The organism is Streptomyces sp. BJ20 (assembly GCF_022869105.1).
GTDB lineage: Bacteria > Actinomycetota > Actinomycetes > Streptomycetales > Streptomycetaceae > Streptomyces > Streptomyces griseoincarnatus.
The window spans coordinates 5,915,509-6,030,851 of sequence record NZ_CP094918.1 but is presented as its reverse complement, the minus strand read 5'-3'; the positions used below and the strand labels follow the sequence as shown (position 1 = coordinate 6,030,851).

General features: G+C 73.8%; 95 protein-coding genes and 3 tRNA genes (2 of these 98 only partly in view). 38 read left to right on the top strand and 60 right to left on the bottom strand.

The features are described 5' to 3' along the window. Both nirB and MTR79_RS27240 read right to left on the bottom strand, forming a co-directional pair. Nucleotides 1-2,330, bottom strand: partial view of a nitrite reductase large subunit NirB gene (gene nirB / locus MTR79_RS27245; RefSeq protein WP_244792163.1) — the 5' portion only. It extends 271 nt beyond the left edge of the window; 2,330 of the gene's 2,601 nt are visible here — the first part of the coding sequence; its start codon is at nt 2,328-2,330; the stop codon falls past the left edge of the window. Further along, the gene (locus tag MTR79_RS27240; protein ID WP_244792162.1) at nt 2,330-3,547 is read right to left on the bottom strand and encodes an FAD-dependent oxidoreductase; all 1,218 of its coding nucleotides are present in this window, start codon (nt 3,545-3,547) and stop codon (nt 2,330-2,332) included. The genes nirB and MTR79_RS27240 overlap by 1 nt, the downstream gene beginning before the upstream one ends. A gap of 193 nt (nt 3,548-3,740) precedes the next feature. On the opposite strand from MTR79_RS27240, the gene MTR79_RS27235 reads away from it, so the two are divergent. After that, complete coding sequence (locus tag MTR79_RS27235; protein ID WP_086700800.1) at nt 3,741-4,523, top strand: TSUP family transporter; 783 nt, start codon at nt 3,741-3,743, stop codon at nt 4,521-4,523. A gap of 178 nt (nt 4,524-4,701) precedes the next feature. Beyond that, nucleotides 4,702-4,974, top strand: a complete 273-nt coding sequence (locus MTR79_RS27230; protein WP_086700801.1) for a hypothetical protein — start codon at nt 4,702-4,704, stop codon at nt 4,972-4,974. Nucleotides 4,975-5,599: 625 nt separating this feature from the next. Here the strand turns inward: MTR79_RS27230 and MTR79_RS27225 are convergent. From MTR79_RS27225 to MTR79_RS27215, 3 genes are all read right to left on the bottom strand, one after another. Continuing rightward, nucleotides 5,600-6,247 carry a class F sortase gene (locus MTR79_RS27225; protein WP_189365941.1) on the bottom strand — a complete coding sequence of 216 codons (648 nt, stop codon included), beginning with the start codon at nt 6,245-6,247 and terminating at the stop codon, nt 5,600-5,602. 112 nt (nt 6,248-6,359) lie between these two features. Further along, nucleotides 6,360-6,905, bottom strand: coding sequence for a hypothetical protein (locus tag MTR79_RS27220; RefSeq protein ID WP_048457551.1), 546 nt, complete (start codon nt 6,903-6,905; stop codon nt 6,360-6,362). A gap of 310 nt (nt 6,906-7,215) precedes the next feature. Next, nucleotides 7,216-7,629, bottom strand: coding sequence for a gamma-glutamylcyclotransferase family protein (locus MTR79_RS27215; protein WP_189365942.1), 414 nt, complete (start codon nt 7,627-7,629; stop codon nt 7,216-7,218). A 198-nt stretch (nt 7,630-7,827) separates the two neighbouring features. Here MTR79_RS27215 and MTR79_RS27210 point away from each other — a divergent pair, with 198 nt between their 5' ends. Beyond that, a complete protein-coding gene (locus tag MTR79_RS27210; RefSeq protein WP_244792161.1) occupies nt 7,828-9,474 on the top strand; it encodes a M4 family metallopeptidase in 1,647 nt (548 codons plus the stop codon). A 28-nt stretch (nt 9,475-9,502) separates the two neighbouring features. Here MTR79_RS27210 and MTR79_RS27205 read toward each other — a convergent pair whose 3' ends face one another. From MTR79_RS27205 to MTR79_RS27195, 3 genes are all read right to left on the bottom strand, one after another. Further along, nucleotides 9,503-11,614, bottom strand: a complete 2,112-nt coding sequence (locus MTR79_RS27205; RefSeq protein WP_244792160.1) for a molybdopterin oxidoreductase family protein — start codon at nt 11,612-11,614, stop codon at nt 9,503-9,505. A 147-nt stretch (nt 11,615-11,761) separates the two neighbouring features. Continuing rightward, nucleotides 11,762-12,016 carry a type II toxin-antitoxin system CcdA family antitoxin gene (locus MTR79_RS27200; protein ID WP_244792159.1) on the bottom strand — a complete coding sequence of 85 codons (255 nt, stop codon included), beginning with the start codon at nt 12,014-12,016 and terminating at the stop codon, nt 11,762-11,764. A gap of 36 nt (nt 12,017-12,052) precedes the next feature. Next, the gene (locus tag MTR79_RS27195) at nt 12,053-12,757 is read right to left on the bottom strand and encodes an ElyC/SanA/YdcF family protein (protein ID WP_244792158.1); all 705 of its coding nucleotides are present in this window, start codon (nt 12,755-12,757) and stop codon (nt 12,053-12,055) included. Nucleotides 12,758-12,958: 201 nt separating this feature from the next. On the opposite strand from MTR79_RS27195, the gene MTR79_RS27190 reads away from it, so the two are divergent. The 4 genes from MTR79_RS27190 (at nt 12,959) to dnaG (ending at nt 18,548) form a co-directional block, all read left to right on the top strand. Then, nucleotides 12,959-13,759 carry a sirohydrochlorin chelatase gene (locus tag MTR79_RS27190; protein WP_244792157.1) on the top strand — a complete coding sequence of 267 codons (801 nt, stop codon included), beginning with the start codon at nt 12,959-12,961 and terminating at the stop codon, nt 13,757-13,759. A gap of 49 nt (nt 13,760-13,808) precedes the next feature. After that, a complete protein-coding gene (locus MTR79_RS27185) occupies nt 13,809-15,116 on the top strand; it encodes a deoxyguanosinetriphosphate triphosphohydrolase (protein ID WP_189365948.1) in 1,308 nt (435 codons plus the stop codon). A gap of 100 nt (nt 15,117-15,216) precedes the next feature. Beyond that, nucleotides 15,217-16,482 (top strand): FAD-dependent oxidoreductase, encoded by a 1,266-nt coding sequence (locus MTR79_RS27180; protein ID WP_086704357.1) that lies wholly within the window; start codon nt 15,217-15,219, stop codon nt 16,480-16,482. 146 nt (nt 16,483-16,628) lie between these two features. Beyond that, nucleotides 16,629-18,548, top strand: a complete 1,920-nt coding sequence (gene dnaG / locus MTR79_RS27175; protein WP_244792156.1) for a DNA primase — start codon at nt 16,629-16,631, stop codon at nt 18,546-18,548. An 8-nt stretch (nt 18,549-18,556) separates the two neighbouring features. Here dnaG and MTR79_RS27170 read toward each other — a convergent pair whose 3' ends face one another. Further along, nucleotides 18,557-19,540, bottom strand: coding sequence for a nucleotidyl transferase AbiEii/AbiGii toxin family protein (locus MTR79_RS27170; protein ID WP_244792155.1), 984 nt, complete (start codon nt 19,538-19,540; stop codon nt 18,557-18,559). Next, complete coding sequence (locus MTR79_RS27165; RefSeq protein WP_244792154.1) at nt 19,537-20,193, bottom strand: hypothetical protein; 657 nt, start codon at nt 20,191-20,193, stop codon at nt 19,537-19,539. The genes MTR79_RS27170 and MTR79_RS27165 overlap by 4 nt, the downstream gene beginning before the upstream one ends. A gap of 102 nt (nt 20,194-20,295) precedes the next feature. Between MTR79_RS27165 and MTR79_RS27160 the strand changes: the two genes are divergently transcribed. Next, entirely contained in the window at nt 20,296-21,588 is a 1,293-nt protein-coding gene (locus MTR79_RS27160; protein ID WP_086704288.1) for an RNA polymerase sigma factor, read from the top strand. A 48-nt stretch (nt 21,589-21,636) separates the two neighbouring features. On the opposite strand, the gene MTR79_RS27155 is transcribed toward MTR79_RS27160, so the two are convergent. The 4 genes from MTR79_RS27155 to MTR79_RS27140 all read right to left on the bottom strand — a co-directional run bounded on the left by MTR79_RS27155 (nt 21,637) and on the right by MTR79_RS27140 (nt 27,217). Next, nucleotides 21,637-23,565 carry an ABC transporter ATP-binding protein gene (locus tag MTR79_RS27155; RefSeq protein ID WP_244792153.1) on the bottom strand — a complete coding sequence of 643 codons (1,929 nt, stop codon included), beginning with the start codon at nt 23,563-23,565 and terminating at the stop codon, nt 21,637-21,639. After that, nucleotides 23,565-25,298 carry an ABC transporter ATP-binding protein gene (locus MTR79_RS27150; protein WP_244792152.1) on the bottom strand — a complete coding sequence of 578 codons (1,734 nt, stop codon included), beginning with the start codon at nt 25,296-25,298 and terminating at the stop codon, nt 23,565-23,567. The genes MTR79_RS27155 and MTR79_RS27150 overlap by 1 nt, the downstream gene beginning before the upstream one ends. A gap of 123 nt (nt 25,299-25,421) precedes the next feature. Further along, nucleotides 25,422-26,873 (bottom strand): FGGY family carbohydrate kinase, encoded by a 1,452-nt coding sequence (locus MTR79_RS27145; RefSeq protein WP_078895094.1) that lies wholly within the window; start codon nt 26,871-26,873, stop codon nt 25,422-25,424. 38 nt (nt 26,874-26,911) lie between these two features. Then, nucleotides 26,912-27,217 carry a hypothetical protein gene (locus MTR79_RS27140; RefSeq protein WP_048457702.1) on the bottom strand — a complete coding sequence of 102 codons (306 nt, stop codon included), beginning with the start codon at nt 27,215-27,217 and terminating at the stop codon, nt 26,912-26,914. Between the two features lie 170 nt (nt 27,218-27,387). Here MTR79_RS27140 and MTR79_RS27135 point away from each other — a divergent pair. The 3 genes from MTR79_RS27135 to MTR79_RS27125 all read left to right on the top strand — a co-directional run bounded on the left by MTR79_RS27135 (nt 27,388) and on the right by MTR79_RS27125 (nt 27,792). Further along, a tRNA-Asn gene (locus tag MTR79_RS27135) sits at nt 27,388-27,460 on the top strand. 5 nt (nt 27,461-27,465) lie between these two features. After that, nucleotides 27,466-27,538, top strand: a tRNA-Asn gene (locus tag MTR79_RS27130). Between the two features lie 177 nt (nt 27,539-27,715). Beyond that, nucleotides 27,716-27,792, top strand: a tRNA-Ile gene (locus tag MTR79_RS27125). 38 nt (nt 27,793-27,830) lie between these two features. On the opposite strand, the gene MTR79_RS27120 is transcribed toward MTR79_RS27125, so the two are convergent. The 6 genes from MTR79_RS27120 to MTR79_RS27095 all read right to left on the bottom strand — a co-directional run bounded on the left by MTR79_RS27120 (nt 27,831) and on the right by MTR79_RS27095 (nt 34,529). Then, nucleotides 27,831-28,001, bottom strand: a complete 171-nt coding sequence (locus tag MTR79_RS27120) for a hypothetical protein (protein ID WP_189365952.1) — start codon at nt 27,999-28,001, stop codon at nt 27,831-27,833. 66 nt (nt 28,002-28,067) lie between these two features. Beyond that, entirely contained in the window at nt 28,068-28,739 is a 672-nt protein-coding gene (locus tag MTR79_RS27115) for an ANTAR domain-containing protein (RefSeq protein ID WP_189365953.1), read from the bottom strand. Nucleotides 28,740-28,977: 238 nt separating this feature from the next. Next, the gene (locus MTR79_RS27110; RefSeq protein ID WP_048457566.1) at nt 28,978-30,015 is read right to left on the bottom strand and encodes a rod shape-determining protein; all 1,038 of its coding nucleotides are present in this window, start codon (nt 30,013-30,015) and stop codon (nt 28,978-28,980) included. Nucleotides 30,016-30,303: 288 nt separating this feature from the next. Beyond that, entirely contained in the window at nt 30,304-31,662 is a 1,359-nt protein-coding gene (locus MTR79_RS27105; RefSeq protein ID WP_244792151.1) for a carboxyl transferase domain-containing protein, read from the bottom strand. Beyond that, nucleotides 31,655-33,124 (bottom strand): acyl-CoA synthetase, encoded by a 1,470-nt coding sequence (locus MTR79_RS27100; protein ID WP_244792150.1) that lies wholly within the window; start codon nt 33,122-33,124, stop codon nt 31,655-31,657. The genes MTR79_RS27105 and MTR79_RS27100 overlap by 8 nt, the downstream gene beginning before the upstream one ends. 52 nt (nt 33,125-33,176) lie before the next feature. Then, the gene (locus MTR79_RS27095; RefSeq protein ID WP_244792149.1) at nt 33,177-34,529 is read right to left on the bottom strand and encodes an SLC13 family permease; all 1,353 of its coding nucleotides are present in this window, start codon (nt 34,527-34,529) and stop codon (nt 33,177-33,179) included. Between the two features lie 181 nt (nt 34,530-34,710). Between MTR79_RS27095 and MTR79_RS27090 the strand changes: the two genes are divergently transcribed. Together MTR79_RS27090 and MTR79_RS27085 are read left to right on the top strand one after the other, a co-directional pair. Beyond that, on the top strand, nt 34,711-35,418 hold the full coding sequence (locus MTR79_RS27090; RefSeq protein WP_086699029.1) for a FadR/GntR family transcriptional regulator: 708 nt from the start codon (nt 34,711-34,713) through the stop codon (nt 35,416-35,418). Nucleotides 35,419-35,488: 70 nt separating this feature from the next. Further along, nucleotides 35,489-36,361, top strand: coding sequence for a hypothetical protein (locus MTR79_RS27085; RefSeq protein ID WP_189365958.1), 873 nt, complete (start codon nt 35,489-35,491; stop codon nt 36,359-36,361). On the opposite strand, the gene MTR79_RS27080 is transcribed toward MTR79_RS27085, so the two are convergent. The 10 genes from MTR79_RS27080 to MTR79_RS27035 form a co-directional block, all read right to left on the bottom strand. After that, nucleotides 36,339-36,953 carry a hypothetical protein gene (locus MTR79_RS27080; RefSeq protein ID WP_189365959.1) on the bottom strand — a complete coding sequence of 205 codons (615 nt, stop codon included), beginning with the start codon at nt 36,951-36,953 and terminating at the stop codon, nt 36,339-36,341. The genes MTR79_RS27085 and MTR79_RS27080 overlap by 23 nt on opposite strands. Continuing rightward, nucleotides 36,919-37,755, bottom strand: a complete 837-nt coding sequence (locus MTR79_RS27075; protein WP_086699025.1) for an FkbM family methyltransferase — start codon at nt 37,753-37,755, stop codon at nt 36,919-36,921. The genes MTR79_RS27080 and MTR79_RS27075 overlap by 35 nt, the downstream gene beginning before the upstream one ends. Then, nucleotides 37,752-38,003, bottom strand: a complete 252-nt coding sequence (locus MTR79_RS27070; protein WP_086699023.1) for a Trm112 family protein — start codon at nt 38,001-38,003, stop codon at nt 37,752-37,754. Before MTR79_RS27070 ends, MTR79_RS27075 begins: the two co-directional genes overlap by 4 nt. Nucleotides 38,004-38,010: 7 nt before the next feature. Beyond that, nucleotides 38,011-38,913: a hypothetical protein gene (locus tag MTR79_RS27065; protein ID WP_244793312.1), complete on the bottom strand. Its 903-nt coding sequence runs from the start codon at nt 38,911-38,913 to the stop codon at nt 38,011-38,013. 27 nt (nt 38,914-38,940) lie between these two features. Further along, complete coding sequence (locus tag MTR79_RS27060; protein ID WP_189365960.1) at nt 38,941-39,699, bottom strand: class I SAM-dependent methyltransferase; 759 nt, start codon at nt 39,697-39,699, stop codon at nt 38,941-38,943. Next, nucleotides 39,700-40,974: a condensation protein gene (locus tag MTR79_RS27055; protein ID WP_244792148.1), complete on the bottom strand. Its 1,275-nt coding sequence runs from the start codon at nt 40,972-40,974 to the stop codon at nt 39,700-39,702. Nucleotides 40,975-41,380: 406 nt separating this feature from the next. After that, nucleotides 41,381-45,820: an alpha-(1->3)-arabinofuranosyltransferase family protein gene (locus MTR79_RS27050; protein WP_244792147.1), complete on the bottom strand. Its 4,440-nt coding sequence runs from the start codon at nt 45,818-45,820 to the stop codon at nt 41,381-41,383. Continuing rightward, nucleotides 45,817-46,590 (bottom strand): class I SAM-dependent methyltransferase, encoded by a 774-nt coding sequence (locus tag MTR79_RS27045; protein WP_244792146.1) that lies wholly within the window; start codon nt 46,588-46,590, stop codon nt 45,817-45,819. Before MTR79_RS27045 ends, MTR79_RS27050 begins: the two co-directional genes overlap by 4 nt. Further along, nucleotides 46,587-47,726: a glycosyltransferase family 4 protein gene (locus MTR79_RS27040; RefSeq protein ID WP_189365154.1), complete on the bottom strand. Its 1,140-nt coding sequence runs from the start codon at nt 47,724-47,726 to the stop codon at nt 46,587-46,589. The genes MTR79_RS27045 and MTR79_RS27040 overlap by 4 nt, the downstream gene beginning before the upstream one ends. A 252-nt stretch (nt 47,727-47,978) precedes the next feature. Beyond that, entirely contained in the window at nt 47,979-48,950 is a 972-nt protein-coding gene (locus tag MTR79_RS27035) for a DUF3068 domain-containing protein (RefSeq protein ID WP_086705031.1), read from the bottom strand. A 210-nt stretch (nt 48,951-49,160) separates the two neighbouring features. Here MTR79_RS27035 and MTR79_RS27030 point away from each other — a divergent pair, with 210 nt between their 5' ends. From MTR79_RS27030 to MTR79_RS27015, 4 genes are all read left to right on the top strand, one after another. Continuing rightward, nucleotides 49,161-49,313 carry a hypothetical protein gene (locus tag MTR79_RS27030; protein WP_189365153.1) on the top strand — a complete coding sequence of 51 codons (153 nt, stop codon included), beginning with the start codon at nt 49,161-49,163 and terminating at the stop codon, nt 49,311-49,313. A gap of 3 nt (nt 49,314-49,316) precedes the next feature. Beyond that, nucleotides 49,317-50,558, top strand: coding sequence for a helix-turn-helix domain-containing protein (locus MTR79_RS27025; protein WP_244792145.1), 1,242 nt, complete (start codon nt 49,317-49,319; stop codon nt 50,556-50,558). A 225-nt stretch (nt 50,559-50,783) separates the two neighbouring features. Further along, complete coding sequence (locus tag MTR79_RS27020) at nt 50,784-51,557, top strand: IclR family transcriptional regulator (protein ID WP_048457581.1); 774 nt, start codon at nt 50,784-50,786, stop codon at nt 51,555-51,557. Further along, nucleotides 51,554-52,405: an SMP-30/gluconolactonase/LRE family protein gene (locus MTR79_RS27015; RefSeq protein WP_244792144.1), complete on the top strand. Its 852-nt coding sequence runs from the start codon at nt 51,554-51,556 to the stop codon at nt 52,403-52,405. Before MTR79_RS27020 ends, MTR79_RS27015 begins: the two co-directional genes overlap by 4 nt. 163 nt (nt 52,406-52,568) lie before the next feature. Here the strand turns inward: MTR79_RS27015 and MTR79_RS27010 are convergent, their stop codons facing one another. The 3 genes from MTR79_RS27010 to MTR79_RS27000 all read right to left on the bottom strand — a co-directional run bounded on the left by MTR79_RS27010 (nt 52,569) and on the right by MTR79_RS27000 (nt 55,865). After that, the gene (locus MTR79_RS27010; RefSeq protein ID WP_189365165.1) at nt 52,569-53,933 is read right to left on the bottom strand and encodes an FAD-dependent monooxygenase; all 1,365 of its coding nucleotides are present in this window, start codon (nt 53,931-53,933) and stop codon (nt 52,569-52,571) included. A 91-nt stretch (nt 53,934-54,024) separates the two neighbouring features. Next, complete coding sequence (locus MTR79_RS27005) at nt 54,025-55,275, bottom strand: MAB_1171c family putative transporter (RefSeq protein WP_244792143.1); 1,251 nt, start codon at nt 55,273-55,275, stop codon at nt 54,025-54,027. Continuing rightward, nucleotides 55,272-55,865, bottom strand: a complete 594-nt coding sequence (locus MTR79_RS27000; RefSeq protein WP_189365150.1) for a toxin-antitoxin system, toxin component family protein — start codon at nt 55,863-55,865, stop codon at nt 55,272-55,274. The genes MTR79_RS27005 and MTR79_RS27000 overlap by 4 nt, the downstream gene beginning before the upstream one ends. Nucleotides 55,866-56,227: 362 nt before the next feature. On the opposite strand from MTR79_RS27000, the gene MTR79_RS26995 reads away from it, so the two are divergent. Further along, a complete protein-coding gene (locus MTR79_RS26995; protein ID WP_086702966.1) occupies nt 56,228-57,733 on the top strand; it encodes an alpha-N-arabinofuranosidase in 1,506 nt (501 codons plus the stop codon). 28 nt (nt 57,734-57,761) lie between these two features. On the opposite strand, the gene MTR79_RS26990 is transcribed toward MTR79_RS26995, so the two are convergent. Beyond that, nucleotides 57,762-60,596 (bottom strand): beta-galactosidase, encoded by a 2,835-nt coding sequence (locus MTR79_RS26990; RefSeq protein WP_244792142.1) that lies wholly within the window; start codon nt 60,594-60,596, stop codon nt 57,762-57,764. A gap of 335 nt (nt 60,597-60,931) precedes the next feature. Here MTR79_RS26990 and MTR79_RS26985 point away from each other — a divergent pair, with 335 nt between their 5' ends. Beyond that, nucleotides 60,932-61,579, top strand: coding sequence for a DUF4360 domain-containing protein (locus MTR79_RS26985; RefSeq protein WP_086702969.1), 648 nt, complete (start codon nt 60,932-60,934; stop codon nt 61,577-61,579). A 291-nt stretch (nt 61,580-61,870) separates the two neighbouring features. On the opposite strand, the gene MTR79_RS26980 is transcribed toward MTR79_RS26985, so the two are convergent. From MTR79_RS26980 to MTR79_RS26965, 4 genes are all read right to left on the bottom strand, one after another. Beyond that, complete coding sequence (locus MTR79_RS26980; protein WP_086702971.1) at nt 61,871-63,112, bottom strand: helix-turn-helix domain-containing protein; 1,242 nt, start codon at nt 63,110-63,112, stop codon at nt 61,871-61,873. A gap of 166 nt (nt 63,113-63,278) precedes the next feature. Next, the gene (locus tag MTR79_RS26975) at nt 63,279-64,220 is read right to left on the bottom strand and encodes a hypothetical protein (protein ID WP_086702972.1); all 942 of its coding nucleotides are present in this window, start codon (nt 64,218-64,220) and stop codon (nt 63,279-63,281) included. Nucleotides 64,221-64,263: 43 nt separating this feature from the next. Beyond that, complete coding sequence (locus MTR79_RS26970) at nt 64,264-65,850, bottom strand: DUF6801 domain-containing protein (protein WP_189365146.1); 1,587 nt, start codon at nt 65,848-65,850, stop codon at nt 64,264-64,266. 102 nt (nt 65,851-65,952) lie between these two features. Further along, nucleotides 65,953-66,585 (bottom strand): hypothetical protein, encoded by a 633-nt coding sequence (locus MTR79_RS26965; RefSeq protein ID WP_086702975.1) that lies wholly within the window; start codon nt 66,583-66,585, stop codon nt 65,953-65,955. 603 nt (nt 66,586-67,188) lie between these two features. On the opposite strand from MTR79_RS26965, the gene MTR79_RS26960 reads away from it, so the two are divergent. The 14 genes from MTR79_RS26960 (at nt 67,189) to MTR79_RS26895 (ending at nt 81,608) form a co-directional block, all read left to right on the top strand. Further along, complete coding sequence (locus MTR79_RS26960; RefSeq protein ID WP_086702977.1) at nt 67,189-68,193, top strand: ATP-binding cassette domain-containing protein; 1,005 nt, start codon at nt 67,189-67,191, stop codon at nt 68,191-68,193. Continuing rightward, entirely contained in the window at nt 68,190-68,954 is a 765-nt protein-coding gene (locus MTR79_RS26955) for an ABC transporter permease (protein ID WP_086702978.1), read from the top strand. The genes MTR79_RS26960 and MTR79_RS26955 overlap by 4 nt, the downstream gene beginning before the upstream one ends. 6 nt (nt 68,955-68,960) lie before the next feature. After that, nucleotides 68,961-69,767, top strand: coding sequence for an ABC transporter permease (locus tag MTR79_RS26950; protein ID WP_048457592.1), 807 nt, complete (start codon nt 68,961-68,963; stop codon nt 69,765-69,767). Between the two features lies 1 nt (nt 69,768). Continuing rightward, entirely contained in the window at nt 69,769-71,034 is a 1,266-nt protein-coding gene (locus MTR79_RS26945; RefSeq protein ID WP_244792141.1) for an MCE family protein, read from the top strand. Further along, nucleotides 71,031-72,086: an MCE family protein gene (locus tag MTR79_RS26940; protein WP_189365143.1), complete on the top strand. Its 1,056-nt coding sequence runs from the start codon at nt 71,031-71,033 to the stop codon at nt 72,084-72,086. The genes MTR79_RS26945 and MTR79_RS26940 overlap by 4 nt, the downstream gene beginning before the upstream one ends. After that, the gene (locus tag MTR79_RS26935) at nt 72,083-73,126 is read left to right on the top strand and encodes an MCE family protein (RefSeq protein WP_189365142.1); all 1,044 of its coding nucleotides are present in this window, start codon (nt 72,083-72,085) and stop codon (nt 73,124-73,126) included. The genes MTR79_RS26940 and MTR79_RS26935 overlap by 4 nt, the downstream gene beginning before the upstream one ends. Next, complete coding sequence (locus tag MTR79_RS26930; protein WP_086702984.1) at nt 73,123-74,163, top strand: MCE family protein; 1,041 nt, start codon at nt 73,123-73,125, stop codon at nt 74,161-74,163. The genes MTR79_RS26935 and MTR79_RS26930 overlap by 4 nt, the downstream gene beginning before the upstream one ends. An 83-nt stretch (nt 74,164-74,246) precedes the next feature. Further along, nucleotides 74,247-75,482, top strand: a complete 1,236-nt coding sequence (locus MTR79_RS26925; RefSeq protein ID WP_244793308.1) for an MCE family protein — start codon at nt 74,247-74,249, stop codon at nt 75,480-75,482. Continuing rightward, nucleotides 75,479-76,768: an MlaD family protein gene (locus MTR79_RS26920; protein ID WP_244792140.1), complete on the top strand. Its 1,290-nt coding sequence runs from the start codon at nt 75,479-75,481 to the stop codon at nt 76,766-76,768. Before MTR79_RS26925 ends, MTR79_RS26920 begins: the two co-directional genes overlap by 4 nt. Continuing rightward, on the top strand, nt 76,765-77,280 hold the full coding sequence (locus tag MTR79_RS26915) for a hypothetical protein (protein WP_086702987.1): 516 nt from the start codon (nt 76,765-76,767) through the stop codon (nt 77,278-77,280). The genes MTR79_RS26920 and MTR79_RS26915 overlap by 4 nt, the downstream gene beginning before the upstream one ends. Continuing rightward, nucleotides 77,277-78,047 carry a hypothetical protein gene (locus MTR79_RS26910; RefSeq protein ID WP_244792139.1) on the top strand — a complete coding sequence of 257 codons (771 nt, stop codon included), beginning with the start codon at nt 77,277-77,279 and terminating at the stop codon, nt 78,045-78,047. The genes MTR79_RS26915 and MTR79_RS26910 overlap by 4 nt, the downstream gene beginning before the upstream one ends. Before the next feature lie 25 nt (nt 78,048-78,072). Then, a complete protein-coding gene (locus tag MTR79_RS26905; RefSeq protein WP_114873666.1) occupies nt 78,073-78,621 on the top strand; it encodes a nuclear transport factor 2 family protein in 549 nt (182 codons plus the stop codon). 51 nt (nt 78,622-78,672) lie between these two features. After that, complete coding sequence (locus MTR79_RS26900) at nt 78,673-79,368, top strand: hypothetical protein (RefSeq protein ID WP_244792138.1); 696 nt, start codon at nt 78,673-78,675, stop codon at nt 79,366-79,368. 992 nt (nt 79,369-80,360) lie between these two features. Next, complete coding sequence (locus MTR79_RS26895; RefSeq protein ID WP_244792137.1) at nt 80,361-81,608, top strand: lytic transglycosylase domain-containing protein; 1,248 nt, start codon at nt 80,361-80,363, stop codon at nt 81,606-81,608. Nucleotides 81,609-81,641: 33 nt separating this feature from the next. On the opposite strand, the gene MTR79_RS26890 is transcribed toward MTR79_RS26895, so the two are convergent. From MTR79_RS26890 to MTR79_RS26855, 8 genes are all read right to left on the bottom strand, one after another. Beyond that, a complete protein-coding gene (locus MTR79_RS26890; protein ID WP_210908206.1) occupies nt 81,642-83,372 on the bottom strand; it encodes a histidinol-phosphate transaminase in 1,731 nt (576 codons plus the stop codon). Nucleotides 83,373-83,603: 231 nt separating this feature from the next. Continuing rightward, nucleotides 83,604-84,758 (bottom strand): aldose epimerase family protein, encoded by a 1,155-nt coding sequence (locus MTR79_RS26885; protein WP_244792136.1) that lies wholly within the window; start codon nt 84,756-84,758, stop codon nt 83,604-83,606. 55 nt (nt 84,759-84,813) lie between these two features. Then, entirely contained in the window at nt 84,814-86,055 is a 1,242-nt protein-coding gene (gene mmsB / locus MTR79_RS26880) for a multiple monosaccharide ABC transporter permease (protein WP_086705390.1), read from the bottom strand. Then, nucleotides 86,052-87,602, bottom strand: a complete 1,551-nt coding sequence (gene mmsA, locus MTR79_RS26875) for a multiple monosaccharide ABC transporter ATP-binding protein (protein ID WP_048457709.1) — start codon at nt 87,600-87,602, stop codon at nt 86,052-86,054. Before mmsA ends, mmsB begins: the two co-directional genes overlap by 4 nt. Before the next feature lie 32 nt (nt 87,603-87,634). After that, nucleotides 87,635-88,747: a multiple monosaccharide ABC transporter substrate-binding protein gene (chvE, locus tag MTR79_RS26870; RefSeq protein WP_244792135.1), complete on the bottom strand. Its 1,113-nt coding sequence runs from the start codon at nt 88,745-88,747 to the stop codon at nt 87,635-87,637. A gap of 184 nt (nt 88,748-88,931) precedes the next feature. Further along, nucleotides 88,932-89,900: a hypothetical protein gene (locus tag MTR79_RS26865; protein WP_048457606.1), complete on the bottom strand. Its 969-nt coding sequence runs from the start codon at nt 89,898-89,900 to the stop codon at nt 88,932-88,934. Nucleotides 89,901-90,065: 165 nt separating this feature from the next. Beyond that, a complete protein-coding gene (locus MTR79_RS26860; RefSeq protein WP_244792134.1) occupies nt 90,066-91,070 on the bottom strand; it encodes an alcohol dehydrogenase catalytic domain-containing protein in 1,005 nt (334 codons plus the stop codon). Next, a complete protein-coding gene (locus MTR79_RS26855; RefSeq protein ID WP_086705387.1) occupies nt 91,067-92,233 on the bottom strand; it encodes a mandelate racemase/muconate lactonizing enzyme family protein in 1,167 nt (388 codons plus the stop codon). The genes MTR79_RS26860 and MTR79_RS26855 overlap by 4 nt, the downstream gene beginning before the upstream one ends. A gap of 239 nt (nt 92,234-92,472) precedes the next feature. Here MTR79_RS26855 and MTR79_RS26850 point away from each other — a divergent pair, with 239 nt between their 5' ends. Further along, nucleotides 92,473-93,279, top strand: a complete 807-nt coding sequence (locus MTR79_RS26850) for a hypothetical protein (protein ID WP_244792133.1) — start codon at nt 92,473-92,475, stop codon at nt 93,277-93,279. 240 nt (nt 93,280-93,519) lie between these two features. Here the strand turns inward: MTR79_RS26850 and MTR79_RS26845 are convergent, their stop codons facing one another. Together MTR79_RS26845 and MTR79_RS26840 are read right to left on the bottom strand one after the other, a co-directional pair. Next, nucleotides 93,520-94,542: a hypothetical protein gene (locus tag MTR79_RS26845; RefSeq protein ID WP_244792132.1), complete on the bottom strand. Its 1,023-nt coding sequence runs from the start codon at nt 94,540-94,542 to the stop codon at nt 93,520-93,522. A 164-nt stretch (nt 94,543-94,706) separates the two neighbouring features. Continuing rightward, entirely contained in the window at nt 94,707-95,156 is a 450-nt protein-coding gene (locus tag MTR79_RS26840) for a MarR family transcriptional regulator (RefSeq protein WP_244792131.1), read from the bottom strand. A gap of 91 nt (nt 95,157-95,247) precedes the next feature. Between MTR79_RS26840 and MTR79_RS26835 the strand changes: the two genes are divergently transcribed. Then, a complete protein-coding gene (locus tag MTR79_RS26835) occupies nt 95,248-96,270 on the top strand; it encodes an NADP-dependent oxidoreductase (protein ID WP_086704506.1) in 1,023 nt (340 codons plus the stop codon). Between the two features lie 135 nt (nt 96,271-96,405). Next, a complete protein-coding gene (locus tag MTR79_RS26830) occupies nt 96,406-97,203 on the top strand; it encodes an EI24 domain-containing protein (protein ID WP_086704505.1) in 798 nt (265 codons plus the stop codon). 105 nt (nt 97,204-97,308) lie between these two features. Here the strand turns inward: MTR79_RS26830 and MTR79_RS26825 are convergent, their stop codons facing one another. From MTR79_RS26825 to MTR79_RS26815, 3 genes are all read right to left on the bottom strand, one after another. Continuing rightward, the gene (locus MTR79_RS26825; protein WP_244792130.1) at nt 97,309-98,559 is read right to left on the bottom strand and encodes a pyroglutamyl-peptidase I; all 1,251 of its coding nucleotides are present in this window, start codon (nt 98,557-98,559) and stop codon (nt 97,309-97,311) included. Nucleotides 98,560-98,861: 302 nt separating this feature from the next. Continuing rightward, a complete protein-coding gene (locus tag MTR79_RS26820; protein WP_244792129.1) occupies nt 98,862-99,833 on the bottom strand; it encodes an aldose epimerase family protein in 972 nt (323 codons plus the stop codon). A gap of 15 nt (nt 99,834-99,848) precedes the next feature. Next, a complete protein-coding gene (locus MTR79_RS26815) occupies nt 99,849-100,748 on the bottom strand; it encodes an SGNH/GDSL hydrolase family protein (protein ID WP_244792128.1) in 900 nt (299 codons plus the stop codon). A gap of 275 nt (nt 100,749-101,023) precedes the next feature. Here MTR79_RS26815 and MTR79_RS26810 point away from each other — a divergent pair, with 275 nt between their 5' ends. Next, complete coding sequence (locus tag MTR79_RS26810) at nt 101,024-101,518, top strand: DUF3145 domain-containing protein (protein ID WP_006134787.1); 495 nt, start codon at nt 101,024-101,026, stop codon at nt 101,516-101,518. A 163-nt stretch (nt 101,519-101,681) separates the two neighbouring features. On the opposite strand, the gene fabF is transcribed toward MTR79_RS26810, so the two are convergent. The 5 genes from fabF to fasR all read right to left on the bottom strand — a co-directional run bounded on the left by fabF (nt 101,682) and on the right by fasR (nt 106,646). Then, on the bottom strand, nt 101,682-102,953 hold the full coding sequence (gene fabF / locus MTR79_RS26805) for a beta-ketoacyl-ACP synthase II (RefSeq protein ID WP_086704499.1): 1,272 nt from the start codon (nt 102,951-102,953) through the stop codon (nt 101,682-101,684). Between the two features lie 104 nt (nt 102,954-103,057). After that, a complete protein-coding gene (locus tag MTR79_RS26800) occupies nt 103,058-103,306 on the bottom strand; it encodes an acyl carrier protein (RefSeq protein ID WP_004931691.1) in 249 nt (82 codons plus the stop codon). A gap of 79 nt (nt 103,307-103,385) precedes the next feature. Continuing rightward, on the bottom strand, nt 103,386-104,414 hold the full coding sequence (locus tag MTR79_RS26795) for a ketoacyl-ACP synthase III (RefSeq protein ID WP_086704498.1): 1,029 nt from the start codon (nt 104,412-104,414) through the stop codon (nt 103,386-103,388). A 22-nt stretch (nt 104,415-104,436) separates the two neighbouring features. Next, nucleotides 104,437-105,351, bottom strand: a complete 915-nt coding sequence (locus MTR79_RS26790) for an ACP S-malonyltransferase (protein ID WP_244792127.1) — start codon at nt 105,349-105,351, stop codon at nt 104,437-104,439. An 89-nt stretch (nt 105,352-105,440) separates the two neighbouring features. Then, nucleotides 105,441-106,646, bottom strand: a complete 1,206-nt coding sequence (fasR, locus tag MTR79_RS26785; RefSeq protein ID WP_086704495.1) for a fatty acid biosynthesis transcriptional regulator FasR — start codon at nt 106,644-106,646, stop codon at nt 105,441-105,443. Nucleotides 106,647-106,788: 142 nt separating this feature from the next. Here fasR and MTR79_RS26780 point away from each other — a divergent pair, with 142 nt between their 5' ends. Beyond that, nucleotides 106,789-107,445 carry a pirin family protein gene (locus tag MTR79_RS26780; RefSeq protein WP_086704508.1) on the top strand — a complete coding sequence of 219 codons (657 nt, stop codon included), beginning with the start codon at nt 106,789-106,791 and terminating at the stop codon, nt 107,443-107,445. A 178-nt stretch (nt 107,446-107,623) separates the two neighbouring features. Here MTR79_RS26780 and MTR79_RS26775 read toward each other — a convergent pair whose 3' ends face one another. The 4 genes from MTR79_RS26775 to MTR79_RS26760 all read right to left on the bottom strand — a co-directional run. Further along, nucleotides 107,624-109,198 carry a S8 family serine peptidase gene (locus MTR79_RS26775; RefSeq protein ID WP_244792126.1) on the bottom strand — a complete coding sequence of 525 codons (1,575 nt, stop codon included), beginning with the start codon at nt 109,196-109,198 and terminating at the stop codon, nt 107,624-107,626. A 394-nt stretch (nt 109,199-109,592) separates the two neighbouring features. Further along, on the bottom strand, nt 109,593-112,922 hold the full coding sequence (locus MTR79_RS26770) for a hypothetical protein (RefSeq protein ID WP_244792125.1): 3,330 nt from the start codon (nt 112,920-112,922) through the stop codon (nt 109,593-109,595). A gap of 2 nt (nt 112,923-112,924) precedes the next feature. Then, the gene (locus tag MTR79_RS26765; RefSeq protein ID WP_244792124.1) at nt 112,925-114,772 is read right to left on the bottom strand and encodes an HSP90 family protein; all 1,848 of its coding nucleotides are present in this window, start codon (nt 114,770-114,772) and stop codon (nt 112,925-112,927) included. A 72-nt stretch (nt 114,773-114,844) separates the two neighbouring features. After that, on the bottom strand, nt 114,845-115,343 hold the 3' portion of the coding sequence (locus tag MTR79_RS26760; protein ID WP_244792123.1) for a hypothetical protein. Its footprint extends 482 nt past the window's final position; 499 of the gene's 981 nt are visible here — the last part of the coding sequence; the start codon falls outside the window, past its right edge; it ends in the stop codon at nt 114,845-114,847.

The window sequence follows — 115,343 nt, the reverse complement described above, 5'->3', positions numbered from 1 at the left end:
CGTACGTGGTCCAGGCCGCCGGGGATCCGGTCCAGCCAGACGCTGGTGCGCTCCAGCCGGTCGGCGGTGCGGATGTAGAACATCAGGAACCGGTCGATCAGGCGGACCAGTTCGGCGTCGGAGAGGTCCTGCGCCAGCAGGTCGGCGTGGCGCGGGGTGGCGCCGCCGTTGCCTCCGACGTACAGGTTCCAGCCGCCCACGGTGGCGATGACGCCGAAGTCCTTCGACTGGGCCTCCGCGCACTCGCGCTGACAGCCGGACACCGCCGACTTCAGCTTGTGCGGCGACCTGAGGCCCCGGTAGCGCAGCTCCAGGTCGATCGCCATCCGCACCGAGTCCTGCACGCCGTACCGGCACCAGGTCTGCCCCACGCAGGACTTCACCGTGCGCAGCGACTTGCCGTACGCGTGCCCGGACTCGAAGCCGGCGTCGACCAGCCGGGCCCAGATCAGCGGCAGCTGCTCGACCCGGGCGCCGAACATGTCGATCCGCTGGCCGCCGGTGATCTTCGTGTAGAGACCGAAGTCGCGGGCGATCTCGCCGATCACGATCAGCTTCTCGGGCGCGATCTCCCCGCCGGGGATGCGCGGCACCACCGAGTACGAGCCGTTCCTCTGCAGGTTGGCGAGGAAGTGGTCGTTGGTGTCCTGGAGGGCCGCCTGCTCGCCGTCGAGCACGTAGGTGCTCGCGCCGATCGTGGGCGCCAGGGACGCGATGATCGAGCCGACCGTCGGCTTGCACACCTCGCAGCCGTCGCCGCCGCGCGCCTCCTCCCGGCCGTGGCGGTCCAGCAGCTCCCGGTGGGAGGCGATGCGCAGGGCGAGGACGATCTCGTACAGCTCCTCGCGGGTCTGGGAGAAGCAGCCGCACAGGCCCTTGTCGACCTCGACGCCGTTCGCCTCCAGTTCGGCGTCGAGGAGCTGGCCCAGCACCTTCACGCAACTGCCGCAGCCCGTGCCGGCCTTGGTGCACTTCTTCACCTCGGGCACGGTGGTGCAGCTGTGGTCGGTGACCGCGCCGCGGATCGTGCCCTTGGTGACGTTGTGGCAGGAGCAGATCACCGCGTCGTCCGGCAGCGCGGACGGGCCGAGCGCGGCCGGCGCCCCGGCGCCGGCCGGCAGCACCAGCGACTCCGGCGCGACCGGCGGCACCGATCCGGTGAACGCCCGCAGTGTGCCGTACGCCTCCGCGTCGCCGACCAGGATGCCGCCGAGCAGCGTGCCGTCCCGGCCGATCACCAGCTTCTTGTACAGGCCCGCGCGGGAGTCGGAGTAGACGACGTCCAGGCAGTCCTCGGCGGTGCCGTGCGCGTCCCCGAAGGACGCCACGTCCACGCCGAGCAGCTTCAGCTTGGTCGACAGGTCGGCGCCGGTGAAGGCGGCCTCGTCCTCGGCGATGGTCGCGGCGGCCGTCTCGGCCTGCTCGTAGCCGGGCGCGACCAGGCCGTACACCCGGCCGTCCGCGGCCAGCGCGCACTCGCCGATCGCGAACACGTGCGGGTCGGTGACCGTGCGGCACTGCGCGTCGACGGTGATGCCGCCACGCTCGCCGACCGCCAGACCGCAGTCGCGGGCCAGCTGGTCGCGGGGGCGGACACCGGCGGAGAACACCACCATGTCGGTGGCGAGTTCGGAGCCGTCGGACAGCTTCATGGCGGTGACCGCGCCGCCCTCGTCGACCACGATCTCCTGGGTGCCGACGCCCGTGTGGACGCCGAGCCCCATGTCCTCGATGTTGCGCAGCAGCGCCGCGCCGCCGCCCTCGTCGACCTGCACCGGCATCAGCCGTGGCGCGAACTCCACGATGTGCGAGGTGAGTCCGAGGCCCTTGAGCGCGCCGGCCGCCTCCAGGCCGAGCAGACCGCCGCCGACCACCGCGCCCGTCTTCGCCCTGCTGCGCGCGTACTCCTCGATGGCGAGCAGGTCCTCGATGGTGCGGTAGACGAAACAGCCCTCGGCGTCCTTGTTGGGCACCGGCGGCACGAACGGGTACGAGCCGGTCGCCAGCACCAGCACGTCGTAGCCGACGACGAGACCGGAGCGGGCGGTGACCGTGCGCGCCTCGCGGTCCACGTGCTCGGCCGGGTCGCCGACGTGCAGCTCGATGCCGTGGTCCTCGATGAACGCCAGGTCGGTCAGCGACAGGTCCTCGGGGGTGCGGCCCGAGAAGTACGAGGTGAGCTGCACACGGTCGTAGGCCGGACGCGGCTCCTCGCACAGCACGACCACGCGGTGCGTGGCGGTCAGGCCGCGCTCGGCGAGCGCCTCCAGGAAGCGCTGGCCGACCATGCCGTGGCCGACGAGCACGATGGTCGAGGTGTCCGTGGGCATCAGGAGCCTCCGTCGTTGGTGAGCAGGTGGAGCAGGGGCCCGCCGTCGGACGGGAGCGGCTCTGCTCCCTCCCAGGCGCGCGCGAGGGCGCCGACGGTGCCGAGTTCGCCGACCAGCACCCCGCCGACCAGGCGGTCGTCGCGGACCACGACCTTGCGGTACGTGCCGCGGGTGGCGTCGGCGAGCTGCACCACGTCGTCGCCCGGCAGCACCTCGGTCTCGCCGAACGCGGCCAGGTCGAAGGGGCTGTCCGGGCCGGTCAGGGTGAGCCGGGTGAGCGAGCGGGTGCCGGTGTAGCGGGCGGCGGTGTCCCCGGCGAGCAGGGCGGCGAGCGCGTCGGCCTGTTCCAGGGCCGGCGTGGCCAGCCCGTACACGGTGCCGGCGTGCTGGACGCAGTCGCCGACCGCGTGGATGGACGGGTCGGAGGTGCGCAGCTCGTCGTCGACGACGACGCCCTTGGCCACGTCCAGGCCGGCGGCCTGGGCGAGGGACACCCTCGGGTGCACCCCGCACGCCAGCACCACCAGGTCGGCGTCCAGGGCGTAGCCGTCGGCCATCTCCACCGAGCGGACCGCGCCGCCGACGCAGCGCACGTCCCGGACGCGGCACTCGGTGTGCACCTCCACGCCGAGCCCGGTCAGATGGCGCCGGACCAGCGCGGAGGCGGCCGGGTCGAGTTGCCGTTCCATGAGCCGCTCGGACTGCTGGGCGAGGACCACCTGCGCGCCGCGCACGGCCAGCGCGCGGGCCGCGGACACGCCGAGCAGCCCGCCGCCGATCACCACCGCGCGCACGCCCGGCCGCACCTCGGCGGACAGGCCCAGGCAGTCGTCCAGCGTGCGGAACGCGTGCACGCCCCGCGGCAGCGCGTGGTCCTCGGTGAACAGGCCGCGCAGCGGCGGCAGGACGGGGTTGGAGCCGGTGGCCAGCACCAGTCGCCCGTAGGGGATCTCCGTGCCGTCCGCGCAGACGACGGTCCGCCGGTCCCGGTCGATGCCGGTGACCCGGGCGCGGACCAGCTCCGCGGGGGCGGGCAGGGCGATCACCTCGGGCCGGTAGCGCCCGGCGAGCACCTCGGCGAGCAGCACCCGGTTGTACGGCGGGTGCTCCTCCTCGCCGATCAGCGTCACGGGCGTGCCCAGCTCGCCGAGCCGCCGGGCGAGACGTACGCCCGCGAGGCCGGAGCCGATCACCACCACACGCTCGTTCGAGGTCATGTCCTGAGCGTGCGGGGCGGGTGTTACCCGGTGGCATCCCTTCTGTTTCCCGCGCGGAACGCTGCCCTCAGCGGTCGCGGGCGCGGGATGTGAGGCTTCCGGGGACGGTCGCGGGGCGGGTGTGAGGAGGCCAACCTCAACAAAAGCTCATCTTGATGGACGCAACATCTATCGCCTCCATAGGCTCACCGCCATGCCCGACATATCGCTGACCACGGTCGTCCTGCTCTGCGTGGCCGCGCTCGCCGCCGGCTGGATCGACGCCGTGGTGGGCGGCGGCGGACTGCTGCTCCTGCCCGCCCTGCTGCTCGGGCTGCCCGCCGGCACCCCGGCCGCGCACGCGCTGGGCACCAACAAGGCGGTCGCGATCGTAGGCACCACGGGCGCGGCCGTGACGTACGCCCGCAAGGCGCCGGTGGACGTGCGGACCGCGGTGCGGATCGGGCTCGCCGCGCTCGCCGGGTCGTCGGGCGGGGCGTTCCTCGCGGCCGGGATGAGCACCGAGGTGCTCAAGCCGGTCATCATGGTGGTGCTGCTCGCGGTGGCCGCCTTCGTCATCCTGCGGCCCGCCTTCGGCACCGCGCCCGCGACGGGTCCGGCGACCCGCCGGCAGATCCTCGCCGCGATCGGCCTGGCCGGCCTCGGCATCGGCTTCTACGACGGCCTGATCGGCCCCGGCACCGGCACGTTCCTCGTCCTGGCACTCACCGCCCTGCTCCACCTCGACCTGGTCACCGCCTCGGCCACCGCGAAGATCGTGAACTGCTGCACCAACGCGGGCGCGCTGGCGATGTTCGCCTGGCAGGGTGCGGTGCTGTGGCAGCTCGGGGCGCTGATGGCGACGTTCAACCTGGCGGGCGCCATGCTGGGCGCCCGCACCGCCCTGAAGCGCGGCAGCGGCTTCGTCCGCGTGGTCCTGCTGACGGTGGTGTTCGCGCTGGTGGCGAACATGGCGTACGAGCAGTGGCTGGCGTAGGCCTGTGCGCGGGGGTGTCCGGTGGGGATACTGAGCCGGACATGATCACCTCACGAGAGGCACGGCCATCACCAGACCCACGGTCCCCGCACCGCTGAGAGCCGTTCTCGCCGCCGCGGCCGTCTGCGCGGCTGCCGCCGCCTGCGGAACGCACCCCGAGCCCGAGAGGAGGGCGGCGGTGTCCGCGTCCCCCTCGGACACCGCCGCCCGTCCCGTCACCGCCGTGATGCCCGACGTCACCGGAGGCAACGCGCTCCGGGCGCAGGAGCAGATGGCCGGCACGGAGGTCCGCTTCGAGGACGCCACGGGGAGGAACCGCGAGGTGGTGGACCCGCAGGCGTGGCGCGTCTGCGGCAGCAGGCCCGGGGCGAACCAGCAGATCACGTCGTACCCGGTGGTCCTCCTGGTGGCCCCGGACACGGAGTCCTGCCCGGGTGGGGCGTCGGGCTGAGACGCGGGAGCCCCGGGGGACCGACCGACGACCGTGCGGACCCGTACCGGTGAAGTGGGTCGTCGGCGTGGCGCCGGGGCGGGGGTGATCGGGGCGGCCGGGGTGAGTGGCTGGTCGGTAGGGCCGCGACTGTGGGTGTGGCGTGCTGCCGGAGTGCCGGAGTGCCGGAGTGCCGGGTCGCCGGGCGGGGGGTGATCGGGGCGGCCGGGGTGAGTGGCTGGTCGGTAGGGCCGCGACTGAGGGTGTGGCGTGCTGCCGGAGTGCCGGAGTGCCGGGTCGCCGGGCGGGGGGTGATCGGGGCGGCCGTGGCGAGTGGCTGGGTCGGTGGCCGTGTCTCCGAGGCGGCGCGGGCCCTGGTGCGGCCGGGACTCCGGGGTTCCGGCCCCTCCGCGTGCCGGAGGCGCGGAGGGCGGGGACGGACCGCCGGGCTTCGGGAGTGTCCGCGCCGGAGGGCGACAGGCCGCCGAGCGCTCGCGCTGCCGGGCGCGCGTCGCCGGAGTGCCGGGCTCCGGCTCCGCGAGCGCCTGAGACGTCAGGGCGCCGCGCGCCGGGCGCCCGGAGCACCGGCCGGTCGGGGCACCGGTCGTTCGGGGCACCGGTCGTTCGGTCATGCCCCCCGCAGGGGTCACCGCGTCCCCGTCAGATGCGCGTACACCACCACGTTGCCCCGGTAGCCCGTCGTGGGGGAGTAGCCCGCGCCGCAGGTGATGACGCGGAGTTCCGGCCGGCCGGCCGCGCCGTAGACCTTCTCGTCGGGGAAGGCGCGGGCGTCGTACGCCTCGACCGCGTCCACCGTGAACACGGCCACCGAGCCGTCGCGCCGGGCGATCTCGATCGTGCTGCCCTTGTGCAGGGCGCCGAGGGAGTAGAAGACCGCCGGGCCGTCCTCGTTGTCGACGTGGCCCGCGACGATCGCGGTGCCCCGCTCGCCGGGGGTGGTGCCGGCCTCGTACCAGCCGGCCAGGTCCGGGCGGTCCGCCGGCGGCACGTCCAGGGAGCCGGCCGGGGTCAGCCCCAGGCCCGTCAGCGGTGCGTCCACGCCGATCGCGGGGATGCGCACCCGGTCCGGCGGCGACGGCGGCAGCGCGGGCGCCGCGGACCGCGCCGGGCCGTGCGCGTCGAGTTCCGAGTGCGCCTGCGCGGCGGACGGCTGTGGCGGGGTGCCGCCCCTGCCGTCGCGCAGCAGCACCGCCCCCGCGCACAGGGCGCACACCGTGACGGCGGCTATCGCCGCGTTGCCCGGACTCCCGGTCCTGCGGAACCTGCGGCGCATGGGGTGACCTCACCTCGAACGGGCCCCGTGCCCCCCTCCGGGCCGCGAGGGGCGTCGGACCCGGAGGGGGAGGGGATGCGGTACCAGCGGGACGGGCAGCGGAGGATGCCCGTCAGATCCCGTCGCCTCTCGCCCGGCGATGCAGGAGCCAGGTACCGCCCGCGGCGGCGACGGCGAGGGCCGTCACGCCTGCCGCGGTCTGTACGGGGTCGGGGCCCAGCGCGCCCCCGACCCCCGTCTTCACGCTTCCTCGGGGCACCACCTGTTCCGCGTCGGGCGTCAGCGTCACCACGAGGTCCCCGGTCACCCGGCGCCCGCTCCCGGCGCACGCGACGACGATCTCGTAGGTCCCCGGCTGCGCGCTCGGCGGCACCTGGAACTGTCCGATCGCCTCCCCCTCGTGCGTGCTCGGGGCCAGCGTGAACCGGCCCGCGCCGACGGCGGAGGCGTCGCCCGCCGAGGTGCCCTCCTCGCCGCACGCCGCGGTGTTCGCCGACACCTGCGCGCCCGGGGCGACGGACGACGGGTACATCCGCAGACCGGCGGTCGACGCGCCGGGAGCCTCCCCGGCGTACGCGGGGGCGGCGAGAAGCCCCGCGGTGGCCACGGCGAGTGCGGCGCCGGTCGTGCCGGTCAGCAGCCGGGCGGTACGTCGCATCGATGCTCCCTCGGGCTCACGGAGGCGACCCGGCCCGCGGCACCCCCATGTGCCGCCGTCGACCGCGTCCCTGCACCTCCGAGGTAAGACCCCCGGGGCCGCCCCCGCTCCCTGAGAGGGCGTCAGGGCGGCGGCTGAACGGGTGTCAGGCGGTCCGCGACCACCTCGGCCCGCGGTGTGTTTCAGCAGGTCAACGTAGTGACGGCGAGCGGCCGTGCGGTGTGCCGGCGGATTGGGCCGGGCGGGGCGGCGAAGGGCTGACCGGGCGAGGGGGCACGCCCCGGCATGTTCCCGGGGGCGTACGCGCGCCTCACCGCACGCCTCGCCAGTCCCCGCCCTCCACCCGCGTCCCCCGCGCCCGCAGCCGGGCCGAGACCGCCGGGGCGGCGACGTACACCCACGCCCGGACCGCCGTGCCGTCCGCCTCCCGCACCACCGGCCGCTCCACCCGGTCGTACAGGTTTCGCGGGTCGCCCGGGACGTACTCCTCCAGGCGGTCCAGCCGCGCCAGCAGCTCCTCGTACGCCTCCGGCCGGGCGGTGACGAGTTCGCCCCGCACCTCGCCCTCCGGGGCATCGACGGCGTACGGGTAGCCGGGCCCCTCGTACAGCGCCGCGCCCCGCAGCAGACCAGGTTCCTCGTGTGCCGTGAGGCCGCGCAGGAAGCGGTCGTGGTTGATCTCGCCGGGCCGGAGGGTGCCGTAGACGAAGAAGGGGAGGTTCACTCGCTTCACCTGCGCGGACGGTCGGCGGAGCCCCTCTGCACGGAAGTGCCACCGGAGCCTTGCGGGAACGATTCTCTCCCCTCACACACCCCCACATTCGCGCTATGGACATGACAGGCGCCCCCCACTTGAATCGCGGTCACCACCAGCCACACCCCGCCCCCCACCCGCCTCGGGGCGCCCGTTCCAGGAGACCGCTTGAGCCCGATACGGCATGCCCGACGTTCCCGTCTCGCCGCCGCGGGAGCCGCCGTCACCGGCGCCGCCCTGCTGGCCACCGCCCTCACCCCCGTCGCCGCCGGTGCGGCCGGCCGCCCCACCCGCGCCGCCGCGATCGACGCCGCCGCCTCCGTCCTGGCCGAGCGCGCCGACGCCCTCGGCCTCACCGCCGCCCAGGACACGAAGGTCCGTGACGTCGTCGTCGACGCGGACGGCAGCCGCCACGTCCGCTACGACCGCACCTACCGCGGACTCCCCGTGCTGGGCGGCGACTTCGTGCTGCACCTCGCCCCCGACGGGTCCTACCGCGACGTCACCCGCGCCACCCGCGCCGCGATCGACCTCCCCACCGTCTCCCCGCGCCTCGCCGCGCCCCGCGCCGCCGACGTCGCCGCGAACCTGCTGCGCGCCGCGCACCTCGGCGAGACCCTGAACCGGCTCACCGCGCGCCCGCAGCTGGTGGTCGACGCCCTGCACGGCGCTCCCCGCCTCGCCTGGCGCACCGACGTCGCCGCCCAGGACTCCGCCGGCAACCCGGTCGCCCGCACCGTCCTCACCGACGCGCACACCGGCGCCCGCATCGACGCCTGGGACCGCCTGGAGAGCGCCACCGGTGACGGCACGTCCCTGTACGGCGGCACGGTTCCGCTGGAGACCACGCGGACCGCGTCCGGCTACGAGCTGAAGGACCCCACCCGCGGCGACACCTACACCGGCGACGCGGGCAACCGCACCGACCTGTGCGTGCTCGTCGTCTGCCTGATCCGCGCCCCCGCCCCCGTCGTCACCGACGCCGACAACCACTGGGGGACCGGCACCGCCGCCGACCGCGCCACGGTCGCCGTGGACGCCCAGTACGGCACGGACGTCACCTGGGACTACTACGAGGACACGCACGGCCGCCGGGGCATAGCCGGCGACGGCAAGGGCTCGTACAACCGCGTCCACTACGGCAACGCCTACAACAACGCCTTCTGGGACGACCGCTGCTTCTGCATGACCTACGGCGACGGCGACGGCACCCTGATGGGCCCGCTGGTCTCCCTGGACGTCGCCGGGCACGAGATGACCCACGGCGTGACCTCGAAGACGGCCGGGCTGACCTACTCGGGCGAGTCCGGCGGCCTGAACGAGGCCACGTCCGACATCTTCGGCACGCTGGTGGAGTTCCACGCGGCCAACGCGCAGGACCCGGGCGACTGGCTGATCGGCGAGGAGGTCGTCCGCGACGGCTTCGGGAAGGACGCCCTGCGCTTCATGGACCGTCCCTCCAAGGACGGCAAGTCGGCGGACTGCTGGGACGCGTCGGTCAAGGACCTCGACGTCCACCACTCCTCCGGCGTCGCCAACCACTTCGCCTACCTGCTCGCCGAGGGCAGCGGCGCGAAGACCCTGGGCGGCACCGTCCACAACTCCCCGACCTGCGACGGCTCGACGGTCACCGGCATCGGCCGCGCCAAGCTCGGCAGGATCTGGTACCGGGCCCTCACGGTCCACATGACCTCGTCGACCGACTACGCCGGCGCCCGCACCGCCACCCTGAAGGCGGCGGCGGACCTCTACGGCGAGGGCGGCGCCGAGCACCAGGCGGTCGCGGCCGCCTGGAGCGCGGTGGGCGTGGGCTGACCCGCCCCCTGTCCCGGAGGCGGTGCGCTCACGGGCGTACCGCCTCCAGGCGTACCGCGCACGCCTTGAACTCCGGCATCCTCGACGTCGGGTCGAGGGCGGGGTTGGTGAGGGTGTTGGCGCGGCCCTCACCGGCCCAGTGGAACGGCATGAACACCGTGTCCGGACGGATCGACGTGGTGATCCGGGCCGGGGCCACCGCCCGGCCGCGCCGTGACACCACGGCCACCGGCTCGCCCTCGGCGGCGCCGATCCGCCGCGCGAGGCGCGGGTGCAGCTCCACGAACGGGCCGGGCGCGGCGGTGTTCAGCTCGTCCACGCGGCGCGTCTGGGCGCCGGACTGGTACTGCGCGACGACCCGCCCGGTGGTGAGCAGCACCGGGTACTCCTCGTCGGGTTCCTCGGCGACGGCCCGGTGCGACACCGGCACGAACCGGGCCCGGCCGTCCTCGGTGGCGAACCGGTCGAGGAAGAGGCGCGGGGTGCCGGGGTGGACGGTCGCCTCGGCCGCCGCGCCGGGGGAGGGGCAGGGCCAGAACACGCCGTTCTCCTCGGCGAGCCGGCGGTAGGTGATCCCCGAGTAGTCGGCTGGCCCGCCCTCGCTCGCCCGCCGCAGCTCCTCGAAGACCTCCTCGGGGTCGGCCGGGAAGCGCTTCTCCGGGCTGCCCTCGCCGCCCAGCCGCGCCGCGAGCTCGTGCAGCACCTCCAGGTCGCTGCGCACGCCCGTCGGCGGGGTGATCGCGCGGCGGCGCAGCAGCACTCTGCCCTCCAGGTTGGTGGTGGTGCCCGTCTCCTCCGCCCACTGCGTCACCGGCAGGACGACGTCGGCGAGTTCGGCCGTCTCCGACAGCACCACGTCGCACACCGCGAGGAAGTCCAGCGAGCGGATGCGCTCCTCGACGTGCGCGGCGCGCGGCGCCGACACCACCGGGTTGGAGCCCATCAGCAGCAGGGCGCGGATGTCCGTGCCCAGCGCGTCCAGCAGTTCGTAGGCGCTGCGGCCCGGTCCCGGCAGGCTGTCCGGGTCCACGTCCCACACCTGGGCCACGTGTGCCCGCGCGGCCGGGTCGGTCAGCTTGCGGTAGCCGGGCAACTGGTCGGCCTTCTGGCCGTGTTCGCGGCCGCCCTGCCCGTTGCCCTGCCCGGTGAGGCAGCCGTACCCGGACAGCGGGCGGCCGGGCCGGCCGGTCGCCAGGGCCAGGTTGATCCACGCGCTCACCGTGTCGGTGCCCTTGGACTGCTGTTCCGGACCCCGCGCGGTGAGCACCATCGCGTGCTCCGGCGCGCAGAACATCCGCACGGCCTCGCGTAGTTGGGGCACGGGCACGCCGGTGATCCGCTCCACGTACTCCGGCCAGTGCGCCATCGCCGCGGCCCGGGTGTCCTCCCAGCCGGCCGTGCGCTCCCGGATGTACTCCTCGTCGGTGCGGCCCTCGGCGACGACCAGGTGCAGCAGACCCAGGGCCAGCGCGAGATCGGTGCCGGGGCGCGGCGCCAGATGCAGGTCGGCCTGCTCGGCGGTGCGCGTGCGGCGCGGGTCGACGACGATCAGGGTGCCGCCGTTCTCCTTCAGCTCGGTGAAGTAGCGCAGGGCCGGGGGCATGGTCTCGGCCGGGTTGGAGCCGACGAGTATCACGCAGCCCGTCCTCGGGATGTCCTCCAGCGGGAACGGCAGCCCCCGGTCGAGCCCGAACGCCCTGCCTCCCGCGGCGGCGGCCGACGACATGCAGAACCGGCCGTTGTAGTCGATCTGCGAGGTGCCCAGCACCACCCGGGCGAACTTCCCCAGCGCGTACGCCTTCTCGTTGGTGAGACCGCCCCCGCCGAACACCCCGACCGCGTCCGCGCCGTGCTCCGCGCGGGCACCGCCGATCCCCTCGGCGATCCGGTCCAGGGCCTCCTCCCAGGAGGCCGGCTCCAGCGTGCCCGCCGCCGACCTGACCAGCGGCGAGGTCAGCCGCACGGCCGACGACAGCACGGCCGGGGCGGTCCGCCCCTTCCCGCACAGCGCCCCCCGGTTCACCGGGAAGTCCACGCGCTCGCTCACCTCGACGGTCCGCCCGTCGGCGGTCGGCGTGAGGTTCATGCCGCACTGCAGCGCGCAGTAGGGGCAGTGCGTGGACGTCACGGTTTCTCGCATACGGCCCAGACTGCGGCGCCGGTGTTACGCACCACGCCGACCGCTGTTACACCCCGGACACGGTGCCCTCTCCTCCGGACGGGAGGCGTGGTGAGGGGCCGGCGTGACGTCACCGCGGGCCGGCTGCGGCGTCCGCCGTCCGCTCGGTCACCGGCTCGACCTGCCCGCCGACGCGCCGGCACGGGTGTGCCCGCCGATTCGGGAACGGGCATCCGCCGGCTCCGCTTCGGTGAAGACTCCATGCTTTTCCTGATGGCGTTGAAGATCGGCTTCGACCAGCCGCCGCCGCAGCTCACGGGCGGCCGCTTCGGCGACATACCCCGAGACGTCGTCGGTCAGTTCCTTCAGGGCGGCGACGAGCTCCGCCGTGAGCGTCACCGTGATCCGCGTCGTATCCGCCACGAGGGAAAGGTACTCGTCGAGTACCGGGCCCGCCCCTCAGCCCGGCGTGCCGGACCCTCGCGCGTCCGCCAGCGCCCTCCGCACCCCCGGCTCCTCCGGCCCCAGGAAATGGGGATCCGGGCGGAACGCCGCGTCCAGGGCCGCCTTGCCCGCCGCGAGGACCTCGCGCGCGCCGCCGTAGTACCAGGTGACGTCGTGGCGGTCGTCCACGCCGACGCCGTACGACGTGACGCCGGCCGCCTCGCACAGGGCCACCGCGCGGCGGATGTGGAAGCCCTGGCTGATCAGCACCGCCCGGTCCACCCCGAAGATCTTCCGGGCGCGGACGCAGGAGTCCCACGTGTCGAAGCCCGCGTAGTCGCTGACGATCCGCGCGTCCGGCACCCCGTGCCGGGTCAGATAGGCGCGCATCGCGTCCGGCTCGTCGTAGTCCTTCCGGCTGTTGTCGCCGGTGACCAGCACCACCCGGATCCGCCCCGCGCGGTACAGCTCCGCCGCCGCGTCCAGCCGGTGCGCGAGGTACGGCGACGGCTCCCCGTCCCACAGCCCCGCGCCGAACACCACGGCCACCCCGGTGTGCGGCACGTCGGCGACGGTGCGCAGCCGGTCGCCCGTGCTCAGCCGCAGCCAGGTCGCCGGCAGCAGCGCCAGCACGCACACCGCCGCAAGGGCCTGCACCAGCCGCCGCCGTCCCGCGCGGGTGCGCGGCAGCCGTGGACGGCGGACGGTGATACGGCGCATGGGACGGCCTCCCCCGGGTCGGTCCTGGACCCGGTAGGACGCCAGGCCGGGGCCCGCGGTTCGCGCCCTGTGACCGGCCTCACGGCGCAAAGGACGGAGATCCGCCACCTCACACCGCCCCCCGCCCCCGCGTGAACACCCCGCAAACACCCGTGACCCCGGTGCAACGGCAGGGCAACCTCGTCCGGTCACGCTCGCTGCATGACGGCGTATCCGACGCACCCCGGCGCCCGGCCCCGACCGGCCGCCCCGCCCCCCGCCCTCGTCGTGGTGGCCCACGGCAGCCGCGACCCGCGCGCCCTGGCCACCGCGCTGCGGCTGCTGGAGCGGGTCCGCGCGCTGCGGCCCGGCCTGCCGGTGCACCTGGGCCACATCGAGCTGAACGCCCCGCTGCTCCCCGACACCCTCGACGAGCTGGCCGCCTCCGGCGCCGGGTCCGCCGTGCTCGTCCCGCTGCTGTTCGGCCGCGGCCACCACGTCACCCGGGACATCCCCGACGCCGCCGCCGCGGCGCCCCTGCCCACCCGCGTCGCCGCCCCGCTCGGCGCGCACCCCCTTCTCGTCGACGCCCTGCACGCCCGGCTCACCGAGGCGGGCTGGCGGGAGCCCCGGGACGCGGGGGAGCGCCGCCGCAGCGCCGTCGTGCTGGCCGCCGCCGGGTCCCGCGCGCCCGCATCCCGCGCCGACACCGCACACCTCGCCGCCCTGCTCGCCGCCCGGCTCGGCGTGCCCGTCGTCCCCGCCTACGCCTCCGCCGCCGCGCCCACCGTGCCCGAGGCGGTCCGCGCCCTCGCCGCACGCGGCCGCACCCGGGTCGCCGTCGCCTCCTGCTTCACCGCGCCCGGCCGGTTCGCCGCCGAGTGCGCGGACGCGGCGCCCGGCACCGTCTCCGACCCGCTGGGCACCCACCCCGCGACGGCCCGCCTGCTCCTCCACCGCTACGACCAGGCACTGCGCACCGGAACCCCGGCCGTCGGGCCGGCCGCCCTGGCGACGGCCTGACACGACCACCGGTGTCCGGCATGTCACCGGCCGGGGCTACTGTCGGGTCATGGAAGGCATCACGTCCGGCACGACCGACCCGTCCGCCCCCCACCTCCCGCCCGCCGGGTACGACCCGTCGGCCGTCGAGCGCTGGGCCGCCGAGCCCGACAAGCGGCCCGGCCGCACCGCCTTCCAGCGCGACCGGGCCCGCGTGCTGCACTCCGCGGCGCTGCGCCGCCTCGCCGGCAAGACGCAGGTCGTCACCCCCGGAGAGCAGAGCCAGGTGTGGGACGCCAGCCCCCGCACCCGCCTCACCCACTCCCTGGAATGCGCCCAGGTCGGCCGGGAGCTGGGCGCCGCCCTCGGCTGCGACCCCGACCTGGTGGAGGCCGCCTGCCTCTCCCACGACCTCGGCCACCCGCCCTTCGGCCACAACGGCGAACAGGCGCTGAACGAGTTCGCCGAGGACTGCGGCGGCTTCGAGGGCAACGCCCAGTCGCTGCGGCTGCTCACCCGCATCGAGCCCAAGCGGTTCACCCCCGACGGCTCCGTCGGCCTCAACCTCACCCGGGCCGCCCTCGACGCGGCCACCAAATACCCCTGGCCGCGGGGCGCCCACCCCACCGACCCGGCCTCCGTGAAGTTCGGCGTCTACGACGACGACCGCCCCGTCTTCGAATGGCTCCGCAAGGACGCCCCCGGCACCCGCACCTGCTTCGAGGCGCAGGTCATGGACTGGGCCGACGACGTGGCGTACTCGGTCCACGACGTGGAGGACGGCCTGCACGCGGGCCACATCGACCCCAACTGCCTGCACGCCGACCCCGAGCGGGACGCCGTGTTCGCGGTCGCCGTCGGCCGGTACGTCCCGGCGGACACCGACCCCGCCGAACTGGCCGAGGCCCTCGACCGGCTGCTCGCCCAGGAGTGGTGGCCGCACGGCTACGACGGCACCGCCGTCGCCCAGGCCCGCCTCAAGGACGCCACCAGCCAGCTCATCGGCCGCTTCTGCCTCGCCGCCGAGGGCGCCACCCGGCAGGCCTGGGGCGCCGGCCGCCTCACCCGGTACGCGGCCGAGCTGGTCGTCCCGCGCTCCACCCGCATGGAGTGCGCGGTCCTCAAGGCCGTCGCCGACCGGTACGTCATGCAGCGCGCCGAGCAGGAGCGGCTCCGCGCCGACCAGCGCGTCGTCGTACTGGAGCTGGCGGAGGCGCTGACCGTCCGCGCGCCCGAGGGGCTGGATCCGCAGTTCCGCACGCTGTTCGACCGGGCGCCGGACGACCGCGCCCGCAAGCGGGTCGTCGTGGACCAGATCGCCTCCCTGACGGACGCGTCGGCCCGCTCGCTGCACGCCCGGCTCACCGCCCGGACGTGAGACGGACGTGGGACGGGTGGCCTGATCGGGTCACTCCCCCTTCCCGCGGCCTTCCGCTTGCGGGAGGCTCGCTGATGGCAACGCTCGAAGGAGGCATCACGTGGTCGACGCGGATCAGACTTTCGTCATCGTGGGAGGCGGCCTGGCCGGCGCCAAGGCGGCCGAGACGCTGAGAGCGGAGGGCTTCACCGGCCGCGTGATACTGATCTGCGACGAACGCGACCACCCCTACGAGCGCCCGCCGCTCTCCAAGGGCTACCTCCTCGGCTCGGCGGAGCGCGACAGCGTCTTCGTGCACGAGCCCGCCTGGTACGCGCAGCACGACGTCGAACTCCATCTGGGGGCGACCGTCGCCGCGATCGACCGCGCCGCGAGGACCGTCCGCTTCGGCGAGGACGGCACCACCGTCCGCTACGACAAGCTGCTGCTCGCCACCGGCGCCGAGCCCCGCCGGCTCGACATCCCGGGCACCGACCTCGTCGGTGTCCACCACCTGCGCCGCCTCGCCCACTCCGAGCGCCTCAAGGGCGTCCTCGCCTCCCTCGGCCGGGACAACGGCCACCTGGTGATCGCCGGCGCGGGCTGGATCGGCCTGGAGATCGCGGCGGCCGCCCGGCACTACGGCGCGGAGGTCACCGTCGTCCACCGGGGGCCGGCCCCGCTGCACTCGGTGCTCGGGCCCGAGCTCGGCCAGCTCTTCGCCGAGCTGCACCGCGAGCACGGCGTGCGGTTCCACTTCGGCGCCTCGCTCACCGAGATCACCGGCCAGGACGGCATGGTCCTCGCCGCCCGCACCGACGACGGCGAGGAGCACCCGGCGCACGCCGTGCTCGCCGCGATCGGCGCGGCCCCGCGGACCGCCCTCGCGGAGGCGGCGGGCCTGGAGCTGGCGGACCCCGCGTCCGGCGGGGGCGTCCTCGTCGACGAGCGGCTGCGCACGTCCGACCCGGACATCTACGCGGCGGGGGACGTCGCGTCCTTCCCGCACGCGCTGTTCTCCACCCGGCTGCGGGTGGAGCACTGGGCCAACGCGCTGAACGGCGGTCCGGCGGCGGCGCGGGCGATGCTCGGGCGGGACGAGATCTACGACCGCGTCCCGTACTTCTTCACCGACCAGTACGACCTCGGCATGGAGTACTCGGGCTGGGCGCCGCCCGGGTCCTACGACCAGGTGGTGATCCGGGGCGACGCGGGGAAGCGGGAGTTCATCGCGTTCTGGGTGCGCGAGGGACGGGTGCTCGCCGGAATGAATGTGAACGTGTGGGATGTCACTGATCCGATCCAGGCGCTGATCCGGTCCCGGGAGGCGGTGGACACGGAGGCGTTGGCGGATCCGCACGTGCGGTTGGAGAGCCTGGTCGCCTAGGAGGTGCCGGGGGCGCGTCCGGCGTGGGTGCGGCGGCGTCGTGGCTGGTCGCGCCCACGCGGCGGAGCCGCACATGTCACAGCCCCGCGCCCCTGGAGGGTGCCGTGGCGACCGGAGATGTCCGAGGCGCCCCGTAGACTTCACGCGTGGCCGGGAGGATCAACGACGAGGACGTGAAGGCGGTTCGGGACGCGGTCCCGATCGACGCCGTGGTGTCCGAGTACCTCCAGCTGCGGAACGCGGGCGGCGGCAACCTCAAGGGCCTCTGTCCGTTCCACGACGAGAAGTCGCCGTCCTTCCAGGTCAGCCCGAGCAAGGGACTCTTCCACTGCTTCGGCTGCCAGGAGGGCGGTGACACCATCACGTTCGTGATGAAGATCGACCACCTCACCTTCTCGGAGGCGGTCGAGCGGCTGGCCGGACAGGCCGGCATCACCCTGCGCTACGAGGAGGGCGGGTACAACCCGTCCCACCAGCGCGGGGAGCGCATCCGCCTGGTCGAGGCGCACAAGCTGGCCGCCGAGTGGTACGCGGAACAGCTCGCGACCGGCCCCGAGGCGGAGACCGGCCGGGTCTTCCTCGCCGAGCGCGGCTTCGACCAGGCCGCCGCCGTGCACTTCGGCGTCGGTTACAGCCCCCAGGGCTGGGACCACCTCACCCGCTTCCTGCGCGGCAAGGGGTTCAGCGACAAGGAGCTGGTGCTCTCCGGGCTCGCCCAGGAGGGCCGCCGCGGTCCGATCGACCGGTTCCGCGGCCGGCTGATGTGGCCCATCCGCGACATCGGCGGGGACGTCGTCGGCTTCGGCGCCCGCAAGCTGTACGAGGCGGACAACGGCCCGAAGTACCTCAACACGCCCGATACGGGGATCTACAAGAAGTCGCAGGTCCTCTACGGCATCGACCTGGCGAAGAAGGACATCGCGAAGTCCTCCCGCGCGGTCGTCGTCGAGGGCTACACCGACGTCATGGCCTGCCACCTCGCGGGCGTCACCACGGCGATCGCCACCTGCGGCACCGCCTTCGGCACCGACCACATCAAGATCCTCCGGCGTCTGCTGATGGACAACGGCTCGGCGCGTGTGATCTTCACCTTCGACGGCGACGCGGCCGGGCAGAAGGCCGCCCTGCGCGCCTTCGAGGACGACCAGAAGTTCGCCGCCGAGACGTACATCGCCATCGCGCCCGACGGCATGGACCCCTGCGACCTGCGGCTCGCCAAGGGCGACGAGGCGGTCGCCGACCTGGTCGAGCCGCGCACCCCGCTGTTCGAGTTCGCACTCCGCCAGATCGTCGGCCGCTACGACCTGGACACCCCGGCCGGCCGTGCCGCCGCCCTGGACGAGGCCGCCCCGGTCGTCGCCCGGATCAAGAACAGCGGCGCCCAGCACGAGGTCGCCGTCCAGCTCGCCGGGATGCTCGGCATCCTCGACACGCAGTTCGTGGTCAAGCGGGTCGCCCAGCTCGCCCGCTGGGCCCGCGACCGCGGCGGCAAGGGGCCCGCCCCCGAGCGGCCCGGCCGCCCGCAGCACGGCGGCCCCCAGCAGCAGTACGCCGCCGCCCCGGCCGCCCCGCGCGGCCCCGCCCTGAACCTCCGCAACCCGGTCTTCGCCACCGAGCGCGAGCTGCTCAAGCTCGCCCTCCAGCGCCCGGAGCTGGTCTCGCCGGCCTTCGACGCGTACGGCGTCGACGAGTTCACCGCCCCGCCCTACGCGGCCGTGCGCCAGGCGATCCTGGACGCGGGCGGCGCCGAGTACGGCGTCCAGGACCCGCAGGAGTACCTGATCCGCGTCCGCGACGCGGCCCCCGACGACACCGTCCGCGCCATGGTCACGGAGCTGGCGGTCGAGGCGATCATGCGACGGGCGGTCGACGAGGTGTACGCGGGCGAGGTGCTGGTCCGGGTGCGGCGCCGGGCCGTCGAGCGCCGCGTCCGCGAGGTCAACGGCAAGCTCGCCCGCCTGTCGCACCACGCCGACCAGGCCGAACTGTCCGCCGTCCAGAACGAGCTCTGGGTCCTCCAGCAGTACGACCAGGCCCTCCGCGAACACGGCGCGGCAGCGCTGTAACGCCGCGCTCACTCCTCCGAAAACGCTCCCGACACCGCCCGCACCAGCCGCCCGGCGAAATCCTCCCCGGAGTCGGCGAGGTGCGGGTACTCGACGGCGAAGTGATCCCACTCCACGTAGGCGACGGCCTCCACCACGTCCTCCAGGAGGATGTGCTCACGCCGGTGAGGCCATTCGCCGCCCAGCTGGAACACCTCGTGCAGCAGCTCACGGCGCAGCGGCCACCGCTCTGCCAGCAGGACCGCGTCGTACAGGTCCTTGCCCTGGCCATACGAGTCGTTGATCAGCCACATCAGCTTCCACGCCAGGGACAGCCCCGGGCTCGCCGCCCACACGACCGCGCCGTCCGGCAGCTCCACCGGCTCGGGCTCCTCGGGAAGCCGCTCGTTGAAGACGAAGTCCAGCTGCACGTGCCCGCCGGGCAGCCCGGGCGCCGTCCACGGCAGCACCATGCGCCGCCCCGGCACCCGGTCGTAGGTCCAGATGTCCTCGACCACCGCGCCCCCCGCCGAGATGCCCACACCCTCGCCGTACGCCTCCGCCCCCGCCCGCGCGACCTCGGCGATCCCCTCGAGCATCCGGTCCGTCCGCCCGTCGTCGATGTCCCAGGTGTGCGGTACGACGACGAAGTCCAGGTCACCGGGCTCGCGGGCGGCGTCGCCGAACCACGCGGCCATCAGCACGCTGCCGCGCAGCACCAGCGCGTCCGCCCAGGGGGAGCCGGCGACCGCCGCGAGCACCAGGTCCAGGGCGCGACGCCGGGCCGCCCGCCAGTCCGCACCCCGGGTGGGGTCGCCGAAGCGGGGGTCGGTCGCCCGGTAGGCGTTGTCGTACTGCTTCACCGACGGGTCGAAGACGAGCCGCTGCTCCACCTCGTCGGCCGGCACCGTCCGCAGGGTGCGCGGCAGTCGCTGCTCCTGCCGGGTCCGCTCGTCGAGCTCGCCCGGAGGAACGGGCATGCCCGACTCGAGCATCCGCCGCCAGTCGCTCATATCCGTGCCCCCTCCGGCTTCGGAAGCCAGCCCTCGTCCACCGTCACATCACTGTCGTACAACACGAACTCCCGCTCCACGTCCAGCACATGGTGACCGCTCAGCTCCGCGAGCAGCGCCTCGAACGCCCGGCCCGCGGCGGACGCGTCCACTCCGTGACAGCGCTGGGTGACGAAGCGCTCGTGCCGCGCCCCGGCCCGCGCCCGCCGGGCATTCCACGACAGATGCGCGCCGTGCGGCACGACCCGGGCGGCGAGAGCGGCCAGATCCGCGTCCGCATCGAGCAGCAGCTTCACGTGGTGCTCGAAGTACCGTCCGTCCCCGCAGGGCCCGTCCGGGACCTCCGGCGCCCACGGCGTCGACTCGGTCTTCACCCGCACCGGCTCGAAGCCCGCCGCGCGCAGCCGCACCACCACCTCGCGCGCACGCGCCGCCTCCTCGGCGTAGGAGCGGGCGCCGGTCAGGGTGAGCATCGGCTGGTCGCGCATCCGGCCCCGGGCCGGCACGATGCGCGTCAGCTTCAGACCGGCCGCGGCGCACCAGCGGCTCAGCCGCTCGTGCTCGGCGGAACCGGAGCAACGGACCGTCACATGACTCTCGTACCAGGCGGTGGACACCCGCACATCGTTCCAGATCAAACGGGCGTTCGACATCCGGTCAAGTGCTGCGGATGACCGCGCGGTGACCGGCCGGATGCAAAAAGTCATCGCACGCCCCTCGTGGGGACGATGTGTCGTACCCCACACTGGGGGGCGGTGCCTGAGTCCTCGGAGCGCGGCCGGCCCGTCGGTGACGGGTCGCACACCCCCGCGGTTCCGCTCATCGCGTACGGGACGGACAGCGGCGAGGCCGTCGACTCCGCCCCTGAAGTACCGCTGCCCCACCCCCAGGCAGCGATCATCCTGGAGGTCGCCCCCGTGCAGACCCAGACCCTCACCCAGACCGACAGCGACGTCGTCGGCGCAGCGCCGGACGCGGATCTGCTGGTGGCGATGCCCGCGCAGATTCGCGTCGGGCAGCCTCCCGGGACCGGTCCCGAGCCGCCCGCGCAGGCGGTGGACCCCGTCGAGGCCGGGCCGCCGGACGTCGTGGAGCCGGCCGAGCCCGTCGGCCCGCGGGTGCGGCCGGAGACCGGCGGTCCCTCCTCCGACCTGTTCCGCCAGTACCTGCGGGAGATCGGCCGCATCCCGCTGCTCACCGCCGCCGAGGAGGTGGAGCTCGCGCGCCGGGTCGAGGCCGGGCTGTTCGCCGAGGAGAAGCTGCGGCTCACCCCCGACCTGGACAGCAGGCTCGCGCACGACCTGGACCGGCTCGTCGTCATGGGCCGCATGGCCAAGCGCCGGCTGATCGAGGCGAACCTGCGGCTCGTGGTGTCCGTGGCGAAGCGGTACGTGGGGCGCGGGCTGACCATGCTCGACCTGGTCCAGGAGGGCAACCTCGGCCTGATCCGCGCCGTCGAGAAGTTCGACTACGCGCGCGGCTTCAAGTTCTCCACGTACGCGACCTGGTGGATCCGGCAGGCCATGTCCCGGGCCCTCGCCGACCAGGCCCGCACCATCCGGGTGCCGGTGCACGTCGTGGAGCTGATCAACCGCGTGGTGCGGGTGCAGCGGCGGATGCTCCAGGAGCGCGGCTACGAGCCGACGCCGCAGGAGGTCGCCGCCCAGCTGGACCTGCCGCCCGAGCGGGTGGGCGAGGTGCTGCGGCTGGCCCAGGAGCCGGTGTCGCTGCACGCGCCCGTGGGCGAGGAGGACGACGTCGCGCTCGGCGACCTCATCGAGGACGGGGACGCCGCCAGCCCCGTGGAGTCGGCGGCGTTCCTGCTGCTGCGGCAGCACCTGGAGGCGGTGCTGTCCACCCTGGGGGAGCGCGAGCGCAAGGTGGTGCAGCTGCGCTACGGCCTGGTCGACGGCAGACCCCGCACCCTGGAGGAGATCGGCCGCATCTTCGGGGTGACCCGCGAGCGGATACGGCAGATCGAGTCCAAGACCCTCAACAAGCTCCGCGACCACGCCTACGCCGATCAACTGCGCGGCTACCTGGACTAGTCGGCGGGGTGCCGGAGGGCCGGTCCCTGCCCCCCGGCACCCCTGGCCTCAGTCGACCTCCGCGACCGCCTGCGCGAACTGCGCCTTGTACAGCCGGGCGTACGCCCCGTCCGCCGCCAGCAGCTTGTCGTGCGCGCCCTGTTCGACGATGGATCCGTTCTCCATCACCAGGATGGTGTCCGCGTCGCGGATCGTGGACAGCCGGTGCGCGATGACGAACGACGTACGGCCGTGCGCCAGCCGGGCCATGGCCTTCTGGATCAGCACCTCCGTGCGCGTGTCCACGGAGCTGGTCGCCTCGTCCAGCACCAGGATCACCGGGTCCGACAGGAACGCCCGCGCGATCGTGACGAGCTGCTTCTCGCCCGCGCTGACCCCGCTGCCCTCGTCGTCGATGACGGTGTCGTACCCGTCCGGGAGGGTGCGGACGAACCGGTCGGCGTGCGCGGCCCGGGCCGCCTCCTCGATCTCCTCCCGGCTGACCTCGCGCGACGCGCCGTACGCGATGTTCTCCGCGATGGTGCCGCCGAACAGCCAGGTGTCCTGGAGCACCATGCCGATCCCGGCGCGCAGTTCGTCCCTCGTCATCCGCGCGATGTCCACGCCGTCCAGGGTGATCCGCCCGCCGGACACCTCGTAGAACCGCATCAGCAGGTTGACCAGCGTGGTCTTGCCGGCGCCGGTCGGGCCGACGATGGCGACCGTGCGGCCCGGTTCGACCGTCAGCGACAGGTCCTCGATCAGCGGCTTCTCCGGGTCGTAGCGGAACGACACGTGCTCCAGCTGCACCCGCCCGCGCAGCTCCTCGGGACGTTCGGCGGGCGACGGGTCGGCCTCCTGCTCCTCCGCGTCGAGCACCTCGAAGACGCGCTCGGCGGAGGCCACGCCCGACTGCACCAGGTTCGCCATCGACGCGACCTGCGTCAGCGGCATCGAGAACTGCCGCGAGTACTGGATGAACGCCTGCACGTCCCCGATGGACAGCGACCCGGACGCCACCCGCAGACCTCCGACGACGGCGACCAGCACGTAGTTGAGGTTCGACACGCACATCATCAGCGGCTGCATGACCCCGCTGTTGAACTGCGCCTTGAACCCGGCCTCGTACAGCGCCTCGTTCTCCTCGGCGAACTTCCGCGCGGACTCCTCCTGGCGCCCGAACACCTTCACCAGGGCGTGCCCGGTGTACATCTCCTCGACGTGCGCGTTGAGCGTGCCGGTGGAGCGCCACTGCTGCACGAAGTGCGGCTGCGACCGCTTCCCGACCCGCGTGGCGACCACGAACGACAGCGGCACCGTCACCAGCGCGACCAGCGCCAGGATCCAGGAGACGTAGAACATCATCGCCAGCACGCCGATGATGGTGAGCAGCGAGTTGATCAGCTGGCCCATCGACTGCTGGAGCGTCTGCCCGATGTTGTCGATGTCGTTGGTGGCCCGGCTCAGCACCTCACCGCGCTGCCGCTTGTCGAAGTACGACAGCGGCAGCCGCGACAGCTTCGTCTGCACGTCCTCGCGCATCCGGAACATGGTGCGGTTCACGGCCCGGTTCACCAGCCGCGTCGCCACCGCCATCAGCAGCCCCGCCGCGCCGAACACGGCCAGCGCCAGCAGCAGCACGTGCCCCACCGCGGTGAAGTCGATGCCCTGGCCCGGGGTGAAGTCCGTGGAGCGCAGCATGTCGGCGACCTGGTCGTCGCCGCGGGCCCGCATCGACTCCAGCACCTGCCCCTTGGTGGCGCCCTCCGGCATGTCACGGCCGACGATGCCCGCGAACACCAGGTCGGTGGCCCGCCCCAGGATCTTCGGCCCGACCACGCTGAGCCCCACGCTCAGCACGAGACAGGCCAGCAGCCCGTACATGGTGAGGCGTTCCGGTCCGAAGCGGCCGAGCAGCCGCTTGCCGGACCCCGTGAAGTCGATCGACCGCTGGCCGGGAGCGACCCCCGCCGTCATCCGGCCCCCTGGCCCCGCCATCAGGCCGCCTCCGCTTCCGTCAGCTGGGAGAGCACGATCTCCCGGTAGGTCTCGTTGTCCGCCATCAGCTCGTGGTGCCGGCCGGCGCCGACCACCCGGCCCTCGTCCAGCACCACGATCCGGTCGGCGTCCCGGATGGTCGCCACCCGCTGGGCGACGATCACCACCGTCGCCTCGGCCGTCTCCCGCGCGAGCGCCGCGCGCAGGGCCGCGTCGGTGGCGTAGTCGAGCGCGGAGAAGGAGTCGTCGAAGAGGTAGATCTCCGGGCGCTGCACCAACGTCCGGGCGATGGCCAGGCGCTGGCGCTGACCGCCGGAGACGTTCGTCCCGCCCTGCGCGATCGGTGCGTCGAGCCCGCCCTCCAGCCGCTCCACGAAGTCCCTGCCCTGCGCCACCTCCAGCGCGTGCCACAGCTCCTCGTCCGTGGCGTCCGGATTGCCGTAGCGCAGATTGGTGGCCACCGTGCCCGCGAACAGGTACGGCTTCTGCGGCACCAGGCCGACGGTCCGGGCGAGCAGCGGCGGGTCGACGTCCGCCACCGGCACCCCGTCGACCAGCACCTCGCCCTCGGTGGCGTCGAACAGCCGCGGCACCAGCCCCAGCAGCGTGGACTTGCCGCTGCCGGTGGAGCCGATGACGGCGGTGACCTCGCCGGGCCGCGCCACCAGGTCGACCGCCCGCAGCACCGGCTCCTCGGCGCCCGGGTAGCGGAAACCCGCGCCCCGGATCTCCAGGTGTCCGTGCCGGCGCAGCTCGGTGACGGGCGCGGCCGGCGGCACCACGCTCGAGGAGGTGTCCAGCACCTCCTGGACGCGCTCGGCGCACACCTCCGCGCGCGGCACCATCATGAACATGAACGTGGCCATCATCACGGACATGACGATCTGCATCAGATAGGCGAGGAACGCCGTCAGGTCGCCGATCTGCATCCCGCCGCTGTCGATGCGGTGCGCGCCGAACCACACCACCGCGATCGACGACAGGTTCACCACCGTCATGACCACCGGGAACATCAGCGCGAGCAGATTGCCGGCGCGCAGTGACACGTCGGTCAGCTCGGTGTTGGACCCGTGGAACCGCCGCTGCTCGTACGTGTCCCGCACGAACGCGCGGATGACCCGGTTGCCGGTGATCTGCTCGCGCAGCACCCGGTTCACCGTGTCCAGGCGCTCCTGCATGGTGCGGAACAGCGGCCGCAGCCGGCGCACGATCAGTGTCACGCAGACGCCCAGCACGGGCACCACCGCGACCAGCACCCCGGACAGCGGCACGTCCAGACCGAGCGCCAGCACCACACCGCCCACGCACATGATCGGCGCCGACACCATGAGGGTGAACGTCATCAGGGTGAGCATCTGGATCTGCTGGACGTCGTTCGTCGTCCGCGTGATCAGCGACGGCGCCCCGAAGTGACCGACCTCACGGGCGGAGAAGGACTGCACCCGGTCGAACACCGCGGCGCGCAGGTCCCGCCCCAGGGCCGCCGCGGTCCGGGCCCCGTAGTACACGGCGCCGACGTTGCAGACGACCTGCGCCAGCGAGATGCCGATCATCAGTCCGCCGTAGCCCAGGATGTAACCCGTGTCACCCTGGACGACACCGTTGTCGATGATGCCCGCGTTCAGCGTGGGCAGGTAGAGCGTGGCGCAGGTCTGCAGGAACTGCAGGAGCACCAGCAGGGCGAGGGATCTCTTGTAGGGCCGTAGACGGTCACGTAGAAGTCGTATGAGCACGCTGCATCTCTCGGAGTGGACGGCGGGGCCAGTGGTTGCCCGTGGCCCCTATCGTCGAACACTCCACCGGCGTTACCTCAACCCGTTTACGGGCCCCGGCGCGCCGTCCCCGCGCGCCCCCTCCTACTGCTGGAACGCCCCCGGATGCGTCTGCTCACGCACCGCCACGTACTGCTGGCGCACGGCCTGACCCACCGCCAGCTCCTCGCCCGGGTCCAGCACCTGCGCCACCGGACCCGGCCACACCGGCGGGGTCCGCGGATCGAGGGTGCCCTGCGAGACGCCGAGCGCCCAGGCCGCCTGCCGGGCCGCGCCCGTCGCCGCGTAGTCAGCGGGCTGCGGCACGACCACCTGCGCCCCGAACAGCGCGGGCGCCGCCGCCTGCACGGCGGGCAGTTCGGCCGCGGACCCGAGCAGGAACACCCGCCGCACCTCCACGCCCCGCCCGCGCAGCACGTCCAGCGCGTCCGCGAGCCCGCACAGCATCCCCTCGAAGGCCGCCCGCGCCAGGTGCTCCGGCTTCATCGACTCCCGCCGCAGCCCCGCGAGGGTCCCGGCGGTGTGCGGCAGGTTCGGGGTGCGCTCGCCCTCCAGGTAGGGCAGCAGCACCAGCCCGTGCGCACCCGGCGTCGACTTCATCGCCAGGTCGGACAGGCTCTCCAGGTCCGGCAGCCCCAGCAGCTCCGCGGTGCCGCGCAGCGCCCGCACCGCGTTCAGCGTGGTGACGACGGGCAGATGCATACCGGTCGCGTCGGCCAGCGACGTGATCGAGCCGCCCCGGTCGACGAGCGGCTCGGGGTGTACGGCCATCACCGAGCCGGACGCGCCCATCGACACCACCGCGTCGCCCAGCCCGATGCCGAGCCCGAACGCCGCCGCCATGGTGTCCGCCGTGCCGGCGGAGATCATCAGCCCCTCGGGGGTGGTGCCGGCCGCCTCGGCCGGGCCGATCACCTCGGGGAGCATCGCCTGGTGACCGAGCGCCAATTCCACCAGGTCGGGCCGGTAACCGCCGGTCGCCGCGGCCCAGTAGCCGGTGCCGGAGGCGCCGCCCCGGTCGGTGGTCCGGCGCACCGGCCGGCCCAGCAGCTGCCACACCAGCCAGTCGTGCGCCTGGAGCAGCACCGCGGTGCGGGCCGCGTTCTCCGGTTCGGTACGGGCCATCCAGCGCAGCTTCGTCACCGGCTGCGCGGCGCCCGGCACACAGCCCACGGCCTGCGCCCACGCCTCGCGCCCGCCGAGCGCGTCGACCAGATCGGCCGCCGCGACCTGCGCGCGCTTGTCGCCCCCCGTCATCGCCGGGCGGACCGTGCCGCCTTGCGCGTCCAGCGGGACCAGCGCGCCCGCCTGTGCGGACACCCCGATGGCCTGCACGCCCTCCAGCAGTCCGCCGCTCGCGGCCTCGCCCAGGGACAGCAGCCAGGCCTGCGGGTCGGCGTCCGAGGAACGGCCGGTGTCGGGACCCTGCACCGGGTGCGGGGCGTACCCCTGCCTGAGCACGGCCCCGGTGTCCGTGTCACAGACGACGACGCGAGTGAAATCGGGCGCACTGTCCAACCCGGCGACTATCCCCATACGGTGATTTTGCCGCATGGGGAGGGGTGCGGTGTCCGTCAGGTGTTGCTCGTGCCCCAGTCGTCCTCGGCCGGGCCGTGGGCGGTGCGCTCCCGCAGGGCGTGGACCCGCTGCGCGACCGAGTCGGGCACACGGTCGCCGACCTTGTCGCTCATCACGTGGTACGCCTTGTCGGCGAACTCACGGCTCTGCTGGGCCGCGGACTCCGCGGTGTTGCGCACCGCGGGGTTCTGCGCCAGCTGGAGCGCTGACCTCTTCATCTGCTCGTAGCGCTCCCGCCCGGCTTTCGTGCCCAGCACGTAGCCCAGGACGGCTCCGGCGACGAACGTGAGCCGGTATCGCATGGCGGCCACCCTTCCCGTTGTTCCAGTCTGCGTGGGTCTCCGGCGCGGCGACGGGCCGGGGAGTACCGATTGGCGGAGCACCCCCCTGCTTGCGCTAATGTATGTGTCGCAGCGAGCGCGCGCCCCCTGGCGAATACCCAGGCGGGTGCGTTCGATGCAGAACGAGGCATTCCTCCGTAGCTCAATTGGCAGAGCAGCCGGCTGTTAACCGGCAGGTTACTGGTTCGAGTCCAGTCGGGGGAGCTCGGTCCTCCGTAGCTCAATTGGCAGAGCAGCCGGCTGTTAACCGGCAGGTTACTGGTTCGAGTCCAGTCGGGGGAGCATGCTGAACGAGGACCCCGTCGGGGTCCTTTTTCATGTCCGGTGGAACCGCGCGCGGCGCGGCGCTGTCTTCATGGTCAACAGGGCCGTACGCAGCCGACCATCCGAAGCAGGAGATCGTATGAGCGGCTATGCTGCGGCAGACGGCGCGCACACATGTACGCGACACGCCGCTATGGGGCGGTAGCTCAGCCGGTTAGAGCAGCGGACTCATAATCCGTCGGCCGTGGGTTCGAGTCCCACCCGCCCCACCACGTCACGGTTCACCGGAACCGTCACCCCGGAGCCGGGGTCAGCCGCCTCCGTGCGTCCCCCGTACGGCGTTGTCGTCGGACGCCGACGGCGCGTCCGACGCGTCACGCTCCCCTTCCGCCTGTGACGGCGTGGTGTGCACCACGTCGGGGGTGGTCCATTCGCTGTCGTCCCGGTCGCCCTCGGCCTGGGACGGAGTGTGCTCGCTCATCGTGCCGCCTCCCTGTCGCGGGACCCGTCGGTTACGGCGACTACGAGTACCCCTCGCGCGGCGATGTCACCGCGGGGCGCGGCGGGCGAGGGCGCGGGCCAGCGCCGTGCGCACCTCCGGCGGCGGGGGAGTGCCCTCCGCCTCCGCGCAGGCCGTCAGCGACTCCGCCACGGTGCGCAGCTTGGTGTTGGACAGCTGCGACGCCTCCCGCAGGATGTGCCACGCCTCGTCCGAGGAGCAGCCGTACGTCGCCATCAGGACGCCGCGCGCCTGGTCGATGACCGGGCGGGACGCGATGGCCTGCCGCAGCTGCTCCACCTCCTCCTGGAGCAGGTGCAGCCGCTCCTGGCGCTCCAGCGCCACCGCCGACCCGGCGGGCGAGGGGCACGGCGCGGGGGTGCGCAGCGGGTCCGTGGTGTCCAGCCCGGCCAGCTCCAGGATGCGGCGCGGCTGGCCGCTCCAGCGGGACGTGGTGACCGGCATGGACCGCCGGCGGGCGTGGTCGCGCAGCACGTCCAGGAACTCCAGACCCGCGGTGTCCATGAAGTGCACACCGCTCATGTCCAGGTCCACCCGCGCGGTGCCGGCCGGCAGCTCCGCCAGCTTCGCGGCCAGCATCTGGGCGCATCCGCGGACCAGCTCCCCGCGCGGGGTGAGCAGCGCCCGGTCCGCGTCCATGCGACCGCCGATGACCAAGGTGTCCTGCCGTCCCGGGGGGAACGATGCCGCGGAAGTCATGTCACCGCCCTGTCGGTGCTCGTGGATGGGTGGCCGGCCGGGCCGTCCCGGCGGCCCCGGCCGGCGCCGGCGCCCGCGCGAGAGGCTGCGCACCGTACTGCTGCGCTGCGGATTCGCCTGCCCACCCTGAGCCGCGGTACACACCGCGCCGCGTGAAACGGCCGGTAACGCACGACGGCCCGCCCGCACGGATGCGGGCGGGCCCGGGGGAGGGGCGGGCGGCGGGTCCAGATGCGTCTCAGGCGCCCAGCGGGTCCAGGACCATGGGGGAGATACGGCCCTCCAGCATGGCGCCGAGCCCCTCCACGGCGCACAGCTCCGGCTGTTCCGCGATGTGCACCGGCATCCCGGTCGCCTGACGCAGCATCTGGTCCAGGCCCGGCAGCAGGGCGCTGCCGCCGACCATCATGATGCCGCGGTCGGCCAGGTCGGCGACCAGGTCGGGCGGGCAGTCCCGCAGCACCTTGCCGATGCCGTCGAGGACCGCGGTGAGCGGCGTCTGGATGGCCCGCCGCACCGCCGCCGTGTCCACCTTCACCGACCGGGCGAGCCCGGTGGCGACGTCCCGGCCGTGGATCTCCGTGACCTCGGGCCCCTCCGGCGTCAGCCCGTTCCCCTCCAGCGCGAGCTGAAGAGGCCGCACGGACTGGCTCGGCAGCATCAGCTCGTGCTGGTGGCGCAGGTGCTGCACGATCGCCGCGTCCACCGCCTCGCCGCCCACCGGGATGCGCTCGGCCCGCACGATCGAGCCGAGCGACAGCACGGCGACCTGGGTGGCGGCCGCGCCGCACACCATGATCATGGTGGCCTCCGGCCGCTCCACCGGCAGCCCGCAGCCGACGGCCGCCGCGATCAGCGTGTCCACCAGTTCCACCCGGCGGGCGCCAAGACCGACCAGCGTCTCGATCGCGGCGCGCTGGGCCAGCGGGTCGGAGTCGTGCGGGGTGCAGGCGGCCGCCCGCAGCCGGGGCCTGCGGCGCAGGGCGCGGCGGGTGCGGTCGCCGATGAGCTGACGCAGCATCCGCTGCGCCATCTCGATGTCGACGACGGTGCCGCCCGTCACCGGCCGGACGACGCGGATGTAGTCGGGGGTGCGCCCGGTCATCTTCTCCGCGAACTCGCCGACGGCGATCAGCGCTCCGGTACGGGTGTTCACGGCGGCGACGGACGGCTGGTCGACGACGAGGCCGGCGCCCTTGACGTACACCCGGGTGCGGGCCGCGCCCAGGTCGACGGCGAAGTGGCAGCGGCGCAGCTGCTCCAGACTGGCGGTCACGGCAGTTCCTCCCGAGTGCGCGGCCGGAGGCCCGCCGGGCGGCGGGCCTCTTCGCATCGTGCGCGCCGGGCGGGGGCGGCGCCTTTCCTGGGGGGCCGGGAGAGGGGCCGCCGAACGGGGGGTGGAGGCGAGTGCCTTACAACGGGTCAGGCCGGGCGGCGTGTGGACGGTGAGCGCGCCTGACGGTGGATCGGCGACCCGGACTTCTGCTGACAGCGCTTCAGGACCGCTGGTCGGGGCGGGCGGCAGGCGTGGGCCCACGGTCGTGCGGGTCCCTCCCGGGACTTCTCAGCCGAAGCCGGCCGCCTGGGCGCCCTCCGGACCCACGACCCCTCGCACCACCCCCAGCTCCACCAGATCCTGCGGCCGGATGCGCAGGGCGTCCGCCGTGGGTTCCACCTCGGACGGCGGGCGCTTCAGGATCGCCGCCGCCAGTTCCGGTGCGATCACCGAGAAGTAGCTGTCCGGGGTGGCCCAGGTGTTGCCCGGCGCGGCCGGAGCGAGTGCGCCGCCCGAGCCGCCCTCCCCGATGACCAGCGTGGTCAGCGGCGTGCGGGCGGCGGCGACGGCGGCGAAGAGGTCCGCGACGGCCGCCCCCGCGCCCTGCCGTTCCGCCTCCGCGTCGTTGGCCGCGCCCGGGGTGTCCACCAGGGTCAGCACCGGTATGCCGAGGCGGTCGGCGAGGCGGATCAGACGGGCGGCCGTGCGGTAGCCGGCGGGGCGGGTGGCCGTGCCCGTCTGGGCCGCGTAGGCGACCGTGCGGCCGCCGTGGTCGCCGAAGCCGCAGAGCATGCCGTCGGGGTCGGCGCCGCCGCAGCGGTCACCGGAGAGCGTGACGCGTGACCTGAAGTAGGCGTTCAGGTAGGCGATGGCGCGCGGGCGGTGCGGTGAGCGGGCACGGCTCACCGCGTCCCAGCCGGTGGCCGGCAGGTCGACCGCGCCCAGTGCGTGCGGCGGCGGGGCCGGGTCGGAGGACGGGCGGGTCAGCAGCCGCAGCCAGCGGCCCAGAGTCGTGCGCAGCTCCTCCGGCGGGACCAGCGCGTCCGCCGCTCCCGCCGCGACCTGGGCCTCGGCCGTGTACGCCGTCGGGTCCGCGTCCGGAGGGCGGACCCGGGAGCCGGCGAAACCGACCTGCGCCCCGGGCAGGGCGAGCACGACGTCCGCACCCGCGCCCAGCGTGGCCCAGCCGCCGCCGGTCGTCGGGTCCCGCAGGACGGCTGTCTGGGGGAGCCCCGCCTCGCGGGCCCGCGCCGACGCGCGCGCCACCCGCTGGAGCTGGGTCAGGGCGAGCATGCCCTCCTGCATCCGGCTGCCGCCGGTGGCGACCAGGGACACCAGCGGCAGCCGGTGCGCGACGGCGTGCGCGTAAGCGGCCTCCAGGCGGTCGCCGGTGCCCTCGCCGAGGGAGCCGCCGAGGAAGCCGAACTCGAACGCGATCAGCACGGCCCGCGTGCCTTCGACGTCCGCGACCCCGCAGACCACGGACTCGGTCTCGCCGGTGCGTGCGGCGGCGCGGGCGTGGGCCTCGTCGTAACCGGACCAGCCGAGCGGGCCGTCCGGCGCGGATCGCCGCTCCGGGTACGGCAGTTCGGTGAACGTGTCCGTGACCAGGGCGAGGGCCTCGCGGGCCGACGGGCGGTCAGCCATGCGTCAGCGCCCGCTTCATGATCTTGCCCATGTCGTTGCGGGGCAGCACGTCGAGGTGGCGGACGACCCGGGGCCGCTTGTGCGGGGCGAGACGCGCCGCCACATGGTCCGCCAGCTCCTCCAGACCGGGCGGGGACTGCGGGTCGGCCGGCACCACCCACGCCACGATCCGCTCGCCCAGGTCGGCGTCCGGCTCCCCGGTGACGGCGGCCTCCTTCACGCCCGGGTGTTCCAGCAGCGCGTTCTCGATCTCACCCGCCCCGATCTTGTACCCGCCGCTCTTGATCAGGTCGGTGGCCTTGCGGCCGACGATGCGGACGTCGCCGCCGGGGTCGCGGACCGCCATGTCGCCGGTGCGGAACCAGCCGTCGGCGGTGAACGCGTCGGCGGTGGCGTCGGGCCGGTTGAGGTACTCGGTGAACAGGTTCGGCCCGCGCACCTGGATCTCCCCCACGGTCTCGCCGTCGTACGCCGCCACCGGGGTGCCGTCCTCCTCGACCAGCCGCAGCTCTACGCCGGGCAGCGGCACGCCGACCGAGCCGGGTCGGGTCTCGCCGTCGACGCGGACGCTGGTGTTCATCAGCGTCTCCGTCATGCCGTACCGCTCGACGACCCGGGCGCCGGTCGCCGCCGTGATCCTCTCGTGGTCGTGCACCGGCAGCGCGGCCGAGCCCGACACCAGCAGCCGCGCCCCGGACAGCGCCCGCACCAGGTCCGGCTCGGCGGGCAGCGCCTCCGCGACGCGGTGGTACATGGTCGGCACGCCGAACAGCATGGTCGCGCCGGAGTTCAGCTCACGGGCCACGCCCTCGGTGGTGAACCGGCCCAGATGACGCACCGACCCGCCGCGCCGCAGCGGGCCCAGCGTGCCGAGGACCAGGCCGTGCACATGGAACAGCGGCAGGCCGTGCACCAGCACGTCGGCGTCGGTCCACCGCCAGGCGTCGGCGAGGGCGTCCAGCGTCGAGGCGATCGAACGGCGGGGGATCACCGCGCCCTTGGGCGGGCCGGTGGTGCCGGAGGTGTAGACGATCAGGGCGGGGTCCTCCGGGTCGAGCTCCCGGTCGTCGGGCACGGAGCCCGGGTCGGTGCCGCGGGCCGGGTCCACCTCCACGCGGCGCAGGGCGGCCGGCGCGTCGGGCAGCGCGGCACCGGGCGCCGCGAGGAGCACGTCGGGGGCGCTGTCGCCGAGGATGTGGCCCAGCTCCCGCGCGCCGGACTTCGGGTTGAGCGGGACCACGACCACCCCGGCGAGCAGCGCGGCGGTGACGGCGACGGCGGTCTCCAGGGTCGGAGTGGCCCACACGGCGGCCGTGCGTACCCCCTTGAGGTCCCCGGCCACCGAACCGGCCGCTGCGGCGAGTCCCCCGTATGTCAGTGAGCGCTCGCCGAAGCGCAGGGCGGGACGGCCGGCGGAGCCGCCGGCCGGGCCGGCGGTGAGGGACGGGAAGAGAGAGGACACGCGTCGTACTCCTTGGGTCGCTGTCGTCGCTGTCGTGGCTGCGTCGGGTGTCCTACCCCCAGCCGGGTACCACCATCACCAGCCACACCACCGCCGGAACCGCCGCCACGACGATCCCGCCGTAGGCCATGAGCTGCCGGAAGAAGCGCTCGCGGTCCACGTCCGGGGCGGCGGCGAGGACCAGGGCGCCGTTGGTGGAGAAGGGGCTGACGTCCACCACCGTCGCCGACACGGCGAGCGCGGCGACCATGCCCACGGCGCCGATCTCGCCCTGCGCCAGGAACGGCACCGCGAGCGGGATCAGCGCGCCCATGATGCCGACGGACGAGGCGAAGGCGGACACGATCGCGCCGATGTAGCAGAGCAGCACCGCCGCGAGCAGCGGGACGCCGATGCCGCCGACGCCCTCCCCGGCCCAGGTGATGGTGCCCATCTCGTCCAGGACGCCGACGTAGGTGAGGACGCCGCAGATCAGCAGGACCGTCGGCCAGGCGATCTCGGTGACCGCGCGGCGGCTGACGTCCGGCCAGACGGTGCTCAGCACGACCGCGAGGGTGATGGCGGTGAGGCCCGCGTCCAGGTCGAAGCCGAGGACGGCGACGACGAGCGCGACCAGGCAGACGAGGGTGGCGATCACCGGGGCGGTGAGCGGGACGGCGGCGGCCGGGGCGTCGGTGCGGGCGAGCGTGGAGGCGGGGGCGGTACGGGTGCCTCCGCCTGCGGACCCGCCGCCCGCGGTACCACCCGGCTCCTCTTCACCCTCGCCCGGGGAGGCGGCCGGCTCCGCGACCGTCCCCTGCCGCCACAGCTTCGGCCCGCCGCACACGGCGAACACCACCGCCGCGATGACCAGGTTCGCCAGCAGGGAGGCGAGGAACAGCGTGATCTCGCTGCCGGGCAGCTTCTCCCGCTCGACGATGCCGTTGACGATCGAGCCGTAGATGCTGATCGGCGAGAAGCCGCCGGCCTGGGCGCCGTGCACCACCATCGCGCCCATCAGCAGCGGGCTGATGCCGTACCGGGCGGCGAAGCTCAGGGCGATCGGCGCGACGATCGCGACCGCGGCCGGGCTGACCGCGCCGATCGCGGTGAGCGCGCCGGTCAGGGCGAACATCACCCAGGGGATCAGCGCCACCCGCCCCCGCACCAGCCGCACGGCCGCGTGCACCAGCCAGTCGGTGGTGCCGTTGGCGCGCGCCAGGGCGAACAGGTAGGTGACGCCGACGAGGACGACGAACAGGTCGCCGGGGAAGCCGGCGAAGACGCCGTCCGCGTCGAGGTCGGCGACGAGCGTGCCGACCCCGAAGGCGGCGGCGAAGGCGAGTGCCCCCATGTTCACGGAGCGGGTGGTGGCGATGACGAACACCACCGCGAGGACGAGGACGGAGAGGAGTTCGGGGGACATGCGGGGCTCCCGAGTGGCTGAGTGGCTGAACCACTTTGCGGCGCTGGAATGGCGAAGTCCGTTCGGTCGCACAGCGTGCGGCCCGCGCGGAGGCCCGTCAAGGGGTCGCGCATGAATTGGCTCAGCCACTCGTCCACTCGTGAGGACCCGGTGCTAATCTCCCCGCGAAAGGGGGACCGCCGTGACCGACGCCCTGCGCCCGATGGCGAGACAGCGCCTGTACGAACAGGTTCTGGACCGGCTGCGCCAGTACGTCGCCGAGGGCGGCCTGCGCGCCGGGGACCGCCTTCCGCCCGAGCGGGACCTGGCCCAGCGGCTCGGCGTGAGCCGCGCCTCCGTGAAGCAGGCGATCGTCGTGCTGGAGGTTCAGGGGCTGGTCGAGGCCCGGCACGGCGGCGGCACCTACCTGGTCCGCGACAGCCTGGACGTCGAGCCGGTGGAGCGGATGGTGGAGCGGCGCCGGAGGCTGCCGGACGTGCTGGAGGCGCGGGAGGCCCTGGAGACCAAGCTCGCCGAACTGGCCGCCGAGCGGCGCACGGACGACGACCTGGCCGCGCTGCGGTCCGCGCTCACGCACATGGCCGAGGAGATCGAGGCGGGCGGCGCGGGCGTGGAGGGCGACCGCCGGTTCCACGCGGCGGTGACGGCGGCCGCGCACAGCGCCCTGCTCGCGGAGTTCATGCGCTCCATCGCCGAGCAGATCGCCGAGAGCCGCACCGAGTCCCTGCGCCAGCCCGGCCGCCCCCACCGCTCCCTCGCCCAGCACCAGGCGATCCTCGACGCGATCGCCGACGGTCGCCCCCGGCAGGCCGCCGCCGCCATGCGCCGCCACGTCCGCACGGTCGCCAAGGTGCGTCTGCTGGACTGGGACCCGGAGGAGGACCGCTAGGCGTCGCCTTCCACCTGCGGTTGTTAGCCTCCTTGCGGAGCCGAGGTGGTCGTGGGAGGGGTGAGGCGGCGTGGTGCGTGTCGCGCTGGTGACCTGTGCGGACGGGCCCGACGTGGCCGAGGACCGGGATCTGCCGGTGCTGGTGCGGGCGTTGGACGAGGCAGGGGCGGAGGCGTCCGCCGAGGTGTGGGACGACGGCCGCGTCGACTGGGCCCGCTTCGACCTCGCCGTGATCCGCTCCACCTGGGACTACAGCTGGCGGGCGGCCGAGTTCACCGCGTGGGCCGAGCGGTGCGGGGGGCTGACCCGGCTGGCCAATCCGGCGGACGTGGTGCGCTGGAACACAGACAAGCGCTACCTCGCGGACCTCGCGGCGGCCGGGGTGCCCGTGGTGGAGACGCGGTACCTGGCGCCCGGGGACTCCGTGGAGCTCCCGGACGGCATCGAGTTCGTGGTGAAGCCGGCCTCCGGCGCCGGCGCCCGGTTCGCCGCCCGCTACACCCCCGACGAGCACGACACCGCCGTACGGCACGTCCGGCGCCTGCACGACGACGGGTTCACGGCGATGGTGCAGCCGTACGTGCGGGCCATCGACAGCGGCGGGGAGCGGGCGCTGCAGTTCTTCGACGGGAAGCTGCTGCACGCCAGCAGGAAGGGTCCGGTGCTCGCCCCCGGCACTCCCTACGACCAGCGGAAGACCGCCCACCCCGGGCTGACCGACTGGACCCCCACGGCGGACGAACTCGCTGTCGCGGATGCCGCGTTGTCCGCCGTGCCCGGCGAACCCGAGCTGCTGTACGCGCGGGTGGACCTGGTGGACGGCGACGACGGGCGGCCCCGGGTGATGGAGCTGGAGCTGGTCGAGCCGAACCTGTTCCTGTGGCTGCACCCCGAGTCGCTGCCCGTGGTCGCCGAGCGGATCATCGAGGCGGCGCGCCGCTGACGCCCGTCCGCTGGAGCAGCCCCCAGGTGAACTCCGCGGCCACCTCGTGAGACCGGCCCTCCGCGTCCGGGGCGGTGAACGCAAGCCCCCACCGGGTGGGCGCCGACCCCTCCAGTGGGCGGGCCGGGGCGAAGGCGCGGGCCACCTCGTCCACCGTGCACGACCAGGGCGTGAGATCGTCCAGCGTGCGCAGCGCGGGCGCGGGCGCGCCCGGGGCGCGGACCAGCCACTCGTTCCACACCGCGCCCCCGCCCGCCGGGGTCAGCGCCTCGAAGCGCAGGTCCGGCCAGAGCGGCAGCGGCCACCGCCACGCCTCGCAGTCCAGGTCGCCGACCCGGCGCGGGGTACGCGACTCCGGCTCGCCCAGCACCGACCGGTACCGGGAGAGGGCCGGGCGGGGGCGCGGCGAGCGGACCATCGCCTGCCAGCGCCGGTTCGCCTCCCGCATGTCGGCGAGGGAGGCGCCCAGCGCGCGCCGGGCGTCCTCCACCAGGCCGGGGTTGTGGTCGGCCATGCGGCGCAGCAGCACCAGCTGGAAGTGGAACGGGGTGAACGGTTCAGGTGGGCGTCGTCCGGTGGGCACGTGACCCATCGTCGCCCACCGGAGGCTCTCCCGGGCGGCGGCCGTCCGGGAGGAACAGCACCGAGTTGACGTAGCGGGGGCCGCGCAGCCGCTCGGAGGGGAGGATCCGGCGCAGCAGCCCGTGCGTGGCGACGTACGCGGTGCGCTCCTGATGGGCCTCCAACGGGAAGCGGGACAGGGGGATCCAGGTGCCGGCGGGCAGCACCCAGCCGTCGTAGCCCAGCAGGGACAGGTACGTCACCACCGGGGCGATCGGCTGGATGCGCGACTCCAGTTCGACGAACAGGGCCGGCCGGTCGCGGGCGAGGATGCCGGTCGCCCCGCGCAGCACCGCCGGCTCGTTGCCGTCCACGTCGATCTTCAGGAAGCCGACGTCGCGCAGGCCCAGGTCGTCCAGGGCGACGCAGGTGACGTCCAGGGCGTGGCCGTGGACGTCCCGGCGGACCAGCGACGACACGCCCCGGGCGCCGGTGTCGTCGTCCGGCAGCCACAGCCGGGCGATGCCGGGCCGGTCGGAGGCGGCCGCGCGGATGACCCGTACGTTCGGCGGGGCGGTCGCGCCCAGCAGCCGGGCCAGGCGCGGCACGGGCTCCAGGGTGACCACCCGGCGGGCGCGGCGGGCCAGCCGGTGCGTCCACGGGCCGTACCAGGCGCCGACGTCCACCGCCGTGTCGCAGCCCGGCGGGCACAGGTCGGCGAGGCGGGCCAGCTCCGGCTCGAAGCGCGGGTAGACCGCGCGGGCCGTCGCCGCCACCGCGCGCGCGGGCAGCACGGACGCCGCCCGCGCCGCGAGCGAGCGCCGCCCGGTCACGGCGCGGTCCCCGGGGCCTCGGCCGCGCGGGCCAGCAGCCGCTCGTGCTCCTCCTCCGGTACCTGTTCACCGGACGACGGCAGCAGCTGCGGGATGCCGTCGACGACCGGGTAACGGCGTCGCAGCCGCGGGTTGTACAGCGCCTCCCCGTCCCCGTCCCCGTCCCCGTCGTCCGCGGCGAGCAGCCGCAGCGGCCCCTTGTCGAGCGGGCAGGCGAGAATCCTCAGCAGCGGGTCGTCGTGCTTCATGGTGTCGTCAACTCCTCGGTCCGGCGGGGGTTCGCGGCGCGGTGTCGTGCTTGGGCATGGCGAGCAGCACGGTCACCGCGAGGACGGTGCCGAGTACGCGCAGCGCCAGCCGCAGCGGCTCGTCCGGGAGTTCCTCGCCGAACGACAGCGTGCCGAGCACCGCCGTGAACAGGCACGTCACGGTCGTGCACACCGGCACGATCAGCGAGGCACGGCAGCGCTGCAGCGCCGCCTGCGACATCACGAGCCCGAACGCCCCGGTGAACAGCAGCAGATACGGGTACGGGGAGCGCAGCAGCGCGAGGGCCGACGCGCCGACTCCGCCGGTCGTCAGGTGGCTGGAGACGCCTTTCACGGCGAGTGAGCTGACCCCGTAGAGCAGGCCGACGGCGATGCCGTACTCGACACCGGTGGTGGGCAGCCGGTGCCGGTGGCGGGCGTTGCGCTCGGCGGACGAGTACAGCCACACCCCTGCCGCCAGCGCCGGCACGCACACCAGCAGGATCAGCGGGTACGGCGCGTCCCGGCCCACCGTGTCGGCGTCCGCTCCGCTCTCCCGCAGCGACAGCACCACCATCAGCAGCGCCAGCAGGATCGCGCCGAGCGCGTACCGCTCCCGGCCGCTGGTCTCCTCGCCCAGCAGCCGCGCCGACAGCAGCACCAGCAGCACCAGACCGGACACGAACAGGCCCTGCGCGGCGGCGATCGGCAGGGTGCGGTACACGGCGAGCTGCGCCGCGAACCCGGCCGCGAGGGCGAGCGAGCCGCCGATCCACAGCGGGCTGCCCAGCACCAGCCGCAGCAGCCGGGCCGGCCGCCGCACCGTCACCTCGGGCAGCGCGCCCAGCGCCCGCTTCTCCAGCACGAACCCCGCGCTGTACAGGACGTTCGCCAGCAGCGCCGCGGCCACTCCCCACCACATGTCCCCCGGCCTCCCTCACGTCCGCCGCGCGTGCAGCAGCAGGATCGACGCGAGTGACGGCGCGGCGCAGGCCAGCCGGTCCAGCGGCCGCAGCACCCGCGGCACCCCGTGGAACGGCGCCCCCTCCAGCGCCACGACGGCGAAGCCGGACGCGGCGACGAACTCCCGCAGCGCGCGGGCCGTGTACAGCCGCAGATGTCCGACCACCTCCGCGCCCGGCCGGCCGTGGACGGAGCGCAGGCTCACCTCGGAGAACACCGGCTGCACCCCGGCGAGCAGCAGGGCGCGGTTGTACCAGGCCGCCAGGTTCGGCGTGGAGAGCATGAGGTGGCCGCCCGGCCGCAGCACCCGGCGGATCTCGTCGAGCGCCGCGTCCGGGTCGACCAGATGCTCCAGCACCTCGCTGAACAGCACCGCGTCCGCCGCACCCGACGCGAACGGCAGGCCCCCGCCGCCGAGTTCGCCGCGCACCGCGTACGGCAGCCGGGTGCGCGCCCGGGCGAGGGCGTCCTGCGACCAGTCCACGCCGATCAGCCGGTGGCCGCGCAGCAGCGGGGCGGCGGTGGCGGCCGCGCTGCCGTCGCCGCAGCCGATGTCCAGGACCGTACGCGGACCCGACGCGTCGGCCGGACCCAGCGCGCGGGCCAGCATGCGGGCCTGGCGCAGAGTCCGGGACGGACCCGAGGCGACCGGCACGGCGGGGTTCTCGTAGAAGTCGCGCAGCCCGGGGGGCGGGGACGGCGTGCCGGGGGAGGGGGATGCGGTGGTCGTCACTCAGGTCGCCTCCGTGGTCCGCAGGTGGTGCGCGAACAGCTCGCACAGACGCGCGCCGTCGCCGTCCCCGAGCAGCGCGTTCGACCACCGCAGCGCCAGATGCAGCCGGCCCGCCGTGGACGCGGTGGTGAAGGTCAGCCCGCGCGGCATCCGGGCGGGCGCCGAGAACCACACGGCCCGCGCCCGGCCGGCGTCGTCACCGAAGTCCAGCGGGTACGGGACGCGGCCGATGTTGCTGAGCAGCGTGGTCGACGTCCACGGCGCCGCCGCCCGGCGCAGCCCCCGGGTCAGCGCGGCCCGGCAGGCGACCGGGGCCCACGGCGCGGTCAGCAGGGCGGCGCCGTGCCCGAGCTGGGGGCGGGGGAGAGCCTTGAGGGCGCGGGTGCGCAGGGCGGTACGGCGCAGCAGCTCCGGCACCGCGTACGCGTCCAGCTCCTCCGGGGCGAAGACCACGTCGACCAGGCGGGTGCCGTTGCCGATCGGCATGCCGCTGTCCCGGGGCCGGCCGTCCACCGGCATGGTGATCCGCAGCGGCCGGCGCCGCCCGGCGCCGCGTTCCCGGTTCCAGTGCGCCACGCTCAGCGCGGTGGCCGCCATCAGCTGGTCGTTCACCGTGTACGGGGCGCCCTGCGGGCGGCGCGGCAGCGGCAGTTCCGTGACGATCAGCCCGTTGCCGGGCGCGGGGCCGGGCGCGCCGCGCGCCACCCGGGCCGGGCGGATCCACGGGGACAGGGTGTCCGGCGGGACGGGCGGCGCGTCCGGGGGACGGACGGGCGGGGCGGCCGGCTCGTTGTCCCGCCCGCCGTACAGCCCGGCTGCGGTGGCCAGCACGCGCAGACAGGAGGGGCCGTCCATCGCGGTGTGGTGGACGGTCAGGACCAGGACGGTGCCCTCCGCCGCCCCGCGCACGGCTTCCAGCCGGACCGGCGGCGACACGGTGAGCGGGGGCGCGGCGCGCAGCGCCCGGACGCGGGCGTCCCGCAGGGCGTGCTCGCCCGGCACCGGGAAGCTCACGGGCCCCGCGTCCGGCCCGTCGGTCGGCTCCCACGCGTAACGCCTCCGGTACCAGCGCCCGGGTGCCTCCCGCACCAGACTCCGAGGATGCCGCCGCAACGCCTCGCCGAAGGCCTTGCGCAGCCGACCCGGATCCACCTCACCGGGCAGGTGCACCTCGATGTGGACGGTCTCCGGTTCCTCGTGCCGGAGACAGTGCCGGGAGATCTCGTCGACGACGGAGAAGGGGATGGTGCCGCCCGGGCGGGCGTGCGCGCTCATGCGGGATCTCCCGCGCCGGGGTCGGTGGGGCTTTCGGCCCCTCGGGTGGTGGGGTCTACGGCCCTCGGACGTGCTGGGTCTGTGGGACCGTCAGGCTTCGGGCGTTCGTGGCTCATGGGGCTCGGACCCGCCGCACCAGCGGTTCCCGGATGCGTGGAGGCTCCGGATCCGCGGTGGGCGGAGCCCGTCGGGCCTCCGGCGCCCGGGCGGGCGTGCGCGGTCATGCGGGACCTCCCGCGGTGGGGTTGGTGGGGCCTCCGGCGCCCGGGCGGGCGTGCGCGGTCATGCGGGACCTCCCGCGGTGGGGTTGGTGGGGCCTCCGGCGCCCGGGCGGGCGTGCGCGGTCATGCGGGACCTCCCGCGGTGGGGTTGGTGGGGCCTCCGGCGTCCAGGTGGGTGTGCGCGGTCATGCGGGACCTCCCGTGCCGGGGTCGATGGGGCCTTCGGCCCCTCGGGTGGTGGGGCTTTCGGTTCCCGGGCGTGCGGGGCCTCCCGGTCCGCGTCCTCCCTGGCCGCCGCGTGACGGAAGCGGTGGCAGGAACGGGCGTACCCGGGCCGCCGGGGGCGGGTACGTCGGCCGGGACGCGGCGGCTGGGTCCGCCGGGGTGGGCAGCAGGGCCGTGGCTCCCGGGTCGCCGGCCAAGTGGCCGGTGCCGTGCCCACCGGCCGCCGGCGCCCCCGTGCCTCCCTCCTCCGGGCCCGGCCCCTCGCCGGCAGGCGTCTCGTCCCATTCCCGGTCCGTGCCCAGGGTCACCAGCCCCGCGAACAGGCCGGTCAAGGACAGCACTTGGGCCACGTGTCCGAATGCCCCCTCGCCCGCGGTCACCGCGCCCCCCGCGCCCACCGCCGCCGTGAGGCCCGCTCCCGTGAGGGTGGCGAAGGCCAGCGGAGGGAGCAGGGAGCGGCGGCGCCAGGCGAGAAGGGCCAAGGGCGGGAGCAGCAGGGCCCACCAGCCCGCGACCACCACGCCCGTCAGCGCCACCACGACCGTGCCCAGCCACACCCCGGGGGCGGCCGGGGACGCCGGTCGGAGGCCGTCGGGGTTCTCCGCGCGGCGGCGCCACAGCAGCAGGCCCGCCAGCACCACGATCCCGGCGCCGCTCGCGACCAGTGCGGCGCCGTACGTCGTGGCGGGCCCGTAGGAGAGCGTCACCGTGCCGCCCTCGCCCGCCGGGACGAGCCAGCCCTGCTGCCAGCCGTCCAGCCGCAGCGGGGTCAGCTCCTCTCCGTCGAGGGTGGCCTTCCAGCCGTCGTTGTGGTTCTCGTGCGTCGTCAGGTACGAGGCGGCGCCGGGTCCGACGCGCACCTCGCGGCGGTCGCCCGCCCAGTCCCGCACCCGCAGGTCGCGCCCGGTGGCCGCGCGGTCCGGCACGGTCCCCAGGGTGAGCGTCACCTCGGTGGCGGTCAGCGGTCCCGCGTCGTCCGCCTCGATCTCGTGCGGCCCCGCGGCGAGTTCGAACCCGGGGACGGTCCGTCCGTCGCGGCACGGCGTCACCTCGACGGGACGCCGCTCCACCAGATCCCGTACGGCGCCGCGCACGGCGGTGTCGTACCGCTCGCCGTCCACCGTCAGCGCCGGCCCCTTGCCGCACGCCAGCGAGAACGCAGGGTCGCCCTTCGGCTGCTCCGTGCGGAGGTCGTCCAGCGCGGGGACGTACGCCTCCGTCAGGCCGACCGGCAGCTGGAGGTCCTCGCCCACCGCCGGGTTGTGCACGGTGAGCGGGGCGGTGCGGGTGACCGTGATGTCGAGGCGGTCGGTGGTCATCGGCGGGAACCGCACCCAGCCGTTGTCGTCGACGCCCGCCACCACCGCGCCGGCCGGGGACGTGATCCGTACCTCTGCGGCCCGCGCGGACAGCCCGCCGGCGGGCGCCAGCACCAGTTCGCCGATCCGCCGCTTCCCCGGCCAGCTCAGCCGGACGCTCGGGTCGTCGCCCGCGATCCACGCGGTGGTCAGGTCCCCGTCGGTGAGGTTCCGCGCGGACAGGCCCGCGCCCAGCCGTGCCGTGGAGGCCGCCGTCGCGACGATCCTCCGCCGCTGCTCGGGCGCGACCTCGTACAGCAGCCGGTCCAGCGCCTCGCCCGGCACCGCCACCGCGCGCGCCCGCACCGCGTACGTCCCGGCCTGGCCGGCGTCGACGATCCGGCGCAGCCCCGACTCGCTGCCGGCGAGGGACAGCCCGGTGGGGTCGGCGGCCCGGTGCAGCGACACGATCCGCGCCGGGGCCGCCGTGCCCTTGCCGTCCTCGGGCAGCCGCAGCAGCCGCGTCACCTTCACGCCGGGCAGCTCCACCTCGGAGAACCCGGCGCCGGTGACGCCGGGGCGGGGCACGGTCGAGCCGGTGATCGTGAGCTTCATCCAGCGGGTCGGGCCCGCGGGCGCGTCGATCCGCTCCCGCTCGCCGTCGACGCGCAGGAACGACGTCGCGGAGCCGTTCTCCGTCTCCACCCGCACCTCGGTCGGCGCCGCCCGCACCCCGTTCTGGGGGAGCGGGGTGACGCGGAGGGCGTCCGGCATGTCGTAGCGGCCGTCGAAGGCGATCCGCAGCCACTGCCCGTCCGGGGAGTCCTCGGCGCCCTCGGCCCAGCCGGTCGCCGGGTCGCCGTCGAAGGCGTGCACCGGGTCGTACTGCGGCAGGTGGAACAGCCAGTTGCCGTAGGAGGACGCCGACACCTCGCGGGCGCCGCGCAGTTCGGCCACCGTCTGGTGCTCCTCGCCCGCCACGGGGAGGATCTGCCGGGGCCGTTCGCCCGGGTCCTGGGCGGCGTCGGGCGCGTTGCGCTCGTCGGGCGTGTACGTGTACGAGGTGTGGGAGTTGACCAGCCCGAAGCGGGTGTCCGCCCGGCGCAGCCCGTCGCCGGTCACCCGCACGGCAGGGGCGCCGAGACCCGGATGCGCGTCGCCGGCCAGCACGGCGGGCCGGCCACGCAGCTCCTGAGCCGGCGGCAGCAGCGACTCGGGCCCACCCGACACCACGGCCGTGTCGGCCACCGGCAGCAGTCCCGCCCGGCCCGGCCTGGGCACGTCCGTGCCGGCCGGGCGGTAGATCTCCACCGCGCGCTGCCGCGGGTACAGGCCCTCCACCTGGAGCGGGGTGCCCGGGGCGATGATCCCGCCGGTCGTCACGGGGCCCAGGCCCTCGACCCGCTCGTACCCGGACTGCTCCAGGGCGCGCTTCACCGTCGCCGTGGGCACCTGTCCGAGCTGGTCCGGGTCGAGGTCGTTGCGGACGACGACGTGGTGCACGCCCGCCCGGGCCAGGTAGTCCGCGAGGCCCGGAACCTCCCCGCCGGTCAGCAGCGCCTGCTCCACCGCGTCCAGGGCCCGCCGGTTGCCGGGCGTGCCGAAGGGCACGTAGTCGCGCTGCGCCCAGGGGGAGCCGGCGACCACGTCGAGCGGCTGGTCGATCGTCGATCCCCAGGTGTGGATGCCGTGCGCGGTCGCCGGCACCACCAGGGCGCGCGCGTCCGGCGAGTTCTGCTCCAGCCAGTCGGCGGTGGCCCGCCAGTACGCGGGGATCTCCCGGAACGAGCCGGGACCGAGCACCTTGCCGCCGATGTACGGCCAGGCCAGCCCCGGCAGCACCAGCACCGCCGCGAGCAGGGCCGCCGTCCGCGCCCCCGGCCGCCGGCGCGTCCCCCGGCCCGGCACGCCCCGCCCGGCGAGGTGCGCCAGACCGAGGACGAGCGCCAGCGCCAGGCCCGTCTGGAACTTGTAGACGTTCCGGAACGGCGACAGCCGGCCGTCCAGCCAGTCCTGCACCGTCCCGTGGAACGGCCCGCCGGACGCGCCGCCGTATCCGGCGAGCAGCACCAGCACGGCCGCCACCACGGTCAGCACGAGCCAGCGCCGCTCCGGCATGTCCCGCCGGGCCAGGCCCGCGAGCCCGAGGCCCGCCGCGCACGCCGAGCAGACGATCACGAGCGCCGAGGACGCGACCGCCCAGCCGGCCGGCAGCCACGGCTCGCCGAAGTGCAGATACGCCACCCAGTTCCCTGCGCCGCGCAGCGCCTCCGTCGCCGCCATCGTGTCGGTGGTGGTGCGCGCGGTCTCGATGTACGGGAGGAAGTTCTCCCCGTGGACGCCGAGCAGCAGCAGCGGGATCCACCACCAGGCGGTCGCCACCGCCACCGCGGGCGCCCACCACGCGATCAGCCTCCACTTCCGCGCACCCGGCGGACGGGACAGCAGATACAGCCCGACCGGCAGCAGCGACGCCAGCGTGGAGGCCGCGTTGACGCCGCCCATGAACGGCACGAGGAGCGCCGACCGCAGCGCCGCGACCCGGGCCGTGTACCGCTGGTCGGCCAGCGGCAGCAGCACCCACGGCAGCAGCGCACCGGGCAGCGCGGCGGCCGACGTGGACCCGACGACCGCGGTGAACACCGGCCACAGCGCGTACGCCGCCGCGGCGACCGGCCGGGACGCGCCGCTGCCGACGCGCAGCCGCTCCGCGAGCCGCAGCGCGCCCCAGAACGCGGCCGTCACGATCAGCGACATCCACAGCCGCTCCGCCAGCCACACCGGCAGCCGCACCAGGTCGGCCAGCCAGTAGTACGGCAGCATCGGCCACAGATAGCCGGTGTACTGGTCGGCGATCCCGCCGAACGAGCCCCGGCTCTGCCACAACTGGCCCAGGTCGGCCAGGAACCGTCCCGGGTCGACGGTGACGCCGAGCTTGGTGTCGAAGGTCTGCCGTCCCGGCCGCACCGCCAGGAACAGCGCGAACACCGCCGCCCAGAAGCCGAGCAGCCAGCGGCGCGAGCGCGGGCCGCCCGGCGGTCCCGCCGCCGTGGGGCCGGCCGGGACGGCGGTGGGAGGGGGAGCCTGGACCGTGGTCGTCATGCGGGGCACCGCCGGAGGATGAGGAGGAGGTTCCAGGTGGCGAACTCGCGGAGGCCGGGCACCCGCACCACGGTCTCCGTCAGGAAGGGCCAGTAACGGGAGCGCGCGGAGACGATCCGCACGTCGTCACGGGCGCGCACCTGGCGCAGGGTGGGGCCGACGTGCACGGCGAACAGGTTCTCGCCGAGGGTGTGCTTCGCGGGCCGGCCGGTGCGGCGCTCGTACCGGGCGCGGGCCCGCCCGGCGCCCAGGTAGTGCCAGGGCGCCCACTCGTGACCGCCCCACGGGGACAGCCAGTTGGTGAACGACACGTAGATCAGCCCGCCCGGCCGGGTCACCCGCACCAGCTCGCTGAGGAAGGTCCCCGGATCGGCCACGTGCTCCAGCACGTTGGAGGAGAACGTGACGTCCGCGGCCCCGTCGGCGAGCGGCAGCAGATAGCCGTCCGCGACCACCGCGCCCTCGGGCGGCTTCTCGCCCAGCTCCCGCGCGTCGGGCTCCAACAGGCAGGCGAGCGCGCCCCGGGCGCGGAACTCACGGGTGAAATACCCGCCGCCGCCGCCGACGTCCGCGACGACCCGCCCGGCCACCGGCCCGTCGTACGCCTCCACCTGGTCGACGGCGTCACGGGCGAGCAGGGCGTAGCAGGCGTCCGGGTCGTCCTGCTCGCGCAGGAAGGCGCGGAACAGCGCGAGGGAGCGCCGCAGGGACGGATCCTTGCCGGTTCCCGGCAACGTGCCGGTGCGTCCCGGAGGGCGGAACCGTGTCACCGCGCGGCCTCCCGGGCGACCGCCAGGAACTGGCGCACGGTGTGCTCCCACCGGTAGCGGGCGGCGACGTCCCGTGCCGCCTTGCCCATGTGGGCGCGCCGTTCCGGGGCCAGGGCGAGGGAGATCCACGCGGCGGCGAAGGAGGACTCGCCGCGGGCGAGCACCCCCGTCTCGCCGTCCCGCACGGAGTCGCGCAGCCCGGGCACGTCGAAGGCGACCGCAGGGGTCTCCCGGGCCGCGGCCTCGGTGACGACGAGACCCCACCCCTCCACGGCGGAGGGGTGCAGCAGCAGCCAGGCCGCGCACAGCAGCCGGTGCTTCTCCGCCTCGGAGACGTGCCCGGTGAAGCGGACGCCGGGCCCGGCGAGCCGCTCCAGACGCTCCCGTTCGGGCCCGTCGCCGACGATCACCAGGGTGCCGCCGGTGACCGGCCGCACCCGCTCCCACAGTCGCAGCAGCAGGTCGATCCGCTTGTACTCGACGAGCCGGCCCACCGCCACGAACAGCGGCTCCGGGGAGCGTTCGGTGCGCGGGCCCGGCTCGGCGACCCCGTTGTGCACCACGCGGATCCGCTCCCGCGGGACGCCGATGCGCTGGAGGGCGTGCGCCGTGGACGGGGACACCGCGACGACCAGGCCGTGCCGGTGCGCCCCGGTGAGGGCCCAGTGCTCCAGCTTCCGGCCGAGCCGTGCGGCCGGGGCCAGCGGGCCGCCGAACCGCATCCGCCACAGGTCGGTGTGCACATGGTTGACCAGGCACAGGGTGGGCCCGCGGTGCCACAGCGGCGCGAGGTACGGCATGCCGTTGCAGACCTCGACCAGCAGGTCGCAGTCGCCGACCTGCCGGGCGAACGCGGAACGGGCGCGCAGGTAGTGGTCGTAGGGTCCGCCCGCCGACACCACCCGGTAGTCGCGGAAGGCCGCGGGCCCGCCGCACAACAGGGTGACCTGGTGGCCCCGTCCGGTCAGGCCGTCGGCGAGACGGTCGACCAGCAGCTCGGAGCCGCCTGCGGACGGACTGCCCAGGTCCCGGTGGGCGAGGAAGGCGATCCGGCGCGGGTGTGGGGGGAGCGCCGGGGAGGGCTGCTGCGCGCCGGGGAGCGCTGTGCGCAGCGAGGACGGCACGTGCTGGGGCATCGGTGCTCCAACTCGTCTCGGTGTGATTCGGCGTGGGGAGGAACGCGGGGTGGTGCACAGGGGGTGGGGCGGGGCCGGCGGCCCCGGGACCGGGGTCCTGAGGAGGACCCCGGGACGTCCTGGGAGGGGGGTGTGGACGGTCTGTGTGTGGGTGGGGATGGCACAGTTTTCGCCCAGGCGTTCCCCACGGCTACTCACCGGCGTGACAATTTCCGGCTTTTCTTACTCGGGAGTCACTTCTTCAGGTGAGGGTCACGCGGACGGAGCGAGCGGATCCGGACGCTCCGTCACCTTCCGGCCGCGCGCCACGAGAACGGCTCCGGCCGCGGCGAACAGACCGCCCGCCACCGCCGCGCCCAGCGGCACGGTCTCGCCGAGCATCCGCAGCCGGGCCCCGTCGTCCTTCGCCAGCTCCACGGCGGCCCGCTGGGTCTCCTCGGTGAAGGAGATCCTCTCGGCGTCCAGCAGCACCGCCTCGTCCTCGCTCCCTCCCGGGGCGCGCAGCGTCTGCCGGGGCCCGGTCCGCGCGTACAGCACCCGGCCGGTGCGCTGGTCGACGATCAGCTCCACACCGTGGTTGGCGTACCACTCCTCGGCCGCGACCTGTCCGGCCTCGGGCAGTCCGACCAGGCTGCCGGGCACCAGCCGGGTGCCGGTGCGGGTGGGCGGCACCGAGCCGGTGAAGCGGTAGCCGGTGTGGCCGAGGACCTTCTCGGTGCCCCGGTAGCGCAGCACGACGGTGTCGCCGAGGGTGTTGTCCCACCACCGGTAGGAGCGTTTCCGCACGTCGAAGGGGAACTTCAGGTACGCCTCGCCCTGGATGCGCGGCTTCGCGCCGCAGCAGTGCACCGGCTCGGTGGTACGGCGGTCCAGCACCCAGCGGTGCGGGGTGAACGACAGCGCGTCGTGCGGATCGGCGGCCGGCAGCGTCCTGTCGGTGTCGACGGACGTGGTGACGTCCCACACCGCCTTGCCGCTGCGCTCGCTCTCCCGGACGTCGCCGCGCACCCGCTGGGTCACGGTGATCCGCTGGTCCGGCACCGTCTCGACCTTCTCCAGGTCGAAGACGCTGCCCCGGCCGGTGTAGACGGCGGTGGTGTCGATGTCGGTGGGATTGACGGCGGCCCGTGGCTGCACGTACCAGGCGAGAAGGGGCGCCAGCACCAGGAGGAAGGTGCCGAGACCCAGCAGGACCAGGGAGAACGGGGAGACTGAACGGCGCATCCGGGCACTCCAGAGGCTCGGTCGGCGGGCCGCTGACGGGCCCCGCCGTACGGGACAGTGCGCGTGCGGGAGTCCCCACCCCCTGGAGCTGGGAACCGTAAGCGCCCCTTGACGGAGTGTCAATGTCGTGCCGAGACTGGGGCACGACGGACAGGGGTGGCCGGTCACGTGGGGGTGGGGAACCTCCCCGACAGAGAGGCTGACCCTGCGATGTCCAGACTGCTCGCCGCCTGCCTGACGGTCGCGTTCGCCGCCGTCCTCGCCGTGGGAACGGCGTTCGGCGTCGTGGCCCTGCTCGAGGCCGCTCCCGACCAGCCGAACACTCCGCTGATCACCTACGAGCGGGCCGGCCAGGGGAGCTGACCCGTGACGGCCTCCCGCACCCTGACCGCACGCTCCGCCTGGCACGCCGTACCGCGCCACCAGGTGCGCCGGTTCGCCGAGATCGCCCTCGCCGAGGCGCCCGCGCTGGCCGAGGAGATCATGGGCGAGATCCGGCGCGAGTACCCGCATCTTCCGGTGGTGCTCGACGACTCCGGCGAGCCGATGGCCCTCATCGGCATCCGCCGCGCCATCGAGGCGTTCGTCCGGCACCTCGCCCAGGGCGACCACACGGTGGGCCGGCCCACCGTGCCGCCCGGCGTCTTCCAGGACTTCGGACGCGGCGAAGGGCGGGGCGGGCGCTCGCTGGACGCCCTCCAGGCGACCTACCGGATGGGCGTCCGCATGGCCTGGCGCCGGTTCGCCGAGATCGGCCAGCGCCTCGACATCCCACCGCCCGCCATGTACGAGCTCGTCGACGCGGGCTACGAGTACCTGGACGGGCTGGTCGACCAGTCGGTGCGCGGATACGCCGAGGCGGCGGCCCGGCAGGCCGGTGAACGGCTGCGGCTGCAGCGCCGGCTGATGGACCTGATGCTCGCCGAGCACCACCGGGGCGACCCGTCCGACGCGCTCGCCGAACGCGCCGCCCGCATCGGCTGGCCCGTGCCCGGACGGGTCGCGGCCGGTGTGCTGCTGCGGCCGGCACGCGAGGCCGTCGCGCCCGCCGTGGGGCAGGGGGTGCTGCTCGACATGGAGCACGAGCGGCCCCGCATGATCGTGCCCGAGCCCGACGCGGCCGGCCGCCGTGAACTGCTGGACCGGGCGCTGGCCGGCTGGTCCGGGGCGATCGGGCCGCCCGTGCCGGTCACCGAGGCGGCGAAGTCGCTGCGGTGGGCGGAGGCGGCGGTGCGGCTGATGGAGCGGGAGTTGCTGCCGTCCGGCGAGGTGCTGTACTGCGCCGAGCACACGGAGGCGTTGGTGCTGCTCCAGCCGGAGGAGCTGATCGACGACCTCGCGCTGCGGTGTCTGGCGCCGCTGGCGCACTGCGCCCCCGCGCACGGGCAGCGGTTGGCCCAGACGCTGCTGGCGTGGCTGGAGACGCGGGGCGGGGCGCCGGAGGTGGCCGCTCGGCTGGGGGTGCATCCGCAGACGGTGCGGTATCGGTTGCGGCAGATCCGGGAGTTGTTCGGGGGGTCGGTCGACGATCCGGACCGGCGGTTCGAGCTGGAGCTGGTGTTGCGGGCGCACCGGTTACGGGGGTTGCTGGGCAACGCCGTCGAGTAGGGCGGTCCACCGCCGGGGTGCGGGTGGGCGGGGGCTTGTCGCGCGGTTCCCCGCGCCCCTGGAGGGTGGGTGGTGCGGGTCGTGGGCCGGTGCGGCGTCGTCCGGGCTGAGCGCGCGGTTCCCCGCGCCCCCTTCGGGGCGTTGCCCCTGACGTGGGCTATGGCTAGCCTGTGTTCGTCATGCCGATCGTTTGTTGGTATATCGAACGCTAGGAGGGGGCCGGTCGTGGGACGACTTGTGCCAGCCGTGACCCGGGCTCTCGACATACTCGAGCTCTTCCTGGACGGGGACGGCACGCTCTCCGCCCCCGACATCGTGCGCAGGCTGCAACTGCCGCGCACGACCGTCCACGAGCTGGTCACCACGCTCGCCGCCCGTAAGTACATCGTCCCGGTCGCCGGCCAGCCCGGCCGCTACCGGCTGGGCGTCCGGCCGTACCAGCTGGGCGCCCGCTACGCCGAGCACCTGGACCTGGCCGCCGAGGGGCAGCAGGTCGCCCGGTCCGTCGCCGAGACCTGCGACGAGACCGTGCACGTGGCGATCCTGGAGGACACCGACGTCATCTACATCGCCAAGGTGGATTCCACCCACGCGGTGCGGATGGTGTCGGCGGCCGGCCGCCGGCTCCCCGCGCACTGCACCTCCGTCGGCAAGATGCTGCTGGCCTCCCTTCCCGAGCCGGAACTGGCCGCGCGCTTCCCCGACGGCGCGGAGCTGACCGCGATGACCCCGAACAGCATCACCGACCCGGCCGTCCTGCGGGAGACCCTCGCCGCGATCCGCGCGCGGGGCGTCGCGGTGGAGAGCCGCGAGTCCAACCCGGACGTGTCCTGCGTCGCCGCCCCGGTGCGCGACCGCACCGGACAGGTCGTCGCCGCGCTGTCCATTTCCGTACCGATGATCCGCTGGAGCGACGAGCGCCTGGGCGAGCTGGAGCAGCTCGCCGTCAAGGGCGCCGCCGAACTCTCCGAGCGCCTGGGCCACAGGAGCATGGCATGACACTCGCGTTCGACGTCGCGGTCCGCGCGGAGGCGGAACTGGGCGAGGGGGCCACCTGGGACCCGGCCACCGGGCGGCTGCTGTGGATCGACATCCTGAACTCCCGGGTGCACACCTACGACCCCGCCACCGGCCGCCGCACCGTGCGCCGTACCGGACAGCACGTGGGCGCGGTCAAGCCGCGCGCGGGTGGCGGACTGGTGCTGAACCTGCGGGACGGCGTCGGACTGCTCGACCCCGACGACACCTTCCGCTGGCTGCACCGCGAGCCGGTCGCCGGCCGCCGCGGCAACGACGCCGCCGTCGCCCCCGACGGCAGCCTCCTCGCGGGCACCATGCGCTACGACGAGGCGCCCGGCGGCGGCACCCTGTCCCGGGTGACCGGCGACGGCACGGCCACCGTGCTCCTGGAGGACGTGACGGTGAGCAACGGCACCGGGTGGAGCCCCGACGGCCGCCTGATGTACTACATCGACACGCCCACCCGCCGCATCGACGTGTTCGACTTCGGCGGGGACGGCACGATCGCCGGCCGCCGTCCGCTCGCGGAGATCGAGGAGGGCGCCGGCTTCCCCGACGGTCTCACCGTCGACGCCGACGGCTGCGTGTGGGTGGCCCTGTGGGACGGGGGAGCGGTGCGCCGCTACACCCCGTCCGGCGAGCTGGACCGGGTGATCGAGCTGCCCGTCCCCCGCGTCACGTGCTGCGCCTTCGGCGGCCCGGGGCTGACCGACCTGTACGTCACCACGGCCCGCGTGGGTCTCACCGCCCCGCACCCGCTCGCCGGGTCCCTGCTGGTGGTCCCGGGCGCGGGCAAGGGCGTCGCCCAGCCCGCGTTCGCCGGCTGAGGCCGCGGCTGTACCGGCATCCGCGTCGCGGGTGCTCGGCCGGGTGCGGGCGGGTCCTGGCGACCCCGCGCCGCCCGGTCGTCGAGTCACGCATCGCCGACCAGCCGGCGGCGGTCCGGTTCGCGGACCGGCCGCCGGACACCGTCGCCGCGCGGGTGCCGCCTCAGGTCAGGCCGGCCGCCTTGCGTTCCTCGGCGGTCAGCGGCGGGTCCGTCAGAGCGGGCTTCAGCGGACCCGCCAGCGCCGCCACGAGGACCCGCGGGGACAGCAGCACCGCCGGGCCCCGCTCCAGCGACGTCACGTCGGTGACCCGCCGCGCGACGCGCCCGTTCCCGGTGGCCGTGTGCATCAGCCGGCCGACGTACGCGGCCGTCCACCGGTCGCGTGCGGACGGGCCGTCGTGCGTCGGGCCCGGGTAGAACACGTCCTGGCCCAGGGCGAGGTCCCAGGCCGCGCCCACCGGCCGGGCCACCGCGCGCTGCGCCCTGCCGGCGAGGCCCGGCGTGCCCCAGCCGTGGCGCCGTACCGTCGCGCGCAGCGCCGCCGCACCCTGCGCGGCCACCGACATGCCGTGTCCGTAGACGGGGTTGAGCGCCGCCAGCGCGTCCCCGACCACCACGAGGTTCTCCGGCCAGGCCCTCATCCGCTCGTAGAAGAGGCGGCGGTTGCCGGTGGCCCGGGTGAGCGACACCTCCGTCTCCGGGACCGCCGCGCCGAGCAGGTCGGCGATCAGCGGATGGCGCAGCTCCTCGCGGGCGTACCGCTCGAAGCCGGCCGTGTCGGAGGTGGGTTCGCCGCCCGTGGTGCCGAACAGGGTGACCAGCCAGCGGCCGTCCTCCACGGGGAGCAGCACCCCGCCGCGGCCCGGACCGCCGGTACGCGGGTCCTGCTGCACGTTGACGACCGGGAAGCCGTCCCGGGCCCCCTCCGGGGCGCGGTAGAGACGGCTCGCGTACACCAGCCCGGTGTCCACCTCCCGGCGCTGCGGAGCGGGCAGCCCCGCGTCGGCCAGCCAGCGGGGGGTGCGGGAGGCGCGGCCCGTGGCGTCCACCACGAGACCGGCCCGCAGCGTGCGCTCGGCGCCGTCACGGGTGCGGACCCGGACGCCGTCGACGGCGGTGCGGGTGCCGTCCAGCGAGAGCACCTCGGTCCGGTCGAGCAGCTCGATCCGTCCGTCGGCGAGCACCTGCGCCCGCAGGGTCGCCTCCAGCAGGTCGCGCGTGCACAGCAGCATGAAGTGGGACTCGTCCCAGCGCCGGTACCAGCCGTACGGCGACAGCACCACCATGTTCGTGGTGACCGGCTGGCGGTGGGCCCCCGCGGCCCGCAGCCGGTCGACGGTGCCCGGCACGAGGTCCTCCAGGGCGTGCGCCCCGCCCGACCACAGCTGGTGCGCGTGCCGGGCCTGCGGGACGCCGCGCCGCGGCCCGGGTCCGGCGGGCAGCGCGTCGCGCTCCACCACGGTGACCCGGGCGAACGGGGCGAGGGCCCGCGCGGCGAGCAGTCCGGCGACGGATCCGCCGAGCACGACGGCGGTGGCGGGACGTCCGTCCGCGGACGGGGGTCTTCTCTCTGGGGCGGCGGGCACGCTCTTCGTTCTCCTGACCTGTCGTCGATCTTCAGTCGGCGGACGCGCCGCGGGGCACGGCCGCCCGGGGGTCCGCCGCGAGGGCGGCGGCCCGTATGCGGACCGCCTCCACGACGTGGGGGCGGCGCAGTTCCCGGGAGACGGCGCCGATCTCCCGCAGCAGGTCGGTGGTGTCGGGATCCTGGGTGCCCTCGTCGTCCGGAGCCCGGAGCCGGCACTCGACGGCCTCCAGGATCGACACGGCGTTCGCCAGCGCCCGGGCCCGCTCCGGCGGGAACCCGAGACCGAGCGCTGCCTCGCGTGCCCGGTCACGCCGTTCCTCGTCCATGTGCCGGGCCAGGGTGAGCAGTTCGTCCCGGATGAAGGTCTCCCGGCGGATCAGGCGCAGTTCTGGGGTGGCGCGCAGCAGGAACGGCACGCCCCTGCCGTTGGCCGAACGCATCAGCAGGTAGAGCGGGCGGAGCCGGTGGTGGGCGAGCCGGACGCGCCAGCGTTCGTGCAGGAACTGGCCGGCGTGCGGGAGGATGAAGCCCACCGCGATCAGGATGGCCGACAGGCAGGCGACGGGCGGCGCGAGGTCGGTGCTGAGCCAGTCCAGGTCGTTGCCGGTCCAGCGGGCGGCGACGGCGGTGAGCTTGGCGGCGTCGAAGACCAGGTTGAGCGCGTAGCCGACGCCGAGGAACTTCAGGGCCCACCGCAGCCAGGCGTCCAGCCCCTCGGTCTGCACCCAGTTCCACAGCAGCCGGCAGGTGATGAGGACGGCGACGGTGTGCGCGAGCAGGTACAGCAGGATCTGCTCGCGCATGAACGGCGTGGTCGCGTAGTAGGTGTCCAGGTCCCGCAGCCGCTCCTCGGAGGCGTCCGCGAGGAAGAACAGCACCCACAGGGCCACGATCACCCCGGAGTAGAGGGAGACCACCCAGCGCATCGCCCGCCGGGTGGCGGCGGAGCGGTCCGACAGCCCGTTGCGCCAGGCGATGATCAGCAGCAGGCAGGAGGCGCAGAACGCGGTGAGGAGCGAGTAGCACCACGGCGCCGATATGTTCGGCACGCCCGTGAGGCGGTTGACCCGGGCGATGGTCGTGGGCGCCACGAAGACGAAGACGGTGCAGGCGAGCAGGAGCAGCCCGCCCACCGCGCGCAGCAGGGGGTCGCGCCACAGCCGCACGATGGTGGGCAGCTTGATGATCAGGGCCGCGGTGAGGACGCCCGTGGGGATCCAGAAGGAGATGTAGAGGTCGCCGAGGATGTCCGACGGTGTGAGGGCGAGCGGGGCGGTCACCGGTGCGTTCCCCGCCGCCCGCGGTAGCCCAGGGCCCGCTGGAGGGGACCGGCGTCGGCGTTCCGGTCGTCCAGGAGGGTGCGCACGGCGGCGGCCATCCGGTGCCCGAACTCGTCGGCCTCGGCCTCCTCGGCCGCGCGGGAGCCGTCGCGCGCGGCCATCGCGAGCGCGGCGGCCCAGTCCGGCGGGTCGGCCGTGAGGACCTGCTCGGCCGCCGTCGGGGCGTGGTGCCGGTGACCGGCGTGCATGTGCCACAACTCGTGGCCGAGGATGACCAGTTGCTGCATGGCCTCCGCTCGCTCCTCCACGATGACCAGGTCGAAGTCCTGGAACTCCACCCACAGGCCGGTCACTTCGATCTCGTCCGGGAAGCGTTCGAAGCGCAGGACGACGGGCCGTCCCCCGCGCCGCGCGCTCATCTCCTCGCACAGTACCCGGCACGCCGTCCGGACGTCCGTGAGGGGACCGGGCCGTACGCGGAGCGCGGAGGCGAGATCGCCGGCCAGGCGGCGCAGGGCGGCACGGGCGCGGGAGCGCCGCAGCGCGGAGGCGAGCCGTACGGCCCGCGTCCGTGCGCCCGCGCCATCCATCGCATCCCCTCGCCCGTGCGACCGCCGCACCTGAGGCTGTTCGAGCGTACGCGGCCGGATGTGTCCGCGTCACGTGATCCGTGACCGCCGGGGGGTCGGGACGGTGTGCGCGGCGGGCGAGTTCTGTCCGGGGCATTGACGCGTCACCCACCGGCGCTTACGGTCCCGTTCGAAGTTACGGGCGACATCCGGTATATCGAACGCACGAGGCGCGCGGTACGCGATGAGCGGAGGGGTCGGGCAATGGGGCGGCCTGGCTTGGACCGCGGACACGTCCGCCGGATCGTGGCGGGCGCCGCCCGCACCGGACTCGCCGGCCGGTGACGCCCCCGCAGCAGGACCCGACCCGTCGAAAGGACACGATGCGCACCGCCCGCTTCACCCTGGACCCCGCCTTCACCGTCGGCACGGTGGACCCCCGGCTGTTCGGCTCCTTCGTCGAGCACCTCGGCCGGTGCGTCTACACCGGCGTCTTCGAGCCGGGCCACCCCACCGCCGACGCCGACGGCATCCGCGGCGACGTCCTGGACCTGGTCCGCGAACTCGGTGTCACCGCCGTCCGCTACCCCGGCGGCAACTTCGTCTCCGGCTACCGCTGGGAGGACTCCGTCGGCCCCGCCGAGGAGCGCCCCCGCCGCCTCGACCTGGCCTGGCGGTCCACCGAGACCAACCGCTTCGGCCTGTCCGAGTACATCTCCTTCCTGCGGAAGATCGGGCCGCAGGCCGAGCCGATGATGGCCCTCAACCTCGGCACCCGGGGCGTCGCCGAGGCCCTCCAGCTCCAGGAGTACGCCAACCACCCGGGCGGCACCGCCCTGTCGGACCTGCGCGTGCAGCACGGCGACAAGGACCCGTTCGGCATCCGGCTGTGGTGCCTGGGCAACGAGATGGACGGCCCCTGGCAGACCGGCCACAAGACCGCCGCCGAGTACGGCAGGCTCGCCGCCGAGACCGCCCGCGCCATGCGCCAGATCGACCCCGGCGTGCAGCTCGTCGCCTGCGGCTCCTCGGGCCGTTCCATGCCGACCTTCGCCGAGTGGGAGGCCACCGTCCTCCAGGAGACGTACGACCTGGTCGACCACATCTCGCTGCACGCCTACTACGAGCCGCTCGACGGCGACGTGGACTCCTTCCTCGCCTCCGCCGTCGACATGGAGACCTTCATCGAGGACGTCGTGGCCACCTGCGACCACGTCGGGGCCCGTCTGAAGTCCCGGAAGAAGATCAACCTCTCGTTCGACGAGTGGAACGTCTGGTACATGTCCCGCACCCAGGAGCAGGTGAGCGCCCTCGACTGGCCGGAGGCGCCGCGTCTGCTGGAGGACAACTACAGCGTCATGGACGCGGTCGTCCTCGGCTCGCTGCTGATCGCGCTGCTCCGGCACGCGGACCGGGTCACCGTCGCCTGCCTGGCCCAGCTGGTCAACGTCATCGCGCCGATCATGACCGAGCCGGGCGGCCCGGCCTGGCGGCAGACGACGTTCTTCCCGTTCGCCCAGGCCTCGAAGTACGGCCGCGGCCAGGTCCTCGACGTGCGCGTGGACTCCCCGACGTACGACACGGAGAAGTACGGGGAGGCGGACCTGCTGCACGCGACCGCGGTGCGGGGCGAGGACGGCACGGTCACCGTGTTCGCCGTCAACCGCTCCCGCACCGAGCCGCTGCCGCTGGACGTCGCGCTGAACGGGCTGGGCCCGACGTCCGTCGTCGAGCACAGCGTGCTCGCGGACGCCGACCCCGACGCCCGCAACACCCTCGCCGAGCCCGGGCGCGTGGTCCCGCACACGGCCGAGGGCACCACCCTGGACGGCGGCCGCCTCACGGCCGTGCTGGAGCCGCTGTCCTGGAACGTGATCCGGCTGGCGTGACGCGCCGGGCGTCCCCTGGCCGGCGGACTCACCTCACCGGTGGGTCCACCGGCTCGACCGGGACGCCGCCGCGCGCCGCGCCCAGCAGCGTCAGCGTGACCTTCCCCGGTCCCGCCGGGGTGGTCCCGTCGGCCAGCACCACCAGCGCCAGGGTGTTGGCGCCGCGGGTGCGCAGGATGCCGTTCGGCAGGGCGAAGGTGTGCTGCGGGCCGACATCGTTGACGTACTGGCCCAGGTTCCAGCCGTTGAGGAAGACCTGCACCCGGTAGGCGCGTTCCGGGTCGTCCTCCAGGGTGAGCCCGACCGACGCGTCCAGTTCGGGTTCGAACCCGAGCCGGAAGCGGGTGCGGTACCAGGTGACGCCCTGCCGCCGCTCCTCGCGCGGGAACTCCACCACCCGCCAGCGGCGGTCGTCGTGGTCCGGCAGATGCCAGCCGCGCCGCTCCCCGTACAGGCCGCCGTTGTTGAACGGGCCGGTCACCCGCTCCGGGTCGGTGGCGCCCCGCACCCGCCACTCCACGCCGCGGTCGCCGCCCGCGAACTCCACGGCGACCAGCCCGCGCGCGGCCTTGTGGGCGTCCTCGCCCGGCTCCGTACCGGCGTGCTGCATGGGCCGCACCAGCACCGACAGCACATGCTCGCCGGGGGTGCGCACCGCTCGGGGGACGTCGAACCGGGCCGTGGCCGTCCAGGTGCCGCGCGCGGCGGTGTCCTCGTCGGGCGCCGGCATGCGGTGGGTGCCGAGCGGCCGGCCGTCCAGCCACGCCATCAGCAGCCCCTGGGTGCCGGTGCTGTAGGAGAGCGCCACCGAGCGGATGCCGCCGAGGTCCTCCAGCCGTCCCCGGTACCAGACGTCGCCGTGGTGGAAGCCGTGGTCGTCCGCGAACAGCACGGGCCCGCCCTCGGGCACCGGCGTGGTGCTGTGGGAGGTGGTGCGGCCGGCGACCGTCCAGGCAGAGTCGTCGAACTCCGGGTCGGACTCCGGGTTCTCCGTGCGGCACCGCCAGCCGTCGAGGGCGGGCAGCGCCACCGCGCGCACGGCGGGCATCAGCCCCTCCATCACGCGGCTGCGGGCGCGGCCGACGTAGGTCGGCACCGGCTCGCCGTTCCAGGTGACCTCGGCGATGCCGCGCGGCCCCCACACCTCCACACCGGTCTCGACGGTGACGTCACCGGTCAGGTGGAGCGTGGAGTCGCGCAGTTCGGCCGAGCGCAGCATCGCCGGGCCGTACACCACGAGCGGCCCGGCCGGGGTCTCGTACGTCCACAGGCGCAGCGCGGTCTCGTCGTCGGCGAACAGCAGCACGAGGGGTGTCTCGGAGTCGCCGTCCTTGACCAGTACCCGGCTCAGGCCGCCCACGCCGAGCGGGGAGACGACGTTCAGCCGGCCCTGGTCGTAGGCCCAGGCGGGTTCGATGTCCGCGCGGTCGGCGCCCGGCTGCTTCTCGCAGTCCAGCGCGAGCTGGGCGGTCTCCCCCTGGCGGCCGACGAACACGGCCACGTCCTGCCGCCCGGTGGAGACGCAGAGCATCGGCTGGGCGGTGGTGTACGCCAGCTTGCGGTGGCCCAGGCGCAGACCGGAGGCGACCAGCTTGGTGTCGCCGGCGGCCACGGTCACCGGCACCTCGACGCCGGTGCCGGGCAGCAGGGCGCGCACCTCCTCATCGGTGTCGTTGCGCACCACGAAGAACCGCGCGCCGGTGTCGGGGTTGACCAGCCGGCGCACCGTCAGCCGGCCGTCCGCGGCGCGCTCCTCCCCGTCCCCGTCCGGTTCCAGCCGGGCCAGGTCGGGCACGGTGCGCAGCAGATGGCCGAGCTGCTGGACGGCGGCCATGTTCGGCGCGGGCTGGCGCCCCTCGTCGAGCACCGCCCCGTAGTCGTAGGAGGTGTAGACGCCCGGCCCGGGCAGCCAGCCCCACGACGTCCCGCCGAACCCCATGCCGGTGTGGTGCACGGTGACCCGGTCGGCGAGCGCGGTGAGATGGCGTCGCCGCTCGTGCGCCGCGTCGTGGGTCTCGCGCACCCGCGCGTAGCCCTCGCCGCCGGACAGCGGCCCGCCCCAGGCGTCGGCGGCCCCGCCCGCCACGGCGGTGAGACCGGCCGTGGGCGGCCCGTCCCCGCCGGTGAAGCCCTCGCCGTCCAGCACGGGCACGTCGATGCGGTCGGCGCGCACCTTCGCCCGCAGCCGGGCCCGGTGGGCGCGCGCCGCCGGGTCCCCGGCCGGCACCGGACGCCCGTCCTCCAGCCGGTACAGCAGCACCGTCCCGCCGCCCGCGGTGTACAGGTGCCGTACGGCGACGGCGTCGACGGCGGCGAGCCACGCCTCGGCGTGCCGCAGGTACTCGGGGTCGTCGGTGCGGGCGGAGCCCGGGGCGGCCGTCAGCCAGCCGGGGAGGCCGCCTGCGTCCAGGTCCGCGCCCAGGTAGGGGCCGGGCCGCAGCACCACGTACAGCCGCTCCTCGGCGGCGACCGAGAGGAAGCGGTTCAGGTCCCGCACCCCGGTGAAGTCGTGCACGCCGGGCGCGGGGGAGTGGACGTTCCACGGCACGGGCACGTCGACCGCGTTGAAGCCGTGGGCGCGCAGCTTCTGCAGCACGTCCCGCCACAGCGACGGGCTGGGCAGCCGGAACGGGTGGACCTCGGCGGACCACAGCACCAGGCGCGCGCCGTCGACCAGCAGCGAGTGCCGGTCGTACGTGACGCGACGGCGCCGGCCGTCGGCCTCCGGCGGCGGGGGCGGCGGTCCGGTCGGCACGACGCCCTGCCCCCGCGGGCCGGTGGCCGCCCCGCCGCTGCCGGCCAGCGCGAGGCCGAGCGCGGCCGTGCCGGCCAGTGCGGTGAAGGTGCGCCTGCTGAGCTCCAAGGGAGCGCCTCCTGGTCTGTGCCACAAGCGGTGCTGGTGGGTCATTGTCCCCGAACCGGGACGGCCCTCGTTCACACGGGAGTCCCGCCGCGCCCGTGGCGTCCGCCGGCGGTGTCACGCGGCGTTCACCGGCGGTATACGGACCGGGAGTGAATGGCCGGAGTTCGCCCTGTCCGGCCGTCGCGGCGCTCCATACGATGCGAGCGCTCCCGGTCTTCACCGCTCCTTCATGCCTCCTCCACGAAGCCGGGGCCGCATGCGTCCGCATGTTTGGCATGTACATGACGTTTCAACCAACGCACCGCACCAACCCCCCACCCCAAGGATGGAGAACCATGGCTGGAGGCCTGCTCCTCGGCGTCGCGGCGGCCACGCTGCTCGCCGCCGCGCTGCCCGCGCACGACCCGGGGTCCTCGTTCGAGGACCCGCCGCCGGACAAGATCGTCATCAAGGTCGCCACGGTGAACGGGTCAGGATGTCCCGCCGGTACCGCGGCCGTCGCCGTCTCGGCCGACAACACCGCGTTCACCGTGACCTACAGCGACTACCTCGCCCAGGCAGGCGGCAACTCCGCCCCCACGGCCGCCCGCAAGAACTGCCAGCTCAGCCTGCTCGTCCACGTCCCGTCCGGCTTCACCTACGCCATCGCCAGCGCGGACTACCGCGGCTTCGCCGCGCTCAAGTCCGGTGCGCGGGGCACCCAGCGGGCCTCGTACTACTTCCAGGGGTCGCCCAACACCGAATACCGCACGCACAACTTCGCGGGCCCGTACGACGACAACTGGCAGGCCACCGACGAGACCGACTGGGCGCAGCTCGTCTACGCTCCCTGCGGCGTGCAGCGCAACTTCAACATCAACACGGAGCTGAGAGTCTCCGCCGGGAACGACCCGTCCAAGGTCAGCTTCATGACGATGGACTCCACGGACGGCGACATCAGCACGGTGTACCACCTGGCCTGGAAGGAATGCCCGGAGACGTGACGTGACGTGACGGCGGGGGCGGGCGTTCGCCCGCCCCCGCCCGTGCCGTTGACGCGGGCCGGCGACGTCCGCCACCGGGAAGCCGGGAAGCCGGGAAGCCGGGCAGTCGGGCCGGCCAGGGTGTCGTGTACTCCTGGAACCTCTCCGGAGCGGCACCGGCCCCGGCGGCCGGTCGGTCATGAAGGACGCCGACGGGGGCCTGACCGTCCACCATCACGACGACGGCGACGACAACGGCACACCCGGGCCGGGCGTCGACCAGCTGGACCGGAGCAGCGGCCGGCCGGTCGCCTACTGGCCGGGGCGGGGCACGTCCGCCCTGTCCCGCGCACCGTCCCGGCCCCGCAGGTGGCGCGAGCGCAGGGCCACCTCGAGGGCGAACCGGTGGTCGGGGTCGGCGAGCCGGTCGCCCAGATGGGCGTCCAGCGTCCGCAGCCGGTAGCGGACGGTCTGGGCGTGCACCCCCAGCATCTCGCCGACCTGCTCGGCGGGGGCGCGGGTCGAGACGTGCACCCGGAGGGTCTCGACGAGCCGGTCGCGCCGCTTGGCGGTCAGCCCGTCGAGCGGCGCCAGCTCGCGGGCGGCGAGATGGTCGACCAGGGCGGGGTCGGACAGCAGCCACAGCGTCGTCAGATGGTCCTCGCAGCGGACCAGCGGGGCGTCCGGCACGACGCCGTCGTCGACGAGCTGCAGCACGCGGCGGGCCCAGCGGACGGAGTCCGCGGCCTGGGCGACCGGGACGGTCAGGCCCACCGCGGCGCGGGTGCCGGACAGGGCCGTGCCGAGCATCCGGAGGCGTTCGGGGGTGGGTTCACCCGGCACCAGCAGATGCGGCTGCGGGATGTCGAAGTCGGCGAGGACGTCGCTGTCGAGCCCCGCCTGGATGTGCTCGGGGACCGGGGGGCGCAGGGCGACGAGGAAACACGTCCGCGGGAGTTCCCAGGCGGCGGACGCGCACAGCTCGGACACCGTTGTCCTGGGGAGCGGGGAGGCGGCCAGAAGGAGGTGTAACAGCTGTCTTCGTAACGCGGACACCTCGGACGCGGCTCTCTCCCGCACCTCCGTGTACCCCTCCCGGGTGACGGCCTCCAGCTCCTCGACGTACGCGAACAGGGCGTCGGCGAAGGCGAGGACCAGGGCGGGCGAGAGGCTGTGCTGCCGTCCCAGCGTCTTGGCCCGGCGCAGCGCGATGCGCGCGCCCAGCCGGTAGGCGCCCTGGAGCACCTCGAGGTCCCGGCCCTCGTAGGCCTCGACCCGGCCGAACCGGCGCAGGAGGTCGTCCCGCAGCTCCGAGCTGGTGCCGGGGTCGGCCACCCGGTCCACGAAGGCGGTGAGCGCTTGCTCGACACCCTGGCGGATGGCGTGTCCGTCGGGTCCGTTGAGCAGCCTGCCGTACACCGGGTAGGCGCGGGTGACCTCGGTCCGTATCTCGTTCAGCAGTCCCGGCAGCAGGGGCCGCATGAAGGCGGCGAACTGCCGGGGGAGGGGGTCGAGCGGCTCGCCGAGCACCGAAGGACGTGCGATTGAGGGCATGACTGATCCCTTGCTCTCCGACCTGTCCGGCAAGGCGGCCCGACCGGGTAACGCCCCGCGGGACGAGGCCCGGTCGGGCCGCCACGTGCACCGGTCTGAGAAGCTGACGGTAAGTCAACTTAATTGTCTTGTACACCTCTTGGGCGGAAACCGCTTCACAGAAGCTTCACCGGACGGCGGAGTGCCAGTGCTCCGCCAGCACCTCGCCCGCGCGGGGAGCGGCGGTGCCGGGCGCGTTGAGGCCGGTGAGACGGGTCCGGGTGTCGTTCAGGGTCAGGCTGTTGTTCCCGGAGGGCGAGGGCAGTCCGGTCTTCGCGTTGACCGCGGCGTTGATGAGGCCGATGTTCAGCCCGCAGCCGCCGGCGGCGGGGACCGCGAAGGTGCTGTCGTTCTGGACGGCGCCGGTGAGGTCGATCCGGCTCATCTCGCCGGACGGGTCGGGGGTGCCGTCCCCCTGGAAGAAGGACATGCCGAAGTCCGGGTAGTTGCGGTTCTCGGGCAGCAGCACGATCGGGTCGGCGGCCGTGCCGATGTAGCACTTGCTGCCGAGCAGCGGGTTCTCCAGGTGGATGCGGACCGGGAGGGCGACGATGGGCATGTCGGTCAGGACGCCGGCCGTCTGGTTGAAGTCGTAGGGCGCGCCGACCGACTCCATGGTCGCGGTGATCTTGTTGAGGCTGGAGTTCTCCAGCGACTCGCACAGACCGGTGATGACGGGGATGGCGCTCGGACACATCAGGCCGAGCAGCCCGCCGGGCACGGTGGCGGGTTCGGCGATCAGCGCGCCGCCGGGCGGGGCCACCACCGTGCTGGTGCCGTCCGCGTTCTGCACGATGCCGATCTGCAGATTCGTCCTCCCGGTGACGACGGTGGTGTCGCCCAGCTTGATGGATCCGCCCGCGGAGGTGGACACCACGCACTGCGGCGTCTTCTCGAAGCCGTCGGCGGCCAGCATCGCCGGAGCGTCCACGGGGCAGCGCGTGAAGGGGGCCCACTCGCCGTTCAGCGCGGGCTCGGCGGCGGTCGCCGTGCCGAGGGAGGCGAAGGCGCCCAGCGCGGTGAGCGCGGAGACGGTGGCGAGTCTCGTGCGGGGGGTGAACGCGTGCATGGTGGTGGCCTTTCTCGTGGGGAGGGGGCGCGGGCCGGGCGGCTCAGCGCTCGGCGACCGGTATCTGGTAGGGCTGGAGGTCCTCCGTGCACTGGCCCCTGGTCTCCGGGGTCTCGAACACCGGGACGAGGGGGGTGCACGTCTGGCCCTGGACCTGCTTGATGTGGTTGCCGGGACCGGAGACGGAGGCGGTGAGCAGACGGTCGAGGTCCTCGCGGCCGGTGCCGCAGCCGGTGAAGGCCGGGATGGTCACCTCGCCGGCCAGCGGGCCGCCGGTGAGCAGCGTGTAGCCGACGACGTCCTCGCCGATGGCCTGTTCCGCCTTGCCGTACAGCACCACGTGGTCGCCGGGATGCTTCGCGGGGTCCGGTTCGACGGAGGTGAGGGACTCCTCGGTCCGGCAGGAGGGACCGACGTCCAGGGGGACGCCGTTGACCTCGAGTGCGGTGACCTGGGCGATCAGGGGGACCCGTACGTAGGTCTCCGTCGTCGTGAACAGGTCGGAGTAGCGCATCGTCATCCGCGCGTCGATCCTCATCGGACCGGTCTGCTTGAGCACCATGGTGGCCTTCACCGGGGTGAAGTCGAAGGAGAGGAAGGTGCTGTCGTAGGGCGGCGTCTCCGGGCGCCCCTGGTGGCTGAACTCCCCGTACGTCGTCAGGACCATGACCAACTGCTCGGGGTCGAAGGGTTCGTCGACCGGGAACTGGAACTCTCCCCCGTCGATCAGCACGCAGGACGGCGGAAGGTACGAAGCGGCCTTCTGCTTCTTCACGTTGGCGTAGCCCGTGACGTAGGCGTTGAGCGACAGAGGCGTGGGCGGATTGTCCTCGTCGTACCGGCAGGGCGGCACGTCACGGTCGGCGGCGGCGCTCGGCACGCTCTCCGGGGCCTCGCCGGACCGTCCCTCCTGCCGCTCCCGAGGCCCGCCTCCCGGTACCGGGGACGGCCCGCCGGAGGCCGGCGGGGACGGCGGGCCGCTCGTCCCCGGCGGGCCGGGAACGGCCGGCACGGTGACCAGCAGCCCCTCGTCCGGCGCGTCCTCGGCGAGGGCGCAGTCGACGGCCGGTACGCCGGTCACCTCGCCGTCGCCGGAGTCCTCCGCCAACCCTGGCGTCAGGCCGAGCGCCAGGTCGCCCGCGGTGAAAGTCAGGTCGCCGTCGCCCCGCCCCGTGACCGAGGGGACGTCGCCCGTCGCGGTGAGCGTCAGCGGCCCGGACGCCGGCAGGGGGACGGGGTCGGAACCGCCCCGCCAGATCGCCGTGGCGGTGGCCGCGTCCTGGGCGACGGCGACGGTGAGCGCCGTGCCGGCGCGCACCTCGGTCACGTCGCTCCCCGCCAGGCCCGCCACCGCCTCCGCCGGGAGCTCCACGGCTGTGGTGACGCCGGCGGGTGAGAACGCCTCACCCGCCCGCGCGCGCTGCGGGAACTCCGCGGAGATCCGCACCGTCGCGGGAACCGGTCCCGAGGGGAACGCGCAGACGTAGGGGAGGGCGGCGTCGACCTCCTGGGTGTCGGAGGCCGAGGCCGTGGCCGGGACCAGGGCGGCGAGCACGACGAACGCGGCCGTCGAGGTGAGCGCGGCGCGGGCTCGGCGGGACCGTGGGCTGGCGGCTCGTGGGGCTCTCATACAACTCCGCTCGGCGGCAGGGACGGTGTCGGTGGGGTCCGGGGCGGAGCCCGCGAACGCCCGGCCGGGGGGAGGCCGGCCGGGCGGGGCGAGCGGAAGGGGCTACGGGTTGGAGCCGACGATGGTCGGGATGGTGCTGGTGCCGGCCACCTTGACGGCGTAGTTGCCCTTGAAGGTGGGCTTGGTGCTGGTCGTGACGATCGCGCCGCAGTTGACGGGGTTGGTGACCGTCAGCTCACCGGCGACGCTGTTGACCGCCAGGACGCCGGTGCTGTTGGTGTAGGTGGCCGAGGCCTTGCCCGTCACCGTGAACTTGCAGACGCCGGCGCTCACGTTGGCCTTGACGTTGCCGATGTAGCCCGTGGTGACGCCGGTCGTGTTGTTGTAGTCCACCGCGACGACGTTCCACGGGGTGACGGCCACGGTGGTGACGTTGCCGAGGACGCTGGTGCACGGAGCGCCGGAGGTGCCGAAGTTCATGGTGCTGATGGCGGCGACGTTCGCCGGGTTGCCGGTGGTGCTCGCCATCGTCCCGCCGGCGTTCGAGGCCGTGCAGGTCATCGGGATGGTGGCGGTCAGCACGATGTTGCCGACGTTCGCGGCCTGGAAGGCGGCCGGTGACGGGCTGACGGTCCACACGGTGGAGGGCGCCGCCGAGGCGCTGCCGGTGGTGAGCGCCAGTGCGGCCGCGGCCGCACACGCCGCGACGGCTGTTTTCTTCAGGTGATGCGTCATGTCCGGGTATCTCCTCGAGGGTCGGCCGGATGGGACGTGCCACGACGTTACTTGCGGTAAACGCGGCCGAACAATGCGGCGTTCCATGATTTCTTCAGGAAAGGGGACAAGCTGTTCCCTGGGTGAGGCAATTCCGGTCCGTATTCATCACGTGCTGTCAAGGAAGGAGGGTGCGGCCGGTGTGGGCGAGGGCTTCCCGGCGGGCGTGCACGGCAGGCCGTGGTGCTCACCGGCGGACAGTTTCCGGGGGCGTTCTTGTGCTCCCGCTGACAGGTTTCGCGGGGCGTGGACCGGTCTCCGGGAAAACTCGGCATGCGGTGTTGCCCGCTGAGGTTACTCGGCCGTAACGTGCCGGTGCGGTGCTCGGCTCCGGGCCGCCGCCCCCGGCGGACGGAGCCACGACGGACGTGTTCCCGGCCCTCACCCTCCCGCCGGCCGGGGCGTTCGTCGGCGGGATCTCGCGCCGCCCCGCCCCCCGGCGGTCCGAGGTCCCGCCCTGTTCCCGGGGGCGGACGCGAGCCCGGTGTGTTGTCTGCGTGGTGACAAGTCGCGGAGGGCGGCGTGCGCCCGCGGTGTGTGTCACGGACGTCCGCTGGAGGTGGTATGGGAATCGAAGTAGTCGTCGAAGGGCTGACCAAGTCCTTCGGCAAACAGAACATCTGGCGGGACGTGTCACTCACCCTTCCGGCCGGAGAAGTCAGTGTGATGCTGGGGCCCTCCGGCACCGGGAAAACCGTATTCCTGAAGTCGCTCATCGGGCTCCTCAAACCCGAAAAGGGCCGTGTCCTCATCGACGGGGTGGACATGGTGAGGAGTCCCGAGAAAGACATCTACGAGACCCGTAAACTGTTCGGTCTCATGTTCCAGGACGGAGCCCTTTTCGGGTCCCTGTCCCTTTTCGACAACATCGCCTTCCCGCTGCGGGAGCACACCCGCAAGAAGGAGTCCGAGATCCGCCGCATCGTCATGGAGCGGATCGAGGTCGTCGGGCTGCTGGGAGCGGAGGGGAAGCTCCCGGGCGAGATCAGCGGAGGCATGCGCAAGAGGGCCGGGCTGGCCCGCGCGCTGGTCCTCGACCCGCAGATCATCCTGTGCGACGAGCCGGACTCCGGGCTCGACCCGGTCCGCACCGCCTACCTCTCGCAGCTGCTGATCGACCTGAACGCACAGATCGACGCGACGATGCTGATCGTCACCCACAACCTCGACATCGCCGCCACCGTGCCCGACAACATGGGGATGCTCTTCCGGCGTGAGCTGGTGACCTTCGGCCCGCGCGAGGTGCTGCTCACCAGCGACGAGCCGGTCGTCTCCCAGTTCCTCGGCGGCCGGCGCGAGGGTCCCATCGGGATGTCCGAGGAGAAGGACGCGGCCACCCTCGCCGCCGAGGCGGACCGGACGACGCCCGCCGCGTCCCGGGTGATCGTGCCGCAGCTGGAGCCGTCCCCCGGTCTTCCGCCGCGCCGCGCCGTCGCACGACGGCGCGAGCGTGTCATGCGCATGATTGACACCTTGCCGCCGGCCGCGCGCTCCGCCATCCGGGAGACCTACGCCCGGGACGCGGCGACGGCCACCGTCACGGCGCCCGTCGCCGGGAGCGGCGCATGATCACCGGCGCGCTGCGCGAGACCGGCCGGCTCTTCGCGCTCGCCGCCGAGGTCAGCCGCGCCGTCTTCCGAAGACCCTTCCAGTTCCGCGAGTTCACCGAACAGTTCTGGTTCGTCGCGAGCGTGACCATCCTGCCCGCCGCCCTCGTGTCGATCCCCTTCGGCGCCGTCATCGCCCTCCAGGTCGGCTCCCTCACCCAGCAGCTGGGCGCCCAGTCCTTCACCGGAGGCGCCAGCGTCCTCGCCGTCGTCCAGCAGGCCAGCCCGCTCATCGTCGCCCTGCTCATCGCCGGCGCCGGCGGTTCCGCCATCTGCGCCGACCTCGGCTCCCGCACCATCCGCGAGGAACTCGACGCCATGGAGGTCATGGGCGTCTCCCCGGTGCAGCGGCTGGTCGTGCCCCGGGTCCTGGCCGCCATGGGCGTCGCGGTCCTGCTCAACGGCCTGGTCTCCGTCGTCGGCATCCTCGGCGGCTACTTCTTCAACGTCGTCATGCAGGGCGGCACCCCCGGCGCCTACCTCTCCAGCTTCTCCGCCCTCGCCCAGCTCCCCGACCTGTACGTCAGCGAACTCAAGGCGCTGGTCTTCGGGTTCATCGCCGGCATCGTCGCCGCCTACCGGGGCCTCAACCCGCGCGGCGGCCCCAAGGGCGTCGGCGACGCCGTCAACCAGTCCGTCGTCATCACGTTCCTCCTGCTGTTCTTCGTCAACATGGTGATGACGGCCGTCTACCTCCGGATCGTCCCGCCGAAGGGAGGCTGAGGACCGATGGCCTCCCCGCTCGCCCTGCTCGACCGCTCCGGCGACCACCTGCTGTTCTACCTGCGGGCCCTGCTGTGGATCCCGCGGACGCTGCGCCGCTACCTCAAGGAGGTGCAGCGCCTGCTGGCCGAGGTGGCCTTCGGCTCCGGCGGCCTCGGCGTCGTCGGCGGCACCGTCGGCGTGATGATCGCGATGACGCTCTTCACCGGCACCGTCGTCGGACTCCAGGGCCACGCGGCCCTCGACCAGATCGGCACGGCCGCGTTCACCGGATTCGTCTCCGCCTACTTCAACACCCGGGAGATCGCCCCCCTGGTGGCCGGCCTCGCCCTCTCCGCGACCGTCGGCGCGGGCTTCACCGCCCAGCTCGGCGCCATGCGCATCAACGAGGAGGTCGACGCCCTGGAGGGCATGGGCATCCGCTCCATGCCCTACCTGGTCACCACCCGCATCATCGCCGGCGTCGTCGCCGTCGTCCCCCTCTATGCGATCGGGCTGCTCTCCTCCTACGTCGCCTCCCGCTCCGTGACCGTCCTGTTCAACGGCCAGTCACGCGGCACGTACGACCACTACTTCAACCTCTTCCTGTCCCCGACGGACGTGCTGCTCTCCGTGCTGAAGGTCCTGATCTTCAGCGTGATGGTGATCCTCGCCCACTGCTACTACGGGTTCCGCGCCTCGGGCGGCCCCGCCGGCGTCGGCGTCGCCGTCGGACGGTCCGTGCGCAACGCCATCGTCCTGATCAGCGTCACCGACTTCTTCCTGTCGCTCGCCCTGTGGGGCGCGACCACGACCGTGAAGGTGGCGGGGTGAGATGAGCGGACCCTGGGAAGTGCGAGGACACACGCTGCGCCGCCGGCTCGCCGGAGTGGTGTTCGTGCTGGTGCCCGCCCTGCTGATCTGGCTGGCCGTCGCCGTCTACGACAAGAAGTTCACCGCGTCCGACCCGCTGGTCGTCGAGACCGGCAGTGTCGGCAACCAGATGCACCCGGGCGCCGAGGTGAAACTGCGCGGCGTCGTCGTCGGCGAGGTCCGCGCCGTCGACGCCACCGGCGACGGCGCCCGCCTCACCCTCGCCATGAAGCCCGGCACTCTGGACGCCGTCCCCTCCGACGTCCGCGCCCAGATGCTGCCGACCACACTGTTCGGCGAGCGGTTCGTGGCCCTGGTGCCGCCCGAGAACCCCTCGCCCGAGCCGCTGGCCGCCGGAGCCGTCATCCCCCAGGACCGCTCCGCCAACGCCGTCGAACTCCAGCAGGTGCTCGACGACGTGCTGCCGATGCTCACCGCCGTCCAGCCGCAGAAGCTCGCCGCGACCCTGTCCGCCGTCTCCCAGGCCCTGGAAGGGCGAGGCGACCAGCTCGGCCGGACGCTCAGCCGGCTCGAACGGCACCTGGCCGAGTTCAACCCGCACCTGCCCGCCCTCAACCGCGACCTCAGGGAACTCGTGAAGGTCAGCCATGTCTACGCGGACGCCGCGCCCGACATCCTCACGGCGCTCACCGACTTCACCACCACCAGCGGCACCCTCGCGGAGAAGGAGGCCGAACTCGCCACCGCCCTCGGCGCCACGACCCGGACGGCCGAGGACCTGACGGCCTTCCTGCGCGAGAACCGGCACAACCTCATCCGTCTCGCCGCCACCGGCCGGCCCACCCTCGAACTGCTCGCCGAGTACTCCTCCTCCTTCCCGTGCACCCTGCGCACCCTCGCCGAGTTCGTCCCGGCCATGGACCGGGCGCTCGGCAAGGGCACCGGCCGGCCCGGCGTCCACGTCGACGTCACCTCCGTCGCCGCGCGCGGCGCCTACCGCCCCGGCCGCGACACCCCGGTGTACGACGCGGGCGGCGGCCCGCGCTGCCCCTCCGTGCCCTACGTCGGCGCGCTGCCCCGGCCCACCGCGCGGGCCGCGTCCGCCGCGTCCGCCGAGGCCCTCGGGCCCGCCAACTCCCCGGCGGAGAACGACCTCGTCAACGAACTGCTCGCGCCCGCCGCCGGGACGGCCCCCGGCGACCTGCCCGACTGGAGCACCCTCCTCGTCGGCCCCGTCTACCGCGGTACGGAGGTGACCCTCGGATGACCAGTGCCGACACCGGGCACACCCGGCGGCGCCCGCTGACCGGCCCCCTGCTGAAGTCCCTGGTCTTCGTGGTGGTCACCGCCCTCGCCACCACCCTGCTCGGCCTCGGCGTCGCCGGCTCCGGCACGGGCGGCGGCCGCGCCTACAAGGCCCTCTTCACCGACGTCACCGGGCTCCGGGAGGGGGACAGCGTGCGCGTCTCCGGCGTGACGGTCGGCGAGGTGACCGACGTACGGGTCGTCCAACGGCGGCTCGCGCAGGTCACGTTCACCGTCGGTGAGGACCGCCGGCTGCCCCGCTCCACCACCGCCGCGGTGAAGTACCTCAACATGGTCGGCCAGCGCTACGTGTCCCTCGGACGCGGCAGCGGCGACCTCGGCGGCACCCTGGAGGAGGGCGCCACCGTGCCGCTGGACCGCACCACCCCCGCGCTCGACCTGACCCTCCTCTTCAACGGCTTCAAACCGCTGTTCGAAGGGCTCTCCCCGAAGGACGTCAACGAACTCGCCGGATCGATCGTGCAGGTCCTCCAGGGCGAGGGCGCCACCGTCGACAGCCTGATCCGCCGCATCGGCTCGCTCAGCACCACCGTCGCCGCCAAGGACAAGGTGATCGGCGCGGTCGTGAAGAACCTCACCACCGTCCTGGACACCCTCAACGACCGCGAGGACCGCTTCGACGACCTCGTCGTCACCCTGCGCGCACTCGTCTCCGGCTTCGACGAGGACCGTAAGCCCCTCGGCCGGGCCGTCGCGGCCATGGGCGACCTGACCACCGTGACCGCCGACCTCCTCGACGACGGGCGCGCGCCCCTGAAGCGGGACATCCGCGAACTGGGCCGCCTCTCCCGCAACCTCGGCGACCACACCCCGCAGATCGAGGACTTCCTCGAGCGCACCCCCGCCAAGATGACCGCCCTGGCCCGGCTGTCCTCCTACGGATCGTGGTTCAACCTGTACCTCTGCGAGGCACGGGTGAGCGGCGTGACCACCTCCGACGGTTCCGAACCCCCGACCGGCATCGCCGTCACCGAATCGAGGTGCCGCGGATGAGACGCCCGCGCAGGAAGCCGGTCAGGGACCGCGACCCCGTCGCCGTCGGCCTCGCCGGCCTGCTCGCCCTCACCTTGCTCGGCGGCCTCGCCTACGGCGCGGACCGGCTCCCCTTCACCGGCGGCACCGGCTACAGCGCCGACTTCACCGAGGCCGCGGGCCTCGACGAGGGTGACGAGGTGCGCATCGCCGGCGTGAAGGTCGGCCAGGTCACCGGCGTGGCACTGGACGGCGCCAAGGTGAAGGTGTCCTTCGAGGTCGAGGACGCCTGGATCGGCGACCGCAGCACCGCCGCCATCGCCGTCAAGACCGTCCTCGGCGACAAGTACCTGGCCGTCGACCCGCTCGGCTCCCGGCCGCAGGACCCGGGCAGCCGCATCCCGTCGTCCCGCACCACCTCCCCCTACGACGTCACCCAGGCCTTCCAGGACCTCAGCGGCACCGTCGACGCCATCGACACCCGCCGGCTCGCCGAGAGCTTCGAGACCATCTCCGACACCTTCAAGGACTCACCGCCCCACGTCGGCAAGGCCGCCACCGGCCTCTCCGACCTGTCCCGCTCCGTCTCGAAGCGCGACGCGGAACTCTCCCGGCTCCTCCAGGGCAGCGCCCGCTTCAGCAAGACGCTGGAGAACAAGAAGTCCAGCTTCGAGACCCTCATCGAGGACGGCGGCTCCCTGCTCGGCGAACTCAGGAAGCGGCGGGCCGCCATCAGCGCCCTGCTCAAGGGCAGCCGCGACCTCGGCGCCGAACTGCGCGGCCTGGTGAAGGACAACGAGAAGCAGCTCGGCCCCACCCTCAAGGCCCTCGGCCGGGTGACCGGCGTCCTGGAGAAGAACAACGACCAGCTCGGCAGGACGCTCGCCCTGGTCGGCCCGTACTACCGGCTGGTCGGCAACACCCTGGGCAACGGGCGCTGGTTCGACAGCTACCTGTGCGGCGTCGTGCCCCCCGACTACCTGCCGGAGACGTCCCGGCCCGAGAGCGGATGCCTGCCGCCGAAACAGTCGGACAAGGCGCGGGGGAGCGGTGAGCGATGACCCGACGCAGAAAGATCCTCGGCGGACTGCTCGCCCTGGTCGTGCTGGCCGCCGGCGGACTGGCCGCCGCCTCGGCCCTCGCCCCCGACGGCCTGCGCCTCACCGCCTACTTCGACCGCGTCGTCGGCGTCCACGCCGGATCCGACCTGCGCATCCTCGGCGTGCGGGTCGGCGAGGTGGAATCGGTGCGGCCGCAGGGCACCACCGTCCGCGTGGACCTGCGCCTCGACGAAGGGACCAAGGTTCCCGAGAACGCGCGGGCCGTCGTCGTCGCCCCCAGCGTCGTCGCCGACCGCTACGTGCAGCTCACCCCCGCCCACAGCACCGGTCCCGCCCTCGCCGACGGCGCCGTCCTGCCCGCATCCCGCAACCGCGTCCCGGTCGAGATCGACCAGATCTACGACTCGATCACCTCACTCGCCGACGCGCTCGGCCCGGACGGCGCCAACGCCGAGGGCGCCCTCTCCGGACTGCTGCGGACCGGCGCCGCCAACCTAGACGGCAACGGCAAGGCCGTCGGCGACGGCGTCGAGGAGTTCGGCAAGGCGGCCAAGACCCTGGACGGCAGCAGCGGCGACCTGTTCCGCACGCTCCGCAGCCTCCAGACCTTCACCACCATGCTCAAGGACAAGGACACCGACGTGCGCACCGCGCAGGAACGCCTCGACGAGGTCGTCGGCTTCTTCGCCGACAACAAGGACGACCTCACCGGCGCGCTCGACGAACTCGGCAAGGCCCTCGGCCAGGTGAAGACCTTCATCGAGGACAACCGCGGCGAGCTGAAGAAGAACGTCGACCGGCTCGTCCCCCTCACCCGCACCCTCGTCGAGCAACGGGTCTCGCTGGCCGAGGCCCTGGACGTGGCGCCGCTCGCCGCCGGCAACGTCGTGAACGCCTACAACCCCGACACCCGCACCCTCGACGGCCGCGCGAACCTCAACGAGATCAGCATGGGCGGCCCCCTGCTGCCGCTGCCCGCCACCGGCGCCGCCGTCAGCGGCGACGCACCCGCCGCCGAGCGGAAGGGGGAGAGATGAGACGCGGCACCCGGACCGGCGAACGCGCCGCCTCGGCGCTCGGACGCGGCGCCCTCACCACCGGCCGGGTGGCGGGCCTGACCATGGCCGGACTGATCGCCCTCACCCTCGGCTTCACCCTCGCCGTCGGCGGCGTCACCGTCCTGCCCCGCGGTTTCGGCGGCGTCGAGGACCTGCCGCTGCCCGGCGGCGCCGACCTCGGCGACCGTCCCTACACCGTCACCGCCGAACTCGACGACGTCCTCAGCCTCGTCCCGCACTCCGCGGTACGGGTCAACGACGTCGCCGTCGGCCGGATCAGCCGCATCGAACTCGGCGACGACTGGACGGCCCGCGTCACCATGCGGATCAACGGCGACGTGCGGCTGCCCGCCGACGCCACCGCGCGCCTGGGACAGTCCAGCCTCCTGGGCGAGAAGTACGTGCAGCTCGCCGCCCCGCCCGGCGGCGGGAACGGCCGGCTCTCCGACGGGAGCGTCATCCCGCTGTCCCGCACCAGCCGCAGCACCGAGGTGGAGGAGGTGTTCGGCGCGCTGTCCCTGCTGCTCAACGGCGGCGGCGTCAACCAGCTCCGCACCATCACCCGGGAACTGAACGCGGCGCTCGGCGGCCGGGAACCCGAGGTCCGCTCCATGCTCCGAAGGGTCAACACCCTGGTGACCGACCTCGACGACCACCGGGGGGACATCACCGACGCGCTCGACGCCGTCAACCGGCTCTCCTCCACCCTGGCCCACCGCAAGGACGACGTCGGAACCGTCCTCACCGGCCTCTCGCCCGGACTGAGGACACTGGAGCGACAGCGCGGCTCCCTGCTCACCATGCTGCGCTCCCTCGACACGCTCTCCGGCGTCGCCGTGTCCACCGTCGCCGCGAGCAAGGACGACATGATCGCCGACCTCAGAGCCCTCGCGCCGACGCTGAAGGAACTCGCCGACGCCGGCGCGGACCTGCCCGACGCGCTCCAGGTGCTGGTGACCTACCCGTTCACCGACGAGGTGCTGAGCGGCGTGAAGGGCGACTACCTCAACGCCTACCTGAGCGTGGTCGCCGTGCCGGGAACCGAGGTCATCCCGCCGATCGACGACCCGCTCCCCTCCACGGGCCCCGCCCCCGCGGCGCGCGGCGGGGCGGGCGCCGCCGGCGAGGGACGCCCCTCCGGCAACAGCGGCCGGAAGACGGGAGGTTCGGCGGACCCGTCCGCTTCCTCCGGCTCCCCGTCGCGGGATTCGTCCCCGCTGCCGCTGCCCTCCGTGTCCGCGACCACCGCCGGCACGGGCACCGCACCGGCGTCCCCGGAGGCGGGTGACGGCTCGTGATCACCCTCGCCGTACGGCTGAAGAACCTCGCCTTCCTCCTCGTCGCCGTGCTCGCCCTGTCCTACCTCGGCATCCGCTACGCCGACCTCGGCCGCTACGTCGGCGTCGCCGACCACTACACCGTCGACGTGCGACTGCCGCGCACGGGCGGCCTGTTCACCCACGCCGACGTCACCTACCGAGGCGTCTCGGTGGGCCGCGTCGGCCCTGTCCGCCTCACCGACGACGGGGTCGTCGCCGAGCTGCGGATCAAGAAGTCGGCACCCCGCATCCCCGCCGACACCAAGGCCGTGGTCGCCGCGCTCTCCGCCGTGGGCGAGCAGTACATCGACCTGCGGCCCGAGAGCGACGGCTCCCCCTACCTGACGGACGGCGCCCGCATCGACCAGGCGGACACCCAGGTGCCCGCCCCCGTCACCGACGTCCTCGCCAGTGTGGACGACCTGGTGCGGTCGGTGCCGCAGGACGATCTGCGCACGGTCGTCGACGAGTTGGGGGAGGCCTTCGAGGGGCACGGCGACGACCTCCAGGTGCTGCTCGACAGCGGCAGCGACTTCGTCGAGGCCGCCGACCGCGCTCTGCCGTCCACCGTCCTCCTCATCAACGACGGCGAGACCGTGCTGCGCACCCAGGCGCAGGAGGGCGCGGCGATCCGCGGCTTCGCCCGGGGCGCGGAGGAGCTGGCCCGCGCCCTCAAGGGGTCCGACGCCGACCTGCGCCGTCTCCTCGCGGTCACCCCGGAGGCCGCCACCCAGGTCAGCGGCGTGCTGCGGGACCTCGACCCGAGCCTCGGCGTCGTGCTCGCCAACCTGCTCACCACCGCCGAGGTGGCCGTCACCCGGCAGCGGGGCATCGAGGAACTGCTCGTGACCTACCCGGCGGTCGTCTCCGCCGGCTCCACCGCCGTCGACGGAGGGAAGCTGAACCTCGGCATGGCCGTCACCTTCTTCGACCCCCTGCCCTGCACCGCCGGGTACGGCGCCACGCGCTACCGCAACGGCCTCGACCTCGGCACCGCACCGCCCCTGAACACCGGCGCGGGCTGCACCGCCCAGCCGTCCACGGGCAAGAACGTGCGCGGCGCGGCCAACGCCCCGAAGGGCGGCGCGGCGCCCGAACCGGCCCGCCCCGGCTCCCTGCCCTCCGGCAGCGGCAGCGGCGACGGCACGGCGCGCCGGTCCGGCGGTGCGGCGCCGCCCGGCGCGCTCGCCCTGCCCGGACAGAGCGGCGAGGCGCCGCGCGACCTGACGCACGTCCTCGCGCCCGCCACGGGAGGCACCCGATGAGGCGGGCCCGGATCCTCGCCGGGGCGGGACTCGCCCTGGCCCTCGGCTTCTGCGGCACGAGCGCCTGGACGTACGCCCAGGCACGCGCCGACGACGGTCTCGCGTACGGCAGGGAACGGGACACGGCGCTCGCCGACGGGCGCCGGGCCCTCGCCGTGCTCACCACGATCGACGCCTCCACCCGGCAGCGTGCCGAGGGGAGCGTCCGGGACTGGCGCGGCGTCTCCACCGGGCCGCTGCGCGAGGAGCTCGGCGCCACCGCGGCCCGGGCGGGCGCCTCGGCGCGCGGCACGGTGACCGAGGCCGCCGTCACGGCGCTCGACACCCGCTCCGGCACGGCGAAGCTCATCGCCACCGTCCGCGTCGAGACCACCCCGGCCGGGGCGGGGAAGCCGGCCGTCGACCGCAAGCGCCTGGAGGCGGTCCTGACCCGCACCGGCGAGGACGTCTGGAAGGTGAAGGCGCTCAGCGCCGTCCCGGTCCAGGGGGAGAGGGAGGAGGGGGACCGATGACACGGACGTGGCTGTCCCGCGGGGCCGGTGCCCGCGAGCCCGGTTCGGGACGGGACGCCGCCGGTGAGAGACCGGAGACGCCGGCTCCGGAGGCGGAGCCAGGCGTCGACGTGCCGGAGGACGCGTCCGCCGAGGCCGACGCCTTGGACGAGCGGTCCTCCGGGGCCGTGCCCGGCGCCGGGCGCCGCGAGGAGCCGTCCGGGGCAGAGCCCGGCGACGGCCCCGGCGGGCGTCCGGGGAACGGCCGTCCACGCGACAGCCGTTCGCGGGGCCCGCGCCTGCGGGCCGTGGCAGCGGGGACCACCGCGGTCCTGGTCCTCGGCGGCTGCGGCTTCCTTCACGCGGCCCACCAGCTGCGGTCGGACGAGTCCGCCCGCAACCGGGCGCTCACCGACACCGAGGCCACCAGCCGGGTCGCCGGGGACGTCGGCAACGCCCTCGCCCGGATCTTCTCCTACACGCCCGACGGCACCGCCGCCGCCGAGCGCTCCGCACGCACCGCCCTCGACGGGAAGGCCGCCCGCCAGTACACCGCCCTCTTCGACCGCGTCCGTAAGGACCTCACCGCACAGCGCGTCACCCTGAGCACCCGCGCCGTCCGCACCGGCGTGGTGGAACTCGACGGCGACCGGGCCCGCCTGCTGGTCTTCCTCGACCAGACCTCCCGCCGCGGCGAGGACGCGGCGACCACCGCGGCGGCGCAGCTCACGGTCACGGCACGGCTCGAGGACGACCGGTGGCGGATCGTCGACATCGAACCCCGCTGACATGCGCGGGAGACAGGAGCACCTCATGGAACGACCGGCCCGCCGCCGCGTGCCGCGCCGTCTGCGGACGCCGTACGCGCCGGCCCTCGCCCTCGCCCTCGTCGCCGGCGGTTTCGCCGCGTGGGCGGGCCAGGACTGGTACGACGCGGCCCACGACGACCGGGCCGCCTACGCCGTGCAGCGGGACCGGGCGCTCGCCGCGGGGGAGCAGGCCGTGCAGAACCTCAACACCCTCGACCACCGTGACCTGGACCGGGGACTCGACCTCTGGGAGGCGTCGACGACGGGAGAGCTGCGCGAGCAACTCACCGCCGGCAGGGGCGCCTTCGCCGGCCAGGTGAAGGAGGCGGAGACGGTCAGCACGGCCCGGGTGCTGTCCGGAGCCGTCACCGAACTCGACGACCGGGCCGGGCGTGCCCGCGTGCTGGTCGCCCTCCGCGTCACCGTCCGGGCGGCCGACGGGACCCGGACCGACAAGGACAGCCGCATGCTCGGCGAACTCACCCGGACCGACGGCCGCTGGAAGCTGAGCGCTCTCGGCCAGGCCCCCGTCGGCGGCGCACCGGCCGGCTGACCGGCCCCTACCGCACCGTGCCGGCCGGCCGCAGCGAGGAGGACACCCACCATGTCGACGACCCGTCACCACATCAACCGCCAGCGACTCCGCCAGGCCCGCGCCGCCCGCCCGCGGGTCGTGGAGGTCCGGCCCGGCACGCGCCGTGCGGCCGGGCCCCGCGGGCCCGAAGCGGCGGCGGAGGGGGCGAGCGGCCCCGCCCGGCCCCGCGCGCGCCGCCCTTGGGGCCTGGTGGCGCTCTGCGGGCTGACCGTGCTCCTCGGCGCGTTCGCGGGCTGGGCCCACGCGGAGGCCGAGTCGCTGCGCGCCGAACCCGCGCGGAGCAACACCGCGTTGACCGACGTCGCCCGCACCAGTGAGGTCAAGGGGCAGGTGGGCGAGGCCGTCGACCGGCTGTTCTCCTACGACCACACGGATCCCGCGGCCTTCGACAGGGCCGCGAAGGATCTCCTGACCGGGAAGGCCGTCGCCCAGCACCGGGACCTGTTCGCCGACGTCCGTGAGCGGGCCGACGCGCGGAAGGCGGTGATCACCACGGCGGTCACCGAGACCGCGGTCGAACGGATCGACGGCGACCGGGCGCGGGTGCTCGTCTACGCCGACCAGAGCAGCGTGGCCACCGCCGGAGGGAAGGCGGAGGCGGAACAGGACGACGGCGTGTACGCGGCGGCGATGCTCGCGGTGGACGCCGTGCACCGTGACGGCCGCTGGCTCGTCACGGCCCTGGACATCTTCGGTCGCACCTAGCCGCAGGGCGACGCGGGCGGCCTCGGCGCCCGCCCCGCACCCCAGGCGCTTCACCGGCACCGCCCGCCCCTGCCGGCCACCCGCACCGTCCCCACCACCGGACCGCCGAACACCGCAGGCCCCCGGCACCGCCCGGCACCCCGCACACACCGCACCTCCGGGTACCACCGGCACCCGCACCGCCCGCACCCAGGCCCTCACACCACCCGGCAGCACCCCGAACGCCCCGCGACCACAGGCTCCCCGCACCACCGGCACCTCGCACGTCCGCGCCCGCAGGGGCGCCGCACCACCCGGCACGCCCGCACCCGCAGAGGCACCGCACCACCCCGCACCCCGCACGCCCGCACCCGCAGGGACATCGCATCACCCGGCACCCCGCACGTCCGCTCCCGCAGGGGCGACGCATCACCCCGCACGTCCGCGCCCCGCAGAGGCACCGCATCACCCCGCACGCCCGCGCCCGCAGAGGCACCGCACCACCCCGCACCCCGCACGCCCGCACCCGCAGGGACATCGCATCACCCGGCACCCCGCACGTCCGCTCCCGCAGGGGCGACGCACCACCCCGCACGCCCGCACCCGCAAAGGCACCGCATCACCCCGCACGTCCGCGCCCGCAGAGGCACCGCACCACCCCGCACGTCCGCGCCCGCAGGGGCGCCGCACCACCCCGCACCCCGCACGCCCGCACGCGCAGGGACATCGCATCACCCGGCACCCCGAGCGCCCCGCGACCGCAGGTCCCGCACGACCTGGCACCACCGGCACCCCGAACGCCCCACAACCGCAGGCCCCCCGCACCACCGGCACCTCGCACGTCCGCGCCCGCAGGGGCACCGCACCACCCCGCACCCGCACGCCCGCACCCGCAAAGGCACGGCACCACCCCGCACGTCCGCGCCCGCAGAGGCACCGCATCACCCCGCACCCCGCACGCCCGCACCCGCAGGGACATCGCACCGCATCCGGATCCGACAGGAGTGACGCCCATGTCCGTTCGACGATCCCGACGCCGGTACTCCGGCCGGGCCCGCAGGGGACTGCGTGCGAGTGCGCTCGCCGTGGCGGCCATGGCGGCCCTGACCGCTTCGCAGGGGCCGGCTCTCGTCCGGGACGGCACGAAGGCCCGGGCCGAACCGGCGGGCGACGGCGGGCGGCCGGCGCCCGCGGGCGACCCGTACGCGGTGCTCGCCCCGCCGGGTGACGGCTCGTACCACACCGAGCTCCCGCCCCTTCGCACCGCGACGCCCGCGCCCGCCTCACCCGTGCTGCATCGGCAGGTCCGCGCCGAGTCGGGCATCCCGGCCACCGTGCTGCGCGCCTACCGCGCCGCCGAGTCCTCGGTCGCCAGGACGGATCCGGGCTGCCGACTGCCCTGGGAGCTGCCGGCCGCCATCGGCAAGGTCGAGTCCGGGCAGGCGCGCGGCGGCGCGGTCGACGGGAACGGCACGACGCTCGGCCGTATCATCGGACCGCCCCTCGACGGACGGGGTTTCGCGTTGATCCGGGACACGGACGGGGGCGCCCACGACGGCGACACCGTCTACGACCGCGCCGTAGGCCCGATGCAGTTCCTGCCGTCCACCTGGGTCCGCTGGGGCACGGACGGCAACGGCGACGGCCGCGCCGATCCGAACAACATCTTCGACGCGGCGCTGGCGGCCGGCCACTACCTGTGCGCCGGCGAGCGGGACCTGCGCCGCCCGGCGGACCTGGACCGGGCGGTCCTGAGCTACAACCACTCCCGCTCCTACCTGCGTCTCGTCCGGTACTGGCTGGCGTTCTACAGCCGTGGGGTGCACGCCGTACCCGACGGCGAGGGCGTCGTCCCGCGCAGCCCCGGCGCGGGCGGCGACACCCCGGCGACCGAACCGGTCGACGGCGGCAGCGGCAGCGGGGGAAGCGGTGGAGGCGTCGTCATCGGACCGCAGCCGAGCCCCACCGGCGGCACGGGACCGTCCCCGCGTCCTTCCCCGTCCGTCCCGGGCAGCCCGGAACCCCCGTCGCCGTCCCCCGGGCCCAGCACGTCCCCGACCCCCACGCCGTCGGCCCCCCCGACGAGCCAGGAGCCCACGGAACCGCCCGCCGAGTCCCCGACCGGGAGCGCCGAGCCCTCACCGGACCCGACCACCTCGCCCCCCTGTTCCCCGGAGCCGACCGCCCCCGGCCCCGAGCCCACGGCCTCGCCGTCCGACGCCCCCTGCCCGACCCCGACGGAGACGTCGGCGGAGCGGTAAGGGAAGCCGACGCCGGCGCCCGGCCGGGGTGTCTCAGCCCGCCGCCTGTCCCATCCCCGCCGCGTCGGGCCAGCTCTGCGCCCCCGGCCAGCCCGTCGCCGGGGCCATGGACAGCCCGTCGGTGCCGCGCACCTGGGCGGCCGTCAGCCCGCCGCGCGCCGGGACGCCGGGCGGGGTGGGCCCGGTGGCCGGCGGTACCTGCATCGGCGCGGGCGCGGGTGCAGGCGCCGCGAACGCGGCCGCGGGGGCGAGGGGCGGCGCGGCGGGGGCGGGCTGCGGGGCCGGCTCCGGGTACGCCGCCGGCTGCGGGAGCTGCTGCGGCTGGGGCACGGAAACCGGCTGCGGCGCGGGCTGCGGTACGGGAACCGGCTGAGGGACGGGCTGGGGGGCGGGCTGCGGCCGGGGCGCCTCCTGCGGCACGGGCTGTGGCTCCGGCTGCGGCAGTCCCGCCGCGGCCGGCACCGGCATCCCGCCGCCCGGGCCCACCGCAGGGGCGGACGCGGCGGCGGGGAGCGGCATGCCGGCGCCGGCGGCCTGTGCGAGGCCACGCGTCCCGGCCCCGTTGGTCTGGGTCACCAGGCGGTCCACCGCCGCCGTGCCCGAGCTGTAGGCGGTCCCTGTGGCCTGCTCGGGCACGGCGGCTCCCCTCCTGGACGTCCCGTAGAGCACCTGTTCCAGGCCGGTCACCAGGCGACGGACGTCGACCTGGGGGCGCACCACGAGACGCAGGAAGCGGCTGGACGAGCCGATCTTGTTGCCGCACTCACGCACCAGGATCCGGTGCTCGGTGAGCAGCCGGTCCCGCACCACGGTCCCCTCGGCGCCGACGGGCAGGCGCACGAAGAGGAAGTTGCCCTGCGAGGGGTAGACCGTGAGGCCGGGCAGCGAGGAGAGCTGTCCGGACATGTCCATCCGGTCGCGGCGCACCTGGTGCAGGCTCTGCGCGTACTCGGCCCCGTGCTCCTTCAGCATGAACACCACGTGTTCCGCGAAGGAGTTGAGGTTCCACTTGGGCAGCATGGAGCGCACCCGCCCGGCCAGCGCCGGGTTGGCGACCAGGTAGCCGAAGCGGATGCCGTGCAGGCCGAAGTTCTTGCCGAGGCTGCGCAGCACGATGACGTTGGGGCGCAGCATCGCCTCCTGCACCACGCTCGGCTCGTTCTCGGCGTCGGCGAACTCCAGGAACGACTCGTCGATCACCACGAGGTCCAGGTCGGCCATGGCGTCCATGAACTGGACGACCGCGTGCTTGTGCAGGAAGCCGCCGTCGGGGTTGTTCGGGTTGCAGATGACGGCGACCCTGGTGCCGCGGGCGCGGATGAACTCGGCGTACTGCGCGAGGTCCAGGGCGAAGCCGCTGGACTCCTGGAGCGGGAACATGTCGACCCGCTTGCCGGTCTCCATCGGCTGGTCGGTCCAGCGGCCGAACGTCGGCACGGGCACGGCGAGCGACTCGCGCACCAGCAGATGGTCGATCCAGGTGATCAGCTCCGTCGAGCCGTTGCCCATGGCCACGCACTGCGGCGGCAGTTGGAGGAGCCCGCACAGCTCGGCGGTGATGGTGTCCGCGCTGCTCGGGTAGTACGTGATGATGTCGCGCAGCCGGGCCGCCATCTCCTCGAACATGGCGGGGGTGGGGAAGTACGGGTTGCAGGGAATGCAGAAGTCCACCGGGCCGGCCCCGTCGCTCTCCCTCGTCAGCGCCGCCATCGACGGGCTGTGCGCCGCGGTGCTGCGGAACAGCGAGGTGACGTTGTCGGGCAAGGGAACCTCCGTGTGCGGCGGGCCCGCCGGGGACGTGACGGGCCCGTCATGCCTGGGCGGCCCGCGCGGGGGAGCACGGGCCACCCAGGAGTACGGAGCCGAGCGGGGCGCCGTTCAGCACGTGTGAGGAAAATGTGAGGACGCCTTGTGAGCGTGCTCACACCGAAACCGCTCACACCGTGGGGCTCGCACGGCAGCGCTCGCACCGCAGCGTTCCCACCGGCGCGCGGCTCACGTCCCGAAGGTGTGCACGGTCGTCGTCCGGTACGTCTCGCCCGGCCGCAGCACGGTCGAGGGGAACGCGGGCCGGTTGGGGGAGTCCGGGAAGTGCTGGGTCTCCAGGCACAGCCCGTCCCCCTGCCGGTACACCCGGCCGCCGCTGCCGACGAGGGTGCCGTCGAGGAAGTTGCCGGAGTAGAACTGCAGGCCCGGCTCGTTCGTGGCGATGCGCAGGGTGCGCCCCGAGCCCGGGTCACGCAGGGTCGCCGCGTGCTCCGGGCGGGCGGTGATGCCCTTGTCCAGCACCCAGTTGTGGTCGAATCCCTGCCCGTACAGCAGTTGCTGGTGGGCGGTGCGGATGTCCCGGCCGACCGGCTTGGCGCGGCGGAAGTCGAACGGGGTGCCCGCGGCCTTCGCCAGCTCACCGGTGGGTATCAGACCCGCGTCGACGGGCGTGTAGCGGGAGGCGGCGATCGACAGCTCGTGGTCCATGATGCTGCCGCTGCCCTCGCCGGCCAGGTTCCAGTAGACGTGGCTGGTGAGGTTGACGACCGTGGGCCGGTCGGTGACGGCCTCGTAGTCGACGCGCCAGTCGCCGTGCCGGGTGAGGGTGCACGTCACCTTGGTGCGCAGGGTGCCCGGGTAGCCCATCTCCCCGTCGGCGGACGTGTAGTACAGGTGCAGGCCCACGTCGGAGCCGCGGGTGAACGGCTCGACGTCCCAGACCCGCTTGTCGAAACCCCGCTCGCCGCCGTGCAGGCTGTTGTCGCCGTCGTTGACGGAGAGCTGGTACCGGGCGCCGTCGAGGGTGAAGGTCCCCCCGCCGATGCGGTTGCCGTACCGGCCGATCAGCGCCCCGAAGTACGGGCTGGAGTCGACGTACTCCTCCAGGGTGCGCAGGCCGAGGGAGATGTTGGCGTACCGGCCACGCCGGTCGGGGACCTCCAGCGAGTGGACGATGCCGCCGTAGGAGAGGACCCCCATCCGGGTGCCGCCGTTCTCCAGTGTCCAGCGGTCCACCCGGGTGCCGTCGGCGAGCCTGCCGAACGGCTTCCGGACCGGCCTGCCCCGGCCCTTGGACGAGGCGTGCGCCGTCCCGCCCCAGGCCGTGGTGGCCACTCCCGCCGCGGCGGCTCCCGCGATGACCGTGCGTCTGTTCAGTTCCATCAGTGCGGCTCCCTGAAGGGAAGGGGCCCCGCCGCGCGGCGGGGCCCGGGCTGACTTACGAACCGACCTTGCGCTTGTTCCACACGTCGAAGCCGACGGCGGCCAGCAGCACCATGCCCTTGATGACCTGCTGCCAGTCGGTGCCGACGCCGACGAGGTTCATGCCGTTGTTCAGCACGCCCAGGACCAGACCGCCGATGATGGCGCCGAGCACGGTGCCCACACCGCCGGCCATCGACGCGCCGCCGATGAACGCGGCGGCGATCGCCTCCAGCTCGAAGTTGAGACCGGCCTTGGGAGAGGCCGCGTTGAAGCGGGCGGCGAACACCAGACCCGCCAGGGCCGCGAGCATGCCCATGTTCAGGAAGACCAGGAAGGTGACCTTCTTGTCCCGCACACCCGACAGCTTGGCCGCGGGCAGGTTGCCGCCGATGGCGTAGATGTGCCGGCCGATGACGGCGTTGCGCATCATGTAGCCGAACCCGACGAGCAGTGCGCCGAGGATCAGCAGCACGATCGGGGCGCCCTTGTAGCTGGCCAGCAGCAGCGTCACCACGAGGACGGCCGAGGCCAGCGCGACGAGCTTCAGCAGGAACAGCTTGGCGGGCAGGACGTCGAGGTCGAACTCCTTCTGCCGCCTGCGGTCGCGCACCTCCTGGAGGACGACGAGGGCGATCAGCGCGAGACCGAGGAGCAGGGTCAGGTTGTGATAGTTGGTCTCCGGGCCGACCTCGGGCATGAAGCCGTTGGCGATCTTCTGCAGGCCCCGGGGGAACGGGCCGAGGGTCTGGCCCTCCAGGAAGATCTCGGTGAGACCGCGGAAGGTCAGCATGCCCGCGAGGGTGACGATGAACGACGGTATGCCGCCGTAGGCGATGAACCACCCTTGTACGGCCCCCGCGATGGCGCCCACCGCCAGGCACAGCACCACCGCGACCGGCCAGGGCAGGTCGTTCCTGACCATGAACACCGCGGCCATGGAGCCGACGAACGCCGTCAGTGAGCCGACCGACAGGTCGATGTGCCCGGAGATGATGACCAGCATCATGCCGATCGCGAGGATCAGGATGTAGCTGTTCTGCAGCACCAGGTTGGAGACGTTGCGCGGCAGCAGCAGGTCGCCGTCGGTCCACACCGCGAACAGCGCCACGATCAGACCGAGCGCCATCAGCATGCCGTACTGCCGCATGTTGCGGCGCATGCCGTCCAGCATCAGCTGGAGCAGGCCGTCACCGCCGCCCGCACCGTTCTTGCCCGGGGGCGCGGATGCCGGGGTCTTGTCGGTGACTGTGCTCATCGGGATACCTCTTTGTCCTTCGTCATCTGACGCATCAGCGATTCCTGGGAGGCCTCGGCCCGCGAGAACTCACCGGTCAGCCGTCCTGCGGCCATCGTGTAGATGCGGTCGCACATGCCGAGCAGCTCGGGCAGTTCGGAGGAGATGAAGACGACTGCCTTGCCCTCGGCAGCCAGTCGGTCGATCACCGTGTAGATCTCGTACTTGGCGCCGACGTCGATGCCGCGGGTCGGCTCGTCGAGGATCAGCACATCAGGGCCGGCGAAGATCCACTTGCTGAGCACGACCTTCTGCTGGTTGCCGCCGGACAGCTTGCCCACCGGCTCGAAGACCGTCGGCGCCTTGATGTTCATGGAGGTGCGGAAACCCTCGGCGACCTGACGCTCCTGGTGCTCGTCCACGACACCGCGCTTGGCGACCTTGCCGAGGGCGCTGAGCGAGATGTTGCGGTTGATGGTGTCGATGAGGTTCAGGCCGTAGTGCTTGCGGTCCTCGGTGACGTAGGCGATGCCGTGTCCCACCGCCTCGGGGACGGTTCTGGTACGGATCTCCTTGCCGTCCTTGAGGACCGTGCCGCCCGCGTGGCGGCCGTAGGTGCGGCCGAAGACGCTCATCGCCAGCTCGGTGCGGCCGGCGCCCATCAGACCGGCGATCCCGACGATCTCGCCGCGCCGGACGGTCAGCGACACGTCGTCGACGACCTTGCGCTGCTGGTCGATCGGGTGGTGCACGGTCCAGTTGCGGATCTCCAGGGCGGGCGCGGCGCCCTCCTCCGGGTGATGCGGGGTGCGCTCCGGGAAGCGGTGCTCCAGGTCGCGGCCGACCATCCCGCTGATGATCCGGTCCTCGCTGGTCTCCGGGGCCTTCACGTCGAGCGTCTCGATGGTCCGGCCGTCCCGCAGGATCGTCACCGAGTCGGCGACCCTGCGGATCTCGTTCAGCTTGTGGGAGATGATGATCGCGGTGATGCCCTCTTCCTTCAACTGCAGGATGAGGTCGAGGAGTTTGCCGCTGTCCTCGTCGTTGAGCGCCGCGGTCGGCTCGTCGAGGATGAGCAGCTTCACCTTCTTCGACAGCGCCTTGGCGATCTCCACCAGCTGCTGCTTGCCCACGCCGATGTCGGCGACGCGGGTCTCCGGGTGTTCGTCGAGCCCGACCCGGCGCAGCAGTTCGGTGGCGTGCCTGAGGGTCTCGTTCCAGTTGATGAAGCCGCGGGTGGCGTGTTCGTTGCCGAGGAAGATGTTCTCCGCGATGGAGAGATAGGGCACCAGGGCCAGTTCCTGGTGGATGATCACGATGCCGTGCTGTTCGCTGGCCCGGATGTCCTTGAAACGGCAGACCTCCTCCTCGAAGAGGATCTCCCCCTCGTAGGTGCCGTGCGGGTGGACGCCGGAGAGGACCTTCATCAGGGTCGACTTGCCGGCGCCGTTCTCGCCGCAGATGGCGTGGACCTCGCCCCGCTGGACGGTCAGGCTGACGTCCGACAGCGCCTTGACGCCGGGAAAGGTCTTGACGATCGAGCGCATTTCCAGGACGGGTCCCGCCATGGTCGTGCCTTCCAATCAGTGGGTTACGGCGGTCAGTTGAGGTCGCTTTCCTTGATGTAGCCGGAGTCGACGAGCTCCTTCTTGTAGTTGTCCTTGTCCACCGCCACCGGCTCCAGCAGGTAGGCGGGGACGACCTTGGCGCCGTTGTCGTAGCTCTCGGTGTCGTTGGTCTCGGGCTTCTTGTCGTTGAGCAGGGCGTCGACCATGTTGGAGGCGACCTTGGCGAGTTCGCGGAGGTCCTTGAAGACGGTCATCGACTGCTGGCCGGAGATGATCGACTTCACCGAGGCGACCTCGGCGTCCTGGCCGGTGACGACCGGCAGGGGCTTGTCCTTGCCGCCGTAGCCGTCCGACTTCAGGGCGGACAGGATGCCGATGGAGATGCCGTCGTACGGAGAGAGCACCGCGTCGACCCGGTCGCTGCGGTAGGCCGAGGTGAGGATGTCGTCCATGCGCTTCTGCGCGGTGCCGCCGTCCCAGCGCAGGGTGGTGACCTGATTGAGTTCCGCCTGGCCGGACTTGACGACGAGCTGCTTCTTGTCGATGTAGGGCTGCAGGACGCTCATGGCCCCGTTGAAGAAGTAACGGGTGTTGTTGTCGTCGTTGGAGCCGGCGAACAGTTCGATGTTGAAGGGGCCCTTCTTGCTGCCGTCCTTCAGGCCGAGCTGTTCGACGATGTAGGTGCCCTGGAGCTGGCCGACCTTCTCGTTGTCGAACGAGGCGTAGTAGTCGACGTTCTCCGTGCCGAGGATGAGGCGGTCGTAGGAGACCACCGGGATGTCGGCGTCCTTCGCCTGCTGCATCACGTTGTTCAGCGACTTGTTGTCGATGGCCGCCACGATCAGGGCGTCCACGCCCTGCGTGATCATGTTCTCGATCTGCGAGACCTGCTGGTCGGGGTCGTCCTCGCCGAAGACCAGCTTGGTCTTGTAGCCCTTGGACTCGAGTTCCTTCACGACGTTGTCGCCGTCGGCGATCCAGCGCTCGGAGGACTTGGTCGGCATGGCGATGCCGATGGTGGCTCCCTCGGTGCCTCCCTTGTCCTCCTCGCTGCCGCCCTCGCTGCTCTGGCCGCAGGCGGTCAGGGAGAGGGCGAGGGTGACGGCGGTGGCCGTGGCGGCGAATGCGGCTCTGCGGTTACGCATGATGATCTTCCTTGATCGTCGGGCGGGTCGAGCTGGGCGGTGACTCGGTGCGAGTCGGTGGCGCGGTGTGCGAGGCGGTGCCGTGATGTGCGGCCGAGGGGGCGTCACCCCCGGAAGCCGGGCAACGGGTGTGTGGGATTGTGCGCGGCTGTGTCCACTTGTGTGAAGCTGAGTTTCCGGAACGTTATGACGGGATGTCGAATCTGCGCAGGTCGCCCGGCAGACGCGAACCGAGCGGCGCCATGCCGCCGTCGGCGCCGTGCCGCGCCAGCAGGTCCAGCGCCAGCCGGCCGCGCCGCACCCGCTCCTTCGCCGTGGACAGCGCGACCTCCCGCAGGTGGTGGCCGTACGGGTAGATGCCGGGCGCCTTGGCCAGCCCGAATTTCAGGTACACCGGGGCGCCGCGCCGGATCAGCTCCGCGACCTCGTACATCCGCACATAACCGCCCAGGTCGTCGGGCGCCTCGATGTACATGTCCATCGGGGCCGCCGAGACCCGCCGGATCTCCGTGAGATGGGCGAGCGTCAAATCACTGGGCACGTTGACGGAGTCCGCGCCGAGGTGCTCGTGCACCGCGAACGACGCCGGGTTGACCGGCCCGACGAGCGCCGACACCTTCAGCGTGGTGTCCGCCGGGAGGATGCCCGCCGTCCGCGCCCGGTGCAGCGTCCACAGCACGCCCTCGTCGGCCACCAGCAGGCACTTCACGCCCAGTTCGGTGGCGCGCACCGCGTCCTCGACGCAGCCGGCCACCGCGTCGTGGCCACGGGCGCGCAGCCCGGCGCCGTGCGAGTCGGTGCGGGTTGAGCCACCGATGTCCCAGGTGCCGCGCGGGCCGGTGAACAGGCACAGCTCGATGTCCCGTTCGGCGGTCGCCTCGACCATCTCGGTGATCTCGGCGTCGGTCAGCATCCACACGCCGCTGCCCTGGCTGATCCGGTGCACCGGCACGTCGAGGCGGGAGGCCTCCTTCAGCACCACCGCCAGCGCCTCGGGCCCCTCGCACGAGGGGACCTCGGTGCGCCAGCGACCGCCGCCGGGGAAGGAGTGCGGCGAGGCGTCGGCGGGGTCGAGGGCGGGCGCGCCCAGGCCGAGCGCGGTGAGCGCCTGCTCACCGGGCCTTCGGGGCGCCGTGGCGGAAGCGTCGGTCACAGGGTGTCCTTCGGTGTTCGATATGTCGGACGAGGTTCGCGGTCCGCGGCACGGGCCGGCCGGGTCCGGGGTGGGACGTCGGAACGGGTGTTCGGGGCGGGGCGCGGTACAGGCGGGTGACGCGCCGGTACGAGGACCGTCGGCCGTCCTCGTACCGGCGCGGGCTCAGGGACGCAGCAGGACCTTGCCCACCTTCGGATCGCCGGACCCCACCAGCTCGATGGCGTCCGGGAACTCGGCGAGCGGCAGTTCGTGGGTGACCAGCGGCAGCGGGTCGAGCAGCCCGGCGCCGAACATCCGCACCGTGTGCGCCCAGGCGTCCGGCGGCGCGCCGAACACGGTGTGCACCTCCAGCTGCCGCACCACCAGGTCGGTCGGGTCCAGCCCGTCCGCGCCCGGCGCCGGGATGCCGGTGAGCACCAGCCGGCCGCCGCGCCGGAGCAGTCCGGCCGCGGTACGGGCCGCGTCGGCGGACCCGGCCGTCTCGATCACCACGTCCACGTCGTCCGGCAGCGGCCGGCCCTTGGTGCGGAAGTCGGTGGCCCCGAACCGCCGGGACAGCGCCTCCCGGTCGTCCCGGGTGCCCACCACCAGCAGCTCGGCGGGCGAGGCGGCCCTGAGGAACTGCACCGCGAACATCCCCAGCGTGCCGGTGCCGACCACCGCGACCCGCTCGCCCGGCACCGCGCGTGCCTTCAGCGCGGCGGCGGCGATGCACGCGGCCGGCTCCAGCAGCGCCGCCGCGGTCAGGTCGGCGTCGTCCGGCAGGGGGTGCAGCAGCCGGGCGGGCAGGGTCAGCGTGGGGGCCATGGCGCCGGGCTCCGTGAACCCGGTCTCCTCGTAGCCCGCCGTGCACAGCGTGGTCTCGCCCGCGTGACAGCGGTCGCACACCTGGCAGTTGCGGAAACCCTCGCCGACCACCTTGCGCCCGACCAGGCCCGCGGGCACCCCGGCACCGACGGCGGCGACGGTACCGGACCACTCGTGGCCCGGGGTGAGCGGGTAACGGACGTACCCCTCGGGCCTGTTGCCCTGGTAGACCTCGCGGTCGCTGCCGCAGATGCCGACCGCGTGGACGCGCACCAGCGCCTCTCCGGGGCCGGGCTCGCGGGGCTCGTGCGGGACCAGGCGGTGGGCGCCGGGCGCCTCGACGACGACGGCGGTGCTCACCGTCCCGTGCCCTTCGGCTTGCGCTGCTCCCAGCCCTCGGCCCACAGGTCGAACCGGGCCTGCTGCTGCGGGAACTCGGCGGCCGCGTCCACGTCCAGCTCGACGCCGAGGCCGGGCGCGTCGGAGAGGTGGAAGCAGCCGTCCTCCGGGTCGACCACGGGCGCGCCCTTGACCACCTTCTTGATCTCCGCGTCCGCGAAGTCGTTGAAGTGCTCAAGGATCTTGAAGTTCGGGGTGGTGAAGCCGACCTGGAGGGACGCGGCGGTGAGCACCGGGCCGCCGACGTTGTGCGGGGCGACCAGCGTGTAGTGGGTCTCGGCGGTCGCCGCGAGCTTGCGGGTCTCCCAGATGCCGCCGATGTGGCCGACGTCGGGCTGGATGATGTCGGCCGCCTGGCTCTCGAACAGCTCGCGGAACTCGATGCGGTCGTGGATGCGTTCGCCGGTCGCGACCGGCATGTCCACCTTCGCGGCGACCTTCTCCAGCGCCTTGAGGTTCTCCGGCGGCACCGGCTCCTCCAGCCACGCCGGCCGGAAGGGCGCCAGCTCGTGCGCGAGACGGACGGCGGTGGAGGGGGAGAAGCGGCCGTGCATCTCCAGCATCAGCTCGGCCTCGGGGCCGATCGCGTCCCGCACCGCCTCGATCAGGGAGACGGCGTACAGGGTGTCCTGGTGGTCGAGTTCGAAGTGGCCCGTGCCGAAGGGGTCGATCTTCAGCGCCCGGTATCCGCGCTCCATGACCGCGCGCGCCGCCTTGTGGTACGCCTCCGGGGTGCGCTCGGTGGTGTACCAGCCGTTGGCGTACGCCTTCACCTTGTCGGTGACCTTGCCGCCCAGCAGCTGCCAGACGGGGACGCCGAGCGCCTTGCCCTTGATGTCCCAGCAGGCCATCTCGACGACCGCGATGCCGGACATCACGATCTCCCCCGCGCGGCCGTAGTCGCCGTACTTCATGCGGCGGACCAGGTCCTCGACGGCGAACGGGTCGGAGCCGAGAATGTGGTTGGCCTCGGCCTCCTTCAGATAGCCCAGGAGGGCGTCGGTGTGGCCGAGCATCCTGGTCTCGCCGACCCCGGTGATCCCCTCGTCGGTGTGCACCTGGACGTACGTCAGGTTGCGCCACGGCGTCCCGACCACGTGTGTGCTGATTCCGGTGATGCGCACGGCGGTTGACCCCTCGCTGCGGTGATGGACTGGCATGTGATGCGGCGGATCGACGTGTTCGATATATCGTCACACGTTCGAAATGCTGGCGAGACAGTAAGGACGGTGCGGCGGGGGTGTCAATGGGTCGCGCACATAAGGGTTTCTCCGGTTTCGAAACCATTGCGTAAGGGTCCGCACCAAACCTTCACAGCAAGGCCTAGGAACCGGACCGGACCGGAACCTAACCTTCCCGCGTCATGGACTTTTGCCACCCGTGCCGACGGCACCTCAACGGCGCCCTGGCATGCCCAGGTTGCGGCACGCCCGTCGAGACGCTGCGCGCCCAGCAGGCCGCCGCACCCGGGGGAAACCCGCCCCTGAGGGGAGACGCGGGCGACGGGTACGACGACGGCGGAGCCGGCGGCGACGACGGCCGGGACGACGAGGTCCCCGATCGGCGCGAGGAGCAGGCCGCGGACGCACCGCCCCGCGGCCGGCGCGCGGACCGGCGCCGGGGCGGGCGGCCGGAGAGCGAGGACGAGGGCGCCGGGCAGAGCCGCCGGGACCGCAAGGCGGCCGCCCACCGCCGCCGTCGCAACCGCACCCTGCTGGTCGTCGCCGGTTTCGTCCTCGCGGCCGGCGGACTGAGCCTCGCGGAACTGGGCCTGGACGCGCCCGGCTCCGACCCGCGTCCCGCCGTGGCGGGGGACGAGTCGGTCGACGGCGGGGCGGAGGAGTTCGAGCCCGGCGCGTCGGCGAGCGGAAGCGCCCCGCGCCCGGGGGAGCCGGGGGCGTCCCCCAGCCCCGGCGCCTCGGGTTCCGCCTCGGCCTCCGCGTCCTCCTCCGAGGACGCGGAGGCCGAGGCGGCGGACGCGGAGTCGGCGGAGGCGACGGCCTCCTCGGCCCCCGCCGAGACCCCCACGGCCGGCGACCCGACCCCGGAGCAGTCCCCGGAAGACCCCCCGGACACGGACACCCCCGACCCGGACCCCACGACGGACGAGCCCGAGCCGGAACCCGAACCGACGAAGACGTGCAAGAAGTTCCTGTGGTGGTGCACCTAGGTCTTGGGCTACGCCCGCTTGTCGGCGCGGCGGCCGGTCAGGTATGCGCCGCCTGCGGACCGTCGTGGGCCGTTCGCGCAGTTCCCCGCGCCCCTGAGGGCGCTGCAGTGAACGCGCCCCGGCAGGGGCGCAGGGAACGGCGTGAGGAACCCCGACGCACCCGCACCGGACAACGAACCGGCACCGGCCCCCAGGGGCGCGGGGAACTGCGCGACCAGCCGCGGTCCACCCGCAGGTGTCCTACACCCGCCCCAGGCCGATCTCCGTACCCCGGTAACCGATCGGTCCCTCGTTGTGGCGCTGGTAGTAGCCGGTGAACCCCCGCACGGGCTCACCCACCGCCTCCTCCTCGAGCGCGTGCAGCACCGCCACACCCGAGTTGCCCCGCTGGTCCCGCCAGGTCGCCCGCTCCAGGGCGGTCCCGCCGGCGTCCACCAGGAGCCGCAGCTCGCCGGAGGCGTGCCAGCGTCCGCCCCACCCCTCCTCGGTGCGGAAGCGGCGCAGGGCGCTCGGCGGCACCTCGTCGGCGTCCTCCAGGGAGGACCATCGGCCGGTCAGGCGTCCCCGGTACTCGTGGACCGTGCCGTCCGCGTGACGGCGGCAGCCGTGGAAGTCGGACATGTTCGACTGGAAGCTGACGGCGGTCTCCGCGCCGTCGGTGTCCCGCCACCCGAGCTGCGCGGGCAGCGACTGCTCGCCCCGGTCGACGTGGAACACCAGCCGCGGCGCCGGCCGCCAGGCCGCGGAGGGGTCGTGCGCGGGCCGCGACTCCGTGCGGTAGGCGAAGACCGTGTCGCGGGCGGCCGCCGCCGTCCGGGCGCGCTCCGAGCGGCCGCGCTCCCACACGGGGTCCAGGGTGACCCGGTAGAGCCAGAGCATGGTGCGCGCCCTGGCCGAGGACCGTATCTCCAGGGTGTTGGCGCCCGGCTTCAGCAGGTGGCCGGGAACGGCGAAGACGTTGTCCTGCGGCAGATCACCGCCCCCGGGCACGGTGAGTCCCTCCACCACCGGCTCGCCCTGCACGAGCACGTCCATCGGGGCGTACCCCGGCGAACTGCCGGACTTGGACACGAGCGCGGTGACCGTGAGGGTCACCTGTTCCACGGCCGCCGGGTCGGCCACCTCGAACCCGACCGTCACGCCGCCGCCGGCGGTCACCGCCAGGTGCGACCCGGCGAACGCGGCCCCGTCCGAGGTGACGTCGGCGTTGGCCAGTCGGGCCGGGGTGACGGAGAAGTCCGCGTAGGTCGGTGCGATCCCCATGGTCTCAGCAGCTCCTGATGTCCGGTCGGCACGGCAGCCGTCCCCGCGACGGCCGTGACCGGCAACGCTAGTACGGGGCACCGACAGCGCCGCCGGGGAGCGCGAAGGCCCTCACCCGTTCAAGCACCCGACACGCGTGTCACCGACGTCCCCGGACAACACACCTAGCCGCCCTCGATCCCCAGCATCCGCCGCAGCGCGTCCCGCAGCGCGACCCGCTCCGGGTCGGACAGCCCTGCCAGCGGCGCGCGGGCGAACCGCAGGGACTCCTGGAGGCCGCGTGCCACCCGCCGCCCCTCGTCCGTCGCCGCCGCCAGCTTCACGCGCCGGTCCGCGGGGTCCGGGCGGCGCTCCACCAGGCCGCGGGCCTCCAGCCGGTCCACGATGCCCGTGACGTTCGACGGCTCGCACTTCAGCCGCTGCGCGAGCCTGCGCATCGGCAGCGGCTCCAGGCTGAGCAGACTCAGCAGCCGCGCCTGCGCGCCGGTCAGCGCGTGCTCGGCGGCGGCCTCCTCGTACTCCTCGTGGTAGCGCGCCACGACCGCGCCGATCAGTTCGACGACCTCCAGGGTGAGACCGTCGGGACGGCTGGGCATGGTGCGGGGTGTGGCCATGCCCACCAGGGTACCCATGTGCTTGACATCATGAAATGTTCAGCCGCATGGTTGTTTCAGGTACTGAAGTATTCGAGGAAAGGTCCTCTTCATGTCCGACACCCCCACGCCCCCCGCCACCGCACGCGAATGGCAGCTGGCGAGCCGGCCGGTCGGCTGGCCCAAGCCGGAGGACTTCGCGTTCGTCGAGGCGGAGGTCCGCACCCCGGGCGAGGGTCAGGTGCTGGTGCGCAACGAGTACCTCTCCGTCGACCCGTACATGCGCGGCCGCATGAGCGCCGCCAAGTCCTACGTCGCCCCCTACGAGCTGGGCAAGGCCATGCAGGGCGGCGCCGTCGGCCAGGTCGTCGCGTCGAACGCCGAGGGCATCTCCGCCGGCGACCACGTCCTGCACTTCCTCGGCTGGCGTGAGTACGCCGTCGTGGACGCGAAGGCCGCCGTCAAGGTGGACCCCGAGGCCGCCCCCCTGTCCGCGTACCTGGGCGTGCTCGGCATGACGGGTCTCACCGCCTACGCGGGCCTGCTGCGCACCGCCTCCTTCAAGGAGGGCGACTCCGTCTTCGTGTCCGGCGCGGCCGGCGCCGTCGGCAGCCAGGTCGGCCAGATCGCCAAGCTCAAGGGCGCGTCCCGGGTGATCGGCTCCGCCGGCTCCGACGAGAAGGTCAAGCTCCTCACCGAGGAGTACGGCTTCGACGCCGCGTTCAACTACAAGAACGGCCCCGTGAGCGAGCAGCTGCGCGCCGCCGCCCCCGACGGCGTCGACGTGTACTTCGACAACGTGGGCGGCGACCACCTGGAGGCGGCCATCGGCTCGCTGAACCGGGACGGCCGCATCGCCGTCTGCGGCGCGATCTCCGTCTACAACAGCACCGAGCCCGCGCCCGGCCCGAAGAACCTCGCCCGCCTCATCCAGACCCGCGGCCGCATCGAGGGCTTCCTCGTCGGCGACCACTACGATCTGCAGCCGCGGTTCGTCGAGGAGGTCGGCGCCTGGATCCGCTCCGGCGAGCTGAAGTACCGCGAGACGGTCGTCGAGGGCATCGAGAACAACCTGGACGCCTTCCTCGGCGTCCTGCGCGGCGACAACACGGGCAAGATGATCGTCAAGCTCTGACGGCCGGCGGACGGGGCCGGGCCGCCCGTGACGCGTGCCCAACCCGTCTCGTTGCGCACCGCGAGGGCCGCATCCTTGGACGTGGGGTGCGGCCCTGTCCGTGCCCCCGCCAGGCGTCCCGCTACAGTCCTCCCCATGCGCGATCTAGGGGCCGGGTTCCGGTACTTGCTGAAGGGTCAGAAGTGGGTCGGCCGGCACGGCCGGCAGTACGGCTTCGGGCTGCTGCCCGGCCTGATCACCCTGGTGCTGTACGCGGGCGCCCTGGTCGCCCTCGCCCTGTGGGGCTCCGGCCTGATCGACTGGGCCACCCCGTTCGCCGACGACTGGGCCGACCCCTGGGCGGGCCTCTTCCGCGGCTTGCTCACCGCCGTGCTGTTCGCGCTCGCCCTGCTGCTGTGCGTGCTCACCTTCACCGCGATGACCCTGCTCGTCGGGCAGCCCTTCTACGAGAGCCTCTCCGAGAGGGTCGACCGGGACGTCTCACCCGACGGCACCGCGCCCGAGTCGGACCTGCCGCTGTGGCGGGAACTGTGGATCTCGGCCCGCGACAGCCTCCGCATCGTCGCGCGGGCGGCCGTGTGGGCGGTGCTGCTGTTCGCGCTCGGCTTCGTCCCGGTCGCCGGGCAGACCGTCGTCCCGGTGATCGGCTTGTTCGTCACCGGCTTCTTCCTCACCGAGGAGCTGACCGCCGTCGCCCTCCAGCGGCGCGGCGTCGAGGTCCGCGAGCGGCTGGCGCTGCTCCGCTCCCGCAAGACCCTCGTCTGGGGCTTCGGCACGCCCCTCGCGCTGGCGTTCCTCGTGCCGTTCGTCGCGGTGTTCCTGATGCCCGGCGCGGTCGCCGGCGCCACCCTCATGGCCCGCGACCTGACGGGCGAGGACACGGAGGACGGCGACGGCGCCGCCAAGCGGCAGGAGGACGTCAACGCCCCTTAGGGGCGCGGGGAACCGCGCGAAGGGGGCCCGGGGCCCAGCCCCCGGAAAACCGCGGCCGGCGGGCCCCGAGGCGATCGGGACCACACCGGCCGCACGGCCCAGGCGTCAGCCCTTCGCCCCCACCGCCACGGACACGATCGCCCGTACCTGGGCGACGATGTCCAGCCGGTTCCGCACGAACCGCGGGTCGGTGACCTCCGTGGTGTTGCCCGCCCCGAACTCCAGCACAGGCGTGTGCACATGCCCGCCCGGCAGCGTGTCGTGCAGCCCCAGCCGGTCACGCAGCAGCGTCGCCCGGTAGGCGATCTCGTTGGACAGGTAGTCGCCGCCGCCCCCGGCACGGGCCGTGGAGCCGGGCGTCGGCCCGTCCGGCCGCTGCACCGGCTCCGTCCCGCCTGCCGGGATCTCCGTCACGGCGGTGTTGTCGTACACCGGGAACCGCCCCGTCTGCGCCGCCACGATCGCCGCGTACGGCAGCGTCGTCGACGTCCACTGCGGCTGCGAGGCCGGGTCGGACACCGGGACGGTCTCGGGCCGCCCGGTGTTCTCGTTGTCCCCGAAGCCGCCCCGCCAGGCGCCGTTGGTGCGCTCGACGTCGATACGGCCCACCCGGCCCTGGCTCACCGTGGTGAAGAGGTCGACCTCCGGCAGGTGCGGCCGCAGCGCCCGCTCCACCGTGCCGTCGGTGAAGTCCCGCCAGCGCACCGGGAACACGGCCGTCTCGACGCGCGCCGGGCCGCTCGCCGTCTCGATCACCGTGCCGTCCAGGGCCAGCGCGACCGCCCCCGACGGGTTGGAGATACGGATGTCCCGGTCCAGCGTGAACGGGTCGAAGCCGGTCACGAGCACCCGCTTCAGGCCCTTGCCGCGCGGGTACCTGATCGCGGTCTGGCCGCGCGAGGTCTGTTCCAGCGTGTCGATCAGCCGCGCCCGCCGCTCCGCGTCCAGCTCGAACTGGGGCTCCCAGCCGCGCAGTTCACGCGTCATGCCGAGCCGCGCCCAGTACAGCGGCCGGTCGTCGTCCCGGCTCAGGTCGCCGCCCGCCGGGCCCCGGCCCTGCACCCGGTCCACCGCTCGCCGCCACAGCGCGGAGCCCTCCCGCTGCACGACCCGCCGCGCCTCCGCGTACGAGCGGGCCCGCTCCAAGGCGCGGGCGAAGGCCGGCGCGACCGAGTCGAAACCGGAGCGCCGGAGTATCTCCTGCGGAGCGGCCCCGTCGAGCCGCAGCTCCTCGACGGTGGGCGGCGCGGCGGAACCGGGGTCCGCCGGTCCGGCGGCGGTGGCGGTGGCGGGTGAGGACAGGGCGGTCAGCAGGGCCAGACCGAGCACACCGATGCGCACACGGGGTGAGATCACAGGAGGGGGCCTTCCGTCGTCGTGGGGTACGGGTGGATGCCGGAAGCCCGCAGTATCGCGTGACCGGGGTGGATCACACCACGGCGCGACGGACACCGTCCGACCGGCGCCGGAACACCCCGTGGCCGAATGTGAAGGGTTCGTACGGGATTCCTCCCCTGGCCCCGATCCCCGGCCGCCGGAGCGAGTCAGCGGTTAACGTCGGGGTCCTGCGGGGTACCCCATGTACAGCCCCGGCCCGGGACCCTGACCCCGGACCGGGGCTCATGTGTGTCCGGACCCGCCTGGTCCTGACCCGCCCGCTACCGCACGGAGAAGCCGTACACCGTCTCCGAGCGGAACACCTCGCCCGGCCGCAGCACCGTGCTCGGGAACTCCGGACGGTTCGGCGAGTCCGGGAAGTGCTGCGTCTCCAGCGCGATGCCCGCGCCCGGCTCGAACGGCTCCCCGATGTGGTCCGCCGTGTACACCTGCATGCCCGGCTCGGTGGTGGCCACCGTCAGCACCCGGCCCGACGCGGGGTCGTACAGCTCGGCCACCTCCTCGGGGGCCGCCGTCACCCCCTTGTCCAGCGCGAAGTTGTCGTCGTAGCCGCCGCCCGCCTTGCGCGCCTCGCGGAAGTCGTAGCGGGTGCCGGAGACGTCCGCGAGCTCGCCGGCCGGGATCAGACCGGGACCGGACGGCGTGTACCGGGACGCGGCCACCCGCAGCTCGTGCCCGCCCGCGGTGCCGGAACCGGTCAGGTTCCAGTACGCGTGGTTCGTCAGGTTCACATGCGTCGGAGCGTCCGTCACCGCCTCGTACGCGATGTGCAGCGCGCCCCGCCCGTCCAGCGTGTAGGTCACCGTGACCTCCAGCCGGCCCGGGAAGCCCTCCTCGCCGTCCTCGGCGACCAGCGACAGCCGCAGCCCGTGCGCGACTTCGGTGACGTCCCAGACGCGCTTGTCGAAGCCCCGCTCACCGCCGTGCAGCGAGTTCGGCCCGTCGTTCGGCACGAGGACGTGCTCCGTGCCGTCCAGGGTGAAGCGGGCGCCCCCGATCCGGTTGGCGTACCGGCCGATCAGCGCGCCCAGGAAGGGGGCCGGGTGCGCCAGATAGCCGTCCAGGCCGTCGAACCCCAGCACCACGTTCCCGGTCCGCCCGTCCCGGTCCGGCACCTCGACGTCCTGCACGATCCCGCCGTACGACAGGATCCGCACCCGTACGCCCGCCCGCTCCAGGGTCCAGCGGTGCACCGGCGTGCCGTCGGAAAGTGTGCCGATGAGTTCGTTCATGTGCGAAACAATAGGTCACGGGCCTGGAGCCGTGACCGTCCGGTAGGCGATCTCCGCCAGCTCGGCCTGCCCGTCGACGCTCGGGTGGAACCAGTCCCAGCGGCTCAGCTGCGCCGTGCCGAACCGGTACGCGTACACCTCGCCGCCGTCGGTGCGGCAGCGGCGGTCCTTCGCGCACACCTCCCGCAGCACCTCGTTGTAGTCCTCCACGCGCTGCTGCACCGTCGCCCGCCGCTCGGTCGCCGCCGCGTCCGTCGCGTCCGGGTCGCCCAGCATCGACGGGCAGATCCCCAGCTTCCAGATCTGCTTGCCCAGCGCGCTGGTCCGCCCCTGCGACCACAGCCGCTTCAGGTCCGGCACGCTCGCCACGTACACCTGCGTCTTCGGCAGCGCCTCGCGCAGCGTGCGCATCGCCGCCTCGAAGTCCGCGCGGAACTCCTCCACCGGCGTCATCGCGGCCACGCTCACCCGGCAGGCGTCGTTCGCCCCCACCATCACCGCCACCAGCTCCGGCTCCCGCTTCACCGCGCGCGCCATCTGCCCCGGCAGGTCCTCCATCCGGGCGCCGGTCACCGCGTGGTTCCAGCTCCGCCCGGCCGCCCCGGCCCGCCCCAGCAGCCGTACGGCCAGGCTGTCGATCTGCTCGCTGTCACCCGTCGCCCACGACACCTCAGGACAGTCCGTCAGCACCGCGCACGCGTCGAACCCCCGGGTGATGGAGTCGCCCACCGCGGCCACCGAGTCGGGGCGCGTGTCCCACAGCGGCGTCGGCCTGGGAGAGGGTGTCCCGGAAGCGGCCGCACCGGGCTTCTCCCCGCCGCCCGTGTCGCAGCCCGCCACGCCGAACGCGACGGCGGCCACCGCGGCGAGCACGGCCCGCGCACGGCGTCCCCGCCTCCGCGTCGCCTGCGTCATCCGCCGCCTCCCCGAGCGTCCCACCACGTCCGTGCCGTCCCCCCAACCCATAACAACGCACGGGAGTTCCCGCTCCCCCAGGGGGCCCGTCCGGAATGAACCCCGGCGCCCGCACAGACGTCCTGCCGGGTGAAAGGCACGACTTTCCCGCCACCGGGACGGACGGTACGTCACACTCCTTGCCCCGTCGCACGGTAGCCTCGCCCTCAACGCGGCCCGCCGGGCCGTGACCGTTCCGCCCGATCGAAGACGACCCGCTCAGCCCGGAGGTTCCGGTGACGACTCGTGGAGTTCTGTACGTGCACTCCGCGCCGCGCGCGCTGTGCCCGCACGTCGAGTGGGCCGTCGCCGGGGTGCTCGGCACGCGCGTCAGCCTGGACTGGATCCGCCAGCCGGCCGCCCCCGGCACCTGGCGCTCCGAGTTCTCCTGGCAGGGTCAGGCCGGCACCGCCTCCAAGCTCGCCTCCGCGCTGCGCGGCTGGCAGATGCTGCGCTTCGAGGTCACCTCCGAGCCGTGCCCCACCGCCGAGGGCGAGCGCTACAGCTGCACCCCCGACCTCGGCATCTTCCACGCCGTCACCGGCATCCACGGCGACATCCTCATCCCGGAGGACCGCCTGCGCGCCGCGCTGGTCCGCTCCCGCACGGAGGACACCGACCTGGAGTCGGAGATCGCCAAACTCCTCGGCAAGCCCTGGGACGACGAACTCGAGCCGTTCCGCTACGCAGGAGAAGGCGCCCCGGTCCGCTGGCTCCACCAGGTCGTGTAGGGACGCCTCGTCGGAACGCGCCCCGAAGGGGCGCGGGGAACTGCGCGCCAAGCCCCCACCGGCCCGCGGGCTCCAGGGGCGCGGGGAACTGCGCGAACGGGCGGACAACAGAAGGGGCCCACCTCCCAGAGGTGAACCCCTTCCAGAGACCGCCCCGGGGCGACTAGACCGTCCGGAACGCCAACACCACGTTGTGCCCCCCGAACCCGAACGAGTCGTTCAGCGCGGCGATCCGCCCGTCCACGGGCAACTTCCGTGCCTCACCACGCACGACGTCCGCGTTCGCCTCGGCCTCGGGATCCAGGTTCTCCACGTTGATCGTCGGCGGAGCCACCCGGTGGTACAGCGCCAGCACGGTGGCGACGGACTCGACGCCACCGGCGCCGCCCAGCAGATGACCGGTCATCGACTTCGTCGCGGACACCGCCATGTGGTCCGCGTCGTCCCCGAACACCTTCCGCAGCGCCTTCAGCTCGGCGATGTCACCAGCAGGCGTCGACGTCGCGTGCGCGTTGACGTGCACGATCTCCGCCGGGTCCAGGTCCGTGCGGTCCAGCAGGTTCTGCAGGGCGTGCGAGATGCCCCGCCCCTCCGGCTCCGGCTGCACGATGTCGTGAGAGTCGGCCGAGATGCCCTGGCCGACCGCCTCCGCGTAGACGCGGGCGCCGCGCGCGGCGGCGTGCTCGGCGGACTCCAGGACGACCACGCCCGCGCCCTCGCCCATGACGAAGCCGTCACGGGCCGCGTCGTAGGGACGCGAGGCGCCCTCGGGGTCGTCGTTGTTCTTGGACATCGCCATCATGTTGCCGAACGCGGCGATCGGCAGCGGGTGGATCGCCGCCTCCGTGCCGCCCGCGACGACCACGTCGGCGCGGCCGGTGCGGATCATCTCGATGGCGTAGCCGATGGCCTCCGCGCCCGAGGCGCACGCGGACACCGGGGTGTGCACGCCCGCACGGGCGCCCACCGCGAGACCGACGTTCGCGGACGGGCCGTTCGGCATCAGCATGGGGACGGTGTGCGGGGAGACGCGGCGGACGCCCTTCTCCTTCAGCACGTCGTACTGGTCCAGCAGGGTCGTCACGCCGCCGATGCCGGAGGCGATCACGGCGCCCAGCCGGTCGGGGTCGACGTTCGGGTCCTCGCCGGCCTTGGCCTCGAACCCCGCGTCGGCCCACGCCTCCTTCGCCGCGATGAGCGCGAACTGCGCCGAGCGGTCCAGGCGGCGGGCCTGCGGCCGGGGGATGACCTCGGTGGGCTCCACGGCCACCGGGGCCGCGATACGGACCGCCTGCTCGGCGGCCCACTCCTGCTCCAGGGGCTTCACGCCGGAACGCCCGGCGACGAGGCCCTCCCAGGTAGAGGCCGCGTCGCCACCCAGCGGTGTGGTTGCGCCGATACCGGTGACGACCACGGTGCGATTGGTCGAGCTCATCGGAATTCTTTCTCCAACGATTGACGAGGATGCGTACGGCGCCACCGCCGGGTGGCGGGGCCGGGGAGCTCCCGGCCCTTGCGGGGCTCACGCCCCGCGCGTGCTCAGGCCTGGTGCTTGAGGATGTAGTCGGTCGCGTCGCCGACGGTCTTGAGGTTCTTGACGTCGTCGTCCGGGATCTTGACGTCGAAGCGCTCTTCGGCGGCGACGACGACCTCGACCATGGACAGCGAGTCGACGTCCAGGTCGTCGGTGAAGGACTTGTCCAGCTGGACGTCCTCAACCGGGATGCCGGCGATCTCGTTCACGATCTCCGCGAGACCGGCGACGATCTCTTCCTGAGTGGCGGCCATGGTGGCGCTCCTTCGTTGTGATTCCAGAGGGTGTGGCGGTGTTTCCTCCTGTACCGGACGATGATCCGGCACGGAGTGCCTAGGGGAGGGTAACGACAGTCGCGGCGTACACGAGACCCGCCCCGAAGCCGATGACGAGCGCGGTGTCGCCGCTCTTCGCCTCGCCGGTCGCCAGGAGCCGCTCCATCGCGAGCGGGATCGAGGCGGCCGAGGTGTTGCCGGTGGTGCGGATGTCACGGGCGACCGTGACGTGCTCCGGCAGTTTCAGGGTCTTCACCATCGAGTCGATGATCCGCACGTTGGCCTGGTGCGGGATGAAGACGTCCAGGTCGTCCGCGCTGATCCCGGCCGCGTCCAGCGCCTGCTGGGCGACCTTCGCCATCTCGAACACGGCCCAGCGGAACACCGCCTGGCCTTCCTGGGTGATCGCGGGAAGCTTGAGGTCGCCCCTGCTGTCCCGGGGAAGCTCCGCGAGGTCGCCGCCGAAGCGGTCCCACGCGTAGGTCTGCTTGATCGTCTCGGACTTGTCGCCCTCGGAGCCCCACACGGTCGGGCCGATGGCCGGCTCCTGCGAGGGGCCGACGACCACGGCGCCCGCGCCGTCGCCGAACAGGAAGGCCGTCGCGCGGTCCTCCAGGTCGGTCAGGTCGCTCAGCCGCTCGACGCCGATGACCAGGACGTACTCGGCGGACCCCTCGACGATCATGCCCTTGGCGAGGGTCAGGCCGTAGCCGAAGCCCGCGCAGCCGGCGGAGATGTCGAACGCGGCGGCCTTCTCCGTGCCCAGCTTGTCGGCGATCTCGGTCGCGACGGCCGGCGTCTGCGAGAAGTGCGACACGGTCGACACGACGACGGCGCCGATCTGCGCGGCGTCGATCCCGGCGTCCGCGACGGCCTTGCCGGACGCCTCGATCGACATCGCGGCGACGGTCTCCTCGGGGGAGGCCCAGTGCCGGGTCTCGATCCCGGAGCGCGAGCGGATCCACTCGTCGGACGAGTCGATCGTCTCGAGGATCACCTCGTTGGGCACGACCCGGGTGGGACGGTAGCCGCCCACGCCGAGGATGCGCGCGTACGGGGCGCCCTTGCTGGGCTTGATCTTCGCCATGCGGGTCGGCTCCTTAAGGGCGTCAGGCGGCGTGCTCGGCGACGAGCTCGCGGGCCGCGTCGAGGTCGGCGGGGGTCTTCAGGGCCAGCGTCTTGACGCCGGGCAGGGCACGCTTGGCCAGACCGGTCAGGGTGCCGCCGGGGCACAGCTCCAGGAGCGCCGTGACACCGAGCTCCTCGAAGGTCTCCATGCACAGGTCCCAGCGGACCGGGTTGGCGACCTGGCCCACCAGGCGCTCCAGCACCTCGGCCCCGGACGCGACCGCCCTGCCGTCCTTGTTGGACACGTAGGCGACCTTCGGGTCGGCGGGCGCGAGGGCCTTGGCGGCCTCCGCCAGCGTCTCGACCGCGGGGCCCATGTGGTGGGTGTGGAAGGCGCCGGCGACCTTGAGCGGGACGACCCTGCGGACACCCTCGGGCTTGTCGGCCTCCAGCGCGGCGATCTGCTCCATGGTGCCGGCGGCGACGATCTGGCCGCCGCCGTTGATGTTCGCCGGGGTGAGGCCCAGCTTCTCCAGGTGCGGCACGGTCACCTCGGGGTCGCCGCCGAGCAGCGCCGCCATGCCGGTCTCGGTGATCGCGGCGGCGTCGGCCATGGCCAGACCCCGCTTGCGGACCAGGGAGAGGGCGGCGGCGTCGTCGAGGACGCCGGAGAGGGCGGCGGCGGTGATCTCGCCGACGCTGTGGCCGGCGACCGCGCCCGGGGCGATGTCACCCAGTGCCGATGCGGACAGCAGCCCGGCCGCGACCAGCAGCGGCTGCGCGACGGCCGTGTCGCGGATCTCGTCCGCGTCGGCCTTCGTGCCGTAGCGGGCGAGGTCGAGTCCGATGGCGTCCGACCACGCGGCGACGCGGTCGGCGGCGCCGGGGAGTTCGAGCCATTCGGTCAGGAAGCCGGGCGTCTGGGAGCCCTGGCCGGGAGCGACGAGTACGAGCACTCTCACACTCTCTCTTGCGTACGGGCGCGGCCGCCCGTGGGGACAAGGACGAAGAACCGGAGGGGGTTTTGTCGACCCCCCACAAAAGGCTAGGTCTGGAGATCACCATCGGCCAGACGCCCCAGGATCAGCGCGATCCGCAGGGTGAACGCCGAGCGTACATCGGAGGGTGACCAACCGGTGACGTCTGTCACACGTCGGAGCCGGTAACGAACGGTGTTGGGGTGAACGAACAGCATCCGCGCCGCGCCTTCGAGACTGCTCGCCTGTTCGAGATAGACGCTGAGCGTCTCCAGGAGCGCCGCGCCGGCCTCCTCGAGCGGTCTGTAGATCTCCTCCACCAACTGCTCGCGCGCCGAGGGGTCGCCGGCGATCGCGCGCTCCGGCAGCAGATCGTCCGCCAGCACCGGGCGCGGGGCGTCCTGCCAGGCGGAACACGCCTTGAGGCCCGCGGCGGCGGCCTGCGCGGACCGGGTCGCGGCCAGCAGGTCCGGCACCACGGGCCCGGCCACGACGGGACCGGCCGCGTACGGGCCGATCAGGGACTTCGCGACGGCCAGCGGGTTGTCGCTGCCGCCCGCGATGACGACGAGACGGTCGCCGAGGACACCGGTGAGCACCTGGAGCTTGGCGTGCCGGGCGGCCCGCCGGATGGCCTCCACGGTCAGTTCGGAGTCCCCGTCCGGGGCGGTGCCCAGCACCACGCACACATGTTCCGGGGAGTTCCAGCCGAGCGCGGCGGCCCGCGACACGGCGCCCTCGTCGGCCTCGCCGCTGAGCACGGCGTTCACCACCAGCGACTCCAGGCGCGCGTCCCAGGCACCGCGTGCCTCGGCGGCCTGGGCGTACACCTGGGCGGTGGCGAAGGCGATCTCCCGCGCGTAGACGAGGAGTGCCTCGCGCAGCACGCTCTCGTCGCCGGGCGCCGCCACCTCGTCGATGGCGGACTCCATCACCTCGATCGTCGTCCGCACCATCTCCACGGTCTGCCGCAGCGTGATGGCCCGGGTCAGCTCGCGCGGCGCGGTGCCGAAGACATCGGTGGAGATGGCCTGCGGGGCGTCGGGGTGCCGGAACCACTCGGTGAAGGCGGCGATGCCCGCCTGGGCGACCAGGCCGATCCAGGAACGGTTCTCCGGCGGCATGGCCCGGTACCAGGGCAGCGTCTCGTCCATCCGCGCGATGGCCTGCGCGGCGAGCGAGCCGGACGACTGCTCCAGCCGCTTCAGTGTCGCGGAGTGCGTGTGGGCGGGGCGTGCGGCGGGTCCGGGGGTACTGGTTTCGGGTTCGGGCACGGGACAAGACTGCCTTATCCGGGCGGCGGGCCGTGCCCCAGGGTCGCACCCGCCCCGGCGCCCGTGCCCCGCGTCCGGGCTCCGGTGCCCCCGCCGTGCGCCGTCCCGGGCCCCTCCGGGAGGGCCTACCGTGGAGGGCGTGATGGATGTCAGGCGAGCCAGCGAGCGCTACAGGGGCGGAGACCCGGCGGCGGGCATCGAATCGTGGCACGCCCTCTCCTTCGGCCCCCACTACGACCCGGACAACCTGCGCTTCGGCGCGGTGATCGCCTGCAACGAGGAACACCTGGGCCCGGGCGCCGGCTTCGACGAGCACCCGCACAGCCACACCGAGATCGTCACGTGGGTGATCTCCGGCGAGCTGACCCACCGGGACTCCCAGGGCCACGAGACGGTCATCCGCCCCGGCGACGTCCAGCGCCTCAGCGCGGCGTCGGGCGTCCGCCACGTGGAGCGCAACGCGGCCCGCGTCCCGTTGACCTTCCTCCAGATGTGGCTGGCCCCCCTCGAACCGGGCGGCGAACCCCGCTACGAGGTCGTCCGCGGCATAGCCGACTCCACGCCGTACGCCCTCCCGGAGGCCGGCGCGATGCTCCACGTCCGCCGCCTGTCGCCCGGCGAACGCACGGCGCTCCCCGCGGCGCCCCACGTCTACGTCCACGTGGTCCGCGGTGACGTCCGCCTGGAGGGCGAGGTCCTGGGCCCGGGCGACGCGGCCCGCCTCACGGACGAGAAGGACGCGGAGGCGGTGGCGGAGGGGGCGGCGGAGGTGCTGATGTGGGAGATGTCGGGGTTCTGACGGTCTGCCGGTGGCAGGAGTGCGAGGTGAGCCGAGCCTGTGGCTGAACGCGCGCGGTGGCTGCGGAAGGTGCCCCGGGCGGCCGAAGCCGCTCCGGGGGAGTGCCCGGACGCGACTCCGCCCCGGCAGGGGAACCTGCCGGGGCGGATGAAGCGCGGCGGCGCTCAGAGGCGGTGCCTCAGAAGGTCAGGCCCCAGCTGTTGATGTAGCCGGTGTCGGCGGAGTAGTTGTCCGTGACGCGCAGCTTCCACGTGCCGTTGGCCGTCTCCGAGGAGGCGTTCACGGTGTACGTGGTGTTGATGTTGTCCGCCGAGCCTCCGGTGCCGGACGCCTTGAGGGTGTAGACCGACCCGTCGGGCGCGACCAGCTGGACCGTGAGGTCGCCTATGTAGGTGTGGACGATGTTCACCGGCACCTGCAGGGCCGACGGGGCGTTGCCGGAGACACCGCTGACAGTGATCGGGGACTCGACGGTCGCGTTGTCGCGGATCGTGTAGTCCGCGGTGTTGCTGAAGGTCTTGCCCGGCGGCGGGGTGGTGCCGCCGTTGCCGCCGACGTACAGCAGACGGTTCGGGGAGCCGGTGCCCGGGTTGCCGACGGCGCCGGAGATGGAGCTGTTGACCAGCGCGGAGGCGACCTGCGACGGGGTGGCCGACGGGTTGTCCGCGAGGTACAGCGCCGCGGCGCCCGCGACGTGCGGGGTGGCCATCGAGGTGCCGGAGATGGTGTTGGTGGCGCTGTCGCCGGTGTACCAGGCGGAGGTGATGGAGGAGCCCGGCGCGAAGATGTCCAGGTTCGAGCCGTAGTTGGAGTAGCTGGCGCGGGCGTCGGTCGAGGTGGTCGCGCCGACGGTGATCGCCTCGGCCACCCGGGCCGGCGAACCGGTCGCGGTCGTCGACTCGTTGCCCGCGGCCACGGCGAAGGTGACGCCGGCCGCGATGGCGTTGCGCACCGCGTTGTCCAGCGTGGTGCTGGCGCCGCCGCCGAGCGACATGTTGGCCACGGCCGGGAGGACCGCGTTGGCGGCGACCCAGTCGACGCCCTCGATCACGCCGGCGGTGGTGCCCGAGCCGTTGTTGTCGAGGACGCGGACGCCGACGACGGAGGCCTTCTTGGCGACGCCGTACGCGGTGCCCGCGACGGTGCCTGCGACGTGCGTGCCGTGGCCGTTGCCGTCCTGGGCGACGTAGTCGCCGTCGACCGCGTCGTAGCCGTTGCGGGCGCGGCCGCCGAAGTCGCTGTGGGAGATGCGCACACCGGTGTCGATGATGTACGCGGTGACGCCCTGGCCGGCGGTGTCGTCGTAGGTGTACGAGCCGCTCAGCGGCAGCGCGGTCTGGTCGATGCGGTCCAGGCCCCAGGACGGCGGGTTGGTCTGCGTGGCCTGGATGGTGAAGGCGCGGTTCTGCTCGACCAGCGCGACCGAGGGGTCGGCGGCCAGCTCGGCGGCCTCCGCCTCGGTGGCCTCCACGGTGTAGCCGTTGACGGCCTCGCGGAAGGTGTGGCCGACGTCGGCGCCGTACTTCTTGGCCAGGCCCTTGCCCTTGGTGGACGCGGCCTTGGTGCCCGGCTTCAGGGTGACGATGTAGCTGCCCTCGACCGCGTTCGGCGCATCGGCGTAGGCGATCGTCCCCTTGGGGGATTCGGCGGAGTGCGCGGCGGGAGCGGTGAACAGACCGCCCGTGAGAGCCGCCGCGGCGACCGTGCCGACGCCGACGATCGATCTGCGCTTGGCGTTTCGCATCACTGCCATCTGAGGGTTCCTCCTCGACAGGTGGGGAGTGTGGGGGTAGCGCCTCTTGGGGGTGAGGCGCCGCACGGCGGACGCCCGCCCCGGATCACCGGGACGCACGCATGTCAGGAACATGCCAAACACGGACGCTGTGGCCGTGACCCGCATGTCCTGTCGCCAGGCGAAAGATTGATCTGTCTACGCGGATTGCACAAGGGGTTCAGCCGCTCGTTAACGTCCGTGCCACAAAGCCGGAGTGACACAAGGTCATCAACTGGCACAGATACGCTGCGTAAACATGATCACCGTCACAGTCACGGCGTGGGACGGACGGCGGTGATCCGTCCCGCATGGCGAGACGGCAGGGGGCGGGACCACCGGCCCCACGGCCACGGCCCGCCCCCTCCCGCACCGCTCACTCCTCGTCCCGCAACCTCTCCGCCAGTTCCGTCAGCGCCTCCGCCACTTCGCCGTGGCCGAGCGCCGTCAGCCGCTCCGCCGCCGCCCCGACCCGGCCGAGCGCCGCCGCACTGCGCTCCAGGTAGACGCCCTCCACGACCCCGGCCAGCCGCACGCACTCCGCCCACTCGGCGGCCTCCGTGGCGTCCTCGCCCGGTTCCCCGAGCAGCCCGAGAGCCTTCTCCAGCGCGGCCAGCGCCTCCTCGTAGGCGCCCCCGTACGCGTTGACCCGCCCGTGCTCGTAGGCGAGGGCGGAGTCCAGCGAACGGCCGTGCGCCTCGAAGCCGGCGGCGCGGGCCGCGTCGGCGACCCGGCCGGCGTCCTGAAGGAAGGCGCGGGCGCCCTCCAGCCCGTCCGGGCCCTGCCGGTGCGCCTGGAGCCGGGCCAGCTCCCGCAGGGCGTTGCTGAGCATCTCGAACCGCGGGTCGCGCGCGTGGGCCGCGAGCGCCCGGTCCACGGCCTCCCGCGCCTGCCCGAACTCCCCGGCCTCACCGAGCAGTACGGCGGTCTCCGCGGCGATCATGGCGTGGCTGCCCGGGTCGTCGTCCCAGCCGGCCGACTCGGCCGCGAGGGCCACGAACTCCGCGGTGGCGGCCTTCAGGTCGTCCCCGGCGTGCAGCGCGCGGGCCCGCGTCAGCCGCAGCTGGGCCACGAGCCGGTCGTCCAGTTCGCCGTCCACGACGTCCGGCTCCAGCAGCACCGAGTCGAGCAGGGCGATGCAGTCCTCGACCCGGCCCAGGTCGAGGCTCAGCTGTGCCGCGTTGCTGTAGGAGCAGAACGCGTCGAACCGGTTGCCCGCCCGCAGGTCCAGCTCCGCCGAGCGGGTCAGATGGCGCAGGGCCTCGTCGGGCCGGCCCAGGCGCAGGCACGCCTGCGCCAGTTCGCCGTGCAGGGTCGGGGCGTCGACCGTGTCGGCGGGCCACTCGGCGGCCAGCCGCAGCCCCTCGGCGAGGCTCGCGTGGGCGGCCTCGGCGTCACCGACCCCCAGCTGGATCTTGCCGCGCAGCGCGAGCACGCGCGGCAGGTGCCAGGCGGGACCGTCCGTCCGCAACAGCCCGACCAGCGCGTCCGTCTCCGCGAGCGCGGCGGGCAGGTCGCCCGACATGGCGTGCGTGGTGGCCCGCAGCAGCCGCGCGCCCGCGATCTGGCCGGCCAGGCCGTGCCGGGCGGCGAAGTCGTGCAGCAGCTCCGCCTCGGCGAGGACGGACGCGACCTGCTCCCGGTCCCCGGACGCCTGGAGCCGTAGTCCCAGCGCGCTCACCCGCAGCCGCAGCAGCCGCGCCTCCAGGAACGGGGCGAGCCCGGACGCCTCCTCGTGCAGCCGCACGAGCGTCGCGTACGCGTCGACCAGCGCGGCGACGTGGGTGTCCGCGTCATGGCCGGAACCCGCCGCGGGTCCCGAACCCTCCGCCGAGCCGGGCCCTTCCGCGGAGGCAGAACCCTCTGCGGAGCCGGGGCCGGCCGCGGCTCGGGATGCCGGCGTGGAGCCGGACCCGTGCGCCGTGCCGGACCCGTGCGCGGTGCGGGACCCCTCGGCGGAGGCGGGCTGCTGCGTGGAGTCGGCCTCCTGTGCGCGGCCGGCCTGCCCGGCGGAGGCGGACTCCCGCGCGGTGCGGGACCCGTGCGCGGTGAGGGACCCCTCGGCGGAGGCGGGCTGCTGCGTGGAGCCGGCCTCCTGTGCGCGGCCGGCCTGCCCGGCGGAGGCGGACTCCCGCGCCGTGCCGGGCCCCTGCGCCGTGCCGGACCCTCCGGCGGTGTCGGACTCCGGCGTCGTCGGACCGGAGCCGCCCGGCCCCACCCGTGCCCCCGCCAGCACCGCCTGCGCGCGGGCCGGCACCGCGCGCTCCGGCAGCCCCGCGTCCTCGTAGAGCCCCGCCGCCTCCTCGTACAGCGCCGCCGCGTCCTCGTGCGCGTCTCTGCGGTCCGCCAGCGTCGCCTCCTCCTCCAGCAGTTCGGCGCGCAGTCGCACCAGCGGGCCGACGTCCGGGTCGTCCGGGTGGACGTAGCCGCGAGCGGCGGTGAGCTCGCGCAGCCGCGCCCAGCAGGCGTGCGCGTCCGGGTGCCCCTGCTCGTCCAGCTCCCGCGCCCGTCTGATCAGGTCCGCCGGCGACTCGGGAAGCGGCTCGGCGGGCGCCGGCGCCGGCGCGGCGGGGGCCGGGGCCACGTCCTCCAAAGTGCGCGGACGCAGCGTCAGCTCCAGCGACTCCAGCAGCGGCGCCTGCGCCAGACGGGTCCCGCGGCGATCGGCGTGCTCCGTCGTGCCGTTCCGGGCGTCGAAACGGGCGGCCAGGTCGTCGGCGCGCCCCCGCACCTCGGCCCGCAGCTCCGTCACCGTCCAGCTCCGGCCGGGGAACCCGGCGGCCGGCAGCTCCCCGTGTCCCAGCGCCTCCACGCGGGCGAGCAGCACCTCCACACCGGTGAGCAGGTCGAGCAGGGCCAGCGGCGAGTCCACCTCGTCGAACAGGTTACGGTTCTCCGCCAGCAGCTCCAGGCCGCGTGCCTCGTTGCCGGTCAGCGCACAGAACTCCAGGTGGCGGCCGATCTCCCCGGCCATCGACGGGTTGCGGCGGCAGCCGCGGTAGCCCGCCAGGTGCAGATGGCGCGCCTCGTCCGTGCGGCCGGTCCGCAGCAGCGGCAGCAGCGCGTACGAGACGGAGCGGGCCGGCTCCTCCTGGCAGGACTCCTTGCCCGCCAGCACCGGCTCCCAGACGCGCAGCGCCCGCTCGTCGTCGCCCGCCGCCAGGTGGTACAGGGCGCGCTCGCAGGTCTCGCACGCCTCGCAGTCGCTGAGCAGGCTCCGGGCCCGGCCCGCCCACAACTCGTAGGCGAGGGTGGTGTCCTCGCCGACGTGCGCGGCGAGCTGGTACGCCTGCCCGTAGTACGGCTGGAGGTCGAGGCCCGCCTTCTCGTAGCGGTCGCGCATCTCCGTCTGCCACTGGCGCAGACTGGCCAGCGGTATCTCGGGCAGGCAGCGCAGGGCGTTGGCCACCCACTTGAACCGCCAGAACAGCTGGTGGCGCAGCCGGTCGTCGAACACGTCGGGCCGCTCGTCGAAGAGGTTCAGCAGCCGGGCGAAGACGACCGGCGACTTCCGCGGCTCGGAGCCGTAGGTGTACGCCTCCTGGAGGTCCAGCAGGGCGTGGACCAGCGGCACCGGCTCGCCGAACAGCTCGGCCGCCTCGGCGAGTTCCTCGGCGGCGACGGTCCGGGTGCGGCCGTAGGGGAGGGCGCTGTTCTCCCGCAGCGCCGCGTACAGCTCGTCGGTGGTCTGGGGCGGGGTCTGCATCGTCAGCGGTCCTTGCGCAGGGCGTGGGCGAGAAGGTCGAGGAAGGAGCGGTTGATGAGGCTGGACTCGGCGGGCCTGAGCGGACGCCGGGACAGCAGCGCCGCCTGCCCGTACAGGGCCTCGGCGCTGGTGCGGGCCAGTTCCGGCTCGTCGATCGCGACGGCGGTGCGCACCAGCGGGTTCAGCTGGTTGAGGATCAGCTGGGCGCGCGGCGCCTCCTGCCGCAGGGCGCCGAGGATGTCGCCCCACAGGCCGCCCTCCTGCTCGCGGGCGAGCCGGGAGCGGGTGCGCTCGTGCCGGGCCTCCCGGCTGTCGACGAGCAGCGCGGGCGCGGAGGCGGGCTGGAAGGCGCGCAGCGCGACGTCGCAGTCGAACACCGCGAGCGCGTCACGGGCCAGCGCCAGATAGGCCGCGGCGGCCAGTTCCGTCTCCCGGTCGACCGGGTCGAGGTGCGCGGTGAGCGTCGCCGGGTCGAGGTCGGCGACGCTCACCTCGGGCCGGATCTCGGGCAGCCGGTGCACCAGTTCGCGGTCGTAGGTGTAGCCGCCGTTGACCACGCCCAGCCCGGCGGCCGACGCGATCGCCGCGACCTGACGGAACTCCTCCACGCTGGACGTCACCAGCACGGTGCGGTGGGTGCGGGAGAACTCGTCGAGCGTGCAGTGCCCGTCGGTGGTCTCGAACGGCAGCCACGGCAGCAGCATCCGCAGGATCTCGTCGTCGTGCACGGCGAGGGACTTCACCGACAGGTGGTGCGCCTGGAGGAAGCGGTGCAGCAGGTCCGGGTCGCTGGCGGCGACGCGTGCGATCCACGCGCGCAGCTGCCCGGCGAGCGCGTCCCGGACCGCGGCGAGGGTGTCGTCCTCGTACAGGGACTCGCGGGACGCCGTCGGGCGCAGGCTCTCCGCGTCGATCACGCAGCGCACGAAGAACGCCCAGTCGGGCAGGATCTCCTCCGCCTGCTCGGACAGCAGCATGCCCTTGACGTGCACCCGGTGCCCGTGCCGCCGCCCGGCCGGCACCGCCTCCGGAAGCACGCACGCGATGCCCTTCAGACCCACGGCCGGCAGGTCCAGCTCCAGGGTGTCCAGCGGCGTGAAGCCGAACACCTCCTCGCCGTACGTGGCGAGCGCGCGGGAGCGGGCGCCCGGCGTCGGGTGCGTCCGCGCCCAGGGCGCCTCCTCCGGGTTGACCGGCACGACGGGACCGCCGGAGCCGTCGTCGAAGGTCACCGGGTGCCGCAGCAGCGAGCCGAAGTGCCGTGCCAAGGCCTGCACCCGGGCGGGCTCGGTCCACTCGCCCGCGTCGGCGCGCGGGGTCAGTGTGACGGTGGTGCCGGGGGCGGGCCGGGCGGAGGCGGGCAGGGTGCGCACGGTGTAGCTGCCGTCACCGCGCCCCCTCCACTCCACGGCGGGCGCGCCGGGCGTACGCGCGGACCGGCTGACCACGTGGATCTCGTCCGCGACCAGGAAACAGGACAGCAGGCCGATGCCGAACTGGCCGATGAAGTCGGCCCGTTGCTCGGCGATGCCGTCGGCGCGCTTGCTGCTGCGGCCGATCGTGGCGAGGAAGGTGTGCACGTCCGCCTCGGTGAGGCCGACGCCGTCGTCCTCGACCCGGACCACTGAGCGGTCGGCGTACAGACGGATGCCGAACGAGCCGGCGGGCGCGGCCGGTTCGAGGGCGTGCCGGGCGGTGAGCGCGTCCACCGCGTTCTGCATCAGTTCACGCAGATAGACGCGGGGGCTCGAGTAGAGGTGATGGGAGAGCAGATCGACGAGGCCGCGCAGGTCCACCTGGAAGGTGCGGTCGGTGCCGGGCTGCTGCGATGCGGTGTCGGGCAGGGTCATGGGCGGTCCGGGGTGTGAGGGCGTGCGGTGACGGCTGGCGGAAGGACGGCTTGCGAGAGCGTGAGCAGGCGCTCAGAAGGCCTTGCGGAAGCGCGCGTACGCCTTCTGCGGCTCGGACATGTACGTCCACGGCCACTCGGTGTACGCGCCCTCCAGCTCGCGGAAGACGTGGGAGGCGGTGCTGCTCCCGGCCAGGGACAGGGCCATGGCGAAGATGTTGTAGTCGCCCTGCCAGCCCAGGCGGCGCTCGTAGGCGTGGTGCAGGATGCTGCGCTCCGCCGCCTGCCTCAACTCGGCCCGGATCCGGGGCTGCTGGAGGCAGGCGCCGTCGTCGGACTCCACCCACTCCTCGACGTACGCCATGGCGACGGCGCAGCCCAGCCGGTGGCCGTCGGGCGCGGCGGCGAACGCGGCGCGGGCGAACTCCAGGGCTTCCCCCGGCTCACCGCCCCAGCGGGGCTGCAGCTGGGACAGCCACTCGAGGTGGATCTCCAGGTCGAGCGGGTCACGGCGCAGGCCGGCGTCGCGCCGGGTCTCGGAGATCTCGGAGCCGAGCGACATGCCGCGCGCG

Excerpts from the sequence above, each read along its gene's own strand:
- MTR79_RS27240 (WP_244792162.1), bottom strand. The coding sequence starts at position 3,547 with ATGACCTCGAACGAGCGTGTGGTGGTGATCGGCTCCGGCCTCGCGGGC.
- MTR79_RS27235 (WP_086700800.1), top strand. The coding sequence starts at position 3,741 with ATGCCCGACATATCGCTGACCACGGTCGTCCTGCTCTGCGTGGCCGCG.
- MTR79_RS27225 (WP_189365941.1), bottom strand. The coding sequence starts at position 6,247 with ATGCGCCGCAGGTTCCGCAGGACCGGGAGTCCGGGCAACGCGGCGATA.
- MTR79_RS27220 (WP_048457551.1), bottom strand. The coding sequence starts at position 6,905 with ATGCGACGTACCGCCCGGCTGCTGACCGGCACGACCGGCGCCGCACTC.
- MTR79_RS27205 (WP_244792160.1), bottom strand. The coding sequence starts at position 11,614 with ATGCGAGAAACCGTGACGTCCACGCACTGCCCCTACTGCGCGCTGCAG.
- MTR79_RS27195 (WP_244792158.1), bottom strand. The coding sequence starts at position 12,757 with ATGCGCCGTATCACCGTCCGCCGTCCACGGCTGCCGCGCACCCGCGCG.
- MTR79_RS27190 (WP_244792157.1), top strand. The coding sequence starts at position 12,959 with ATGACGGCGTATCCGACGCACCCCGGCGCCCGGCCCCGACCGGCCGCC.
- MTR79_RS27185 (WP_189365948.1), top strand. The coding sequence starts at position 13,809 with ATGGAAGGCATCACGTCCGGCACGACCGACCCGTCCGCCCCCCACCTC.
- MTR79_RS27170 (WP_244792155.1), bottom strand. The coding sequence starts at position 19,540 with ATGAGCGACTGGCGGCGGATGCTCGAGTCGGGCATGCCCGTTCCTCCG.
- MTR79_RS27165 (WP_244792154.1), bottom strand. The coding sequence starts at position 20,193 with ATGTCGAACGCCCGTTTGATCTGGAACGATGTGCGGGTGTCCACCGCC.
- MTR79_RS27155 (WP_244792153.1), bottom strand. The coding sequence starts at position 23,565 with ATGGCGGGGCCAGGGGGCCGGATGACGGCGGGGGTCGCTCCCGGCCAG.
- MTR79_RS27145 (WP_078895094.1), bottom strand. The coding sequence starts at position 26,873 with ATGGGGATAGTCGCCGGGTTGGACAGTGCGCCCGATTTCACTCGCGTC.
- MTR79_RS27140 (WP_048457702.1), bottom strand. The coding sequence starts at position 27,217 with ATGCGATACCGGCTCACGTTCGTCGCCGGAGCCGTCCTGGGCTACGTG.
- MTR79_RS27120 (WP_189365952.1), bottom strand. The coding sequence starts at position 28,001 with ATGAGCGAGCACACTCCGTCCCAGGCCGAGGGCGACCGGGACGACAGC.
- MTR79_RS27115 (WP_189365953.1), bottom strand. The coding sequence starts at position 28,739 with ATGACTTCCGCGGCATCGTTCCCCCCGGGACGGCAGGACACCTTGGTC.
- MTR79_RS27105 (WP_244792151.1), bottom strand. The coding sequence starts at position 31,662 with ATGGCTGACCGCCCGTCGGCCCGCGAGGCCCTCGCCCTGGTCACGGAC.
- MTR79_RS27095 (WP_244792149.1), bottom strand. The coding sequence starts at position 34,529 with ATGTCCCCCGAACTCCTCTCCGTCCTCGTCCTCGCGGTGGTGTTCGTC.
- MTR79_RS27080 (WP_189365959.1), bottom strand. The coding sequence starts at position 36,953 with ATGGGTCACGTGCCCACCGGACGACGCCCACCTGAACCGTTCACCCCG.
- MTR79_RS27070 (WP_086699023.1), bottom strand. The coding sequence starts at position 38,003 with ATGAAGCACGACGACCCGCTGCTGAGGATTCTCGCCTGCCCGCTCGAC.
- MTR79_RS27055 (WP_244792148.1), bottom strand. The coding sequence starts at position 40,974 with ATGAGCGCGCACGCCCGCCCGGGCGGCACCATCCCCTTCTCCGTCGTC.
- MTR79_RS27050 (WP_244792147.1), bottom strand. The coding sequence starts at position 45,820 with ATGACGACCACGGTCCAGGCTCCCCCTCCCACCGCCGTCCCGGCCGGC.
- MTR79_RS27040 (WP_189365154.1), bottom strand. The coding sequence starts at position 47,726 with ATGCCCCAGCACGTGCCGTCCTCGCTGCGCACAGCGCTCCCCGGCGCG.
- MTR79_RS27035 (WP_086705031.1), bottom strand. The coding sequence starts at position 48,950 with ATGCGCCGTTCAGTCTCCCCGTTCTCCCTGGTCCTGCTGGGTCTCGGC.
- MTR79_RS27030 (WP_189365153.1), top strand. The coding sequence starts at position 49,161 with ATGTCCAGACTGCTCGCCGCCTGCCTGACGGTCGCGTTCGCCGCCGTC.
- MTR79_RS27015 (WP_244792144.1), top strand. The coding sequence starts at position 51,554 with ATGACACTCGCGTTCGACGTCGCGGTCCGCGCGGAGGCGGAACTGGGC.
- MTR79_RS27000 (WP_189365150.1), bottom strand. The coding sequence starts at position 55,865 with ATGGATGGCGCGGGCGCACGGACGCGGGCCGTACGGCTCGCCTCCGCG.
- MTR79_RS26995 (WP_086702966.1), top strand. The coding sequence starts at position 56,228 with ATGCGCACCGCCCGCTTCACCCTGGACCCCGCCTTCACCGTCGGCACG.
- MTR79_RS26985 (WP_086702969.1), top strand. The coding sequence starts at position 60,932 with ATGGCTGGAGGCCTGCTCCTCGGCGTCGCGGCGGCCACGCTGCTCGCC.
- MTR79_RS26980 (WP_086702971.1), bottom strand. The coding sequence starts at position 63,112 with ATGCCCTCAATCGCACGTCCTTCGGTGCTCGGCGAGCCGCTCGACCCC.
- MTR79_RS26975 (WP_086702972.1), bottom strand. The coding sequence starts at position 64,220 with ATGCACGCGTTCACCCCCCGCACGAGACTCGCCACCGTCTCCGCGCTC.
- MTR79_RS26970 (WP_189365146.1), bottom strand. The coding sequence starts at position 65,850 with ATGAGAGCCCCACGAGCCGCCAGCCCACGGTCCCGCCGAGCCCGCGCC.
- MTR79_RS26965 (WP_086702975.1), bottom strand. The coding sequence starts at position 66,585 with ATGACGCATCACCTGAAGAAAACAGCCGTCGCGGCGTGTGCGGCCGCG.
- MTR79_RS26960 (WP_086702977.1), top strand. The coding sequence starts at position 67,189 with ATGGGAATCGAAGTAGTCGTCGAAGGGCTGACCAAGTCCTTCGGCAAA.
- MTR79_RS26955 (WP_086702978.1), top strand. The coding sequence starts at position 68,190 with ATGATCACCGGCGCGCTGCGCGAGACCGGCCGGCTCTTCGCGCTCGCC.
- MTR79_RS26950 (WP_048457592.1), top strand. The coding sequence starts at position 68,961 with ATGGCCTCCCCGCTCGCCCTGCTCGACCGCTCCGGCGACCACCTGCTG.
- MTR79_RS26945 (WP_244792141.1), top strand. The coding sequence starts at position 69,769 with ATGAGCGGACCCTGGGAAGTGCGAGGACACACGCTGCGCCGCCGGCTC.
- MTR79_RS26940 (WP_189365143.1), top strand. The coding sequence starts at position 71,031 with ATGACCAGTGCCGACACCGGGCACACCCGGCGGCGCCCGCTGACCGGC.
- MTR79_RS26935 (WP_189365142.1), top strand. The coding sequence starts at position 72,083 with ATGAGACGCCCGCGCAGGAAGCCGGTCAGGGACCGCGACCCCGTCGCC.
- MTR79_RS26930 (WP_086702984.1), top strand. The coding sequence starts at position 73,123 with ATGACCCGACGCAGAAAGATCCTCGGCGGACTGCTCGCCCTGGTCGTG.
- MTR79_RS26925 (WP_244793308.1), top strand. The coding sequence starts at position 74,247 with ATGGCCGGACTGATCGCCCTCACCCTCGGCTTCACCCTCGCCGTCGGC.
- MTR79_RS26915 (WP_086702987.1), top strand. The coding sequence starts at position 76,765 with ATGAGGCGGGCCCGGATCCTCGCCGGGGCGGGACTCGCCCTGGCCCTC.
- MTR79_RS26910 (WP_244792139.1), top strand. The coding sequence starts at position 77,277 with ATGACACGGACGTGGCTGTCCCGCGGGGCCGGTGCCCGCGAGCCCGGT.
- MTR79_RS26905 (WP_114873666.1), top strand. The coding sequence starts at position 78,073 with ATGGAACGACCGGCCCGCCGCCGCGTGCCGCGCCGTCTGCGGACGCCG.
- MTR79_RS26900 (WP_244792138.1), top strand. The coding sequence starts at position 78,673 with ATGTCGACGACCCGTCACCACATCAACCGCCAGCGACTCCGCCAGGCC.
- MTR79_RS26895 (WP_244792137.1), top strand. The coding sequence starts at position 80,361 with ATGTCCGTTCGACGATCCCGACGCCGGTACTCCGGCCGGGCCCGCAGG.
- MTR79_RS26885 (WP_244792136.1), bottom strand. The coding sequence starts at position 84,758 with ATGGAACTGAACAGACGCACGGTCATCGCGGGAGCCGCCGCGGCGGGA.
- mmsB (WP_086705390.1), bottom strand. The coding sequence starts at position 86,055 with ATGAGCACAGTCACCGACAAGACCCCGGCATCCGCGCCCCCGGGCAAG.
- mmsA (WP_048457709.1), bottom strand. The coding sequence starts at position 87,602 with ATGGCGGGACCCGTCCTGGAAATGCGCTCGATCGTCAAGACCTTTCCC.
- chvE (WP_244792135.1), bottom strand. The coding sequence starts at position 88,747 with ATGCGTAACCGCAGAGCCGCATTCGCCGCCACGGCCACCGCCGTCACC.
- MTR79_RS26850 (WP_244792133.1), top strand. The coding sequence starts at position 92,473 with ATGGACTTTTGCCACCCGTGCCGACGGCACCTCAACGGCGCCCTGGCA.
- MTR79_RS26845 (WP_244792132.1), bottom strand. The coding sequence starts at position 94,542 with ATGGGGATCGCACCGACCTACGCGGACTTCTCCGTCACCCCGGCCCGA.
- MTR79_RS26840 (WP_244792131.1), bottom strand. The coding sequence starts at position 95,156 with ATGGCCACACCCCGCACCATGCCCAGCCGTCCCGACGGTCTCACCCTG.
- MTR79_RS26835 (WP_086704506.1), top strand. The coding sequence starts at position 95,248 with ATGTCCGACACCCCCACGCCCCCCGCCACCGCACGCGAATGGCAGCTG.
- MTR79_RS26830 (WP_086704505.1), top strand. The coding sequence starts at position 96,406 with ATGCGCGATCTAGGGGCCGGGTTCCGGTACTTGCTGAAGGGTCAGAAG.
- MTR79_RS26820 (WP_244792129.1), bottom strand. The coding sequence starts at position 99,833 with ATGAACGAACTCATCGGCACACTTTCCGACGGCACGCCGGTGCACCGC.
- MTR79_RS26815 (WP_244792128.1), bottom strand. The coding sequence starts at position 100,748 with ATGACGCAGGCGACGCGGAGGCGGGGACGCCGTGCGCGGGCCGTGCTC.
- fabF (WP_086704499.1), bottom strand. The coding sequence starts at position 102,953 with ATGAGCTCGACCAATCGCACCGTGGTCGTCACCGGTATCGGCGCAACC.
- MTR79_RS26800 (WP_004931691.1), bottom strand. The coding sequence starts at position 103,306 with ATGGCCGCCACTCAGGAAGAGATCGTCGCCGGTCTCGCGGAGATCGTG.
- MTR79_RS26795 (WP_086704498.1), bottom strand. The coding sequence starts at position 104,414 with ATGGCGAAGATCAAGCCCAGCAAGGGCGCCCCGTACGCGCGCATCCTC.
- MTR79_RS26780 (WP_086704508.1), top strand. The coding sequence starts at position 106,789 with ATGGATGTCAGGCGAGCCAGCGAGCGCTACAGGGGCGGAGACCCGGCG.
- MTR79_RS26775 (WP_244792126.1), bottom strand. The coding sequence starts at position 109,198 with ATGGCAGTGATGCGAAACGCCAAGCGCAGATCGATCGTCGGCGTCGGC.
- MTR79_RS26770 (WP_244792125.1), bottom strand. The coding sequence starts at position 112,922 with ATGCAGACCCCGCCCCAGACCACCGACGAGCTGTACGCGGCGCTGCGG.
- MTR79_RS26765 (WP_244792124.1), bottom strand. The coding sequence starts at position 114,772 with ATGACCCTGCCCGACACCGCATCGCAGCAGCCCGGCACCGACCGCACC.